Source organism: Mesorhizobium sp. LSHC412B00, from assembly GCF_000503035.1.
GTDB lineage: Bacteria > Pseudomonadota > Alphaproteobacteria > Rhizobiales > Rhizobiaceae > Mesorhizobium.
Map to the genome: position 1 here is coordinate 57,672 of NZ_AYWB01000004.1, position 115,343 is coordinate 173,014.

102 protein-coding genes and 1 pseudogene (2 of these 103 cut by a window edge) are annotated in these 115,343 nt (G+C 63.5%); 58 read left to right on the forward strand and 45 right to left on the reverse strand.

Going from position 1 to position 115,343, the window contains the following annotated elements; translation table 11 throughout:
• On the reverse strand, positions 1-210 hold the 5' portion of the coding sequence (locus X757_RS155495) for an ABC transporter substrate-binding protein (RefSeq protein WP_023669491.1). It extends 1,389 nt beyond the left edge of the window; only the first 210 of its 1,599 coding nucleotides appear in the window; it begins with the start codon at positions 208-210; the stop codon falls past the left edge of the window.
• A 475-nt stretch (positions 211-685) separates the two neighbouring features.
• On the opposite strand from X757_RS155495, the gene X757_RS155490 reads away from it, so the two are divergent.
• The 3 genes from X757_RS155490 (at position 686) to X757_RS155480 (ending at position 4,071) form a co-directional block, all read left to right on the forward strand.
• Complete coding sequence (locus X757_RS155490) at positions 686-2,677, forward strand: long-chain fatty acid--CoA ligase (RefSeq protein ID WP_023725806.1); 1,992 nt, start codon at positions 686-688, stop codon at positions 2,675-2,677.
• 28 nt (positions 2,678-2,705) lie between these two features.
• Positions 2,706-3,413 carry a methyltransferase gene (locus tag X757_RS155485; protein ID WP_031251211.1) on the forward strand — a complete coding sequence of 236 codons (708 nt, stop codon included), beginning with the start codon at positions 2,706-2,708 and terminating at the stop codon, positions 3,411-3,413.
• 352 nt (positions 3,414-3,765) lie between these two features.
• On the forward strand, positions 3,766-4,071 hold the full coding sequence (locus tag X757_RS155480) for a hypothetical protein (protein WP_023725808.1): 306 nt from the start codon (positions 3,766-3,768) through the stop codon (positions 4,069-4,071).
• Between the two features lie 798 nt (positions 4,072-4,869).
• Here X757_RS155480 and pgi read toward each other — a convergent pair.
• A complete protein-coding gene (gene pgi / locus X757_RS155470; protein WP_245275052.1) occupies positions 4,870-6,477 on the reverse strand; it encodes a glucose-6-phosphate isomerase in 1,608 nt (535 codons plus the stop codon).
• Between the two features lie 464 nt (positions 6,478-6,941).
• Between pgi and X757_RS155465 the strand changes: the two genes are divergently transcribed.
• Positions 6,942-8,435 (forward strand): PLP-dependent aminotransferase family protein, encoded by a 1,494-nt coding sequence (locus X757_RS155465; protein WP_023669484.1) that lies wholly within the window; start codon positions 6,942-6,944, stop codon positions 8,433-8,435.
• A gap of 206 nt (positions 8,436-8,641) precedes the next feature.
• Positions 8,642-10,261, forward strand: a complete 1,620-nt coding sequence (locus tag X757_RS155460; protein ID WP_023725812.1) for a trimethylamine methyltransferase family protein — start codon at positions 8,642-8,644, stop codon at positions 10,259-10,261.
• A gap of 17 nt (positions 10,262-10,278) precedes the next feature.
• Here the strand turns inward: X757_RS155460 and X757_RS155455 are convergent, their stop codons facing one another.
• Entirely contained in the window at positions 10,279-10,677 is a 399-nt protein-coding gene (locus X757_RS155455) for a hypothetical protein (protein ID WP_023725813.1), read from the reverse strand.
• Positions 10,678-10,818: 141 nt separating this feature from the next.
• Entirely contained in the window at positions 10,819-12,624 is a 1,806-nt protein-coding gene (locus X757_RS155450; protein ID WP_023688786.1) for an IlvD/Edd family dehydratase, read from the reverse strand.
• 143 nt (positions 12,625-12,767) lie between these two features.
• Between X757_RS155450 and X757_RS155445 the strand changes: the two genes are divergently transcribed.
• Entirely contained in the window at positions 12,768-13,226 is a 459-nt protein-coding gene (locus X757_RS155445) for a carbon monoxide dehydrogenase subunit G (protein ID WP_023725814.1), read from the forward strand.
• A 159-nt stretch (positions 13,227-13,385) separates the two neighbouring features.
• Here the strand turns inward: X757_RS155445 and X757_RS155440 are convergent, their stop codons facing one another.
• The 3 genes from X757_RS155440 to X757_RS155430 form a co-directional block, all read right to left on the reverse strand.
• Complete coding sequence (locus X757_RS155440; protein ID WP_023725815.1) at positions 13,386-14,651, reverse strand: Mrp/NBP35 family ATP-binding protein; 1,266 nt, start codon at positions 14,649-14,651, stop codon at positions 13,386-13,388.
• A 77-nt stretch (positions 14,652-14,728) separates the two neighbouring features.
• Entirely contained in the window at positions 14,729-15,733 is a 1,005-nt protein-coding gene (locus X757_RS155435) for an inorganic phosphate transporter (RefSeq protein ID WP_023703518.1), read from the reverse strand.
• Between the two features lie 3 nt (positions 15,734-15,736).
• On the reverse strand, positions 15,737-16,378 hold the full coding sequence (locus X757_RS155430) for a DUF47 domain-containing protein (protein WP_023673429.1): 642 nt from the start codon (positions 16,376-16,378) through the stop codon (positions 15,737-15,739).
• Between the two features lie 158 nt (positions 16,379-16,536).
• On the opposite strand from X757_RS155430, the gene X757_RS155425 reads away from it, so the two are divergent.
• The 10 genes and pseudogenes from X757_RS155425 to X757_RS1000000169520 all read left to right on the forward strand — a co-directional run bounded on the left by X757_RS155425 (position 16,537) and on the right by X757_RS1000000169520 (position 27,166).
• Positions 16,537-17,436 (forward strand): LysR family transcriptional regulator, encoded by a 900-nt coding sequence (locus X757_RS155425; RefSeq protein WP_023688790.1) that lies wholly within the window; start codon positions 16,537-16,539, stop codon positions 17,434-17,436.
• Between the two features lie 194 nt (positions 17,437-17,630).
• Positions 17,631-18,110, forward strand: a complete 480-nt coding sequence (locus tag X757_RS155420; protein WP_023688791.1) for a formate dehydrogenase subunit gamma — start codon at positions 17,631-17,633, stop codon at positions 18,108-18,110.
• Positions 18,107-19,663: an NADH-quinone oxidoreductase subunit NuoF gene (locus tag X757_RS155415; protein WP_023703520.1), complete on the forward strand. Its 1,557-nt coding sequence runs from the start codon at positions 18,107-18,109 to the stop codon at positions 19,661-19,663. The genes X757_RS155420 and X757_RS155415 overlap by 4 nt, the downstream gene beginning before the upstream one ends.
• A 10-nt stretch (positions 19,664-19,673) precedes the next feature.
• Complete coding sequence (gene fdhF, locus X757_RS155410; protein ID WP_023673425.1) at positions 19,674-22,586, forward strand: formate dehydrogenase subunit alpha; 2,913 nt, start codon at positions 19,674-19,676, stop codon at positions 22,584-22,586.
• Between the two features lie 349 nt (positions 22,587-22,935).
• On the forward strand, positions 22,936-23,766 hold the full coding sequence (fdhD, locus tag X757_RS155405) for a formate dehydrogenase accessory sulfurtransferase FdhD (protein ID WP_023725816.1): 831 nt from the start codon (positions 22,936-22,938) through the stop codon (positions 23,764-23,766).
• Positions 23,756-24,070, forward strand: a complete 315-nt coding sequence (locus X757_RS155400; RefSeq protein WP_023688796.1) for a formate dehydrogenase subunit delta — start codon at positions 23,756-23,758, stop codon at positions 24,068-24,070. The genes fdhD and X757_RS155400 overlap by 11 nt, the downstream gene beginning before the upstream one ends.
• A 134-nt stretch (positions 24,071-24,204) precedes the next feature.
• Positions 24,205-25,758 carry an alpha/beta fold hydrolase gene (locus X757_RS155395; protein WP_023673422.1) on the forward strand — a complete coding sequence of 518 codons (1,554 nt, stop codon included), beginning with the start codon at positions 24,205-24,207 and terminating at the stop codon, positions 25,756-25,758.
• Between the two features lie 110 nt (positions 25,759-25,868).
• The gene (locus X757_RS155390) at positions 25,869-26,348 is read left to right on the forward strand and encodes a carboxymuconolactone decarboxylase family protein (protein ID WP_023688798.1); all 480 of its coding nucleotides are present in this window, start codon (positions 25,869-25,871) and stop codon (positions 26,346-26,348) included.
• A gap of 76 nt (positions 26,349-26,424) precedes the next feature.
• Positions 26,425-26,787 carry a nuclear transport factor 2 family protein gene (locus X757_RS155385; RefSeq protein ID WP_023688799.1) on the forward strand — a complete coding sequence of 121 codons (363 nt, stop codon included), beginning with the start codon at positions 26,425-26,427 and terminating at the stop codon, positions 26,785-26,787.
• Positions 26,788-26,841: 54 nt separating this feature from the next.
• Positions 26,842-27,166: pseudogene (locus tag X757_RS1000000169520) on the forward strand (hypothetical protein).
• Between the two features lie 28 nt (positions 27,167-27,194).
• Here X757_RS1000000169520 and X757_RS155380 read toward each other — a convergent pair.
• The 8 genes from X757_RS155380 to X757_RS155345 form a co-directional block, all read right to left on the reverse strand.
• On the reverse strand, positions 27,195-27,893 hold the full coding sequence (locus tag X757_RS155380; protein WP_023698927.1) for a hypothetical protein: 699 nt from the start codon (positions 27,891-27,893) through the stop codon (positions 27,195-27,197).
• 153 nt (positions 27,894-28,046) lie between these two features.
• Positions 28,047-29,474, reverse strand: a complete 1,428-nt coding sequence (locus X757_RS155375) for a gamma-aminobutyraldehyde dehydrogenase (RefSeq protein ID WP_023702661.1) — start codon at positions 29,472-29,474, stop codon at positions 28,047-28,049.
• Between the two features lie 105 nt (positions 29,475-29,579).
• Positions 29,580-30,395 (reverse strand): ABC transporter permease, encoded by an 816-nt coding sequence (locus tag X757_RS155370; RefSeq protein WP_023702660.1) that lies wholly within the window; start codon positions 30,393-30,395, stop codon positions 29,580-29,582.
• Positions 30,385-31,350, reverse strand: a complete 966-nt coding sequence (locus X757_RS155365; RefSeq protein ID WP_023702659.1) for an ABC transporter permease — start codon at positions 31,348-31,350, stop codon at positions 30,385-30,387. The genes X757_RS155370 and X757_RS155365 overlap by 11 nt, the downstream gene beginning before the upstream one ends.
• Before the next feature lie 220 nt (positions 31,351-31,570).
• Entirely contained in the window at positions 31,571-32,569 is a 999-nt protein-coding gene (locus X757_RS155360) for an ABC transporter ATP-binding protein (protein ID WP_023715589.1), read from the reverse strand.
• A 203-nt stretch (positions 32,570-32,772) separates the two neighbouring features.
• Positions 32,773-33,927 (reverse strand): ABC transporter substrate-binding protein, encoded by a 1,155-nt coding sequence (locus X757_RS155355; RefSeq protein ID WP_023688802.1) that lies wholly within the window; start codon positions 33,925-33,927, stop codon positions 32,773-32,775.
• A 212-nt stretch (positions 33,928-34,139) separates the two neighbouring features.
• A complete protein-coding gene (locus tag X757_RS155350; protein ID WP_023673412.1) occupies positions 34,140-35,051 on the reverse strand; it encodes a LysR substrate-binding domain-containing protein in 912 nt (303 codons plus the stop codon).
• Positions 35,052-35,131: 80 nt separating this feature from the next.
• Positions 35,132-35,743, reverse strand: coding sequence for a DedA family protein (locus X757_RS155345; RefSeq protein ID WP_023725817.1), 612 nt, complete (start codon positions 35,741-35,743; stop codon positions 35,132-35,134).
• A gap of 247 nt (positions 35,744-35,990) precedes the next feature.
• Here X757_RS155345 and X757_RS1000000168880 point away from each other — a divergent pair, with 247 nt between their 5' ends.
• Complete coding sequence (locus X757_RS1000000168880; protein ID WP_023713562.1) at positions 35,991-36,152, forward strand: hypothetical protein; 162 nt, start codon at positions 35,991-35,993, stop codon at positions 36,150-36,152.
• Here X757_RS1000000168880 and X757_RS155340 read toward each other — a convergent pair.
• A complete protein-coding gene (locus X757_RS155340; RefSeq protein ID WP_023685103.1) occupies positions 36,149-36,913 on the reverse strand; it encodes a DeoR/GlpR family DNA-binding transcription regulator in 765 nt (254 codons plus the stop codon). The two genes, X757_RS1000000168880 and X757_RS155340, sit on opposite strands and share 4 nt — an antisense overlap.
• A 420-nt stretch (positions 36,914-37,333) precedes the next feature.
• Here X757_RS155340 and X757_RS155335 point away from each other — a divergent pair, with 420 nt between their 5' ends.
• Both X757_RS155335 and X757_RS155330 read left to right on the forward strand, forming a co-directional pair.
• Entirely contained in the window at positions 37,334-38,218 is an 885-nt protein-coding gene (locus X757_RS155335; protein ID WP_023725818.1) for a phosphotransferase family protein, read from the forward strand.
• Positions 38,215-40,668, forward strand: coding sequence for an FAD-dependent oxidoreductase (locus X757_RS155330; protein ID WP_023725819.1), 2,454 nt, complete (start codon positions 38,215-38,217; stop codon positions 40,666-40,668). Before X757_RS155335 ends, X757_RS155330 begins: the two co-directional genes overlap by 4 nt.
• 12 nt (positions 40,669-40,680) lie before the next feature.
• Here X757_RS155330 and X757_RS155325 read toward each other — a convergent pair whose 3' ends face one another.
• A complete protein-coding gene (locus X757_RS155325; RefSeq protein WP_023692639.1) occupies positions 40,681-41,313 on the reverse strand; it encodes a class I SAM-dependent methyltransferase in 633 nt (210 codons plus the stop codon).
• A 106-nt stretch (positions 41,314-41,419) separates the two neighbouring features.
• On the opposite strand from X757_RS155325, the gene X757_RS155320 reads away from it, so the two are divergent.
• Positions 41,420-42,322, forward strand: a complete 903-nt coding sequence (locus X757_RS155320) for a phosphotransferase family protein (RefSeq protein ID WP_023725820.1) — start codon at positions 41,420-41,422, stop codon at positions 42,320-42,322.
• Between the two features lies 1 nt (position 42,323).
• Here the strand turns inward: X757_RS155320 and X757_RS155315 are convergent, their stop codons facing one another.
• Positions 42,324-43,247 carry a DMT family transporter gene (locus X757_RS155315; RefSeq protein WP_023725821.1) on the reverse strand — a complete coding sequence of 308 codons (924 nt, stop codon included), beginning with the start codon at positions 43,245-43,247 and terminating at the stop codon, positions 42,324-42,326.
• A 72-nt stretch (positions 43,248-43,319) separates the two neighbouring features.
• The gene (locus X757_RS155310; protein ID WP_023698914.1) at positions 43,320-44,600 is read right to left on the reverse strand and encodes an amidohydrolase family protein; all 1,281 of its coding nucleotides are present in this window, start codon (positions 44,598-44,600) and stop codon (positions 43,320-43,322) included.
• Positions 44,601-44,775: 175 nt separating this feature from the next.
• Between X757_RS155310 and X757_RS155305 the strand changes: the two genes are divergently transcribed.
• On the forward strand, positions 44,776-46,533 hold the full coding sequence (locus X757_RS155305; protein ID WP_023698913.1) for an ABC transporter ATP-binding protein: 1,758 nt from the start codon (positions 44,776-44,778) through the stop codon (positions 46,531-46,533).
• 67 nt (positions 46,534-46,600) lie between these two features.
• Here the strand turns inward: X757_RS155305 and ilvD are convergent, their stop codons facing one another.
• Positions 46,601-48,445, reverse strand: a complete 1,845-nt coding sequence (gene ilvD, locus X757_RS155300; RefSeq protein ID WP_023725822.1) for a dihydroxy-acid dehydratase — start codon at positions 48,443-48,445, stop codon at positions 46,601-46,603.
• A 270-nt stretch (positions 48,446-48,715) separates the two neighbouring features.
• Between ilvD and X757_RS155295 the strand changes: the two genes are divergently transcribed.
• Positions 48,716-49,186, forward strand: coding sequence for a VOC family protein (locus X757_RS155295; protein ID WP_023685112.1), 471 nt, complete (start codon positions 48,716-48,718; stop codon positions 49,184-49,186).
• 177 nt (positions 49,187-49,363) lie between these two features.
• Here the strand turns inward: X757_RS155295 and X757_RS155290 are convergent, their stop codons facing one another.
• Positions 49,364-50,956: a peptide chain release factor 3 gene (locus X757_RS155290; protein ID WP_023685113.1), complete on the reverse strand. Its 1,593-nt coding sequence runs from the start codon at positions 50,954-50,956 to the stop codon at positions 49,364-49,366.
• A 138-nt stretch (positions 50,957-51,094) separates the two neighbouring features.
• On the opposite strand from X757_RS155290, the gene X757_RS155285 reads away from it, so the two are divergent.
• Complete coding sequence (locus tag X757_RS155285) at positions 51,095-52,168, forward strand: FAD-binding oxidoreductase (protein WP_023672884.1); 1,074 nt, start codon at positions 51,095-51,097, stop codon at positions 52,166-52,168.
• Here the strand turns inward: X757_RS155285 and X757_RS155280 are convergent.
• The 3 genes from X757_RS155280 to X757_RS155270 all read right to left on the reverse strand — a co-directional run bounded on the left by X757_RS155280 (position 52,162) and on the right by X757_RS155270 (position 54,901).
• Positions 52,162-53,535: an amidase gene (locus X757_RS155280; protein ID WP_023725823.1), complete on the reverse strand. Its 1,374-nt coding sequence runs from the start codon at positions 53,533-53,535 to the stop codon at positions 52,162-52,164. The two genes, X757_RS155285 and X757_RS155280, sit on opposite strands and share 7 nt — an antisense overlap.
• A 301-nt stretch (positions 53,536-53,836) precedes the next feature.
• Entirely contained in the window at positions 53,837-54,631 is a 795-nt protein-coding gene (locus X757_RS155275; protein WP_023685116.1) for a class II glutamine amidotransferase, read from the reverse strand.
• A gap of 15 nt (positions 54,632-54,646) precedes the next feature.
• Positions 54,647-54,901 carry a DUF6356 family protein gene (locus tag X757_RS155270; protein ID WP_023685117.1) on the reverse strand — a complete coding sequence of 85 codons (255 nt, stop codon included), beginning with the start codon at positions 54,899-54,901 and terminating at the stop codon, positions 54,647-54,649.
• A 113-nt stretch (positions 54,902-55,014) separates the two neighbouring features.
• Here X757_RS155270 and X757_RS155265 point away from each other — a divergent pair, with 113 nt between their 5' ends.
• The 6 genes from X757_RS155265 to X757_RS155240 all read left to right on the forward strand — a co-directional run bounded on the left by X757_RS155265 (position 55,015) and on the right by X757_RS155240 (position 59,603).
• On the forward strand, positions 55,015-55,485 hold the full coding sequence (locus X757_RS155265; RefSeq protein ID WP_023690042.1) for an Lrp/AsnC family transcriptional regulator: 471 nt from the start codon (positions 55,015-55,017) through the stop codon (positions 55,483-55,485).
• A gap of 85 nt (positions 55,486-55,570) precedes the next feature.
• Positions 55,571-56,056: a dUTP diphosphatase gene (gene dut, locus X757_RS155260; RefSeq protein WP_023725824.1), complete on the forward strand. Its 486-nt coding sequence runs from the start codon at positions 55,571-55,573 to the stop codon at positions 56,054-56,056.
• 1 nt (position 56,057) lies between these two features.
• A complete protein-coding gene (locus tag X757_RS155255) occupies positions 56,058-56,717 on the forward strand; it encodes an HAD family phosphatase (RefSeq protein ID WP_023725825.1) in 660 nt (219 codons plus the stop codon).
• Positions 56,718-56,893: 176 nt separating this feature from the next.
• Positions 56,894-57,712 (forward strand): hypothetical protein, encoded by an 819-nt coding sequence (locus tag X757_RS155250; RefSeq protein WP_245275046.1) that lies wholly within the window; start codon positions 56,894-56,896, stop codon positions 57,710-57,712.
• Between the two features lie 76 nt (positions 57,713-57,788).
• Positions 57,789-58,592 (forward strand): oxaloacetate decarboxylase, encoded by an 804-nt coding sequence (locus X757_RS155245; RefSeq protein WP_023672876.1) that lies wholly within the window; start codon positions 57,789-57,791, stop codon positions 58,590-58,592.
• 12 nt (positions 58,593-58,604) lie between these two features.
• Complete coding sequence (locus X757_RS155240) at positions 58,605-59,603, forward strand: proline racemase family protein (RefSeq protein WP_023725827.1); 999 nt, start codon at positions 58,605-58,607, stop codon at positions 59,601-59,603.
• Between the two features lie 5 nt (positions 59,604-59,608).
• Here X757_RS155240 and X757_RS155235 read toward each other — a convergent pair whose 3' ends face one another.
• Together X757_RS155235 and X757_RS155230 are read right to left on the reverse strand one after the other, a co-directional pair.
• Positions 59,609-60,310 (reverse strand): sulfate transporter family protein, encoded by a 702-nt coding sequence (locus X757_RS155235; protein WP_023725828.1) that lies wholly within the window; start codon positions 60,308-60,310, stop codon positions 59,609-59,611.
• A 197-nt stretch (positions 60,311-60,507) separates the two neighbouring features.
• Positions 60,508-61,410: a DMT family transporter gene (locus X757_RS155230; protein WP_023725829.1), complete on the reverse strand. Its 903-nt coding sequence runs from the start codon at positions 61,408-61,410 to the stop codon at positions 60,508-60,510.
• Between the two features lie 215 nt (positions 61,411-61,625).
• Here X757_RS155230 and X757_RS155225 point away from each other — a divergent pair, with 215 nt between their 5' ends.
• Positions 61,626-62,618 carry an adenosine kinase gene (locus X757_RS155225; protein WP_023725830.1) on the forward strand — a complete coding sequence of 331 codons (993 nt, stop codon included), beginning with the start codon at positions 61,626-61,628 and terminating at the stop codon, positions 62,616-62,618.
• A 71-nt stretch (positions 62,619-62,689) separates the two neighbouring features.
• Here the strand turns inward: X757_RS155225 and X757_RS155220 are convergent, their stop codons facing one another.
• The 3 genes from X757_RS155220 to X757_RS155210 all read right to left on the reverse strand — a co-directional run bounded on the left by X757_RS155220 (position 62,690) and on the right by X757_RS155210 (position 67,582).
• Complete coding sequence (locus tag X757_RS155220; RefSeq protein WP_023725831.1) at positions 62,690-63,769, reverse strand: diguanylate cyclase; 1,080 nt, start codon at positions 63,767-63,769, stop codon at positions 62,690-62,692.
• A 207-nt stretch (positions 63,770-63,976) separates the two neighbouring features.
• Entirely contained in the window at positions 63,977-66,256 is a 2,280-nt protein-coding gene (locus X757_RS155215; RefSeq protein ID WP_023725832.1) for an NADP-dependent malic enzyme, read from the reverse strand.
• 144 nt (positions 66,257-66,400) lie between these two features.
• Positions 66,401-67,582, reverse strand: a complete 1,182-nt coding sequence (locus X757_RS155210; protein WP_023725833.1) for a glycosyltransferase — start codon at positions 67,580-67,582, stop codon at positions 66,401-66,403.
• A gap of 164 nt (positions 67,583-67,746) precedes the next feature.
• Between X757_RS155210 and mutS the strand changes: the two genes are divergently transcribed.
• From mutS to X757_RS155195, 3 genes are all read left to right on the forward strand, one after another.
• Positions 67,747-70,476, forward strand: coding sequence for a DNA mismatch repair protein MutS (gene mutS, locus X757_RS155205; RefSeq protein WP_023725834.1), 2,730 nt, complete (start codon positions 67,747-67,749; stop codon positions 70,474-70,476).
• A gap of 73 nt (positions 70,477-70,549) precedes the next feature.
• Entirely contained in the window at positions 70,550-71,014 is a 465-nt protein-coding gene (locus X757_RS155200) for a nuclear transport factor 2 family protein (RefSeq protein WP_023685130.1), read from the forward strand.
• Between the two features lie 66 nt (positions 71,015-71,080).
• Entirely contained in the window at positions 71,081-71,635 is a 555-nt protein-coding gene (locus X757_RS155195; protein ID WP_023685131.1) for a TetR/AcrR family transcriptional regulator, read from the forward strand.
• A gap of 4 nt (positions 71,636-71,639) precedes the next feature.
• Here X757_RS155195 and X757_RS155190 read toward each other — a convergent pair whose 3' ends face one another.
• The 4 genes from X757_RS155190 to X757_RS155175 form a co-directional block, all read right to left on the reverse strand.
• A complete protein-coding gene (locus X757_RS155190; RefSeq protein WP_023685132.1) occupies positions 71,640-72,398 on the reverse strand; it encodes an MBL fold metallo-hydrolase in 759 nt (252 codons plus the stop codon).
• 52 nt (positions 72,399-72,450) lie between these two features.
• Positions 72,451-73,296, reverse strand: coding sequence for an aldo/keto reductase (locus X757_RS155185; protein ID WP_023685133.1), 846 nt, complete (start codon positions 73,294-73,296; stop codon positions 72,451-72,453).
• Between the two features lie 92 nt (positions 73,297-73,388).
• Positions 73,389-73,772 carry a DUF305 domain-containing protein gene (locus tag X757_RS155180; protein ID WP_023685134.1) on the reverse strand — a complete coding sequence of 128 codons (384 nt, stop codon included), beginning with the start codon at positions 73,770-73,772 and terminating at the stop codon, positions 73,389-73,391.
• Positions 73,773-73,815: 43 nt separating this feature from the next.
• A complete protein-coding gene (locus tag X757_RS155175; protein WP_023725835.1) occupies positions 73,816-76,329 on the reverse strand; it encodes a heavy metal translocating P-type ATPase in 2,514 nt (837 codons plus the stop codon).
• A gap of 176 nt (positions 76,330-76,505) precedes the next feature.
• Here X757_RS155175 and X757_RS155170 point away from each other — a divergent pair, with 176 nt between their 5' ends.
• The 6 genes from X757_RS155170 to X757_RS155145 all read left to right on the forward strand — a co-directional run bounded on the left by X757_RS155170 (position 76,506) and on the right by X757_RS155145 (position 84,465).
• A complete protein-coding gene (locus X757_RS155170; protein ID WP_023690024.1) occupies positions 76,506-77,348 on the forward strand; it encodes a glycosyltransferase family 25 protein in 843 nt (280 codons plus the stop codon).
• Positions 77,349-77,381: 33 nt separating this feature from the next.
• Positions 77,382-80,177 carry a [protein-PII] uridylyltransferase gene (locus X757_RS155165; RefSeq protein WP_023725836.1) on the forward strand — a complete coding sequence of 932 codons (2,796 nt, stop codon included), beginning with the start codon at positions 77,382-77,384 and terminating at the stop codon, positions 80,175-80,177.
• A 76-nt stretch (positions 80,178-80,253) separates the two neighbouring features.
• Positions 80,254-81,861: a murein biosynthesis integral membrane protein MurJ gene (gene murJ, locus X757_RS155160; RefSeq protein ID WP_023685138.1), complete on the forward strand. Its 1,608-nt coding sequence runs from the start codon at positions 80,254-80,256 to the stop codon at positions 81,859-81,861.
• 172 nt (positions 81,862-82,033) lie between these two features.
• Positions 82,034-83,101, forward strand: coding sequence for a tryptophan--tRNA ligase (trpS, locus tag X757_RS155155; protein WP_023725837.1), 1,068 nt, complete (start codon positions 82,034-82,036; stop codon positions 83,099-83,101).
• 101 nt (positions 83,102-83,202) lie between these two features.
• Complete coding sequence (locus X757_RS155150) at positions 83,203-83,694, forward strand: universal stress protein (RefSeq protein WP_023672856.1); 492 nt, start codon at positions 83,203-83,205, stop codon at positions 83,692-83,694.
• A 201-nt stretch (positions 83,695-83,895) separates the two neighbouring features.
• Complete coding sequence (locus X757_RS155145) at positions 83,896-84,465, forward strand: NifU family protein (protein ID WP_023685140.1); 570 nt, start codon at positions 83,896-83,898, stop codon at positions 84,463-84,465.
• Positions 84,466-84,647: 182 nt separating this feature from the next.
• On the opposite strand, the gene X757_RS155140 is transcribed toward X757_RS155145, so the two are convergent.
• Positions 84,648-85,265 (reverse strand): L,D-transpeptidase, encoded by a 618-nt coding sequence (locus tag X757_RS155140; protein WP_023692663.1) that lies wholly within the window; start codon positions 85,263-85,265, stop codon positions 84,648-84,650.
• Between the two features lie 238 nt (positions 85,266-85,503).
• Between X757_RS155140 and cueR the strand changes: the two genes are divergently transcribed.
• Entirely contained in the window at positions 85,504-85,920 is a 417-nt protein-coding gene (cueR, locus tag X757_RS155135; protein ID WP_023672853.1) for a Cu(I)-responsive transcriptional regulator, read from the forward strand.
• 366 nt (positions 85,921-86,286) lie between these two features.
• Positions 86,287-86,538 (forward strand): hypothetical protein, encoded by a 252-nt coding sequence (locus X757_RS155130; RefSeq protein ID WP_023725838.1) that lies wholly within the window; start codon positions 86,287-86,289, stop codon positions 86,536-86,538.
• Between the two features lie 58 nt (positions 86,539-86,596).
• Here the strand turns inward: X757_RS155130 and X757_RS155125 are convergent, their stop codons facing one another.
• A complete protein-coding gene (locus tag X757_RS155125; RefSeq protein WP_023725839.1) occupies positions 86,597-88,111 on the reverse strand; it encodes an anti-phage dCTP deaminase in 1,515 nt (504 codons plus the stop codon).
• A gap of 274 nt (positions 88,112-88,385) precedes the next feature.
• Positions 88,386-88,481 (reverse strand): DUF6471 domain-containing protein, encoded by a 96-nt coding sequence (locus X757_RS1000000169670; protein ID WP_352670799.1) that lies wholly within the window; start codon positions 88,479-88,481, stop codon positions 88,386-88,388.
• 120 nt (positions 88,482-88,601) lie between these two features.
• On the opposite strand from X757_RS1000000169670, the gene X757_RS155120 reads away from it, so the two are divergent.
• Entirely contained in the window at positions 88,602-89,102 is a 501-nt protein-coding gene (locus tag X757_RS155120; RefSeq protein ID WP_023725840.1) for an MmcB family DNA repair protein, read from the forward strand.
• A gap of 52 nt (positions 89,103-89,154) precedes the next feature.
• On the opposite strand, the gene nhaA is transcribed toward X757_RS155120, so the two are convergent.
• The 5 genes from nhaA to X757_RS155095 form a co-directional block, all read right to left on the reverse strand.
• Positions 89,155-90,342: a Na+/H+ antiporter NhaA gene (nhaA, locus tag X757_RS155115; RefSeq protein ID WP_023725841.1), complete on the reverse strand. Its 1,188-nt coding sequence runs from the start codon at positions 90,340-90,342 to the stop codon at positions 89,155-89,157.
• Positions 90,343-90,774: 432 nt separating this feature from the next.
• Positions 90,775-91,338, reverse strand: coding sequence for an ActR/PrrA/RegA family redox response regulator transcription factor (locus X757_RS155110; RefSeq protein WP_023672848.1), 564 nt, complete (start codon positions 91,336-91,338; stop codon positions 90,775-90,777).
• An 85-nt stretch (positions 91,339-91,423) separates the two neighbouring features.
• Positions 91,424-92,749 carry an ActS/PrrB/RegB family redox-sensitive histidine kinase gene (locus X757_RS155105; RefSeq protein WP_023692667.1) on the reverse strand — a complete coding sequence of 442 codons (1,326 nt, stop codon included), beginning with the start codon at positions 92,747-92,749 and terminating at the stop codon, positions 91,424-91,426.
• 32 nt (positions 92,750-92,781) lie between these two features.
• A complete protein-coding gene (hrpB, locus tag X757_RS155100) occupies positions 92,782-95,244 on the reverse strand; it encodes an ATP-dependent helicase HrpB (RefSeq protein WP_023725842.1) in 2,463 nt (820 codons plus the stop codon).
• A gap of 40 nt (positions 95,245-95,284) precedes the next feature.
• Positions 95,285-96,175 (reverse strand): DMT family transporter, encoded by an 891-nt coding sequence (locus X757_RS155095; protein ID WP_023725843.1) that lies wholly within the window; start codon positions 96,173-96,175, stop codon positions 95,285-95,287.
• Between the two features lie 26 nt (positions 96,176-96,201).
• Here X757_RS155095 and X757_RS155090 point away from each other — a divergent pair, with 26 nt between their 5' ends.
• The 15 genes from X757_RS155090 (at position 96,202) to X757_RS155020 (ending at position 110,726) form a co-directional block, all read left to right on the forward strand.
• Positions 96,202-96,900 (forward strand): PIG-L deacetylase family protein, encoded by a 699-nt coding sequence (locus X757_RS155090; RefSeq protein WP_023725844.1) that lies wholly within the window; start codon positions 96,202-96,204, stop codon positions 96,898-96,900.
• Positions 96,901-97,154: 254 nt separating this feature from the next.
• Complete coding sequence (locus X757_RS155085) at positions 97,155-98,486, forward strand: ABC transporter substrate-binding protein (RefSeq protein ID WP_023725845.1); 1,332 nt, start codon at positions 97,155-97,157, stop codon at positions 98,484-98,486.
• A 228-nt stretch (positions 98,487-98,714) separates the two neighbouring features.
• Positions 98,715-99,662 (forward strand): carbohydrate ABC transporter permease, encoded by a 948-nt coding sequence (locus X757_RS155080; RefSeq protein WP_031198535.1) that lies wholly within the window; start codon positions 98,715-98,717, stop codon positions 99,660-99,662.
• Positions 99,659-100,609, forward strand: a complete 951-nt coding sequence (locus X757_RS155075) for a carbohydrate ABC transporter permease (protein ID WP_023725846.1) — start codon at positions 99,659-99,661, stop codon at positions 100,607-100,609. Before X757_RS155080 ends, X757_RS155075 begins: the two co-directional genes overlap by 4 nt.
• A gap of 214 nt (positions 100,610-100,823) precedes the next feature.
• Entirely contained in the window at positions 100,824-101,027 is a 204-nt protein-coding gene (locus tag X757_RS155070; RefSeq protein ID WP_023725847.1) for a hypothetical protein, read from the forward strand.
• 2 nt (positions 101,028-101,029) lie between these two features.
• Positions 101,030-102,142, forward strand: coding sequence for an ABC transporter ATP-binding protein (locus X757_RS155065; protein WP_023707800.1), 1,113 nt, complete (start codon positions 101,030-101,032; stop codon positions 102,140-102,142).
• A complete protein-coding gene (locus X757_RS155060) occupies positions 102,135-103,148 on the forward strand; it encodes an ABC transporter ATP-binding protein (protein WP_023707799.1) in 1,014 nt (337 codons plus the stop codon). Before X757_RS155065 ends, X757_RS155060 begins: the two co-directional genes overlap by 8 nt.
• A gap of 64 nt (positions 103,149-103,212) precedes the next feature.
• On the forward strand, positions 103,213-104,856 hold the full coding sequence (locus X757_RS155055) for a dihydroxyacetone kinase subunit DhaK (protein WP_023725848.1): 1,644 nt from the start codon (positions 103,213-103,215) through the stop codon (positions 104,854-104,856).
• A gap of 70 nt (positions 104,857-104,926) precedes the next feature.
• Positions 104,927-105,529 carry a dihydroxyacetone kinase subunit DhaL gene (gene dhaL / locus X757_RS155050; RefSeq protein WP_023725849.1) on the forward strand — a complete coding sequence of 201 codons (603 nt, stop codon included), beginning with the start codon at positions 104,927-104,929 and terminating at the stop codon, positions 105,527-105,529.
• Positions 105,526-105,915 (forward strand): dihydroxyacetone kinase phosphoryl donor subunit DhaM, encoded by a 390-nt coding sequence (gene dhaM, locus X757_RS155045; RefSeq protein ID WP_023725850.1) that lies wholly within the window; start codon positions 105,526-105,528, stop codon positions 105,913-105,915. The genes dhaL and dhaM overlap by 4 nt, the downstream gene beginning before the upstream one ends.
• A gap of 21 nt (positions 105,916-105,936) precedes the next feature.
• Entirely contained in the window at positions 105,937-106,239 is a 303-nt protein-coding gene (locus tag X757_RS155040) for an HPr family phosphocarrier protein (RefSeq protein ID WP_023725851.1), read from the forward strand.
• Positions 106,223-107,809, forward strand: a complete 1,587-nt coding sequence (gene ptsP, locus X757_RS155035) for a phosphoenolpyruvate--protein phosphotransferase (RefSeq protein WP_023725852.1) — start codon at positions 106,223-106,225, stop codon at positions 107,807-107,809. The genes X757_RS155040 and ptsP overlap by 17 nt, the downstream gene beginning before the upstream one ends.
• 10 nt (positions 107,810-107,819) lie before the next feature.
• The gene (locus X757_RS155030; protein WP_023725853.1) at positions 107,820-108,245 is read left to right on the forward strand and encodes a hypothetical protein; all 426 of its coding nucleotides are present in this window, start codon (positions 107,820-107,822) and stop codon (positions 108,243-108,245) included.
• A 20-nt stretch (positions 108,246-108,265) separates the two neighbouring features.
• Positions 108,266-109,252, forward strand: coding sequence for a dihydroxyacetone kinase subunit DhaK (dhaK, locus tag X757_RS155025; protein ID WP_023725854.1), 987 nt, complete (start codon positions 108,266-108,268; stop codon positions 109,250-109,252).
• Between the two features lie 448 nt (positions 109,253-109,700).
• On the forward strand, positions 109,701-110,726 hold the full coding sequence (locus X757_RS155020) for a nucleotidyltransferase family protein (protein ID WP_023725855.1): 1,026 nt from the start codon (positions 109,701-109,703) through the stop codon (positions 110,724-110,726).
• A gap of 8 nt (positions 110,727-110,734) precedes the next feature.
• Here X757_RS155020 and X757_RS155015 read toward each other — a convergent pair whose 3' ends face one another.
• The 4 genes from X757_RS155015 to X757_RS155000 form a co-directional block, all read right to left on the reverse strand.
• The gene (locus X757_RS155015; RefSeq protein WP_023694189.1) at positions 110,735-111,730 is read right to left on the reverse strand and encodes an HPr kinase; all 996 of its coding nucleotides are present in this window, start codon (positions 111,728-111,730) and stop codon (positions 110,735-110,737) included.
• On the reverse strand, positions 111,727-112,161 hold the full coding sequence (locus X757_RS155010) for a lasso peptide biosynthesis B2 protein (RefSeq protein WP_023668789.1): 435 nt from the start codon (positions 112,159-112,161) through the stop codon (positions 111,727-111,729). Before X757_RS155010 ends, X757_RS155015 begins: the two co-directional genes overlap by 4 nt.
• Positions 112,161-112,448 carry a PqqD family protein gene (locus X757_RS155005; RefSeq protein WP_023684213.1) on the reverse strand — a complete coding sequence of 96 codons (288 nt, stop codon included), beginning with the start codon at positions 112,446-112,448 and terminating at the stop codon, positions 112,161-112,163. Before X757_RS155005 ends, X757_RS155010 begins: the two co-directional genes overlap by 1 nt.
• A gap of 546 nt (positions 112,449-112,994) precedes the next feature.
• On the reverse strand, positions 112,995-113,792 hold the full coding sequence (locus X757_RS155000) for a DUF2259 domain-containing protein (protein WP_245275047.1): 798 nt from the start codon (positions 113,790-113,792) through the stop codon (positions 112,995-112,997).
• 218 nt (positions 113,793-114,010) lie between these two features.
• On the opposite strand from X757_RS155000, the gene X757_RS154995 reads away from it, so the two are divergent.
• On the forward strand, positions 114,011-115,343 hold the 5' portion of the coding sequence (locus X757_RS154995) for a propionyl-CoA synthetase (protein ID WP_023689996.1). The gene runs 575 nt beyond the window's last position; only the first 1,333 of its 1,908 coding nucleotides appear in the window; its start codon is at positions 114,011-114,013; its stop codon lies beyond the right edge, outside the window.

Consider the following 115,343-nt stretch of genomic DNA (forward strand, 5'->3'; position numbering starts at 1 on the left):
CACAACTTCGGTGCCGCCATGCTTGAACTCGACCAGGCGCGAATAGACGGTGCGCGACGAGGCATCGAAGTCGTTGCCGCCCGTCGTGGTACCCGGGTCGAAGTTGGCCGGCGAGGCCTCCGAGCAATAGACCAGCGTCTTGGCATTGGCCACACCGCCGAGGACGCTTGCAGCCAGCAACGCGGCTGCAAAAGTCAGTTTCTTTTTCATTGAGCACTCCCTGATGTTCTTCCAAGCCCCTCTATAGGCTCGCGAAGCGCGCATATAAGCACCGTTTTTCCGGCTTTGGAACACCCTGTTTGCCTACCCCACCGTAAGCAGAAAATATTTCTCGGTCTTTGACGAACTGCAGAAACAAATAGCAAAATCTGCTAATCACGGGATTGTTAACGACCGCATTTTTTCATTGATCGCAGCAATCGTAAGCCAAAAATCCACAAGCCTGGGTTTCGCCACCGACACGACAGGACGGCATTGCCGAGCCGGCGTCGCGGGAAGGATTTCGACGGCAAATCTTTGCCGTCCTGCCGCTGGGGCAAGACTTGCACGGCCGCCGATAGTCGCAATAGATAGATGACACGCTGGATTTTCCGGGATCCGCGACATCGCTGCAGCGGAGGACGCCTCACCACATCGAGGCGGCGCAGCATGGAGCAGGCAACAGAACGACTTAGGGAGGCTAGAGGTGGCGAAAGCAACAAAGTCAACGGCCCCGGCGAAAGCAAAAGCGGCGAAAGCTTCAAAACCGGCCGCCGCTGCCGCCAAGTCGAAAGCGCCACCGGCCAAAGCCACTCCCGCCGTCAAGCCAACGGCAACCTCGACGCCGGCGAAGGCAAGCGCCAAGCCGGCAGCGAAACCTGCGGTCAACCGCGCTGCGAAGACAGCACCCGCTGCAAAGCCCGCCCAGCCGCCAGCCGCCAAGACAGCCGCGGCGAAGCCCGCCTCGAAGCCGTCGACGGGCGTGGCCAAAAAACTGCCGAATACGCTGACGGCGCTTGCCGCGGGCTTGCCGGAAAAGCCATGGCTAAAAAGCTATTCGAAAGTCGTGCCGGCGGAGATCGGCGCCCTGCCCTACAGTTCGATCGGCGACTTCCTCGTCGGCGCCTGCAAGCAGTTTTCCGGCCAGCCGGCATACGTCTGCATGGGCAAGTCGATCTCCTATGCCGAACTCGAGCGGCAATCGGCCGCCTTCGGCGCCTATTTGCAATTGAAGGGCCTGCAGAAGGGCGCACGCGTGGCGCTGATGATGCCGAATGTGCTGCAATATCCGGTGGCGATGATGGCCGTGCTTCGCGCCGGCTATGTCGTGGTGAACATCAATCCGCTCTACACGCCACGCGAGCTCGAACATCAGCTCAAGGATTCCGGCGCGCAGGCGATCGTCATTCTGGAGAATTTCGCCAGCACCCTGGACGCGGTGATTGCCAGGACGGCGGTCAAGCATGTGGTGGTCGCGGCGATGGGCGACATGCTCGGCGCCCTCAAGGGCACGATCGTCAACCTCGTCGTGCGCCGGGTGAAGAAGATGGTGCCGGCCTGGTCGCTGCCCGGCCATGTCAAGTTCAATGCGGCGGTGAAGGCCGGCGCCGGCATCGCCTTCAAGCCGGCCAAGATGGAAGCCAGCGACGTCGCCTTCCTGCAATATACAGGCGGCACCACGGGGATTTCCAAAGGTGCTGTGCTGCTGCACTCCAATGTGCTGTCCAATGTCGCGCAGAACACGCTGTGGCTGCAGGACGCCTATGCGATCAAGCCGAAACCGGCGCATCTCAACTTCATTTGCGCACTGCCGCTCTACCATATCTTCGCGCTGACGGTGAACGCGCTGATGGGCATGCAGCAGGGCGCCCAGAACGTGCTCGTTCCCAACCCGCGCGACATTCCCGGCTTCGTCAAGGAGCTGCAGAAATACCCGATGCACATTTTCCCCGGCCTCAACACGCTGTTCAACGCGCTGCTCAACAACGAGGATTTCCGCAAGCTCGACTTCAAGCCGCTGATCATGACCCTGGGTGGTGGCATGGCGGTGCAGAAGGGGGTTGCCGAGCGCTGGAAGGCGCTGACCGGCAATTCGATCACCGAGGGCTACGGGCTGTCGGAGACCTCGCCGGTGGCGACCGCCAACAAGTTCAGCGACAGCAATTTCACCGGCACGATCGGCCTGCCGCTGCCGTCGACCGAGATCGTCATCCGCGACGATGACGGCAACAACCTGCCGCTCGGCGAGGTCGGCGAGATCTGCATTCGCGGGCCGCAGGTCATGGCCGGTTACTGGAACCGGCCGGACGAGACCGCCAAGGTGATGACCAAGGACAGGTTTTTCAAATCCGGCGACATGGGCTTCATGGACGAGCGCGGCTACACCAAGATCGTCGACCGCAAGAAGGACATGATCCTGGTCTCCGGCTTCAACGTCTATCCCAACGAACTCGAGGAAGTCGTCGCCCAGCATCCGGGCGTGCTCGAAGTGGCGGCGGTCGGCGTGCCGGACGAGCATTCGGGCGAGGTGCCGAAGCTGTTCGTGGTCAAGAAGGACCCGGCGCTGACCGTCGAGGCACTGACCGCCTATTGCCGCGAGAACCTGACCGGCTACAAGCGACCCAAATACATCGAGTTCAGGACCGAGCTGCCGAAGACGCCGGTGGGCAAGATTTTGCGCCGGGCGCTGCGGGAATAGTTTGAACGGCGAGCCTGGCGACGGCGGGATGGCGGACGATAGTCGGCGTCCCGATGCAGTAGTGTTCATCAAGGCGAACCTGCGGCTTGCGCCCGTTCCCGCCCTTCGTGAAATCCAGCTCTATACGGCTCATTCCGGCAGCGGCCTGAGGCGGCTTGTCGAGTGGCGAGCTCATGGACCGGAAGACGGCAGCCAAACCAAGGAGCACGAAGCTGAGCCGCAGCCGCCCTACTGGGCCTATGCCTGGGCCGGCGGCGCCGTGCTTGCGCGCTATATACTCGACCATCCGCAAAGCGTGGCCGGCCGCCGCGTGCTCGACCTCGGCGCCGGCTCGGGCCTTGTCGGCATCGCCGCCGCCAAGGCCGGCGCCAGCGCGGTGATCGCGGCCGAGATCGACCGCAACGGCGTCGCCGCGATCGGCATCAATGCCGCGGCCAACGGCGTCGAGATCACCATTGTCGACAAGGACATCACCACAGGCCCGCCGCCGGCCGTCGACCTCGTGCTTGCCGGCGACGTGTTCTACGGCCGCGAGGTTGCTCTGCGGGTGATCCCGTTCCTCGACCGCTGCCTGGCAGCCGGCATCGAGGTGCTGGTCGGCGATCCCCGCCGCGCCGACCTGCCGCTAGCCCGGCTGCGGTTGCTGGCCGAATATCAGGTGCTGGATTTCGGCGACGTGAGGGGTGCTGTGACCAGGCCGAGCGGGGTGTTTTCGTTCGAGCAGGAAGACTGCTAGCTAGCGCCAGGATCAAAAACAGATCAGTCGAAATGAGTGAGTTCGCCCCCATCTCTGCCGTTCATGGCCGGAGGCAAGGACGCTTAAAGCGGACCTTGCAGCTTACTGGTATCTTGGATCATATCTGTCGCAAGTTTCGAGAAATTTGCGAATCCTTCAGCCGCCCGCACGCCGCCGCTGATAACTCGGATTCCGACTGCGATCTTTACGGTTTCGCGAGGTGGTTCCTGTACCAGTGTGCGCTGTGTCGATCCCGACGCCCTCGCCGCCGTCTTCGGCCCGGGCTATGTCATGAACCGGAGCCCGGCCTTGGCAATTGCTTTCGGGGCCAGACTATAGAGGGGGCAGTCGGATGACCAAGAGAGCGAAGATCATCTCCTACGCCGTGGTTCTGGTGGTTCTCGCCTTCTCCAGCTGGCGGCTCATATTGCTTGTCACAACCGGCCGATGGAAAGGCAGGTTCACTAGCTGGAGGACATGCGAGGCCTTTTGGTGCTATTCGACTGGCATTTTGCTCTGGGCGGGCTCGGTCGCGTTCTGTATCTTTGTGCTCTACCTGCTGCGCCACCATGAGAAATACGTTGCGAAGCTCTATCACCAATACCGTGAATTCAAAGAAACCTTCGACAAGCATTCGGAGCGCGGACGCCGCCGCTAGGGGAACCGGGAAAGCGTTGAGCTACTGAAGACTGCTTCTTCTTTAACCAATCCGAAATCGGCCGTTCCGCTTTCCACCAATCTCGGCCATTGGCGGGAAAGCCCAGCTGACTTTCGCCTTGCCCTAACTTCCCCCGTCAGATCGCCTCCTTGACCCGCGCCGACAGAAAGTCCGGCAGGTCGGCAACAGAATCGAGAACGACATCGGCGATCGAGGACAGCGATTCACGCGTGCCGGTGCCGGAGAGCACGCCGACCGCCAGGCCGCAGCCGCCGGCACGCGCCATCTCCAGGTCGTGGCGGTTGTCGCCGACCATGGCGATCTCTGACGGCCTCAGCCCGGTCNACATCGGTGACTGGAGTTCAGACGTGTGCTCTTCCGATCTCTTTTCGGCACCGGCGGTCGAATCGTTGGTGGCGACGCCGAGCCGGTAGGCACGCTTGTGCAGAGCCGTCAGCGCCGCGACGACGCCGGGCAAGGCCACCGCCATCGACGAGCCTTGCACCGAGGTGATCTCGTTGAAGCGGGCGACGGCCAGCATCTGGTCCTCGTCGGACAGGCGCGGGAACCACAGTTCGACGACATCCATATTGGTGCCCGAGGCGAAGATGGAATCCGGCTTGAAGCGCTTGGCGACAAAATCGAAGCCCGCCGCTGAAAGCAGCCTGTCGGCTTTCCAGCGATCGCCCTCGGCGGCATCCATGGCCATGAAATCGGCGATGCCGAGCCAGGTCGCGTTGAAATCGACAAGCGTGCCGTCCTTGTCGAACAAGATGCCCTTGATGTCGGCCGGATTTTTCATTGAGCCCCCCGCAGTTGCTGGATGCGCGCCACCAGCCCGGCCGTCGATGCGTCGCGCTTGGCGGCGCTCTCCTTGCCTTCCACGACTGGCAACAAGCCGGTCGCCAGCTCCTTGCCGAGCTCGACGCCCCATTGGTCGAAGGAATTGATGTTGAACAGAGTGCCTTCGACGAAGACGCGGTGCTCGTAAAGCGCGATCAGCCGGCCGAAGGTGCGCGGGTCGAGCTTGCGGTAGAGGATCGTCACCGAGGGGCGGTTGCCGGAGAAGACGCGGTGCGGGGCTATTCTGTCGACATCGGCCGGCTTCATGCCCTTGGCCAGCATCTGCGCGCGAGCCTCGTCCAGCGTGCGGCCCTTCATCAACGCTTCCGATTGGGCCAGGCAATTGGCAAGCAGTAGATCGTGCTGGTGCTTCAGATCCGGCTCATGGCCGACGGCAGCGGCAAGGAACTCGACCGGGATGAAATCGGTGCCCTGGTGCAGCAGCTGGAAGAAGGCGTGCTGGCCATTGGTGCCGGGCTCGCCCCAGACCAGCGGTCCGGTCGGCGTCGTCACCGGCGTGCCGTCGAGGGTGACGCCCTTGCCGTTCGATTCCATGTCGAGCTGCTGCAGATAGGCCGGCAGCCTGGAAAGGCGCTGGTCATAAGGGATGACCGCACGCGCCGGATAACCGCAGATCACGCGATGCCACCAGCCGACCAGCCCCAGCAGCGCCGGCAGGTTCTTCTGCAGGGGTGCGGTGCGGAAGTGCTCGTCCATCTCATGCGCGCCATCGAGGAAGGCGCGGAAGTTGCGCGGGCCGATGGCGATCATCACCGGCAGGCCGATGGCGCCCCACAGCGAATAGCGGCCGCCGACCCAGTCCCAGAAGCCGAACACGCGATCCGCTTCGATGCCGAACTTGGAAACCAGGTCGAGCGCGGTCGAGACGGCGGCGAAATGCTTGCCGACGGCTTCCTTGCCGAGCGCCTTCTGCACCCATTCGCGCGCCGTCTCGGCATTGGTCATCGTCTCGACCGTGGTGAAGGTCTTCGAGGCGATGATGAACAGGGTGGTTTCGGCCGACAGGCCCTTCAGCGTGTCGTGGATATGGGCGCCGTCGATGTTGGAGACGTAGTGCGCGCGCGGGCCGTCGTGATAGGGCGCCAGCGCCAGCGTCGCCATGGCCGGGCCGAGATCGGAGCCGCCAATGCCGATGTTGACGATGTCGGTGATTTTCTTGCCGGTGGCGCCGGCGGCCTTGCCGGAGCGAATGGCATCGGCGAAAGCGCCCATGGCGTCGAGCACGGACAGCACATCCGCCTTGACGTCCTGGCCGTCGACCGTGACGCCCTTGCCCGCGAGGTTGCGTAGCGCCGTGTGCAGCACGGCGCGGTCCTCGGTGATGTTGATCTTCTTGCCGGAAAACATTGCGGCCCGGCGACCTTCGAGATCGGCGGCGGCGGCGAGCTTCTCGAGCAGTTCCATCGTGCGCTGGTCGACCGCGCATTTCGACCAGTCGAGCAAAAGGTCGCCGTCGCTGGCCGAAAATGTCTCGAAGCGCTTGGGGTCGGCGGCAAAAGCCTCGCGCATCATGCCCGATGCCGCCGCGCGCGCAGCACGCAAGGCGACAAGCTGTTTGTCGAAGGAGGAATGATCCACTGCCGGCTCCTGATCGTTTTTTCACGACATCTTATCAGACCGGATGTTTCCGGCGCGTGTCGTCGGGGTGACGTTATCGAGCCGAATTCCGCATGTTTCAATGCGTGGGGATGACGCAGTGCAGCATAGTGCGACGTGATGGAGCTACGACGCTGCGCGTCGCGCTGGATGATGTGATGGGAGTAGCGACGACGCTACGCGTCGCGCTGGGGATAATGAGGCGCGACGACGCTGCGCGTCGCGCGGGCGTCCGCGCTGCGGGATGACGCAGCGTCACCCGGGGATGCGACGACGCTGCCCGTCGCGCATAGATCACTGGCATAAATCCCAGCGATCAGAAAAATTGATTGGCGCAACCCCTTGTGCCACGGTTACCTTCCGCTGGTCCAGCCAAGCAAAAAAGACTGGCCATCGAGGAAACACCTTCCATGCCACAGCGTAACGACACGGCCATATGGTCCGGCCTGTTCCGGATTTCGGCGGAATCGGGCCAGACCCTGCAGGCGCAGATCCGTCAGGCGATCGTCGCCGCCATTCTCGACCGGCAGATCGCCGCTTCGATGCCGCTTCCGTCCTGCCGCATCCTGGCTGAAAAACTCGGCGTCGCGCGCGGCACTGTGGTGCTGGCATTCCAGCAATTGGTCGATCAAGGTTTCCTGGTCGCGCGCGAACGGCGCGGCCATTTCGTCAATCCGGATGTGCTGGCCACCCCCGCCAAGCCGCACCAGAAGGCGCCGGACCAGCAGAACGAGATCGACTGGAAGGCACGCCGGCAGATAGCCGCCAGCGACATGCCGCCGCCGGCCAAGCACGACAACTGGATCAAGTCGTCCTACCCCTTCGTCTACGGCCAGTTCGACCCGGCGCTGTTCCCGACCGCCGAATGGCGTGAGTGCAACCGCATGGCGCTGGCCGTGCTCGAAATCCGCAACTGGGCCTCCGACATGGTCGATCGCGACGATCCGCTCTTGATCGAGCAGATCCAGGCGCGGCTGTTGCCGCGGCGCGGCATCTTCGCCAATCCGGACGAGATCATCGTCACGCTCGGCGCCCAGAACGCGCTCTATATGCTGGCGACACTGCTGATGACAAAGGGCTCCAAGGTCGCGATGGAAGACCCGGGATACCCCGACGCGCGCTCGATCTTCCGCCTGGCAGGCGCCGAGATCCAGCCGGTTCCGGTCGATCAGTCCGGCATCGTCACCTCGTCCATTCCCAACGATTCCGGCTTTGTCTTCGTCACCCCCAGCCACCACTGCCCGACCATGGTGCCGCTGTCTGCGGAGCGGCGGCAGGACCTTCTGGCGCGCGCCAACCGCCACAACCAGATCATCATCGAGGACGGCTATGACAGCCAGCTTCTCGACGAGGCGCCGCAGCAGGCGCTGAAGAGCCTCGATCGCTCGGGTCGCGTCGTCTATGTCGGCTCGATGTCGAAGACGCTGGCTCCGGGCCTGCGGCTTGGCTACATCGTCGCTTCGGCTGGACTAATCTCCGAGCTCAGGGCGCTGCGCCGCTTCATGCTCAGGCACCCGCCGGCCAACAACCAGCGCGCGGTCGCGCTGTTCCTGTCGCTCGGCCATCACGAGGCGCTGGTGCGGCGGCTGTCGTCGGCCTTCGACGAGCGGCGCAAGCGTCTGGTCCATGCGATTTCCGCATTCCTGCCGGAATGGCGCTCGACCGATTCGGCCGGCGGCACATCGCTCTGGCTGGAAGGCCCGCGCGGCACCGATTCACGTGGACTGGCCGAGGCCGCGGCGTCGCGCAGCGTCATCATCGAGCCCGGCGATCGTTTCTTCGATCGCACCGAAAAGCCCTCGCGTTTCATGCGCTTGGGCATTTCCTCGATCGCGCTGCAGCACATCGAGCCGGGTATTCGCGAGCTCGCGACTGCGGCCGGACGCAGGCCCGCGGCAGCCTGATTTGCCTGTGCCGGAGCTTTGAACAGCCCCGGCCCTTGGCGTGATCACCAACATTCTGCATTAGCTCTCTGGCATACTCGGCTGCGTTGACTGGCCCATAGGCTGGGCCAATGGCAACGGCATAGTCGGCTGACAGAGGGACGAAGCAAGCCGACGGGGACCAATCACCGCGCCGTGTTTCGCAAGCTAAAGGTGGAGTGCCCCCCATGTCAGTGGCTGTTGAGCAGCAGGATGCGGCTCTTAAGGATGCGGCTCCTAAAGATACATCAGCCGACCAGCGTACGCGACGATCCGGCGGGCGCGAAGCGCGCCGCGCCATGCGGGCCGCACCGCTTGCCGACGATATCCGGCCGGTGCGCGCCGGCCTCGAAGGCGGCAGCTACGGGCCGCTCAACCAGAACGACCAGGAGCGCATCCATGAAGCGGTGCTGACGCTGCTGGAGACCGTCGGCTTCGCCAATGCCATTCCCTCCTGCATCGAGGCGCTGACCGGGGTCGGCGCCGTCTATGGCGATGACGGCCGCATCCGTTTCCCACGTGGGCTTGTGATGGACACGATCAGACGAGCCGCGCGGAATTTTACGCTGCACGGCCAGGACCCCAGGCATGACATGCTGATCCAGGGCAAGCGCGTGCATTACGGCACGGCGGGTGCGGCGGTGCATCTGGTCGATGTCGAAAAGCGCGAATACCGCGAGTCGCTGGTGCAGGACATTTATGATGCCGCCCGCCTCGTCGAAGGGCTCGACAACATCCATTTCTTCCAGCGACCGATGGTGCCGCGCGACATTCCCGATCCGCTCGAAATGGACTTCAACACGCTCTACGCCTGCGTGATGGGCACCTCGAAGCATGTCGGCACCTCGTTCACGGTGCGCGAGAACGTGCAGCCGGCGCTGGAAATGCTTTATGCGATCGCCGGCAGCGAGGAGAACTTTCGCGCCCGGCCGTTCGTGTCGAACTCCAATTGCTTCGTCGTGCCGCCGATGAAGTTTGCCGAGGACGCCTGCGGCGTGCTCGAAGCCTGCGTCGAAGGCGGCATTCCGATCCTGCTTCTATCGGCCGGCCAGGCCGGCGCCACCGCTCCGGCGGCAATTGCCGGCGCTGTGGTGCAAGCGGTGGCCGAAGTGCTGGTCGGTCTCATCTATGTCAACGCCATCAAGCCGGGGCATCCGGCGATCTTCGGCACCTGGCCGTTCGTCTCCGACCTCAGGACCGGCGCCATGTCGGGCGGTTCGGCCGAGCAGGCCGTGCTGACTTCGGCCTGCGCGCAGATGGCGCAGTTCTACGATCTGCCGGGCGGTTCGGCCGCCGGCATGACGGATTCGAAACTGCCCGACATCCAGTCCGGCTATGAAAAGGGGATCACCGACGTGATGGCCGGTCTTGCCGGCCTCAATCTGGTCTATGAATCGGCAGGTATGCATGCCTCGCTGCTCGGCTTTTGCCTGGAGAGCCTGATCATAGACAATGACATGCTGGGCCACTGCCTGCGCTGCGTGCGCGGCATCGAAGTGACCGACGAAGCGCTGTCGATCGACACCATCACCGAAGTCTGCATGAATGGCCCAGGCCACTATCTCGGCAACGAGCAGACGCTGCGCCTGATGCAGACCGAGTATTTTTATCCGGCCGTCGGCGACCGCTTTTCGCCCAAGGAATGGAACGAGAAGGGCCGGCCCGACATCTTGCAGCGGGCGATCATCGAAAAGAAGCGCGTGCTTGCCGAGCGGTTCCCGCGCCATGTGCCGAAGCTGCTCGACGACAAATTGCGCGCCCGCTTCGGCGAGATGATCAAGCTGCCACGCAGCGGCATGGGCGGGTAAGCTTCACCTTACGTATGTCAATCCGCACTTAACCCAAAGCGCTCGACGACTTCGGCGCTGATCAGCTTGCCATGCAGCGCCATCAACACGATCTGGGCATCCAGGCTGTCGCCGGTTTCAAGCGCAGCCTCGATGCGGCGCTCAGCGTCCAGCCGCCGCTCCGGCCCATTGGCCTGCTCGAAGGTTTGTGGGCCTGCGATGCAATAGCCAAACAGCTGCGCCACGGACCGGTAGGCGTCCGGCGGCGGCTCGTCCGGCCAATAATCCTTCATCAAATTGACGATGGTGAGCTTTACCCCCTCAGGGACAAGCGCCGGATGCAGATCGGCGCCGCGCAGCGCGGTGTCGAGTTCCCGCAAATCGCCGGAGCGACCGAACATGCCGAGGAAACCGATTGAAGAGCGCCGCTTCGTCATTGATGGGTGTTATCCCCTTGTGCAGGACCTATCGAGACGACGTATCTGTAGACTTGGCCCAATCGATACAAGAGCGTTGCGATGAGAAAAGGCGGCCTGCCCGATGGCAAGCCGCCTTCGATTTCACCAAGCTTGCAACGCTCAGTGGTTGTCCCTCGGCACGCCGCTGGTGTGCGCGACGTCCTGGTATTTCACCGCCGGCTTCAGCACCATGCCCTCCGAGAACTGGTCGACCATGGAGCGCTGGATCTCCTGCCATGGCGTCTGATGCTTGGGATAATGATAGCCGCCATCGACCTGCAGTTCGGCACGGCGGCGCGTGATTTCCTCGTCGGTGACGAGGATGTTGGCAGTGCCTTTCCGTAAATCGATGCGCACACGGTCGCCGGTCTTGAGCAGCGCCAGGCCGCCGCCAATGGCGGCCTCCGGCGAAGCGTTGAGGATAGACGGCGAGCCGGATGTGCCCGACTGGCGGCCATCGCCGATGCAGGCCAGCGCGTGAATGCCCTTCTTGATGAGATAGGCCGGCGGCTGCATGTTGACGACCTCGGCGCCGCCGGGATAGCCGATTGGGCCGGCGCCGCGCATGAACAGGATGGTGTGCTCGTCGATGCCTTGCGCCGGATCGTCGATGCGGGCGTGGTAGTCCTCGGGACCATCGAAGACCATGGCGTTGCCCTCGAAGGCTTCCGGGTCGTTCGGGTTGGAGAGATAGCGTTCGCGGAATTCCGGCGAGATGCCGCTCATCTTCATGATTGCGGAATCGAACAGATTGCCGCTGAGATTAATGAAGCCGGCATTGGCCTTCAGCGGCTCGGCGACGGTGCGGATGACGTCGGTGTTCTCGTTGGCCACATCCTTGCAATTGTCGCCGATCGATTTCCCGTTGACGGTCATCGCTTCGGGATAAGGCAGCAGCTTGGCCTTCATCAGTTCGGCCACCACAGCCGGCACGCCGCCGGCATGGTGATAGTCCTCGCCGAGATATTCGCCCGATGGCTGCAGATTGACGATGAGCGGCACATGGAGGCCGACCGTCTGCCAGTCGTCATTGGTGAGTGGCACGCCGAGATGGCGGGCAATCGCGTTGAGGTGGATCGGCGCGTTGGTCGAGCCGCCTATCGCCGAATTGACGACAATGGCGTTCTCGAAGGCCTTGCGCGTCATGATGTCGGACGGCTTCAGATCCTCATGCACCATCTCGACGATGCGCTTGCCCGTCTCATAGGAGATCTGGCCGCGCTCGCGATAGGGCGCCGGGATGGCAGCCGAGCCCGGCAATTGCATGCCGAGCGCCTCGGCCAGCGAGTTCATCGTGGTGGCGGTGCCCATGGTGTTGCAATAGCCGGTCGACGGCGCCGATGAGGCGACGATGTCCATGAACTCGTCATAGTCGATCTCGCCGGCCGAGAGGCGCTGGCGCGACTCCCAGACGATGGTGCCCGATCCCGTGCGCTTGCCCTTGTGCCAGCCATTGAGCATCGGTCCGACCGAAAGTGCTATGGCCGGAATATTGACGGTGGCCGCCGCCATCAGCAGCGCCGGCGTGGTTTTGTCGCAGCCGATGGTCAGCACGACGCCGTCGAGCGGATAGCCGTAAAGCACTTCGACCAGGCCGAGATAGGCAAGGTTGCGGTCGAGTGCCGCGGTCGGGCGCTTGCCGGTCTCCTGGATCGGATGGCACGGGAATTCGAAGGGGATGCCGCCCATCGAGACGATGCCTTCGCGCACGCGCTTGGCGAGCTCGATATGGTGGCGGTTGCATGGCGACAGATCCGAGCCGGTCTGGGCGATGCCGATCAGCGGCTTGCCCGACATTAGCTCGGCCCGCGTCAGGCCGTAGTTCAGGTAGCGCTCGAGGTAAAGCGCGGTCATGCCTGGATTGTCGGGATTGTCGAACCACTCCTGCGAGCGAAACTTCTTCTTTCCGGTGGGGGCGCCTGCCATCATGGTCTCCGTATTTGTAAGACAAATCGATATGGCAACGCGCGGAAGCAGGCAAGAGGGCGCACCGTCGCAACCGGACTTTGGTGCGATAGACACAGACCAGACCGTGCGTTAGGCCTTCGAAGTCTGTCCGGGAGGTATCGATGGCTTTGGTGATCGAAGGCGAGGAACGCATTGCCGCCCCCCTGCAGAAAGTGTGGGAAGCGCTGAACGATCCGAAGGTTTTGCAGGCGACCATTCCCGGCTGCCAGAACCTGGAGATGAAATCGCCGACCGAAATGGCAGCGACGGTGGTCCTGAAGATCGGACCGATCAAGGCGACATTCAACGGCGAGGTGACGCTGAAGAACCTGAAGCCGCCGCACTCCTACACCATCCAGGGCGAGGGCAAGGGCGGTATTGCCGGCTTCGCCAAGGGTGGCGCCGACGTGACGCTGACGGCGGACGGGCCGGATGCGACGGTCCTCAAATACGCGGCCAAAGCCGAAGTCGGCGGCAAGATCGCCCAACTCGGCAGCCGGCTCATCGAATCGACTTCGAAGAAGCTGGCCTTGCAGTTCTTTTCAAGCTTTGGCGAGAAGGTGGGTTCCCCTCCCCCTTGAGGGGAGGTGCCTCGTGAAGCGAGGCGGGTGGGGTCGCCTCAACTGCCTCAACGTGAGTTGAGCTGCCTCGACTTGTAAAGAAATAGCGTCGAGCGTGTCACCGCGGACCCCACCCGGCCCTTCGGGCCACCCTCCCCTCAAGGGGGAGGGATATCCGAGCTACTCGAACACGATGTTCGGCACCGCCGCTTCGGCCGCGCCGCGTTCTTCGTTGACCCGGTCCCAGACCTTCGAAGCAATGCCGCGATAGATCTTCGCCTCGGCGCTGTCTGGCTTCGACGCCACCACCGGAGCACCTTCATCAGAACTTTCGCGAATGCCCATTTCCAGCGGCACTTCGCCGAGGAAGGTCACGCCGAGTCGCTCGGCCTCGCGCCGCGCCCCGCCATGGCCAAAGATGTCGTAGCGCTTGCCGGTATCGGGGGCTATGAAATAGCTCATGTTCTCCACGATGCCGAGCAGCGGCACGTCGACCTTCTTGAACATATTCAATCCTTTGCGGGCGTCGATCAGCGCCAGGTCCTGCGGCGTCGAGACGATGACGGCGCCGGCCAGCGGCACCTGCTGGGCCATGGTCAGCTGGGCGTCGCCGGTGCCGGGCGGCATGTCGACGACGAGCACGTCGAGGCGGCCCCATTCGACCTCGCGCAGCATCTGCGTCAGCGCCGACATCACCATCGGACCGCGCCAGATCATCGGCGTCTCCTCGTCGACGAGGAAGCCCATCGACATCACCTTAAGGCCGTAATTCTCCATCGGTTTCAGGATCTTGCCGTCGACGGTCTGCGGCCGGCCATGGATGTTGAGCAGCCTGGGCATGGACGGGCCATAAATATCGGCATCGAGCACGCCGACACGCAAACCGTTGGCGGCGAGGCCAAGCGCGATGTTGACAGCGGTGGTCGACTTGCCGACGCCGCCCTTGCCGGACGCCACCGCGATGATCGCCTCGATGCCGGGCACGCCGCGCTTGCCCGAGCTTTGCGAGGCCGGGGCGTGCGGGGCTGGAGAGTGTGGAGCTGGGCGCGGCGCGGCNACGCCGCGCTTGCCCGAGCTTTGCGAGGCCGGGGCGTGCGGGGCTGGAGAGTGTGGAGCTGGGCGCGGCGCGGCGGGCGCGGCCGTCGGTGCCGGCCTGGGCGCGGGGCGCGACGCAACCGGAGCCTCCATGCCGCCGCCCTTCTTCTCCGCCGTCAGCGCGACGACGGCGCCGGCGACACCAGGGATCGCCTTGACGACACGCTCGGCTGCAGCGCGCAGCGGCTCCATCTCCTGTGCGCGGGCGGCGGGAACGGTGATCGAGAAAAACACTTTCGAATCGGCGATGAAAATCTCCGAAACCATGCCGAGGTCGACGATGTTGCCGGTGAAGTCCGGCCCGTTGACCGTCTTCAGACGCTCGGTGACGATTTCCTTGGTGACGGACATGCATTATTCCCTAAGGCGTTTGGCTGCGGCTCAGATAGTGCAGATTGGCAGCGACTCCAAGCACCACGGTGTCCGCCTCACCCTGCCAGGCCAACCGCAAGGTAGGTGAGCGCCGAAATTGCAGCCGTGGCCGGCAAGGTGACGATCCAGGCGATGACGATGTTGCCGGCAATGCCCCAGCGCACGGCCGAGACGCGACGGGCAGCGCCGACACCGATGATGGCCCCGGTGATCGTATGGGTGGTCGACACGGGGACGCCAAGCCAGGTGGCGGCAAACAGGGTGATGGCGCCGCCGGTCTCGGCGCAGAAGCCCTGCATCGGGTTCAACCGGGTGATCTTCGAGCCCATCGTGTGGACGATGCGCCAGCCGCCGAACAAAGTGCCGAGCGCCAGTGCTGTCTGACAGGTGAGGACGACCCACAGCGGCACGTAGAACGTCCCGCCGAGCATACCTTGCGAATAGAGCAGCACGGCGATGATGCCCATGGTTTTCTGGGCGTCGTTGCCGCCGTGCCCTAGCGAATAAAGCGAGGCCGAAAAGAACTGCATGACGCGGAAAGTGCTGTCGACGGCGAACGGTGTCTGGCGCACGAACAGCCAGGAAACGGCCAGGATGAGGACCAGCGCCAGAACAAACCCTGTCGCCGGCGACACGACGATTGCGGCGACCGTCTTGCCAAGCCCGGTCCAGACGATGGCGCCGGGCCCAGCCTTTGCAACGCCGGCGCCGACAAGCCCGCCGATCAGGGCATGCGAACTGCTGGACGGGATGCCGGCAATCCAGGTGACGATGTTCCAGACGATGGCGCCGACGAGCGCCGAGAAGATCACCGCCGGCGTGACGATGCTGACGTCGACGATACCTTTTCCCACGGTTTCAGCCACGTGAAGGCCGAAGAACATGAAGGCGATGAAATTGAAGAAAGCCGCCCACAGGACCGCATATTGCGGTCTCAGCACGCGGGTGGAGACGATGGTGGCGATGGAGTTCGCTGCATCGTGCAGGCCGTTGAGAAAATCGAAAAACAGCGCGACGGCGACAAGGCCGATCAGCACGGGAAAGGCGATGGTGGCTTCCATTGCCTAAACGTTCTCGATGACGATGCCGCTGATCTCGTTGGCGACGTCCTCAAAGCGGTCGACCACCTTCTCCAGCTGGCCGTAGATCTCCGAGCCGATCAGGTAGGCCATCGGATCGCTGCGGCCATGCCGCTTGAACAGGTCCTTCAATCCCTGCTCATGCAGATCGTCGGCGCGGCTTTCGACGCGCATCACCTCTTCGGCGATGGCGTTGAGGCGTACCGTGTGCGTGCCGACCTTGCTGAGCAGCGGGATCGCTTCGGCAACCAGCCTGGAGGCGGCAACGATGACGCCACCCATCTCCTGCATCAGCGGGTCGAATTCCTTCTTTTCGAACAGCTTCACCGTCTTGACGGTCTTGTGCATCATGTCGATGGCGTCATCCATTGACTGGATCAGGTCCTTGATGTCGCCGCGATCGAAAGGCGTGATGAAGGAACGCCGCACCGCCAGCAGGACTTCGGCCGTGATATGATCGGCCTCGTCCTCGAGATCGATGATCTTCTGGCACCAGCGATCGATGTCCTTGCCCTGCAGAAGCTGCTCCAGCGCCTCGGCGCCGCCGACCACGGTGCGGGAATGCCGTTCAAAGAGGTCGAAGAAGCGATCTTCGCGCGGCAAAAGCTTGCGGAACCAGCCCAGCATGTCCGATCTCCTCGTATTCCATCCAACCACATAGCGCCGTGTTCGGCCGGGGGAAACAGCCAGCCGGCCCAAAGATGTGGATGCATGGCCAATTGCGGGTAGAGCTTGCGGCGAAAGGCAATTTCCCCGACCTTGCGCGCAACGAACGGACGGATGGCATGATCGACAAGCTCGAATTCTTCATCGCGCTGGCCAAGGAGGAGCATTTCGGCCGGGCGGCGGAAGCGTGCGGCGTCACGCAGCCGACCTTGTCGGCCGGGATCAAGCAGCTGGAGGGCCAGCTCGGCGTCATGCTGGTCAATCGCGGTTCGCGCTTTCAGGGGCTGACGCCGGAAGGCAAGCAGGTGCTGGTGTGGGCGCGTCGCATCGTCGGCGATTCCAGGACCATGCGCGAAGAGATGCGGGCGGCGCGACATGGCCTGTCCGGGCGTATCCGTATTGCCGCCATCCCAACCGCCCTCGCCATGGTGGCGCGGCTGACGACGCCATTTCGCGAGAAGCATCCGGGCGTCACCTTCTCTATCCTGTCGCGCACCTCGATCGAGGTGTTGTCGCTGCTCGGCAATTTCGACGTCGATGCCGGCATCACCTATCTCGACAACGAGCCTCTCGGACGGGTGACCAGCGTGCCGCTCTATGACGAGCGCTACCAGCTGATCACGGCGGTCGGAAATCCCTATTCGGATCGCGACAAAGTGACATGGGCCGAAATCAGCCAGCTGCCGCTCTGCTTGTTGACGCCGGACATGCAGAACCGCCGCATCATCGACCAGCATCTGGCCGAGGCCGGCGTGCAGGTGCGGCCGACACTGGAATCCAACTCGATGATCGTGCTGTTCTCCCACATACGGACAGGCAAATGGTCGTCGATCATGCCGCTCAACCTGGCGGAAACATTCGGTTTTTCCGAGCCGATCCGGGCCATTCCGATCGTCGAACCGGATGCCAGCCACACGGTCGGGCTGGTCGCCGCGCCGCGCGAACCGCACACGCCGCTGGTGCAGGCGCTGCTGGACGAGGCGATGGCGCTGGCAGACGATTTCCGCGCCAATCGCTGAGCTAGTCATAACTGGTCAATCGGCGCGATAGAAATTTTCTATCGTGCAACGAAACCGCTTTATTGATTTCAGAGGTTTTCTCTGATTTCTTAAGCACTTAGCGATTAAGCGGCGTAGGCATGTCGTTGTTCCAAAACCGCTTCATGCCTTTGGACGATTATATGCATCGATCGCTACGATAGGGAGGGCGCTGCGTGACGATGCAGCCTGCAAGTACCGAGATACAGTCGCGCACGGCGGCGATCATCCAGGAGTTGAAGGGCCTCGAAGGCCCCCTGCTGCCGATCCTGCACGAGATCCAGGAAGAATTTGGCCACGTGCCGCAGGACGCCGTGCCCGTCATCGCCGATGGGCTGAACCTGTCGAGGGCCGAAGTGCATGGCGTCGTGACCTTCTATCATGATTTCCGTGCCCGGCCGGCTGGCCGGCATGTGCTCAAGCTCTGCCAGGCGGAAGCCTGCCAGTCGATGGGTTCGGATGCGATCGCCGCAAAGGTCAAGCAGTTGTTGGGCATCGATTTCCATGAGACCACCCGCGACGGATCGGTTACACTTGAGCCTGTCTATTGCCTCGGTCTGTGCGCCTGTTCACCGTCGGCGATGCTGGATGGTGAGGTGATCGGGCGGCTCGATGACGAGAAGATCGAAGAGATCGTCGGGGAGGTACGCTCATGATCCCGCGCATCTACATTCCAGGTGACTCCGGCGCGCTGGCGCTCGGCGCCGAAAAGGTCGCCAAGGCTGTTCGTGCGGAACTGGCTGAACGGGGCGTCGAGGCCAAGATCGTCCGCAACGGCTCGCGCGGCGCCTATTTCCTCGAACCGATGGTCGAGGTCGCGACCGAAAAGGGCCGCGTCGCTTACGGGCCGGTCAAGCCATCGGACGTCAAGAGCCTGTTCGACAGCGGCTTTCTCACTGGCGGCCATCACAAGCGCTGGCTGGGCGCGCCCGACAAGATCCCGTTCCTGGCCAAACAGACGCGCCTGACGTTCGCGCGTTGCGGCATCAACGACCCGCTATCGCTCGACGCCTACAAGTCACTGGGCGGGCTGAGGGGCCTGCAGAACGCGGTGGCCATGGCGCCGCTCGACATCGTCAAACAGGTCACGGAATCGGGCTTGCGCGGCCGCGGCGGCGCCGGCTTCCCGACCGGCATCAAGTGGAAGACGGTGCTCGATACGACATCTGACCGCAAATACATCGTCTGCAATGCCGACGAGGGCGACAGCGCCACCTTTGCCGACCGCATGATCATGGAGGGCGACCCCTTCGTGCTCATCGAAGGCATGACGATTGCCGGCATCGCCACCGGCGCGACCAAGGGGTTCGTCTATATCCGCTCGGAATATCCGCATGCGGTGGCTGTCATGAACAAGGCTGTCGAGGTCGCCCGCAAGGCAGGCGTGCTCGGCGTCAGCGTGCTGGGTTCGCCCAACGCCTTCGACATGGAAATCCGCGTCGGCGCCGGCGCCTATGTCTGCGGCGAGGAAACTTCGCTGCTGAACAGCCTTGAAGGCAAGCGCGGCGTGGTGCGAGCCAAGCCACCGCTGCCGGCAATCCAGGGTCTGTTCGGCAAGCCGACGGTGATCAACAACGTCATCAGCCTAGCCTCCGTGCCCATCATCATGGACAAGGGTGCTGCCTTCTACAAGGATTTCGGCATGGGCCGCTCGCGCGGCACGATCCCGATACAGATCGCCGGCAACGTCAAGTTCGGCGGCCTGTTCGAGGCGGCGTTCGGCATGACGCTGGGCGAGATCGTCGACGATATCGGCGGCGGTACGGCCACAGGTCGCCCGGTGAAGGCGGTGCAGGTCGGCGGCCCGCTCGGCGCCTATTTCCCGCGCGGCCTGTTCGACACGCCGTTCGACTACGAAGAGTTCGCGAAGCGCGACGGGCTGATCGGCCATGCCGGCATCACCGTGTTCGACGACACGGCCGACATGCTGAAGCAGGCGCGCTTTGCCATGGAGTTCTGCGCCATCGAAAGCTGCGGCAAGTGCACGCCCTGCCGCATCGGCTCGATACGCGGGGTGGAGACCATCGACCGGCTTGCCGCCGGCATCGAGCCGGAGAAGAACCTGGCACTGGTCACCGATCTCTGCAACACGATGAAGTTCGGATCGCTCTGCGCGCTGGGCGGCTTCACGCCCTATCCGGTGATGAGCTCGATCACCCATTTCCCCGAAGATTTCAAGCCCGCGCCGGCGCGCGTGGCTGCTGAATAGGAGCTGGCAGATGAATATCAAGGCCGACTTCCCGACACTCATCGAAGAACTCGATTACGGAACCCCGGAATCGAAGGCGCAAAAGCAGGTTACGCTGATCGTCGACGGCCGCAGCATCAGCGTGCCGGAGGGTACGTCGATCATGCGCGCGGCGATGGAAGGCGGGGTCGAGATCCCAAAACTCTGCGCCACGGACATGCTGGACTCGTTCGGCTCCTGCCGCGTCTGCCTGGTCGAGATCGACGGGCGCGGCGGCACGCCGGCATCCTGCACGACGCCCGTCGGCGAAGGCATGGTGGTGCGCACGCAATCCGAGCGGCTCGACGCCATCCGCCGCGGTGTCATGGAGCTTTACGTCTCCGACCACCCGACCGGCTGGAACGAGAAGGCCGGCACCGGCGCCAGCGAGTTCGACGTTGTGGCGAAATCGGTCGGCCTGACCGAGAACCGCTTCGGCATCGAGGGCCGCAACCACGTCAAGCAGGAAAACGGCGTCGCGCCCGGCCATGGCTCGCTGGCGGTCGACTACATCGCCCGCGACGAGTCCAACCCATATTTCACCTATGATCCGGCGCAATGTATCGTGTGCTCGCGCTGCGTGCGGGCCTGCGAGGAGGTGCAGGGCACCTTCGCGCTGACGATCGAGGGCCGCGGTTTCGAATCGCGCATGGTCGCCGGCATGCACGAGGATTTCATCGCCTCCGAATGCGTATCCTGCGGCGCCTGCGTGCAGGCCTGTCCGACCGATGCGCTGCGTGAAAAGACCGTGCTTGAGAAAGGCATGCCCGAGCGCTCCGCCGTCACCACCTGCGCCTATTGCGGCGTCGGCTGCTCGTTCAAGGCCGAAGTGAAGGACGACGAAGTCATTCGCATGATGCCCTACAAGGACGGCAAGGCGAACCACGGCCACTCCTGCGTGAAGGGCCGTTTCGCCTATGGATATGCCACCCACAAGGACCGCATCCTGTCGCCTATGATCCGGGAAAAGGTCAGCGATCCCTGGCGCGAGGTGAGCTGGGAAGAGGCCATCGCCCATACGGCCAAGGAATTCCGCCGTATCCAGTATCAATACGGCCGCACCTCGATCGGCGGTATCACGTCCTCGCGCTGCACGAATGAAGAGACCTATCTCGTCCAGAAGCTGGTGCGCCAAGGCTTCCGCAACAACAATGTCGACACTTGCGCGCGCGTCTGCCACTCGCCGACCGGCTACGGCCTCGGCCAGACCTATGGCACCTCGGCCGGCACGCAGGATTTCGATTCCGTCGATTTCACCGATGTCGCCGTCATCATCGGCGCCAATCCGGCTTCCGCGCACCCGGTGTTCGCCTCGCGGCTGAAAAAGCGGTTGCGCCAGGGCGCCAAGCTGATCGTGCTCGATCCGCGCCGCACCGAAATGGTCAAGTCGGCGCATATCGAGGCCGACTATCACCTGCCGCTGAAGCCGGGCACCAACGTGGCGGTGCTGACGGCGCTGGCGCATGTCATCGTTACCGAAGGGCTTTTCGACGAAGCCTTCATCCGCGATCGCTGCGACTGGGCGGAGTTCCAGGATTGGGCTTCTTTCGTCGCCTTGCCGGAAAACAGCCCCGAAATCGTGGGCAAGCTGTCCGGCGTCGATCCCGAACTGATCCGAGGTGCTGCGCGGCTCTATGCCAAGGGCGGCAATGGCGCGATTTATTACGGCCTCGGCGTGACCGAACACAGCCAGGGTTCGACCACGGTTATGGCTATCGCCAACCTTGCCATGGCGACGGGCAATATCGGCCGTCCCGGCGTCGGCGTGAACCCGCTGCGCGGCCAGAACAACGTGCAGGGTTCCTGCGACATGGGCTCGTTCCCGCATGAACTGCCGGGCTACCGCCACATCTCCGGCGAGGCGGTGCGCGACATCTATGAGACGTTGTGGGGGGTGAAGCTCGACGACGAACCGGGCCTGCGCATCCCCAACATGCTGGATGCCGCCGTCGACGGCTCCTTCAAGGGCATCTACATCCAGGGCGAGGACATCCTGCAGTCGGACCCTGATACCAAGCATGTCGCGGCCGGCCTGGCGGCGATGGAATGCGTCGTCGTGCACGACCTGTTCCTCAACGAGACAGCGAACTACGCGCATGTCTTCCTGCCGGGCTCGACCTTCCTGGAAAAGGACGGCACCTTCACCAATGCCGAGCGCCGCATCAACATGGTGCGCAAGGTGCTGGAGCCGAAGGCGCGCTATGCCGACTGGGAAGCGACACAGGAGCTTGCCCGCGCGATCGGGCTGGATTGGAACTACCAGCATCCCTCCGAAATCATGGACGAGATCGCCAAAACGACGCCAAGCTTCGCCGGTGTCTCCTTCGATCTGCTCGACCGTGTCGGATCGGTGCAATGGCCCTGCAACGAGAAGGCGCCGCTCGGCACGCCGATCATGCATATCGACGGCTTCGTGCGCGGCAAGGGCAAGTTCATCCGCACAGAATATGTGGCGACCGACGAGCGGACCGGGCCGCGTTTCCCGTTGCTGCTGACCACCGGTCGCATCCTCAGCCAGTACAATGTCGGTGCACAGACAAGGCGCACCGAAAACGTCATGTGGCACTCGGAGGACCGGCTGGAGATCCATCCGCACGATGCCGAGAACCGCGGCCTGCGCGATGGCGACTGGGTGCGGCTGACCAGCCGTTCGGGTGAGACGACGCTGCGTGCGCTGATCACCGACCGGGTGTCGCCAGGTGTGGTCTACACGACCTTCCACCATCCCGACACGCAGGCCAACGTCATCACCACCGACTTCTCGGACTGGGCGACCAACTGCCCGGAGTACAAGGTGACCGCGGTGCAGGTCGGCGCCTCCAACGGGCCTTCGGACTGGCAGCGCGATTATAACGAGCAGGCCGAGCAGAGCCGCCGCATCGCAAAGCTGGAAGCGGCGGAGTAGTCTTGCCACGGCGTTCGACAATAAGAGCTTCAATCTTGACGGTTGGTCGACCCCTACTCCGTCAGGAAGGACGCGAGCTTATGCCGAATGGCGCCTTTCTTCTCCCTCCGGAGGGGGGAGAGGTGGCGCCGCGAAGCGGCGACGGAGTGGGGGAAGCCGGCCCCGCAACACGCAGCCGTCGAAAGTCGCGCACAACCCAAAGAGCAGGCAAACCGGCCTATCTGGCGAGCAGTCGACCCCCACTCCGTCAAGCTTCGCTTGACACCTCTCCCCCGGTCGACGGGGGAGAGGAAAGGCGCGAGCCTCCACAGCTACTGCTAAGGACGGACAGGGCAGAGGGGCGCGCCTCGTGACCCGAAAACGCCAAGCCACCACCCAAATCTCTCGCCTTGCCCACCGCGCCAGCGGCACGACATCGGCCAACCGCATGGTGCCGGAGGAGACGCCGGTGGCGTTCTCCTTTGCCGGCACCACCCATGCGGTGATGATGGCGAGCCCGGCCGATTTCGAGGATTTCGCGCTCGGCTTCTCTCTGACCGAAGGCATCATAGCCTTGCCTGACGAAATCGATGCGATCGAGGTCGAGGACCATGGCGCCGGCATCGATATCCAGATCCGGCTGAAGGACCAGGCCAATACGCGCTTCGAGACGCGGCGCCGGCGCTTGGCCGGGCCGGTTGGCTGCGGGCTGTGCGGCATCGAATCGATTGAGGAAGCGATGCGCTCGGTCGACAAGGTTGGTGCGTCCAAGCTTACGCTTGAAGCCGACGATATCACCCGTTCGGTAAAGCTTTTGTCCAAGGTGCAGCCTCTGCATTCAGAAACCGGCGCCGTGCATGCAGCGGGCTTCTACATTCCCGGCAAAGGCATCGTCATGGCGCGCGAGGATGTCGGCCGGCACAATGCGCTGGACAAGCTGGCCGGCGCGCTGGCGAAGGCCGGCATTGACGGTGCATCGGGCGCGGTGGTGGTGACATCACGCGTCTCGGTGGAGATGGTGCAGAAGACGGCGGCGATCGGCTCGGCCTTCATCATCGCCGTCTCGGCGCCGACAGCGCTCGCCATCCGCACCGCTGATGAGGCCAGCATGACGCTGGTGGCGCTGGTGCGCGGCGACGATTTCGATGTTTTCACCCACCCGGAACGGGTGGTCTTGGGAGTTGCCCAGCATGTCGCATGACGAAGAACACATCACGAGCACCGGGGAAAAGCTGGTGCGCATGGCCAACCAGATCGCCGCCTTCTTCCATTCAAGGCCCCGCGAGGAAGGTGTGGCGGGCGTGGCCGAGCACATCAACAAGTTCTGGGAGCCCAGGATGCGCCGGCAGTTCTTCGAGATGCTGGACAGCGGCGGCGAAGGTTTTGACGAACTCGTCGTCGTGGCCTCGGCCAGGATCAAGCGGCCGAAGACCGAGGAGCAGGCCGATGTGAGCATCGGCTACGTCCAACCCACGGGTGCAGAGAGCGCCGCTCCCCAGAAATAGCCTCCCCCAGAAATGGCGGGCGAACACGGCTCGCCGCGGGCTATATTCCTGTCTTCTAAAGTTTGGCTGCCGCATCCGCCGGGCGTCTGCTATGGTCGGCGATCAGAAATCGTCTGGCCGGGCGGGATAGCAACGTGAGGCCGATCGAGACGCGATATGCCCTTAGCGGCGACGTGCGGATCGCCTATCAGGTGGTCGGCCAGGGATCGTTCGACCTGGTTTTCGTGCCCGGCTTCATCTCCAATCTCGACCTGCATTGGGAAGACGAGGGCTACGCCAGGCTCTTGAAACGGCTCTCGGCGTTCTCGCGGCTGATCCTGTTCGACAAGCGCGGCACCGGCCTGTCCGACCGCGTCGACCCACGCCACCTGCCCAGCCTCGAAACCCGCATGGACGATGTGCGCGCGGTGATGGATGCCACCGGCAGCGGCCGCGCGGCCTTGCTCGGCGCTTCGGAAGGCGCGCCGATGGCAATGTTGTTTGCCGCCACCTATCCGGAACGGACACGAGCGCTGGCGCTCTATGGCGGTTATGCGCATTTCCACAAATGGGTGATGTCGCCGGAGCGCCTCGAGGCCTTCATCGCGACGGCCGGCACGGAATGGGGCACGGGCGCCACACTGCCCAACTTCGCTCCCGGCCGGGTAGATGATGCGCATTTCACCCAGTGGTGGGCCCGCTTCGAGCGGCTGTCGGCCAGTCCGACGGCAGCGGCAGCCCTTGCCCGGATGAATGCCGGAATCGATGTGCGCGGCGTGCTTTCGGCGATCGGCGCACCGACACTGCTCATTCATCGCCGCAACGACGCGCGGGTCGACCCGGACGCCAGCCGCTTCCTGGCGAAAGAGATCGCCAATGCGCGATTGGTCGAGGTCCCCGGGCGCGACCACCCGATCTGGACCGGCGATGTCGACCGGGTGGCCGACCTGATCGAGGAATTCCTGACCGGCGAGCGTGCCGTGGCCGAAGCGGAGCGCGTGCTTGCCGCTCTTCTGGCGACACGCATCTACGACACGGCGCGGGTTGGCGACCGCATGTGGAGCGAACGTAGCGAGCGCTTCCAGGAGAGCTGGCAGCAGCTGGTCGGCCGTCATGGCGGACGCGTCGCCGGCATCCATGGCGAATTGATGATCTCGCGCTTCGACGGGCCGGCGCGGGCCATACGCTGCGCGGCGGCACTGCGCGATGCGGCGCAACATATGGGCATTGCAAGCGCCCAGGGCGCCCATGTCGGTGAGGTCGAAATGCGCGGGCCGCCGGTGGGGCTGATGGCACGGGTGACGATGCAGATCGCCGCCCATGCCGGGCGCGGCGATATTCTGGCGTCGCGGCTGGCCGCCGATCTGGCGGCGGGGTCCGGCCTGCATTTCATCGATGCCGGGCGTGTCACGGTGGATGAGCTGGACGAGCCGCTGGCGCTGGTCCAGGCAACGTCGGAACAGCACCTGGAGCCGGCCTGCCGCCCCAAGGCGAAACCCGCCGAGCCGGCTCAACTGACGGCGCGCGAAAGCGAGGTGGTGATCCTGATCGCCGACGGCAAGAGCAATGCCGCGATCGCCGCCGAGCTGAGGCTCAGCGAGCATACGGTCAAGCGTCATGTCGCCAACATATTGCTGAAGCTCGATTTGCCGTCACGGGCGGCGGCAGCGGCATTTTCCGCCAGGCAGGCTGGCCCGGACGGGCCATAGGGACCATGGCGCTTTCGGGCGAAGCGGCCAGGTGGGGTCGAGGCGTACCAATTCTCTCCATGCAGGCCAGGCGGATGTCGCCGGGAAAGGCACTGCGGATGGAGGATGCAATGCTGAAGTCAAACAGGTCGATCAAATCGCTGGTGATAGCGGCAGGCGTTGGCGCGCTGTTCACGATCGCTCCCGCCAGAGCCGAGGATGCCTCGGCGGCCGCCGCCTACAAGGACATCGAGGCGACGCTCGGCTCAGTGCCGGACATGTTCAAGACGCTGCCCGATGTCGCGGTTGCCGGCGCCTGGGCCGAGATCAAGGGTGTGCAGCTCAACCCCAAGACCGCGCTCGACGGCAAGACCAAGGAACTGCTGGGGCTGGCCGTCGCCTCGCAGATCCCCTGCCAGTACTGCATCTATTTCCACACCGAGGCCGCCAAGCTCAATGGCGCGACCGATGAGGAGATCAAGGAGGCGATCGCGATGGCGGCCATCGTGCGCCACTGGTCGACGATGCTCAACGGCAGCCAGGTCGATTTCGCGACCTTCAAACAACAGACCGACGGCGTGTTCGCAGCCGTCAAAGCCAAGTCGCAGTGAAAGAAAATGCCGGGCGGTGCGCCGGGCATTGCTTGTGATCATTCAACCGCCCGATCAACGGGCCATGGAGGACAAGATGCTGACCAAGACGCAGAGCGTGGACGGCGCGGCGATCAAGAAAGCGATCGAAGGACGGGACGGCAGGATGCTCGCCAGCTTCTATGCCGACGACGCACTGGTGCGGGTGATCGACCGCAACAATCCGCCGAGCAAGCCGCGCGAGATCCGCGGCCGGGCGGCGATCAGCACCTTCTGGGACGACATCTGCAGCCGGGCGATGACCCACAAGGTCGACACCACCATCGCCGATGGCGACAATCTCGCCTTCACCCAGGCCTGCGCCTATCCGGACGGAACGAAAGTGTTCTGCGCGGCGATGCTGGAGCTGAAGAATGGGCGGATTGCACGACAGACCGTCGTGCAGGCCTGGGACGAGTAGTTCCACCGCGGAAAGATCAACCGCGGTTTGGGCCGCAAAACTGGAGGAGACAAAATGTTCAGCGCCAGATGGCAGATCGACGCCAAGTTCGGGCACAAGCAGACCGTGCTCGACCTGTTGAAGAAATGGGAACGCGAGATCGGCTCNGATCGGCTCTCAGGTCGGCATTGCCGATCTCGAGTTCCAGATCATGACCGGTTCGGTCGGAGCTCGGGAAGCGACGGTCGAATCGCATCATCAGGTCGAAAGCCTTGCCCAGCTGGAGGGATTCTTCGCCAGGATCGGCAAGATCGACGCGCACGCCAAATGGGGCAAGGAGATGGAGCCCTACGTCGTTTCAGGCACCAGCCTTTGGAACATCTACCGCATCGTGGAGTAGCCGTGGCAGGTGCAGCAGTTTTCGGCCATCAGTTGCGGCGGCCGAAACTCGTCCGCTGCCCGGAAAACCGCCCTTCCCTGCCCGATCCGGCAGCCGCGACACGTGCCGGCTGATTGGGCAATGTGGCCTGCTTGGCCAGGGCCGCCGCTATCAAGGCGTCGGCCTGGCGCGCGCGCTGGTCCGCGCCGGCATCTCCGGCAGGGTTGCCCGCCACGGCGGAGGTCGACATCCGCCGGCGGGGTTTGAAAGCAAGATAGAGAAGCAACGCGCCGAGCAGTCCAGCCCCAATGACGATCGTCAAACGCGTGCCGGTCATGCCGGTGCGTTCGATCTGGGTGGGGTTGACGGGGTTCTGGACGACGGTGAGCTTGTCGCCGACCTGCGGTTCGCGGGCACCGTTCTTGTTCAGCTCCATCGTGGCCTCGACGGCGTCGGCGCCGGTGCCGACGCGCAAGGTGCCGGTGAATTTCTGGGTCACCTTCCACTCTTTGTCAGCATGAACCGTCTTGAACGCATCCACCAGTTCGCACGGGATCGTGGCGGTGCTGACGGTCTTGTAGACAATCTTGTGGGCGGTCGATTCCATGTCGCATTCGACATTGACCGCGAGGATTTCAGCAGGCGCCTCGGGCCAGCCGCTCTTCTTGATCATGTCCTTGCCGCCGAACACAGCGATCAGCAGACAGAAGCCGCCAATGAGTACCAGCTTGATCTTGGTCGTGTTCATGCGCAAACCCCTCGCCGCGCGGTTTCCCGGCAAGAGGCTGCTCGTTCAGGTTGAATATTCAGTAAATCGTGAACTCCCGCCGTACCGCAAAAGTAACTCTCGCTTAATGTACAGAAAACGGGTTGGCGAACATTTTAGAGATATTGGCAGCCTCTACCCATGCGCGACCATCACATGACGAACGGCGGTATAATCCTCCAGCGCATAGAGAGACATGTCCTTGCCGTAGCCAGACTGCTTCAACCCGCCATGCGGCATCTCGTTGGTCAGCATGAAATGGGTGTTGATCCAGGTGCAGCCATATTGCAGACGGGCGGCCGTCGCCATGGCGCGCGAGACGTTCTTGGTCCACACCGAGGATGCCAGGCCGTAGTCGCTGTCATTGGCCCAGTTCACGGCTTCATCGACTTCGGAGAAGCGGGTGATGGAGACGACCGGACCGAACACTTCGCGGCGCACGATCTCGTCTTCCTGCAGCGCGCCGGCAACCACCGTCGGCTGGTAATAGAAGCCGGAGCCTTCGCCCGGCTTGCCGCCGGTGGTGATCTCGATGTGCTTCAGTTCCGAAGCGCGCTCGACGAAGCTCGAGACTCGATCGCGCTGGCGGCGCGAGATCAGCGGCCCGATCTCGTTTTCGGTGTCGTCGGGCTGGTTGTATTTGATGGTCGAGACGGCAGATGAGAGATCGGCGACGAGCTTGTCGTAGATCTTCTTGCCGGCATAGATGCGGCAGGCGGCTGTACAATCCTGCCCGGCATTGTAGTAGCCGAAAGCGCGCAGGCCGTTGACCACGGCGCCGAGGTCGGCATCGTCGAAAACGATGACCGGCGCCTTGCCGCCGAGTTCCAGATGCGTGCGCTTGACCGACTTGGCGGCGGCCTGCAGCACCTTCTTGCCCGTGGCGACGTCGCCGGTGATCGAAATCATGTTGACCTTGGCGTGATTGATCAGCGTGTTGCCGACGCTGTCGCCGCGGCCGAGCACGACATTGACGACGCCCTCGGGCAGCACCTCGGCCAGGATCCTGGCCAGCTTCAGCGCCGTCAGCGGCGTCTGCTCCGACGGCTTGAAGACGACGGTGTTGCCGCCGGCAATGGCCGGCGCCAGCTTCCAGGCCATCATCATCAGTGGATAGTTCCACGGCGCGATGGAAGCGACGATGCCGATCGGGTCGCGCCGCACCATCGAGGTGTGGCCGGGAATGTATTCGCCGGCGACCACGCCCGGCATCGAACGCACAGCGCCGGCAAAGAAGCGATAGCAGTCGACGATCGCCGGGATCTCGTCATTGAGCACGGCGTTGATCGGCTTGCCGCAATTCAGCGCCTCGAGCGCCGCGAACTCCCGCGCGTTGGCCTCGATGCGGTCGGCGATCTTGAGGAGATAGCCGGAGCGCTGCGCCGGCGTTGTGCGTGACCACAAGACGAACGCTCGCTCGGCGGCAGTAACAGCCGCCTCGATCTGCGCCTGGCTGGCTTCAGGCAAATTGAGAATGGTCGCCCCGGTCTTTGGATTCAGAATCGGCTCCTCGGTCTCGGTGCCGTTCTCGAAGCTCGAGCCGATCAGCATCTGGGTGTCCATGCAGGTTCTCCTCGGTCAGGAGCGAGTAGCGAATAGCGAGTAGCGAATAGGGCTGGTCGTGCAATCTCCCCTATTCGCTGTTCGCTACTCCCTATTCGCTGTTCTTCATTTGCCCGAACCGGCGATCTGGTCGCCGTCGCGGGTCAGGTAATAGGCGGCAAGGATGGGCAGCAGCGTCACCAGCACCACGACCATGGCGACGACATTGGTGACCGGACGCTGGCGTGGGCGGATCAGCTCTTCCAGCATCCAGATCGGCACGGTCTGCTGCTGGCCGGCGGTGAAGGTGGTGACGATGACCTCGTCGAAGGAGAGCGCGAAGGCGAGCATCCCCCCGGCAAGCAGAGCGGTGGCGATGTTGGGCAGCACGACGTGCCGGAAGGTCTGGAAGCCGTCGGCGCCGAGATCCATCGAGGCCTCGATCATTGAGCCGGAAGCGCGGCGGAAACGGGCGACCGCATTGTTGTAGACGACGACAACGCAGAAGGTGGCGTGGCCGAGCACGATCGTCCAGAACGAGAACGGTATGTCGGCCAGTGAGAAGGCGGAGCGCAATGCGATGCCGGTGATGATGCCGGGCAGTGCGATCGGCAGGATGACGAGCAGCGAGATGGTCTCGCGGCCGAAGAATTTCGTCCGCGACACGGCGGCGGCGCACAGCGTGCCCAGGATCAAGGCAATCGCGGTCGAGATGGCGGCGACGCGGACCGACAGCGACAGCGCCTGCCAGACATCCGGCCGGTTCCAGGTGACGGCGAACCATTGTGTGGTCAGCCCCGGCGGCGGCCAGACGAAGCTCTTCTCTTCCGTGGTGAAGGCGTAGACGAAGATCAACAAGATCGGCAGATGCAGGAACAGCAGGCCGCAGGCGGCAGCGATCTTGAGGCCGAGCGGAGCGGATTGCGAACCGTCAGAGCGCATCGAAGGCCCCCATGCGCTTGGCGCCCCAGAGATAGAAACCCATGATGACGATGGGCACGACGGTGAAGGCTGCGGCGAGCGGGATGTTGCCGGCTGTGCCTTGCTGCGAATAGACGGCCTGCCCGATGAACAGCCGCGATGTGCCGATGATCTGTGGGATGATGTAGTCGCCCAGCGTCAGCGAGAAGGTGAAGATCGAGCCGGCGACGATGCCGGGCAGCGCCAGCGGGAACAGCACGTTGCGGAAGGTCTGGCCCGGCGATGCGCCGAGATCGGAGGACGCCTCGACCAGATTGCCGGGCACGCGCTCCAATGCCGCCTGCACCGGCAGGATCATGAACGGCAGCCAGACATAGACGAAAGCGATGAAGGTGCCGGTGGCGGAGACCGACAGGGAATTGCCGCCGACGACCGGCAGCGACAGCCAGCCATCGAGCACCCAGAGCAGATGCAATTTGGCGAGCAGCCAGGTCAAAATGCCTTCCTTGGCGAGGATCAGCTTCCAGGCGTAGATCTTGACGAGGTAACTCGACCATAGCGGCAGCATGACGCCGAGATAGAACAGCGCCTTCCAGCGGCCGCGGGCATAGCGCGCCGCATAATAGGCGATCGGGAAGGCGATGACGGCCGAGGCCAGCGTGACCAGCACCGCCATCGTCACCGTGCGCAGGATGATGTCGAGATTGGCGGGCTGGAACAGGTCGCCATAGGTCTTCAGCGTGAATTCGTGGTTGATGAGGCCGGAGAACTCGTCGATCGAAAAAAAGCTCTGCGCCAGAAGTGCGAACAACGAGCCGATATAGACAACGCCGAGCCATAGAACCGGCGGCAGCAGCATGAGGAACAGCAGCAGTTGCGGCTTGCGCCAGAAAAGGTCCGACAGTGCGCCGCGCATGCCACCGCTGCCGGGCAGGATGGCGGGGGCGGAGGTTGAGTTGAGCGCGGCGATGGTCATGGGGCGACCGCGTGCTGAAGGAACCCTGAGAAGCCGCGTTCCTTCACACCCCCCTCTGTCCTGCCGGACATCTCCCCCTCAAGGGGGGAGATCAGCAGTTTCGCTGCCTCGCCAAATCCCCAACGTTGAAGATTGGCGAAACCGGGAGGAACAGCCAATCTCCCCGCTTGAGGGGGAGATGTCCGGCAGGACAGAGGGGGGTGCTTGGCGCAAACCTCAATCATGCCGGCTCGTCCATCAAATGCAAATGCTCGCGGTTGAACGTCAGCACCACCGCTTCGCCTTTCGCCGGCAGCTTTGTCCCGGCCGGTACGATGGCGTGCAGCCTCAACCCGTCGGCGTCGAGCGTCAGCTTGGTCGTAGCGCCGAGATAGTTGGTTCCGACCAGGCGCGCGGCGACGCCCTCGCCTTTGGCGGCGCGGCCGATGCGGATGGATTCGGGACGCAGGCTGCCCCAGCGGTGCTGGCCGGAATAGCGCTGGACGAAGTCCGGCGGCAGTACGTTGGAGGAGCCGACGAAATCGGCGACGAAGCGGGTCTTCGGCCGCTGGTAGATGTCTTCCGGCGTGCCGATCTGCATGATCTTGCCGTCATTGAAGACGGCGACGCGGTCGGCCATCGACAGCGCTTCGCCCTGGTCGTGGGTGACGAAGACGAAGGTGATGCCGAGCGCCTTCTGCAGCGACTTCAGCTCTTCCTGCATGTTCTCGCGCAGCTTGAGGTCGAGCGCGCCGAGCGGCTCGTCGAGCAAAAGCACCTTGGGCTGGTTGACCAGCGCACGGGCCAGCGCGACGCGCTGGCGTTGGCCGCCGGAGAGCTGGCCGGGACGGCGGGCGCCATAGCCGGGAAGCCGCACCAGTGACAATGCCTCTTCCGCCGCCTTCTGCTGCTGCGGCTTGGCGATGCCCTTGACCATCAGCCCGTAGGCGACATTGTCCAGCACGTTCAAATGCGGGAACAGCGCGTAGTCCTGGAACACCGTGTTGACGTTGCGGCGATAGGGCGGCACGCCCTCGGCTCGGTCGCCGAAGATCGAGATCGAGCCCGAGGTCGGCTGCTCGAAGCCGGCGATGAGGCGCAGGCAGGTCGTCTTGCCGGACCCCGACGGACCGAGCATGGCGAAGAACTCGCCCGGCACGATATCGAGATCGACCGCATCGACGGCGCGCACGCTGCCGAAATGGCGAGAGACTTTCTGGAAGGAAACGGCCGATGTCATGGGCTGTCCGTCTGTTGCCGGTTTGTGTTCGTCGAAATAGCTCTTGCCGCCACCAATCAGGCCAGCGGGCACGGCACTTCACCTCCCCCTCGATGGGGGAGGTCGCGGCGAAGCCGCGGGTGGGGTGACTAGCACCGGACGTCAGCGTTGCCCCCCCGACGCTGCGCGTCGACCCTCCCCACAAGGGGGAGGGTTAAGGGAGCTCACCGCCCGCCGATGACGCCGATATAGTCGGACACCCAGCGGTAGTAGGGCACGCAGTGGTCGTTCTGGGTGGCGCACTTCGAGACCGGCGTCTTCCAGAACTTGATCTTGTCGAAGTTCTCGTAGCCGTTGGTCTTGCAGCCTTCCTCGCCGAGCAGCTCGTTGCCCTTGCAGGCAGCGGGCACCACGGGGAGCGAGCCGAACCAGGCCGAGACATCGCCTTGCACCTTGGGCGACAGCGAATGCTCAAGCCACATATAGGCGCAGTTGGGATGCGCGGCGTCGGCCTCCATCATGGTGGTGTCGGCCCAGCCGGTGACGCCTTCTTCCGGCACGGTCGAGGCGACCGGCTTCTTGGCGGCAACCAGCGTGTTGACCTGGTAAGGCCACGAACCGGAAGCGACGACGCCTTCGTTCTGGAAGTCGTCGACCTGGATGGCGGCGTCATGCCAGTAGCGGCCGACCAGCGTCCGCTGAACACGCAGCAGCTCGAGCGCTGCCTTGTACTGGTCTTCGTTCAGTTCGTACGGGTCCTTGATGCCGAGTTCCGGCTTGTGGAACATCAAATAGTTGGCGGCGTCGGCGATGTGGATCGGGCCGTCATAGGCCTGGACGCGGCCCTTGTTGGACTTGCCGTCCGGCAGGTTCATTTCCTCGAAGACGACGTTCCAGCTCTTGGGCGCTTCCTTGAAGACATCGGTGTTGTACATCAGGATGTTCGGGCCCCACTGATAGGGAACGCCGTAATGCACCTTGTCGACGGTGAACCAGGGCGCATCCTTCAGACGGTCGTCTACCGCCTTCCAGCTCGGGATGAGATCGGTGTTGATCGGCTGCACGCGCTTGCCGGCAACGAGGCGCAGCGATGCGTCACCCGAAGCGGTGACTAGATCGAACCCACCCTCATTCATCAGCGAGACCATCTCGTCGGAGGTGTTCGCGGTCTTGACGTTGACCTTGCAGCCGCTCTCCTTCTCGAAGGAGGTCACCCAGTCATAGCCCTTGTCGGTTTCGCCGCGCTCGATGTACCCCGGCCAGGCAACGATGCTGACCTCCCCTTCGCCCTTGCCAAGTTCCTTGACCTGGGCGACGGCCTGACCGGAAAAGGTCAGCGCGACCGTCAAGGCGGTGCACGTCTTCAGGAATGAATTCATCGTCAATCTCCCATTTTGGCGCCTGACTGCGAAGCGAGTCGCCGCCGCGGTCAGCCGCAGGCTGAAAAGCGTCAGTTCATTCGATGGCACGTTGCCGCTCTGATGGCGGCTTTCGTCCCTGACATGAAAAGTGCTCGGAAAATTCCGGTTTCGCAAATTCATTTATCAGAAACGCGATATCGGTTTTTCCGATAGATAACCACGCAACCCTATCAACGCTGCTGGCGTACCATACGCTGCGACTGGGCAAGGCCGATGAAGTCGCGCGACGCCTGCGGCAGACCGGAGCCGCGGCGCCAGACCATGCCGACCTGGACGACCGGCAGGGAACCCGAAATGTCGCGCGATTCGATGCGGTCGCCTTCCAGCGACCACGGCCGGTAGACTAGGTCGGGCAGCAACGCCACGCCCGCACCTGTGGCGACGAGGCTGCGAACGGCTTCGACCGAGCGGGTGCGAAAGGCGACATGCGGCCTGGCGCCGATCGCCGCCAGAAGCTTGCCGGTGTTCTCCTCGATCTCGTCGACGGTCAGCATGATCAGCGGCTCGCCGGCAATGTCGCCTATGCCGATAATGTCGGCGCTGGCCAGCTTGTGGCCGAGCGGGACCCACAGCCGGTAGGCCGAGACCTCGAGGATTTCCGACTGCAGCGCGGTGCGGTCGCGCAAATTGGAGGTGACCATGACGGCAATGTCGAGCTTGCCGCCGATCAGCAGATGTTCGAGATAGTCGCCATTGTCCTCGATGGCCGAGACATCGACGCCGGGATAGGCGCGGCGGTAGCGCGCCAGCAGATCGGACAGCACATAGCCCGCGACCAGCGAGGTGACGCCGAGCTGCAGCCGCCCGCCGGCCACCACCTGGTCGTCGGAAAAAGCGCGGCGCGCGTCGGAGACGTCGGCCAGGATCTTGGTCGCATGGCGCAGGAACTGGTGGCCTTTGTGGGTAATGTTGAGGCCACGCGGATGGCGCTCGAACAATTCGACGCCGAGATCGCTCTCCAGCTCCTTGATCGCCTCGGTGACCGAGGATTGCGAGATGGAGAGGTTTTGTGCGGCGCCCGACACCGTGCCTTGCTCGGCGACGGCAATGAAGAACTGCAGCTGGCGGATGGTGAAAGCCATGGCCGGACTAAACACCGGCGCGCCGGGGAAGGAAAGCCGAAGGCGGAGCTTATACCCATACGGCTTGAGGCGCCTCCTGGTCAGCCGAACCTGAGGCGCCGCCGGCAGGCTGAACCGTAGCGCAGCGCGAGCATGAACGCCGTCTCCAGCGCCATGACGATGACGATGATGCGAAAGCCGATGGCATAGGAATCCCGGCCGCTGCCGCGCATAAGGTAGCCGGTGACGAGGAAGCCGGTGTTCCATAGCGTGGCGCCGAGCAGCGTCGCCGCCGCGAAGGGCAAGAGTGGAAGACGGAGCGCGCCGGCCGCGATCGGCAGATAGTTGCGAACCGTCGGGATGAACTGCGCCAGCAAGGAGACCCGGACATGATGGCGGCGATAGGCCTGACCAAGCTTGCTGTAGGTCGCATAGCGCAAGCAGACATATTTGCCGAAACGCTGGACCAGCCTGTCGGCACGATCCAAGCCAATCCGACGACCCAAACTATACCAGACAAGGCAGCCTGTGATGGCGGACAGCGTCGTTACCAGAAGCAGGATCGCCAGCGCCGGGAGATCGGGGGCTGCCGTCATGCCGAGGAACAGCAGCAGCACATGCGAGGGCGGCAGCGGCAGGATCTTTTCTGTGAAGGCGAGGCAGGCGACGCCGAGCAGGCCGAAGCCCAGGATCGCCGACAGTGGATCAGTCATGCGAAGCGCCAGTCATAGGTTTTGAGGTTCTTGATCCTGGACACCTTATACACCGTCATACACCGTCGCCGGCGGAAAGTTGCGGAATGTCCGGCCAAGCCGGGTCGGCTTCCAGGTCGGAGCGCGCAAGCGTCCAGGCCATGAGGAAAGACAAGGCATCGTTTGCAGCATGGTGGCCTCATTGCTGATGCGGGCGATTCGCCCGGCCCGCATTTCGACGAGGCGCTGTTTGCGGCTGCCAAGTTGCATGGACATTGCGAAGAGCGGGATGATTGAAAAACAATTTTTCACCAGAACGACATCTTACGCGGCCGGCAACGCGGCGCGCATGATGCACAACATCGCCTTCGTGGTATCGGGTGGCGGCATGGCCGGGATCGCGGCGCGCCAGTCGCTGGTGTTTGGCTAGGCCGCAGCAATGCTAAGGCGCGCTCCAGCCTCGGCAAGTGCCGAGGCAATGTCGCGCGGCGGCGGCTGGTCGGTGGCGAGTTCGGAAAAACCGTCGAAGCCGCAGACCTGGACCAGACCCTGGCGACCGAACTTGGTGTGGTCGGTGATGACCAGCGAGCGCTGGCCGCGCGACAGCACCATGCGGGCGAACTCCGCCTCTTCCAGATCGTAGTCGGCAAGGCCTGCGGCGGCATCGACGGCGCCGATCGAAATCACCGCATGGCTGACCGAGAAGCGGCTGACGAAATCGATCGCCGAGGCGCCGAAGGCGGCTCCGGAATCGCTGCGCAATTCGCCGCCGGCCATATAGACCTTGTTGCCGTTGACGGTGGCCAGCGTGCGGGCGATATCGGACGAGTTGGTGACGACCGTCAGCCGCCGGTGGCCGAGCAGTTCGCGGGCCAGGAACGAGGTCGTGGTGCCGGTGTCCAGCATGACCGATTCACCGTCGCGAATGGTGGCAGCGACCATGCGGGCGATCAGCCGCTTGGCCTCGGCATTGTCGCGCATGCGCCGCTCGAAGGGCGCTTCGCCGGCCATCGACGGCAGGCCGATGGCGCCATGCATCTTGAGCACCGAGCCATTGCCGGTCAGTGGCTTGACATCCCGGCGCACCGTTTCAAGCGAAACCCCCAGCCGGTCGGCGAGGCTGGCAATGGTGACGGTGCCCTCTTCCTTGAGGAGGCGGAGGATTTCGCCATGCCGTTTCGAATGGATCATCTGGCTTCCTCAGTTTGCGGCCTGCCCGGTTTTAGGGCAATGCCGCCGTTTTTAAAGGAATTGCTCGTGGTTTCGGGCAAAACACCCAAAAAAAGTCGCAACATTTCATTGACAGTTAGGCAGCACTGGCGTGACATTGACGGCGTGACAGCTTCGGAACTGCCACGGGAGGGTGATGGCAGAGCCGCAATTCACGGACCGGACCGTCTGGCCAGACCGTCTGGGTTTGAACTGGCACAAAAGTTTCTCAAATCCGCGGGGGCGGAGACCGGGTATCAAAACCTGGCCAGAGGGGCTCGTCGGTGCGGCGCGGGATAGGAGTTCCTGCGTCCCGCACCGACGAGATTTTTTGCGTTTCCCAACGCTCGTTGCGCGGCCCATGGCGCCTGGGAAAGCTCCGCAAAAGTCAGGGATGGTCCCGTGACTGCTGAAGACCGCATCCGGGCCTTGCCCTGCTGGAACGGCAACATCGACATTGCGCCGCTGCCGGGCGGCCTCAGCAACGCCAATTATCTGGTCAAGGACGCAGCCGGGCGGCATGTCGTGCGCTTCGGCCAGAACTATCCATTTCACCACGTCTTTCGCGACCGCGAGGTGATGACGGCCCGGGCGGCGCACGCCGCAGGCTTCGCGCCGGCGGTCCGCCATTCCGAACCCGGCATCATGGTCACGGAATTCCTCGGCGCGAAAACCTATGTCGCCGAGGATGTGCGCGCCAATATCGGCCGCGTCGCAGCGCTTATGCGCGGGTTCCATCGCGAGATGCCCAATCACATCTCCGGCGCCGGCTTCATGTTCTGGGTCTTCCATGTCATCCGCGACTATGCGCGAACGCTGAGCGAAGGCGGCAGCCGCAAGCGCGACGAGCTGCCCAGGCTGCTGGCTCTGGCCGACGAGTTGGAGCGGGCGCAGAAGCTGCTGCCGATCGTATTCGGCCACAACGATCTTCTGCCGGCAAATATCCTCGACGATGGCGACAGGTTGTGGCTCATCGATTTCGAATATGCCGGTTTCAACACCGCGATGTTCGATCTTGCCGGCGTTGCCTCCAACGCCGAGATGAGCGACGCGGAGTCCTTCACTTTCCTCACGGCGTATTTCATGCGCGAGCCGGATAAGGCGATCCGCCGCTCGCACGCGGCCATGCAATGCGCCTCGCTGCTGCGCGAGGCGATGTGGAGCATGGTTTCCGAACTTTACCTCGACGCGCCCGGCATCGACTACGTCGCCTACACCGCGGAGAACCTGACGCGGCTCGACGCGGCGCTGGACAATTACCGCACGAAGTACGGGACACAGTCATGACATTGCCTACACATGCCGGCATCGTCGTCATCGGCGGCGGCATTATCGGCTGTTCGACGGCCTATCACCTGGCGCGCGACCACAAGGCCGATGTCGTGCTGCTGGAACAGGGCAAGCTGACCTCGGGTTCGACCTGGCATGCGGCCGGGCTGGTCGGCCAGTTGCGCTCGTCGGCCTCGATCACCCGCGTGCTCAAATATTCGGTCGAGCTCTACAAGGGACTGGAAGCCGAAACCGGGCTCGCTACCGGCTGGAAGATGACCGGGTGCCTCAGGCTTGCGACCAATGCCGACCGCTGGACCGAATATAAACGGCTGGCGACGACGGCCAGGAGCTTCGGCATGGACATGCAGTTGCTGTCGCCGGGGGAGGTCAAAAAGATGTGGCCGCTGCTGGAGACCGGCGACCTCGTCGGCGCCTCCTGGCTGCCGACCGATGGGCAGGCCAGCCCCTCCGACATCACGCAGTCGCTGGCCAAGGGCGCGCGCATGCATGGCGCCAAGCTGTTCGAGGACGTCCGCGTTACCGGCTTTGACATGACGGACGGGCACATCACCGCGGTGAAGACCAACAAGGGCGACATTGCTTGCGACAAGGTGGTGAACTGCGCCGGGCAATGGGCACGCCAGGTCGGCGCGATGGCCGGCATTTGCGTGCCGCTGCAACCGGTCAAGCACCAGTACATCATCACCGAGAAGATCGACGGGCTGGCGACCGACGCGCCGACAATCCGCGATCCCGACCGCCGCACCTATTTCAAGGAAGAGGTCGGCGGGCTGGTGATGGGCGGCTATGAGCCGAACCCGCAGGCCTGGGCGACCGGCCTGCCCGGCGGCGATGTCCCCGATGACTGGGAGTTCCGCCTGTTCGACGACGACTACGATCATTTCGAACAGCATATGAGCCAGGCGATCGCGCGCGTGCCGGCGCTGGAGACGGTCGGCGTCAAGCAGATGATCAACGGGCCGGAGAGTTTTACGCCGGACGGCAATTTCATCCTCGGTGTCGCGCCCGAATGCGCCAACATGTTCGTCGGCGCCGGCTTCAACGCCTTCGGCATCGCTTCCGGCGGCGGCGCCGGCTGGGTGCTGGCGCAATGGGTTGTCGATGGTGAAGCGCCGCTCGACCTTTGGGTGGTCGACATCAGGCGCTTTTCCAATTTGCACCGCGACCGGCAATGGGTCAGCGATCGCACGCTGGAAGCCTATGGCAAGCATTACACGATCGGCTTTCCGCATGAGGAGTACGTCTCGGGCCGGCCGCGCATCGTCTCGCCGCTCTACGAGCGGCTGAAAGCGCACCGCGCGGTGTTCGGCTCCAAGCTCGGCTGGGAACGGCCGAACTGGTTCGCGCCGCAGGGCGCCACATCCGAAGACATTTATTCCATGGGCCGGCAGAACTGGTTTGGCCCGGTCGGCGAGGAGCATCGCCATGTGCGCGAGAAAGTCGGCATCTTCGACCAGTCGTCCTTCGCCAAATACGAAATGACGGGTTCGGATGCGGCTAAGGCGCTGGACTGGATCTGCGCCAACGATGTCGCCAAGCCGGTGGGACGGCTGACCTACACGCAGCTTCTCAACACGCGCGGCGGCATCGAGGCCGATTTGACGGTGGCCAGGCTCGCCGAAGACAAATTCTACATCGTGACCGGCACCGGCTTCCGCACGCATGATCTCTCCTGGATCGGCGACCATGTCGGCAAGGGTCTCGACGTGACGTTGAAAGATGTCACCGAGGATTTCGGCACGCTGTCACTGATGGGACCGCGGGCCCGCGACGTTCTGGCTGCCGTGACCGATGCCGATGTCTCGAACGCCGCCTTCCCGTTCGGCCATATCCGCGAGATCACGACTGCCGGCCATACGATTCGGGCGCTGCGCGTCACCTATGTCGGCGAGCTTGGTTGGGAATTGCATGTGCCGATCGCCGCCACCGGCGAGATTTTCGACACGGTGATGGCGGCAGGCAAGCCGCACGGCATCCGGCCGATCGGCTACCGGGCGCTGGAATCACTTCGGCTGGAGAAAGGCTACCGCGCCTGGGGCTCCGACATCACCCCCAACGACACGCCTCAGGAGGCCGGCCTCGGCTGGGCGGTGAAGCTGAGGAAGAACACCGATTTCGTCGGCCGGCGGGCGCTCGAAAAGATCAGCGGCGCCGACCTGAAGAAACGCTTTGCCGGCTTCACGGTCGACGATCCCGATATCGTGCTGGTTGGGCGCGAGACGATTTTGCGCAATGGCGAACCGGTCGGCTATCTCACCAGCGGCGGTTATGGCTACACGCTGGCTAAGAACATCGGCTATGGCTATGTCCGCAACGCCGATGGCGTCAGCGACGATTTTCTCAGCTCAGGGGACTATGAGCTGGTGGTCGCGATGGAACGGACGCCGGCCAACATTCATCTCGAACCGATGTACGATTCTTCGATGAGCAGGATCAAGGCGTAGACGAAACCTGGATTAGCTCACACGGAGTACAAGGCCGCGGCTGGGCACGGTGTCAGCCTCGCCCGGCATCGAAACATAAGGCGCAGTCTCCTCGGCACGAACGACCCTGACCTCAGCCTCGAGCGCAGCGATGCGATCGGCAAAGCCGGCGTTCCACAGCGTGTTCTTGATGGTCAGCACGATGACGCCACCGGGACGGCAGACGCGGATCAGTTCGTCCAGCCCCTCGGCGCCGACATGGCCGGAGGTGAAAACGCCGGCCGAGACGATGCCGGCATAGGCATTGTCGGCAAAGGGCAGTGGCCCGCCGAGCGCCAGGCAATGCAGCGCCGAATAGACGCCCTTTGCCGCCGCTTTAGACAGCATGCCTTGCGAAATATCGAGCGCTTCGACCTGGGGATAGCCGGTGATGGCCAGCCACTCGCCGATCAGCCCGGTGCCGGCGCCGGCGTCGAGAAGCGGTGCGGCGCCGCGCGGCAGATGGCGGGCCAGCAGGGCCAGGCAGATCGTCGGATGGCGGTAGCCGGCGGCCGACATGTCGGCATCGTAGGTTTCCGACCAACTGTCATAGATCGCGGCGACGTCCTCGGGCCGTTGCGCCGCATAGGCGGCGCCAAGCCCGCCATGATCCTTGTTGCCCGCCATGGCTGTTTCTCCGCCAGCTCGCTGCTCACCCTCGATCGGATGATAGCCAAACGGCGAAAACTGTGGAACCGTTGTTGCAAGAAATACACGGCCAAGGGCAACAGGCATGGGGACGGACGAGGCACGCGCAACACTTGCGGCAATTCCGGCATTGGCGGGCTATGACGGACCGCTTGAGCGGCTGGGCGGGATGACCAATCTCGTCTTTCGGGCCGGCGATATCTGCCTGCGTATCCCCGGCAAAGGCACCGAGGAGTATATCAACCGCGCCAATGAAGCGGTGGCGGCGCGTGAGGCGGCCAAAGCGGGCGTCAGCCCCGAAGTGCTGCATGTCGACCCCGCGACAGGCGTGCTGGCGAGCCGCTTCGTTGCCGGCGCCGTGACGATGTCGCCGGAAAAGTTCAAGCTGCGCGCCGGCACCCCGGCCCGCGCCGGCGAAGCCTTCCGCAAGCTGCACACGTCCGGTGCGGTATTTCCGTTCCGCTTCGAGCTGTTTGCGATGATCGACGACTATCTCAAGGTCTTATCGACCAAGGAAGTCGCCTTGCCGCCGGGCTACCACGACGTGGTGCGCGAATCCGACACCGTGCGTGCGTCCCTTGCCGCGCATAGACTGCCGATTGCCGCCTGCCATTGCGATCCACTGTGCGAGAATTTTCTCGATACGGGCGAGCGGATGTGGATCGTCGACTGGGAATATTCGGGGATGAACGACCCGCTCTGGGACCTCGGCGACCTCTCGGTCGAAGGCCGGTTCGACACCGCGCAGGAGGAAGAGATGATGCGCGCCTATTTCGGCGGCGAGGCAAAACCGGCCGAGCGCGGCCGCGTCGTCACCTACAAGGCGATGTGCGACCTGTTGTGGACGCTCTGGGGCCTTATCCAGCTTGCCAACAACAACCCGGTCGAGGATTTCCGCGCCTATGCCGACGGCCGCTTCGCCCGTTGCAAGGCGCTGATGGAAACGCCTGAGTTTTCACGGCATCTGGCGGCGGTGCGCCAAGGTTAGGTCAATTCACGCCTTTCGGCACGTTCTCCGGCGGCACGACTATTTCGACCACCTTCTGGCGGTGGAAGATGAACAGGCCGGCGAGCACGACGATGGCCGCGCCGATCAGGATGCGCGGTCCCGGCACGTCGCCGAAGAAGGCCAGGCCGAAGATCACCGCCCATAGAAGCAGGCTGTAGTGCAGCGGCGCCAGCGTCGAGGCAGGGGCCAGTTTCAGCGCCCTGGTAATCATCAGATGCGCGCTGCAGGAGACGATGCCGAGCAGGAGCATGGCGCCGAAATCGAGTGCCGAGGGCGTCTGCCAGGCGCCGATGGTCATCACGCCGCCGACCAGCAGCGTGCCGATAGTCTGCCAGGTGACCAGCGTTGTGTCGCTGGTGCCGCGCAGGCGGCGGCTGAGGATGATGGCGAAGGCGAAGGCAATGCTGCCGACCAGTGCGAACAGCGAGGACTGCGAGAACGCCGCCGAAGACGGCTTCAAGATGATCAGCACGCCGCAGAAGCCGACCATGATGGCGGCCCAGCGGCGCCAGCCGACCTTTTCGCCGAGCAGGAAATGCGACAGCGCCGCCACATAGATCGGCCCGGCCATGTAGAAGCTCATCACATCGGCCAGCGGCAGATAGACGACGGCCGCGTAAAACAAGGCTGTATCCACCGTGGTCGCCAGCACGCGCAGAATCTGGAGGACCGGCCGCTCCATCTGGAACAGTCTGCCGGCGCCCTGGTTGGCGATCATCGGGCCGAGCACGATGAAGGCCCCGATCGATCGGATCAGCACCACCTGCCCCACCGAGAAGCTGGCGACCAGCCATTTGCCCATCGCGTCGTTCAGCGCGAACATGAAGTCGCCGGCCAGCATCAAAAGGATGCCGGCCAAAAGCACGTTCCTGATGGTAAAGGTGCGGACGAGCGACTGGGCCATGCGGCTCCCTAGCTGCAAGCGGCCGCTTTGACGAGGCAAATCGGTAAGACCAGCGGCGGAAATCGGCTGTTTCTACGCAGTTTTGTGCCGCCGGTTCACCTGTCCGGGACGGCCGGCGATCGACAGCCGTGTCTCCTGCTTCGTGCGCTCGGCCACCACCTTGCCCCTGGCGACGACGCACAGCCGTTCGGCACGTAACCTCAAGGCCTCGATCGGGTTGCCGGCATCGAGGATAACGAAGCTGGCGCGCTTGCCCACGGCAAGGCCGAGATGATCGAGGCCCATGATGGCGGCGTTGACATTGGTGACCATGTCGAAGCAGCGCGCCATGTCGGCAGGGCTCGACATCTGAGCGACGTGGAGGCCCATGAAGGCGACGTCGAGCATGTCGGCGGTGCCGAGCGAATACCAGGGGTCGAGAACGCAATCCTGGCCCCAGCCGACGCGGATGCCGAGCGCCTGCATCTCCTTCACCCGGGTCATGCCGCGGCGTTTGGGAAACGTGTCATGGCGGCCCTGCAGCATGATGTTGATCAACGGATTGGGGATCGCCGACACACCGGCCTCGGCAATCAGCGGCAGGAGCTTGGAGACGTAATAATTGTCCATCGAGTGCATGGAAGTCAGGTGCGAGCCGGCCACCTTGCCCTGAAGGCCAAGGCGGTGGGTCTCATAGGCAAGCTGCTCGATGTGGCGCGACAGCGGATCGTCGGTCTCGTCGCAATGCAGGTCGACCATCAGCCCGCGCTTCGACGCGATTTCGCACAATTCGGTCACCGAGCGCGTGCCGTCGGCCATGGTGCGTTCGAAATGCGGGATGCCGCCGACGATGTCGACGCCCATGTCGAGCGCGCGGATGGTGTTGTGGCGCGCCGTCGGCGAGCGATAAAACCCGTCCTGCGGGAAGGCGACCAATTGCAGGTCGATATAGGGCGCGACAATCTTCTTGACGTCGAGCAGCGCCTCGACCGCGAGCAACCTGTCATCGCAGACATCGACATGGGTACGGATGGCGAGCAGGCCCATCGAGACCGCCCAGTCGCAATAGGCGAGCGCCCGCTCGCGAACCGCGTCATGCGTCAGGAGCGGCTTCAGCTCGCCCCATAGCGAAATGCCCTCCAGCAGCGTACCCGAAGCGTTGATGCGTGGAATGCCGTAGGACAGCGTGGCATCCATATGGAAATGCGGATCGACGAAGGGCGGCGAGATCAGATTGCCACGGGCGTCGATCGACGTGCCGGCGCTGACATGCAGTTCGGGCTCGATGGCGACGATCGTCTCGCCGATGATGCCGAGGTCGGCGACGGTGCCGTCGGGCAGCGTTCCGCCGCGCACAACAAGGTCGAAATCCATCTGTCGTCATCTCCCCGCAGATCAATCGCCGCAATCGTGGCGCAAAAGACACCGTGCCGCAGCCGATTGTCTCCGCGACAGCGAAAGGTTCCATCCGGCCACAACTCGCTCTATAAGCCGCCTTTCGCCCTGGTGGCGAATCCGAAATTCGTCAGTCAGGCATGGGATCGGCCATTTGTTTCGCTTCTTCCGTTCGACGGAAAACCAGCGCCTTATCGCAAGGCTTTTGCGGGAATCCTTTCACGCGCATAGATTTGGCTACGCTGCGGCCATTCTGTCGATGCTGGTGGTGGCGGCAACGACAGCAGCCAGCGCCTATATGCTGCGCGAAATCACCAATGAATTCGTGGTTTACAAGCGGATTGGGCAGGTCAATCTGATCGCGGCGGCGACCGGAGCGATTTTCATTCTCAAGGGCTTCGCAAACTTCATCCAGGCCTACTTCATGAGCAGGGTCGGCAATGCCATCATCGCCGACCGGCAGCGCAAGATCTATGACAGCATTCTTGCGCAAGGCATCGAATTCTATCATTCGACCTCTTCGTCCGAACTGATTTCGCGCATGACGAACAATGCCCAGGCCGCGCGCAGCGTGCTCGACCAAATCGTCACGTCCTATGTTCGCGACCTGGTGACGCTGGCTGCGCTGGTGGGTGTGATGGTCTGGCAGCAGCCGGCGCTGTCCCTGATCTGTCTGGTGATCGGGCCGATCGCCATTTACGGCGTCAATCGTATCCTGAAGCGCGTCCGAAAAATTGCCTCGCAAGAATTCCGTTCGCTCGGCCAGATCGTGCAGGTGATGCAGGAAACGGCGATCGGCGTGCGCGTCGTCAAATCCTTCGGCCTCGAAGGCGCCATGCGCAAGCGCATGTACAAGGCCGTGTCGGACGTGGAGAGCCGCGCCAACAACATCGCCACGCTGGAGGCCGCCACCAGCCCGGTGATGGAAACACTTGCGGGGCTGGCCATCGCTGGCGCCGTTTTTGTCAGCGGCTTCCTGGTTCTGGGCGGCGGCGGTCAGATGCCGGGCAACATCATGGCGTTCATCGCGGCGCTGCTGTTGGCCTATGAGCCGGCCAAGCGCCTGGCCCGCGTACGCATCTCGCTTGAAACCGGCATTGTCGGCGTGCGCATGATGTTCCAGCTCGCCGACCGGCCGCTGACGCTGGCCGAAAAGCCGGATGCAAAGCCGCTGCGGGCCGGGCCGGGCGAGATCCATTTCGACAATGTCAGCTTCGCCTACCCCGAAAGCGCGCCGGTGTTCGAGGGACTGGACCTGACGCTTGCCGCAGGCAAGATGACGGCGCTGGTCGGACCCTCGGGCAGCGGCAAGTCGACCATCCTCAACCTGATCATGCGCATGTACGACCCGCAGGTCGGCAGGGTGATGTTCGACGGGCAGGACATTTCTTGTGCCACGCTCACCTCGGTCAGGGAAAAGATCGCCTATGTCAGCCAGGACACGTTCCTGTTTGCCGGCACGATCATGCACAACATCAGGCTCGGGCGCGAGGGCGCCACGGACGAGGAAGTAATGGCCGCCGCAAGGGCCGCCAATGCACATGACTTCATCAGCGCCCAGGCGAAAGGGTACGACACGGATGTCGGCGAGAATGGCGCGCTGCTGTCAGGCGGCCAGCGCCAGCGCATCTCGATCGCGCGCGCCATGCTGCGCAATGCCGAAATCCTGCTGCTCGACGAGGCGACCAGCGCGCTCGACGCCGAATCCGAGGCGCTTTTCCGCGACGCGCTGCAGCAGCTGACGGTCGGGCGCACCACCATCGTCATTGCCCACCGCCTGTCGACCGTGCACCAGGCCGACACGATCGTGGTGCTGGAGGCCGGCAAGGTGGTGGAAAGCGGCGCGCATCGCACGCTGCTCAACCAGGGCGGGCTGTATCAGAAGCTTTACGAATATCAGCTGATGCCGTGAGCTTTACCCTCCCCCTTGTGGGGAGGGTCGCTGCGCAGCAGCGGGGTGGGGGTCGGCGCCGCACCCCTCACTCCGGTACGTGCCGCACCGCGCCCTTGTCGGCGCTGGTGGCGAAGGCGGCGTAAGCGCGCAGCGCGGTCGTCACCTTGCGCTTGCGCTTTTCCTCGGGCTTCCAGGCCATGGCGCCCTTCGCCTCCATGGCCGCGCGGCGCGCGTCGAGTTCAGCGTCGCTGACAGCAAGCCGGATCGTGCGGTTGGGGATGTCGATCTCGATCGTATCGCCTTCCTGCACCAGTCCGATCGTGCCGCCTTCCGCTGCTTCGGGCGAGGCATGGCCGATCGACAGGCCTGATGTGCCGCCGGAGAAGCGGCCGTCGGTGACCAGCGCGCAGGCCTTGCCGAGGCCTTTCGACTTTAGATAGCTCGTGGGGTAGAGCATTTCCTGCATGCCGGGACCGCCGCGCGGTCCTTCATAGCGGATGACGACGACATCGCCGGCCTTGATTTCGTTGGACAGGATCGCCTTCACGGAAGCGTCCTGGCTTTCGAACACGCGGGCCGGGCCGGTGAACTTCAGGATCGACTCGTCAACGCCGGCCGTCTTCACGATGCAGCCGTCGAGCGCCAGATTGCCTTTCAGCACGGCAAGGCCGCCGTCTTTCGAGAACGGCGTCTCGGCTGAGCGGATGACGCCCTTCTCGCGGTCGAGGTCGAGCTCGTCCCAGCGGCGGTCCTGGCTGAAGGCGACCTGTGTCGGCACGCCACCCGGAGCGGCGAGAAAGAAGTCGCGGACGCTCTGGCTCGAGGTGCGGGAGATGTCCCAATGGTCAAGCGCTTCGCCCAGGCTTGCCGTATGCACCGTGGGCAGGTTGCGGTTGAGCAGCCCGGCATTGTCGAGCTGGCCGAGGATCGCCATGATGCCGCCGGCGCGGTGGACGTCTTCCATATGCACGTCGGACTTGGCCGGTGCGACCTTGCACAGCACCGGAACGCGGCGTGACAGCCGGTCGATGTCTTCCATGGTGAAATCGACCTCGCCCTCATGGGCGGCGGCCAGGATATGCAGCACGGTGTTGGTCGAGCCGCCCATGGCGATATCGAGCGTCATGGCGTTCTCGAAGGCGCCTTTGGAGGCGATGCTGCGCGGCAGTGCCGACTCATCATCCTGCTCGTAGCAGCGCTGGGCGAGATCGACGATGAGATGGCCGGCCTCGACGAACAGCCGCTTGCGGTCGGCGTGGGTTGCGAGGGTCGAGCCATTGCCGGGTAGCGACAGGCCGAGCGCCTCGGTCAGGCAATTCATCGAATTGGCGGTGAACATGCCGGAGCACGAGCCGCAGGTCGGGCAGGCCGAGCGTTCGATGACCTTGACGTCCTCGTCGGAGATCTTGTCGTCGGCGGCGGCAACCATGGCGTCGACCAGGTCGAGCGCTTGTGTCTTGCCGGCGAGCACCACCTTGCCGGCTTCCATCGGCCCCCCGGAGACGAAGACGCTTGGGATATTGAGGCGCAAGGAGGCCATCAGCATGCCGGGCGTGATCTTGTCGCAATTGGAGATGCAGACCATGGCATCGGCGCAATGCGCGTTGACCATATATTCGACCGAGTCCGCGATCAGCTCGCGCGACGGCAGCGAATAGAGCATGCCGTCATGGCCCATGGCGATGCCGTCATCGACGGCGATGGTGTTGAATTCCTTGGCGACACCGCCGGCCTTCTCGATCTCGCGCGCCACCAGCTGGCCAAGGTCCTTGAGATGGACATGACCCGGCACGAACTGGGTGAAGGAATTGACCACCGCGATGATCGGCTTGCCGAAATCCGAGTCCTTCATGCCGGTGGCGCGCCACAGGCCGCGGGCGCCGGCCATGTTGCGGCCGTGGGTGGTAGTGCGGGAGCGATAGGCCGGCATGAATGTTCCTTGGCTGGTTGGCTGCGCTCAACGCGGAGCGTGGCGGCGCTTAATTTGGACCGCGGGGTTTATAGACCGGCAAGTATGGTCTGGCCACATTTTTGCAATGCGCCAGAGTCTCGCTGAAATCAGGGTTTCGAAAAAGATTGCCGGCCAGTGTCGGATCGCTAGCCCGGCATCCGTCCTTGGGACGACGGCAAGGGAATGGCACCATTTCTATAAGTCAGCCGCTTCACCTGTAACCGCAACCAAACACCCGAGGAGCATGACATGCAAAAGATCACCACCTGCCTGTGGTTCGATGGCCAGGCCGAAGAGGCGATGAATTTCTACGTTTCCATCTTCAAGAACTCGAAGGTACTGAGCGTGCTGCGTTGGCCCGAAGGCCATACCGATGCCGGCAAGGCGCTGGTAACCACGTTCGAACTCGACGGCGTGCAGTTCCAGGCGCTGAACGGCGGACCGCAATTCAAGTTCAACGAGGCGATGTCACAGTCGATCGACTGCAAGACGCAGGAAGAGGTCGACTATTTCTGGGACAAGCTCATCGAAGGCGGCGGCGAACCGTCGCAATGCAGCTGGCTGAAGGACAAGTTCGGCGTCTCCTGGCAAGTCGTGCCGGAGCAACTGCCGCGCCTGCTTCTGGATCCGGACCGGGCCAAGGCCGGGCGGGTGATGTCGGCGATGATGCAGATGAGCAAGATCGATATTGCCAAGATCGAGGAAGCTGCGAAGGGGTGAGAAGCGACCGCGTAGCGGACGAAAAGCCAATTGCTTTGCTTTTCGAGCTTCGAACGCCCTGAGCCACGCGAACGGCCGGCGCGCGTTGGAGCCAATTGACCCTTCAAGGTCGGCGCTGCCCCTCATCCGCCCTCGGGCACCTTCTCCGCGTAAGCGGGCAGAAGGAAAAGGGGCGCCTTACGCCGCCTTGTCGCGGACCTGGTAGTCCTTGATGGTGGCGAAGCGGATCGCCCTCCAGCGTTCGGCTTCGTAGTTCAGCGAGAAGGCGTTCTGGGCCAGAAACACCGGGTCGTTGTCGAGATCGCGGGCGATGTCGCCGCGATGCGCCTCAATGAAGCGAAGCGTTTCGGCCTTGTCGTCGGCAGAGATCCAGCGGCAGACCGAGAAGCGCGACATTTCGAATTCGACCGGCAGCGTGTATTCGAAATTCAGCCTTTCCTTCAAGACGTCGAGCTGCAGCGCGCCGACAACGCCGACGATGGCCGGCGAGCCGTCTTCCGGCGAAAACAGCTGCACGACGCCTTCCTCGGCCATCTGGTGCAGCGCTTCCTTGAGTTTTTTCGCCTTCATCGCGTCGCCGAGGCGCACACGGCGCAGGATTTCCGGCGCGAAGTTGGGTACGCCGCGGAACAGTATCTCCTCGCCTTCGGTCAGCGTATCGCCGATACGCAGCGTGCCGTGGTTGGGAATGCCGACGACATCGCCGGCAAACGCTTCGTCGGCGGTGACGCGGGTGCGGGCAAAGAAGAACTGCGGCGCCGACAGGCTCATCGGCTTGCCGGTGCGCACCAGCTTGGCCTTCATGCCGCGCTCGAGCTTGCCCGAACAGACGCGCACGAAGGCGATGCGGTCGCGATGGTTGGGGTCCATATTGGCCTGGATCTTGAACACGAAGGACGTCATCTTCTCCTCCGTCGCCTCGACCTTGCGGGTGTCTGCGTCCTGCGCACGCGGCGGCGGGCCGAAGGCGCCGAGCGCCTCGATCAGGTCGCGCACGCCGTAATTGCGCAGCGCCGAGCCGAAATAGACCGGTGTCAGATGGCCTTCGCGGAAGGCGTCGATGTCGAGCGGGCGGCAAGCTTCGCGCGCGAGCTCCAGCTCCTCGATGAAGGCCTCGCGCTCGTTTTCCGGCAGCAGGCCGGCGACGCGGTTGGAGTCGGGGCCGTTGACCGGCGTGCGGTCTTTCTCGGCATCGCCCCTGCGCACAGCGTTGAGCGCCAGGTGGTAGGTGCCGGCAAAAGTCTTGCCGCGGCCGATCGGCCAGGTGATGGGGGCAGTGTCCAGCGCCAACTTCTGCTCGATCTCGTCGAGAATTTCGAACGGGTCGCGGCTTTCGCGGTCCATCTTGTTGATGAAGGTGATGATCGGGATGTCGCGCAGCCGGCAGACTTCGAACAGTTTCAGCGTGCGCGGCTCGATACCCTTGGCGGCGTCGATGACCATGACGGCGCTATCGACCGCCGACAGGGTGCGGTAGGTGTCGTCGGCAAAATCCTCGTGGCCGGGCGTATCGAGCAGGTTGAAGACATTGTCCTCATATTCGAAGGTCATCACCGAGGTGACGACCGAAATGCCGCGCTCGCGCTCGATCTTCATCCAGTCGGACCGGGTCTGGATGCGATCCTTCTTGGCCTTGACCTCGCCGGCAAGCTGGATGGCGCCGCCGAACAGCAGCAGCTTTTCGGTGAGCGTCGTCTTTCCGGCGTCGGGGTGGGCGATGATCGCGAAAGTGCGGCGGCGCGATACCGCCTGTTCGATGTCTTCAGCCAATTTCTGGAATCCTGTCTGTGGCGCGGGCTTCTAGCAGCGCATTGCTGGCCTGTCGACAGTTTCGGGCCGGCAGGCCGACCACACTTGAGCTTGAATCGTTACGGTGGCATCAGAGGAGCCCATTCTGAGAGGTCCGGTATGAGCAGCGCTAAAGAAGTCATCGTCATTGGCGCCGGCATTATCGGGGCGTCCATAGCCTGGCACCTGACCAAGGCCGGGGCGCGGGTGACTGTGATTTCCGATAGTGGTGCCGGCGGCGTCGCCACGCCAAACTCCTTTGCCTGGATCAACGCCAGCTGGGGCAATCCCGAAATCTATTTCCGGCTGCGCATCCGTGCGATGGCCGAATGGAAGCGGCTGGCAAACGAGCTGCCCGGCCTGCCGCTCGCCTGGTGCGGCGGGCTGTGCTGGGATCTGCCGGCCGACAGGCTCGAAGCCTACGCGGCTGAGCACGCTTGCTGGGGTTACGGCATCGAACGCGTCGACGCCGGGCGGGCAGCGCAAATCGAGCCCAATCTCGTCGAGCCGCCGGAATTCGCTGTCTATGTCGCGGAGGAAGGCGTGGCCGAACCGGTCGCAGCGGCCAAGGCGCTGCTGGCCCACGCAGAACGGCAAGGTGCGCGCGTTCTCTCCAGTTCTGTAACCGCACTTGTCCAGACCGATGGCAGGATTGCCGGTGTCGATACATCGCATGGGCTGATGCCAGCCGAAGAGGTGGTGATCGCAGCCGGTGTCGGGGCGCCCGATATTGCCGCTACCGCCGGCATCAAGCTGCCAATCGAGACGCCGCCCGGTCTGATCGTCCACTCGCAGCCCTACAAGAAGCTCCTCAACGGGCTGGTGCATGCCGAAAAGCTGCATATGCGCCAGACGGCGGAGGGCCGCATCATCGCCGGCTCGGATTTCGCGGGGAGCGATCCCGGTGAGAATCCCGACGCCACGGCGCGCGAGCTGTTTGCAGCAATGAAGGCGGCTTTGCGCGGCGCCGACGAATTGGAATTCGATTTCCACACGGTTGGCTACCGGCCGACGCCGATCGACGGCTTTCCGATCATCGGCCGCGCCGAGGGCACGGAAGGTCTCTATGTCGCCGTCATGCATTCCGGCATAACGCTGGCGCCCGCGGTCGGGCTGTTCGCCACGCGCGAAATTCTCGACGGCGAGCGTGATCCGCTGCTGACGCCTTATGGGTTGGGTCGGTTTGCTCAGTAGCCCGGCGGACGCTTGAAGCCGCCGGTCAGCGCTTCGATCGCCTTGGCGATGCCGAGCAGCCGCGATTCCGACCAGCGCTTGCCGACCAGTTGCAGGCCGATAGGCAGGCCGTCGCGGTCTTGCCCGCAGGGCAGCGAGAGTGCCGGATGGCCGGAATAATTGAAGACCGCGCCATAGGCCGGTAGCATCCAATAGCTTTGCTCCTTGCCGTCGACTTCGATCGGCGTGCCGGGCTCACAATGCGCGAAGGCCGTGGTCATGGCGACCGGGCACAGCAAGGCATCGCAGGTTTCGAAGAACCTGTCCCAGGCCAGGATCGAGCGGTCGCGGCGAGCGAGCGCCTCGAACCAATTGGTGATCGGCGTTGGCTGCTCCGGCGGTTCGGGCTGCGCTGCCTCCAGCATCATGCCGATCAGATCGCCGCCCTGCTCCAGATCGTCATGCAGATCGATCTCAGGCAAGTTCGCTTCTTCCACAATCACCCCTGCTGATTGCAACCGCTTGGCCAGGCTTTCGACCGCGGCAGCGATTTTACCAGCCACCGGAAAGCCGGGGAAGGACGGCGCGACGGCGATGCGCAATGTCTTGAGGTCGAGCCTGGGCATGGCCTCTACGGGCACCGGCGCGAGGTCGGTGTCTGCTCCGTCCGGGCCGGCGATGATTTTGTAGATCAGCGCAAGATCCTCCACGCTGCGCGCCAGCGGGCCGAGGCAGGACATCAGCCGCACGCTACGCGCCGCGCCGTTCGGATCGGGGAAGGCGCCGGCCAGGGACACGCGGTGCTCGGTCGGTTTCAACCCGTAGACGCCGCAAAAAGCCGACGGCAGGCGGATCGAATCCTGCATGTCGGTGCCGACATCGAACGGCGTCATGCCGGTCGCCACCGCTGCCGCTGCGCCACCGCTGGACCCGCCTGACGTGCGCGATCGGTTCCACGGATTGCTGGTGCGACCGAACAGCGGATTGTCCGATTGCCAGTCGCCCAGCATCGTCGCGACATTGGTCTTTCCAATCAGGATGCCGCCTGCGGCTTTCAATCGGGCGACGACCGGGCTGTCTGCCTTTGCCACATAGTCGGCGAATGGTGCGAAACCAACCGTGGTCTTCATATCAGCGGTTTGGTGCATGTCCTTCAACGTGAAAGGCACGCCATGCAGCGGTCCGAGCGCATCGCCGCGCGCCTGCACCGCGTCGGCTTGTTTCGCGCGCTCGCGGGCGCCTTCCCGATCGAGATTGACGACCGCGTTGACCGCCTCGCTGTGTCGGTCGATTTGGGTCAGATGGGCGTCCAGAGCTTCGACGGCGGAGATCTTTCGCGCCGCGATTGCGGCGGCGAGATCGATGGTCGAGGAAAAGGCGAGGTCCATGATTGCTCCGGCTGCTGCCAAACGTATCGCGGTTTAAAACCAAGTTCAGCATTCGGAGATCATCGGCGCTTGATCAAAATTGCGCTTGCCGGTCGGTAGAGGTTGGCGCTCTACGGCGCCCCCCTCTGTCCTGCCGGACATCTCCCCCACTTTGGGGGAAGATTGGCAGCTTTGGCTTCGGCGCCCCTTTTCCTGCGTTGAAAATTGGCGAAGGCCGCCGTGACCTCCAATCTCCCCCCTCGTGGGGGAGATGTCCGGCAGGACAGAGGGGGGCGCGAAGGAATGCGGCTTAGACTAGGGCCTAGACGACCAGTGCCAGCCTTGCCACAGCCGGCACGAACGGCCGAATGCTCATCCCATCGCCAGTGATCGTGACAAAACTCGCCGGCGGGATCGCCTGCCAGTCGCCGCCTTCGCGGTCGAAGGGTTCGGACACGATGCAACGACCGCCGTTGCGGAGCGACGTGTACAGGGTCGGTGCGTGGGCATCGCTTGCGTAGCGCACGGCATAGAGCGCGCGCCCATCCGAAAGGGCCGCAGTGAGTTTCAAGGCCGGTTCGAGACCGGCGTGGCGTGACGCCTCCAGAACCCGAGCGGTGGCGCGCGATACTGCCCCTTGCGGGTCGCCAGCAAGACCCTCGTCGATCATCAGCAGGAAAAACAATTCGGAATCGGTGGTGCCCTCGCGCTGGTCGAAGACGGCGTCAGAGAGCGAGTTCTCCAGCGCGCGGCGGATCTTTTCGAAGCCGCCGATCTGGCCGTTGTGCATGAACGACCAGTTGCCGGAGATGAAGGGATGGCAGTTCATGCGGCTGGTGGCGCCGCCGGTCGACGCCCTGACATGGGCGAGGAACAGGCCGGATTTGATCTGCCGGCACAGGCTTTTCAGATTGGGATCCGACCAGGCCGGCAGGATGTCGCGGTAGAGGCCGGGCTCGGGCCGGTCGCCATACCAGGCAAGGCCGAAACCGTCGCCATTGGTCGGCGACTTGGCTTCCTGGGCGCAATGGCTCTGGGCGATCAGCGAGTGGCAAGGTGCGGTGACGACGTCTTCGAGGAAGACCGCTTCACCCAGATAGGCCGCCCATCGGCACATGGCTTCTAACCAATCCTAGGCGCGATCCAAGAGAGCCTGGGGCTCCTTGACCGCGTGCGAGCCTCTGTTGTGCGTCCGCTCGTAGAGTTCGCGAACGATTCGGCTTGCCGTAGTTTCGAAGAGAAACGGCAAGAAAGCGTGAACGAGTGCCGCACCAGCGGCCATCAGGAGGCGCGAGCAGAACCAGGCGGCAAAGGCCATATGGCTGAAATAGGTCTCGCCCACCTTGGCCGGGTGAGAGGTGAACAGCTTCGAAAACAGCGTCGTCATGGTGATCCCTCCTGCCGGGATAAGCCCCGATGTGGGTATCCTGCCACGGGGTAAAGGTTCATCGGTCTCAATTTGTCCTTGTCTAACGCCGTGGTTCGGGACATTCATCCCACATGGCGCTTGAATTTGATGAAATCGACCGAAGATTGCTGGCCGAGCTGCAACGCGACGGCACACTATCGGTCGATCAGCTCTCCGAAAAAGTGTCGCTGTCGCGCAACGCCTGCTGGCGCCGGGTCAAGCGGCTGGAAGAGGACGGCGTCATCACCGGACGGGTGGCGCTGGTCGATGCCGACAAGCTCGGGCTCGGACTTTCGGTGTTCATCCTGATCCGCACCTCCAATCATGACCCGGACTGGCTGCAGAAGTTCCGTGCGGCGGTGACCGGTTTTCCCGAGATCACCGGGGTCTATCGCATGTCCGGCGATCTCGACTACGTGCTGCGCGCCCGCGTCGCTGACATGAAGGCCTATGACCGGCTCTATCAGCGGCTGATCGCCAAGGTGGCGCTGTCGGACGTTTCGGCCTCCTTCGTCATGGAGGAGATCAAGGAGACGACCGTCGTTCCGGTGGAATTGCGCTAGGTCACACTGACGCCTGAAAGAAAGCCGTTGATAGGCCTGCGGACGAGTTGACCGAATCGCCGTTCGCGCCGATAGGATCGATTTTATGCGCGCAGCCTTCCAAAATTCCTCCGTCATTGGTCCCACTGTCGGCTTCGTCAGGTTGCCGCATGGAGATGGACTTCCTCTTCCCGCCTATGAAAGCACCGGCGCCGCCGGCATGGATCTGCGCGCCGCGGTGCCGGAAGACCGGCCGCTGCTGATCCTGCCTGGCAAGCGCGCCTTGGTGCCGACGGGTCTGATCCTGGAAATTCCCGAAGGAATGGAAGGCCAGGTGCGGCCGCGCTCCGGCCTTGCCTTCAAGCATGGGCTGACCGTCCTCAATTCACCAGGCACGGTCGACAGCGACTATCGCGGCGAGGTTAAGGTGCTGCTGGTCAACCTCGGCGACGAGGATTTCGCGGTGACGCGCGGCATGCGCATTGCCCAGCTCGTCTTTGCCGCGGTGACGCAGGTGACGGTTGAGGAGCGCTCGCTGGCCGGCGCCACGACGCGCGGCGCGGGCGGGTTCGGATCGACCGGCACCGCCTAAAATGAGCATACCGAAACTGGTCATCTTCGACTGCGACGGCATCCTGGTCGACACCGAGAACCTTGCCAACCGGCGGCTTGCCGAGTGGTTTGTTGCCGCCGGTTATCCCACCACATTCGAATATTGCCGCAAATATTTTTCCGGCCGTAGCATGGCTTCTGTGCAGAAGGAAATCGAAGAGACGACCACGGTGCGGCTCGGCGCCGATTTCGTCGATCGCTGGAATGCCGGCCTGCCCGATCTGTTTGCGCATGGCGTCGAGGCGATCCCCTATGTGCGCGACTTCATCGAGGCGGTTCGCGCGGCCGGCATTCCCTATTGCGTCGCCACTTCTGCGCGTATCTCGAAGATGCACATCACGCTCGGCCAGACCGGGCTACTGCCGCTGTTCGAGCATGCCATGTTCTCTTCGACCATGGTCAGCCGCGGCAAGCCGTTCCCGGACCTGTTCCTGCATGCGGCAAAGACCATGGGTTTTGCGCCGGCCGACTGCATCGTCATCGAGGACAGCGTTGCCGGCACGCAGGCCGGCATTGCCGCGGGCATGCGTGTCTATTCCTATCATGGCGATCCCTATTCCGACCGCGATGGCCTGGCCGGCGCTGGCGGCGTCCTGTTCGACGACATGCGCGAACTTGCCGGGCTGGTGCCGATCCACTGAAGCTGTGTTAGGTTCCGCGCGGCCAGCCTGAGGCACCCATGCCAACGAACCTGCTTCGCTCCATCCTAAAGCGTTTCACCGTTTCATGGAAACGGCGAACCGCTCTATCTTTTTGTTTTGTCGCAATTTCCGGCCGGAAAACCGCACACACTTTTCCTGAAATTGCTCTAGCGCTTGTGCTGCTGCCGTGGCTTTGGACCGCAGCCGGCGCGCAAGCCGTCAGCTTCCCGGAATTCGGCAGCGCCATCCCCGGCCACATGGATGTGACCTATCTGGACCTCGCAAGGATGGTCATTCCCGGCCTCGCAGGTAACAGCAACGGTTTCTACCGGGGTGGATTGCCGATCGAGATGCGCCACATCGAGGGACCGGATGGCGGCGGTTCGCCGCCTGAGACATCGGGCCTCTCCAACGCCGGCGTGCTCGCCATCAAGGCCGGGGGCAAGGACCGGCTGGCGATGCTCTACGACCTCGGCGACTCTCCCGACAGCGCCGAAGGCTATGCCGTGCTGGCGCTCTACGACATCACAGACAAGCCGAAGCTGCTCGACGCCGTCAATGTCGCGCTCGACCGCGGCACCTATTTCCGTGAACCGGGCAAGCTTTCCGTTGGGCCGAACGACGACATCGTGATCACCATGAGCGCGCATTTCAATTCAAGCCAAAACTACGCAATCACGCCGCTGATCATGGTGCGCGACGACAAATTCCAACTGATCGACATGATCTTCACCTTCGATGAGGACCTGTGCGCCTACAGCCGGAAGCAGGACGTTGCTTTCCAGACGATCGCTGACGGACAGCCTTATGCCGCGGTCAAAGTGACGGTGACCGACGCCACGGTGCTCAACGGCGAGAGCTGCGACGACCAGCCGCCCAAGCCTGAAGCCCACGCAATTTCCGTCACCTATCATTGGGACAAAAAAACGTTGCACTATGTCAAGGATTCCGATGCGCTGGACAGATTGGCAGGAGAGAACGCCAAACGCTTCTGAGCCAACCGCATTCGTTTGCTCGGTGCATTGCTGCACGATAGAATCTGCCGGCATTTCGCATCTGAAGGGAGCACTCATGGACAAGGGCAAGATCTTTCGCGACCTGCACGCCTCGACCTTCGTCATGCCCAACCCCTGGGATGTTGGCACGACCAAGCTCCTGGCGTCCTTCGGTTTCAAGGCGCTGGCGACCACCAGCGCCGGTTTTGCCTTCTCGCGCGGCCTGCCCGATGGCGCAGTGACCTTCGAGGCGATGATCCACCATTGCCGCGAGCTGACGGCGGCAACCAGCCTGCCGGTGTCGGCCGATCTCGAGAAAGGCAAGGGCGACAGCGCGACGAGTGCCGCCGAGACGGTTTTTGCGGCCGAAGCGGCAGGTCTCGCCGGCTGCTCGATCGAGGACCATACCGGCGATCCCGACAAGCCCATCTATGAGTTTTCACACGCCGTCGAGCGCGTTGCAGCTGCTGCTGAAGCCGCACGGGCGCTCAAGCATGATTTCGTCTTCACCGCGCGGGCCGAGAATTTCCTTTGGGGCAAACCGGATCTCGACGACACGATCAAGCGGCTGCAGGCCTTCGAAAAGGCCGGCGCCGACGTGCTCTATGCGCCGGGCCTCAAAGATGTCGAGACCATCCGGAACGTCTGCTCGGCAGTGAGCAGGCCGGTCAATGTCATGGCACTCCCGGCCTTCACCATCGCCGACCTCGCCATGGCCGGGGTCAAGCGCATCTCGCTTGGGCCGTGGCTGACCAATTTCGCCTTCGGCATGCTGGAAACCGCGGCGCGAGAGATCCAGCAGGACGGCACGTTCGGCTTCACCCGCGCCGCCATGCCGTTCGGCAAATTGCAGGCGCTGTTTTCCAAATCCTCAGGCTAGGGGTCCCGGCGCATGACGCTCACCGTCGTCGACATGCACACCGGCGGCGAGCCGCTCAGGATCGTCACCGACGGCTATCCAGACATTCCCAAAGGCACGATCCTGGAAAAGCGCGCCTATGTGCGCGACCACCTCGACCATTTGCGCAAGCTGCTGATCTTCGAGCCGCGCGGCCACTACGACATGTATGGCGCGCTGCTGGTGGAGCCCGACCTGCCCGGCGCCGACCTGGCCGTGCTGTTCATGCACAATGAGGGTTATTCCACCATGTGCGGCCACGCCATCATCGCGCTTGGCCGCTACGCCGTCGACGAAGGACTGGTGGCGAAACAGGAGCCAATCACCATGGTCAACATCGAGGCGCCGTGCGGCTTGGTCGTCGCTTCGGTGGAGGTCAAGGACGGCAAAGCGGGATCCGTGTCGTTCGAAAGCGTGCCGGCCTTTCTGTTTGCCCATGACCAACAAATCGAATTGGCGGGATACGGCAAGATTGCGTTCGACATCGCCTATGGCGGCGCCTTCTACGCGCTGGCCGACTGCCATCAATTCGGCCTGGAGTTCGGCCGCAGCCGGGTGCGCGATTTCGTCGACGCGGCAACCGCGCTGACCGAGCGGCTGAAGGCGGAGTTCCCTCTATCGCATCCCGACCATGCCGATCTCGCTTTCCTCTACGGCACCATCCTCACCGATGGACGAGATGCGTTCTCCAGCGAGGCAACGAAAAACATCTGCGTCTTTGCCGATGCCGAGGTCGACCGCTCGCCGACCGGCTCCGGCGTCACCGCGCGGCTGGCGGCAATGCATGCCAAGGGTGAAATCAACCCTGGTCAGGAGCGGTCCTTCGAAAGCATCGCCGGCTCGCGCTTTTCCGGAGCGGTGGCGCGCACGACCATGGCCGGCCCGCATGATGCGATCATCGCCCGCGTCGGCGGCCGCGCCTACTATTCGGGCCGGGCGGAATTCACCGTCGAGCCGGATGACGAATTGGGACGCGGTTTTCTTCTGCGTTGATAGGCCTATCGCCCGGCGCTCTCCCGCGCGCCGACCGCCTTGTGCAGATGCACCATCATGGCGGCGGCAAAGAGCGGCGTCAGCAGGTTGAGCAGGGGCACGGCGAGGAAGGCAGCGATGAGCAGCCCGGCCAGAAAGACGGTGCCGGCATATTTCCGGCGCAACGCCCTCGCCTCATCTTCCGGGCGGAAGCGCATGGCGGCGAATTCGAAGAATTCACGTCCGAGCAGATAGCCGTTGACAATGAAGAAGGCGGCGATGTTGACGACTGGAACCAACAGAAGGAGCAAGGCGACGATGTTGCCCAGGATGACGACGCCGAAGAATTTCACCGACAACACGAGCGAGCGCAGCGCCGGCATGGCGCGTCCGACGGGATCGGCCGGATAGTCGGTGCGCTCGACCACTTCGGCGATGTCGTCGAGAAACAGGCCGGCCACGATTGCCGTCACCGGCGCGATCAGCAGCGCCATCCCGAAGGCAAGCGCGATGGCAGCGATGATGCCGCTCAGCCATCCGGCCCAGGACGGCAGGCCGGGCAGCAAGGAGTGAACCCATGGCAGGGCCAGCCAATCGACAAGCCCGGTCAAGACGAACCACAAGGCGACCAGCGCCAGGACGGTCAAGCCCAGCGTCTTCAGGAAAACCGCGCGGAATTCGGGAGAAAACAGCCGGCTGAAGGCGGCGCGGGCAGCGTTGGAGATCACGGCGTTTCACCCCCAGGAACAAACGGATATCTCCGACATAGGCGGAGACCCTGTCAGCCGCAAGCCTGCCGGAGCGGGCGCAATTCCGGACGGGAACTAGAGGATGATCCCAAAAAGTGGGTACCGGTTTTTGGACAAGATCATGCTCCAACAAAGGGTTAGATCATGATGAGATTTCAACCAAATCTCATCATGATCTAGCGCGCCAGCGCCCGGGAGCGGGCGGGGATGGTCATCGCCGCAACGCCGGCGACGACGCAGCCCATGCCCCAGAAAGCTGTCGGCCCAAGGCTCTCGCCGAGGAACACGACGCCGATTCCGACGCCGATCGGCACGCGCAGATAGGCCTGCGACGTCGTGCCGACCGAACCAAGCGTGTGGATGAGGCGGAAAAAGATGCAGAAGGCCAGCGCCGTGGAGAACACCGACAATGCCAACAAGGCCAGTATCGACGCCATTGAAGGCGACAGGGTCCACGGGCGGTCGAAGGCCAGGCTCAAGGGGACGAGGATGACTGCGCCGCACAGCATCGAGCCGGCGGCCGGCAGCATCGGGTCGAGTCCCCTAAAGCCGCGGCCAAAGATGGCGGCGCCGGCATAGCAGACCGTGGCGGCAATGACGGCAAGTTGCGCCCACAATTGATGGCCGAGCCCGCCAAGCGCCTGGGTGCCGACGATCAGGCAAATGCCGGCAATGCCGGCACCGACACCGAACAGCTTGCGTGCGGTCACGGATTCGTGGCGGATGATAAGCGCGGTCAGCAGGAAGGTGAAGATCGGCGAGGTCGCGTTCAGAATGGTGGCCAGACCGGCGTCGATGGAGCGCTCGGCGGCGGCGATCAGCGTGAACGGCACGACGCTGTTGAGGCAGGCCTGGACCATGAACCGCCACAAGGTCGCGCCGTCCTTGGGCATGGAAAGGCCGCGCCAGCGGATCAGCGCGAGCAGGATGGCGCCGGCGATCAGGGTGCGAGCAGCGATGAAGGTTATCGGCGGGATCGTCTCGACACCGATCTTGATGAAGGTATAGGACGCGCCCCACAGGGCGGCCAGCACGCCAAGCAGCGCCAGTTCGGTGGCCATGTCGGTCTTTGCTTGCATGCAGGGTGCTTCCAGCGCTTGATCTGAGGCCAAGCTTGTAGGCGACCCGGCGGTCAGATGCTTCGGCCACGGTCGAACTGTGATGGAGCCTCGTCCCAGGCGCGCGCGCCGGCCTGGGCGGCAAAGGGTGGAAATCGGTTGCCATTTTTCGGGGTGATGCTGTAGACCCGCCCGGGCGCGGCAGAAAGCCGGCAGGTTCCAAGGCGGAGACATTGATGCCGGATTTTGACGTGCTTTGCATCGGCAATGCCATTGTCGACATCATCGCCCAGTGCGACGACGCTTTTCTTGAGACCAACGGCATCATCAAGGGTGCGATGAACCTCATCGACACCAAGCGCGCCGAGCTGCTCTACAGCCGCATGGGGCCGGCGATCGAGGCCTCCGGCGGCAGCGCCGGCAATACCGCCGCCGGCATCGCCAGCTTCGGCGGCCGCGCCGCGTTCTTCGGCAAGGTGTCGAACGATCCGCTCGGCGAAATCTACGCGCATGACATCCATGCCCAGGGCGTTGCCTTCGACACCAGGCCGCTTGAGGGCCAGCCGCCGACAGCGAGATCGATGATCTTCGTCACCCCCGATGGCGAGCGTTCGATGAACACCTATCTCGGCGCCTGCATCGAACTCGGGCCGGAAGACGTCGAGGCCGACAAGGCGTCAGGCGCCAAGGTGACCTATTTCGAGGGCTATCTGTGGGATCCGCCGCGCGCCAAGGAGGCGATCCGGCAGACGGCGAAGCTCGCACACGAGGCCGGACGCGAAGTGTCGATGACTTTGTCGGATTCGTTCTGCGTCGACCGCTACCGGGACGAGTTCCTCGAGCTGATGCGCTCGGGCACTGTCGACATCGTCTTTGCCAACAGCCACGAGATCAAGTCGCTCTACCAGACAAAATCCTTCGACGAGGCGCTGGCGGCTATCCGCAAGGACTGCAAGATTGCCGCTGTCACCCGCTCCGAAAAAGGCTCGGTGATCGTGCGTGGCGAGGAGACCGTCACCATCCAGGCGACGACGATCCGCGAACTGGTCGACACCACCGGCGCCGGCGACCTCTACGCCGCCGGCTTCCTCTACGGCTACACGACCGGACGCAGCCTGCAGGATTGCGGTGATCTCGGCTCGCTGGCAGCCGGGCTGGTGATCCAGCAGCTCGGGCCGCGGCCGCGGCAGAACCTGCGCAGCGCGGCCCAATTGGCGGGGTTGCTGTAGGGCCGTCTTTCGGCGCGCAGCGCCGAGCCAGATGAGGGGTTCCCGCCGGATCAGGCTGTCCGGCGCTCCGCTCAGGCGGTGCGGCGAAGGTCGTCGGACGTAGGCCCGGGTTCCAAAGCCCCGGCGGTGACCAGCCGGTTGCGGCCGCTCTTTTTGCCGATGTACATCAGTCGGTCGGCGAGCGTTATCAGCGCCTCCGAATCGGACGCTTCCGCCGGGTAGATGGCGACGCCAACGGTGCAACCAACATGGATGGCTCCATTCGGCGTCGGCACCTTGATCCGCAGCTTTTCCAGGATACGTTCGGCGACGCCCACGGCCTTCTGTCGGGCCCGGCTAGCCTCTCCTGAAAACAGGAATGCGAACTCGTCTCCACCGAGCCGCGCCACGAAATCAGCGCTGCGCAGGATGGTGCGAAGCTGACCCGCCACCTCATGCAGCAGCGCGTCGCCGGCCTCGTGGCCGAGCGTGTCGTTGACCTTCTTGAACCTATCGAGGTCGATGAACAGCAGGCCGGCCGCCTGGCCGGTGCTGTCGCAGCGGTCGATCACCGACCTCAGCTCGTTGTGGAAGGCGCGCCGGTTGGGCAGGTCGGTCAACGCGTCGTGGTTGGCCGAATGGTCGCTCTGCTGCTTGGCCAGCTCGATCTCGCGCTTTTGCGCTGACAGCTCCTCATTGGCAGCCTTCAGCTCCAAAAGCAGTTCGGCGTTGAGATCCTCGACGACCTTGCGGTCGCTGATGTCGACGACGAAGCCTTCGAGGAATTCCAGTTCGCCGGCTTCATCCCAGACGCCGCCACCGATCTCGCGGACCCAGAGCGGCTCGCCGACCTGCGGTACGATGCGGTAGTCGACATTCCAGTTACACCGCGCCTCGATCGCGGTGTCGACGGCGGCATAGACGGCGGCGAGATCGTCCGGGTGGATGGCTGAGACATAGTCGCGCACCGCGTTGTGGATGAAATCGCTCGGCCGGTAGCCGCTGACGGTGAAGATGCCGTCGCTGATGTAGAGCATGGTGTAGGACGCATCGTTGCGGCAACGGTAGAGATAACCGTCCATGCGGCCGGTGATGCTGAGCAGCGCGTCTAGCCGCTCGTCGTGGTAGACCCCCTGGCCAACCGCGGATGCAGAAACCCCGTCATGCTTCATGGCCGCACCCCCGTTAGCGGTCTGAGCGCGCCATAAATGCCGTTACGGCAGGTCGGCGAGAGGGGTTCTATATCAGGTGAATGTTATCAATCTCTTATGGGGTGGCGCGAATAGGCCATCGGTGCAAGCGTTCGGCGACACGAGCCGCTGCAACGCCAGCGACTCCGCCCAAGCAGGAAAAAGACAGTCCGCGGCGCGGACCGCCCCTCAAGCACCCGCCGTATACGCCGCGATCGCAGCCATGTTGACGATGTCGGAATCCTTGGCGTTGAGCGAGACTATCTGGACCGGCTTGTTGAGGCCGACCAGCAGCGGGCCGATGACGGTGGAGCCGCCGAGTTCCTGCAGCATCTTGGTCGAGATCGAGGCCGAGTGGAACGCCGGCATGATCAGCACATTGGCCGGGCCGGTCAGGCGAATGAATGGATACTGGGCCATGGCGCGGGCATTGAGCGCCACGTCGGCGGCCATCTCGCCATCATATTCGAAATCGACGCGGCGCTTGTCGAGGATGCGTACCGCTTCCTGGACGCGTTCCGAGCGCTCGCCCTGCGGGTGGCCGAAAGTCGAATAGGCCAGCATGGCGAGCCTCGGCTCGTAGCCCATGCGGCGGGCAAATCCCGCCGCCTCTTCGGCGATGTCGGCGATCTGCTCGGCATTGGGCATGTCGTGCACGGCGGTATCGGCGACGAGGACTGTTTTGCCCCGCGCGAGCACGATGGAGACGCCGATGACGCGGTGTCCGGGCTTGGCGTCGATGACGCGGCGGATATCGTCGAGCGCCGTGGAATAGTTGCGGGTGACGCCGGTGACGATGCCGTCGGCATCGCCCAGCGCCACCATGCAGGCGGCGAAATGGTTGCGGTCGTTGTTGATCAGCCGCTGGCAGTCGCGGAACAGGAAGCCCTTGCGCTGCATGCGCTCGTAGAGATAATCGGTATAGATGCCGTTGCGGCGCGACAGCCTGGCATTGATGATCTCGATGCCTTGCTTGTTGAGGTCGATGCCGGCGTGCCTGGCGTTTTCCTTGATGACATCGTCGCGGCCGAGCAGGATCGCGGTGCCGAGCTTCTGGTTCACATAGGAGACGGCGGCGCGCATCACCTGTTCTTCCTCGCCCTCGGCAAAGACGATGCGCTTGGGCTGGCGGCGGACGCGATCGTAGATGCGCTGCAAGGTCGAGGCGATCGGGTCGCGGCGGGCCGACAGCTCCTGCGCGTAGCGGTCGAGGTCGAGGATAGGCTTGCGGGCGACGCCCGACTCCATCGCCGCCTTGGCCACCGCGAGCGGGATGGCCGAGATCAGGCGCGGATCGAACGGCACCGGAATGATGTAGTTCGGGCCGAATTTCGGCCGGTTGCCCTGATAGGCGGCGGCGACATCATCGGGCACGTCCTTGCGCGCCAGGTCGGCCAGCGCTCTCGCTGCGGCGATCTTCATGTCGTCATTGATGGTGGTGGCCCTGACATCCAGCGCACCGCGGAAGATGTAGGGGAAGCCCAGCACATTGTTGACCTGGTTGGGGTAGTCGGAACGCCCGGTGGCCATGATGGCATCGGTGCGGATTTCGGCCACTTCCTCCGGCGTGATCTCCGGGTCGGGATTGGCCATGGCGAAGATGATCGGGTTCTTGGCCATCGACTGCACCATCTTGGTGGTCAATGCGCCCTTGGCCGACAGGCCGAGGAAGACGTCGGCGCCGTCCAGCGCCTCGGCCAGGCTGCGCGTGTCGGTCTTGACCGCATGCGTCGACTTCCACTGGTTCATGCCTTCGGTGCGGCCCTGGTAGACGACGCCCTTGGTGTCGCACAGGATGATGTTCTCGGGGGCAAAGCCCATCGCCTTCATCAGTTCGATGCAGGCAATGCCGGCGGCGCCGGCGCCGTTGCAGACCATTTTCGTGGTCTTCATGTCGCGGCCGGTGATCTCCAGCGCGTTGATCAGCCCGGCGGCCGAGATGATGGCGGTGCCGTGCTGGTCGTCATGGAAGACCGGGATGTCCATCAGTTCGCGCAGCCGCTGCTCGATGATGAAGCATTCCGGCGCCTTGATGTCTTCCAGGTTGATGCCGCCGAAGGACGGGCCGAGAAAGCGCACGCAGTTGATGAATTCGTCGGCATCCTCGGTGTCGACCTCGAGGTCGATGGAATCGACATCGGCGAAGCGCTTGAACAGCACCGCCTTGCCTTCCATCACCGGCTTGGAGGCCAACGCGCCGAGATTGCCGAGGCCGAGAATGGCGGTGCCGTTGGAGATGACGGCGACCATGTTGCCGCGCGTCGTGTAGTCGAAAGCGCGGCTGGGGTCTTCGGCTATGGCCAGCACAGGAACCGCCACACCCGGCGAATAGGCGAGGCTCAGATCGCGCTGCGTCGCCATCGGCTTGGTGGCGACGATCTCCAGCTTGCCGGGGCGGCCCATGGCGTGGAATTCCAGCGCCTCCTCGGCACTGACGGAGGGGCCGCTGTTTTCGGTTTTCTTGGCCATGATGCTTTTGATTTCCTCGCCGGTGTCGCCCCCTTGAGACGGGTGCGTGTTTTTGAAACTTCTGGATCAAGGCTACACGCCACCGCTGTAAATCGCCAAGCGATCTTCACGCCCGCAGCGAAATCTCCCGAGGGTCGGATGACGTCACGTCGGCTCTGGCTCGCTGACGAAAGCAGCGATTTCGCGCACCGTTCCCCGTCGCATCATGCCGTCTGTGCCGGGGAAAGGCCACGTCTCGATGGGTGGCGCACGACTTCCCTTGCGCCGCAGCAATGCAGTCAGGAACGCCATGAGTTCGATGCGCTGGGCGTGAACCTTCTCCAGCGTGCGGCGGCGGATGTGCTGACGCGGTATGGCACGATCTCGCAGCGTCTCGACCGCGCGGCGAATGGCAGCCGGTTCCGGATCGGCGACGATGCAATAATCCGGATCGAAATAGACGTCGCGACCGCCAAGGCTCGGCGTACTGACGATCGGCAGGCCGGCCATCAGATATTCCATCGAGGAGTACATCGCTCCTTCCAGGGCCGACAGGCACAGCCCGACGGCGGCCTGGTTGTAGACGCGGTTGACCTGTTGCGCCGTCAGCTTGCCCGGCCAGCCGTCGACGAGCGGATTGGCGATCTGGTGGAGCGGCGAACGCGCCTGCAGTCGCCGAACAAAGGCGCGGGCGGCAACCGGCGGCAATTCGCCGATCGAATAGGTGATGTGGGCCAGCCGCTCTATGTCGAAGGCCAGGTGATGGCGTTTGATCGGCGAGATGCGGCCATTGTAGACCGCGTCGAATTCGACCGGCACGTCCGGCAGCGGACGGAATATATCCTCCGACACCATCAGATTGTGATTGGAGAAGATGGCATTGCCGCCCGCAGCTGCGATGAGACGGCGCTCTTCCTCGGTGTTGCACAGGAAGATGATTTCGTGCAGCGGAAACCGGCCGGCATACCAGGCGAGATCGCGGCCCATCCGGGCGATGACAGCCGGCCGCTCCATGGTCCAGGTCTGCATCGTCAGGAAGGTGACGCGCCGTCCCGCCAGGCGCCGGCCAAGGGCCGCCAGCGGATAGAGCGGACGTGCTCCGCCAATGGGAACATAGAGCACCAGCGGGTCGCGGCTGAGCACATGCAGCGACATCTCGATCCCACCATCGAGATCGGACAGCGGTCCGTGTTTCGGCAGGAGGAAGGGAACGCGTTTGCGCACCGACCCGCGCAGCTTGCTTTTGGTCCGATGCACGCGCCGCGCCGCCAAAAGCAACAGGCGCGTACCGGTCGATCCAGCTGGACCGACCAGTTCCTCGAACCCTTCCTGCTTGTCCTGATCCATGCCGCCTATCCCGCCATGGCGATCATAGGGTCTGGTTGTCGCCCGATGCAACCAACGGCTTCACCCGGCATAGAGGGAGCACAAGCCGCCGTCGAGGCCGGTCGTCCCCTGCTTTTCGAGCCGCCTGCATTAAACCCCGCACCCACATCTGCTAGCGTGCGGGCATGAACATGCACACTTCAGCAGAAACCGACGCCCCAGAGGTGACACCGTCTGCGCCCGTCGGCAGCGTCACGCCGATGATGGAGCAGTTTATCGAGATCAAGGCGGCGAACCCGGATTCTCTGCTGTTCTACCGCATGGGCGATTTTTACGAGCTGTTCTTCGACGACGCCGAAAAGGCGAGCAAGGCGCTGGGCATCGTCCTGACCAAGCGCGGCAAGCACCAGGGTAACGACATTCCGATGTGCGGCGTGCCGGTGCATGCGGCCGACGACTATCTGCAAAAGCTGATCGGCCAAGGTTTTCGCGTTGCCGTCTGCGAGCAGATCGAGGACCCGGCGGAAGCCAGGAAGCGCGGCGGCAAATCGGTCGTACGCCGTGACGTGGTGCGCCTGGTGACGCCCGGCACCATCACCGAGGACAAATTGCTGGCGCCGTCGGAATCGAGCTTCCTGATGGCGCTAGGGCGGGTGAAGGGCGGCAACAGCGGTGACGCCTTCGCCCTGGCCTGGATCGAGATCTCGACCGGCGTCTTCCGCGTCGCCGAAACCACGACCGACCGCCTGCTGGCCGATGTCTTCCGCGTCGACCCGCGCGAGCTGATCGTCGCCGAGCCGGTGTTTTACGATCCCGAGTTGAAGCCGGTGTTCGACGTCATTGGCCGCGTTGCCAGCCCGCAGCCGCCGTCGCTTTTCGATTCGGCTTCGGCAGCGGGGCGGATCGCGCGTTTCTTCGAAGTGGCGACGCCGGACAGTTTCGGCGCCTTCTCGCGCGCCGAATTGTCGGCGATCTCGGGCGCCATCGCCTATGTCGAAAAGACGCAGAAGGCCGAGCGGCCGCCTTTGTCGCGTCCCGAACGCGAGGAGCAGGGCTCGACGCTGTTCATCGATCCTGCGACACGCGGCAATCTGGAACTGTTGCGCACGCTGTCGGGCAGCCGCGACGGCTCGCTGTTCAAGGCTATAGACCGCACGGTCACCGGCGGCGGCGCCAGGCTGCTCGCCGACCGGCTGATGGCGCCGCTGACTGACCCGGCGGCGATCGGCGCCAGGCTCGATTCTGTGTCGTTCTTCCGTGCGGAGACGCAGCTTTGCCAGGCGGTGCGGTCAGGCCTGAAGAGCGTCGCCGACATGCCGCGGGCGCTGTCGCGGCTGGCGCTCAACCGCGGCGGCCCGCGCGATCTCGGCGCGCTGCGTGCCGGCTTCGAAGCGGCGGCCACCATTGCCGAACTGTTCGGAACGGCCGTCCTGCCCGCGGAGCTGACAGCGGCACTTGCCGCGATAAAGGCGCTGCCGCGTGCGCTGGCCAAGCATCTGGCCCAGGCTCTTGGCGAGGAACTGCCGCTGCTCAGGCGCGACGGCGGCTTCGTGCGCGGCGGCTACCATGCCGAGCTCGACGAAATGCGGGCGCTGCGCGACGAATCGCGCAAGGTGATCGCCGGACTGGAGCGCTCGCTGATCGAGGAGACCGGCATCCGCTCGCTGAAAATCCGGCACAACAATGTGCTGGGCTATTACATCGAGGTGACGGCCAACCACCATTCAATCATGACCGGAAGCGACGGCGCCAAGGCGCGCTTCATCCACCGCCAGACCATGGCCAACGCCATGCGTTTCACCACGACCGAACTTGCCGAACTCGAGACCAAAATCGCCAATGCCGCCGACCGGGCGCTGAGCATCGAGCTTGCCGCTTTCGACACGCTGACGACAGAGGCGGTCGCCGAGGCGCAAAAAATTCGCACCGGCGCCGATGCGCTTGCCGTACTTGACGTGTCGGCGGCGCTCGCGCTGTTGTCGGAGAGTGAAGCCTGGTGTCGGCCGCTGGTCGATTCCAGCCTCGCCTTCGATATCTCGGGCGGACGCCATCCGGTGGTGGAACAGGCGCTGCGGCGCTCGGGCGAAGGGCCGTTCGTCGCCAATGATTGCGATCTGTCGCCGCAAGACGGGGCCAAGGCCGGCGCGATCTGGCTGCTCACCGGTCCGAATATGGGCGGTAAGTCGACCTTCCTGCGGCAAAACGCACTGATCGCCATCCTCGCCCAAACCGGTTCCTTCGTGCCGGCGACGTCGGCCCATATCGGCGTTGTCGACCGGCTGTTCTCGCGGGTCGGCGCCTCGGACGATCTGGCGCGCGGCCGTTCGACCTTCATGGTCGAGATGGTAGAGACGGCGGCGATCCTCAACCAGGCCGGCGAACGGGCGCTGGTGATCCTGGACGAGATCGGTCGCGGCACCGCCACGTTCGATGGCCTGTCGATCGCCTGGGCGGCAGTCGAGTATCTGCACGAGAAGAACCGCTGCCGGGCGATCTTCGCCACTCATTTCCACGAAATGACGGCACTCTCCGGCAAGCTGCCGCGACTGCACAATGTCACGATGCGGGTCAAGGAGTGGGAAGGCGACGTCGTCTTCCTGCACGAGGTCGGCAAGGGTGCCGCCGATCGCTCCTATGGCGTTCAGGTCGCTCGCCTTGCCGGTCTGCCGGAAGCGGTGGTCGGCCGCGCCAAAGAGGTGCTGCATCAGCTCGAGGAAGGCGATGTCTCCGGCAAGGCCAACCGACTGGTCGACGATCTGCCGCTGTTTTCGGTGGCAATGAAGCGGGAAGCGGCAAAGCCTGCGGAGAGCGACGCATTGGGCGCAGCGCTGGGTGAGATCAATCCAGACGAGATGACGCCGCGCGAGGCGCTGGAAGCGCTCTACCGGCTGAAGGGGCTGGCGGGGAAAACCTAGCCCGATTTCGGCCTTGACCAATTGTACCGATTGGTACAATGCTCGCCATCGCCTTTGCCGATGGGAGAATGACATGAGCCGTCCGCCGCTGCCGCCCTTCACCGCCGAGACCGCCGCGCAGAAGGCTCGGCTTGCCGAAGACGCCTGGAACAGCCGCGATCCCGAACGGGTTTCGCTCGCCTATACGCAGGACAGCACCTGGCGCAACCGCGCCGAGTTCGTCTCGGGCAGAAATGAGATCGTCTCCTTCCTCACGCGCAAATGGGCTCGCGAGCTCGACTACCGCCTGATCAAGGAGGTCTGGACCTGGAACGACAACCGCATCGCGGTGCGCTTTGCCTATGAATGGCGCGACGACAGTGGCCACTGGTTCCGCTCCTACGGCAATGAGAATTGGGAATTCGACGCGGCCGGGCTGATGCGTAGGCGCGTCGCCAGCATCAACGACCTGCCGATCGCCGAGGGTGAGCGCAAATATCACTGGCCGCTCGGCCGCCGACCGGACGACCATCCCGGCCTGTCCGAACTCGGATTTTAGAATATGATCCCTAGAGCTGTGTCGCGGTTTTCGGCAAAGATCATGCTCAAGCGGAAAAACTAGCGCATGCGCAGGATCGCGCCCGATCGCGCCGATTTGCTCTCCATCATCGGCGAGGTTTTCCGCGAACACGGCTATGAAGGGGCGAGCCTGGCGCGGATCGGTGCGGCGACCGGCCTAGGCAAAGGCAGCCTTTACCACTTCTTCCCCGGCGGCAAGGAAGAGATGGCGGCGGCTGTCATTGCCCATATAGATGGCTGGTTCGAGGAGAATGTCTTCGTGCCGTTGCAGGACAGGGCCTACCCTCGCACGGGTATCGATCGGATGTTCGAAGCGACCGACAGCTATTTCCGCTCGGGACGCCGGGTGTGCCTGATCGGCGCCTTCGCGCTGGACGAATCCCGCGACCTCTTCGCCATTGCGATCAAAAGCTATTTCGGCCGCTGGGTGGCGCATCTTGCCGAAGCGCTGACCCGAAGCGGGCACAGCGCTGCCAGGGCGGACGAACTCGCCGAAGAAACGGTCGGCGCCATCCAGGGCGCGCTCACGCTGGCGCGCGCCTTCGACGACACCGCAGTGTTTTCGCGCGCGTTGCGACGGGCGCGGGCGGCGCTCGGCTAGAGTGCTACAAGGGCTCGAAGCGGAAAGCCGTCTCGGTTCGAAAAACCCGGCCGACGCCGGGCGAATCAAGATGCGCGCCGGCGACGTAGCAGTCGTTGTTGGCCGCAAGCGCCAGCATTTGCAACCGGCTTGCCCTCGCCTGCTGCTGGTCTGCGTCGAATTCCCACGTGATCTCGGGTCGAGCGAATTGAAGCGACGGCACATGTACGATGTCGCCCCAGATCAACAGTGTTTCGCCTGCGCTCACAACGCGAAAGCAAGTGTGGCCGGCTTCATGGCCAGCGGAGCCGATCGTATCGATGTCAGCGCTGACGCGCTGTCCAGCATCGAGAGGCTGGGCGCGATCGTGGAAGCATTCCAGCCTCGCCACGTCGCGAAACATGCCGAGCTCAGCGCGCGGGACAAGCAGGCGAGAGAGCTGCGGGAAGCCGTCGCCACCATCGGCAAGGATGAGCCCGTGTATATGGTCGAGATGGGTGTGGGTGAAAGCAACAGTCCGAATCCGGTCGGTGGCGATCTTCGCCTCGCGCAGCGCCTCGGGCAGGTGCCCCATTGTCGGGTGCCAGGCGTTCGAAGCCCCTGTGTCGATCAGCGTGATGTCGTCGCCGTCATCGATGGCGAAGGCGTTGACCGACAGCCTGAGCGCACCGTCGACGAGCGGTACATGCGAGGGCAGGTTGTCACCGAATGTCCGGTCTCCGGGCTGGCGCAGCCGCCTGATTGGCATGTCGACGTAACCGTCGCGCAGCGACGTGACCGTCATGGCTCCGACTCTATACGCCGTATGATGATACCCGGTCGAAACCCGTTCCAATCTAGATCATCTCCAGCCCGCGCTTGCGCGTCGGCGGTGGAAAGGCGCGGTCGAGTTCGGCGAGGTCTTCGGCCGTCAGCTCGATGTCGAGCGCGGCAACATTCTGGCGGACATGCTCCTGGCTGCTCGCCTTCGGGATGGCGATGACACCGGGCTGCGCCATCACCCAGGCAAGCGCGATCTGTGCTGCCGTGGCGTTGTGGCGGGCGGCGATGGTTTCCAGCCTGGAATTGCGCGCCAGCGCGCCCTGCTCGACCGGCGAATAGGCCATCAGCGGGATGCCGCGCTGCCGGCTCCACGGTGCGAGATCGAATTCGGGGCCGCGCCGCGACAGATTGTAGAGCACCTGGTTGGTCTGGACATGATTGCCAGACGACAGGCCGGTCAGCTCCTCCATTTCGTCGGTGTCGAAATTGCTGACACCCCAGTGGCGTATCTTGCCGGCCTCCTTCAGCGCCTCGAAAGCCTCGACGGTTTCAGATAGAGGCACACTGCCCGGCCAGTGCAGGAGATAGAGATCGATGCGGTCGGTGCGCAGGCGCTTCAAGCTGTTTTCGCAGGCCCGCGCCACGCCGGCGCGCGAGGCATTGGACGGCAATACCTTGGAGACAAGAAAGAGTTCGTCGCGGCGCCCGGCAATGGCTTCCGCTACCACCTCCTCGGCGCCGCCGCTGGCATACATTTCAGCGGTGTCGATCAACGTGATGCCGAGGTCCAGCCCGAGCTTCAGGGCATTGACCTCGCCGGCGCGGCGGCGGGAATCCTCGCCCATCTTCCATGTGCCCTGTCCCAGCACCTGGACGGCCTCGCCCGAAGGCAGTGTGGTGGCTCTTATCGTCGATGGCATGTGGGCTCCTGGCGCCGTGTAATCGATGCGAATGGCATCACAAGCACGGAGAGAAATCCAGAATGAATCTCTCCGGCATGGCCGTTGCTGCCTTACTTCGCCGGATGGGCGGCGAGCCAGGCCTGCATCTTGGCGATCTCGGCTTCCTGCGCGGCGATGACATCTTCGGCCAGCTTGCGGATTTCGGGATCCTTGCCATTGGCGAGTTCCACCTTGGCCATGTCGATCGCGCCCCGATGATGCGGGATCATGCCGCGCACGAAATCGACATCGGCATTGCCGGAATATTCGATCATCATGTCGGTGTGCATCTTGTCCATCGCCGCCTTGTAGCCGTCGGTCGAAGGACCTTGCGCGCCCATCGCGCCCATGTCGTGTTTCATCTCTTCGGATTGCGCCGGGACGCTTTCGAGGAAAACGGCAAGCAGCATTCCCGCCGCCATCATCAAAAGCACGATTTTCTTAGCCAAGGTCATCCATGATCTCCTGTTGATTGAAATTCGTATCTGGGGGCTTTGCTCAGAGTTTCAACGTCCGCAGCCGCAATGCGTTGGCGATGACCGAAACCGAAGACAGGCTCATGGCCGCCGCCGCCAGCATCGGCGACAAAAGCGTGCCGGTGAGCGGATAGAGCACGCCGGCGGCAACCGGCACGCCAAGCACATTGTACAGGAAGGCGAAAAACAGATTCTGGCGGATGTTGCGGATCGTCCCCTGGGCGAGCGTTCGCGCCCTGACGATGCCGTTGAGATCGCCCTTGACCAGCGTAATGCCGGCGCTCTCGACAGCGACATCGGCGCCGGTGCCCATGGCGATGCCGACATCGGCGCTGGCCAGGGCCGGCGCGTCGTTGACGCCGTCGCCGGCCATGGCGATGCCGGCACCTTTCGCACGCAACTCCTCGACAAGGGCTGCTTTTTGTTCCGGCAGAAGGCCGGCGCGCACCTCGTCGATGCCAAGGCTTTTGGCGATGGCGCGCGCCGTGCGTTCATTGTCGCCGGTCGCCATGATGATCCGCAAGCCTCTGTCGTGCAGCGCCCTGATCGCCTCGGCTGTCGTTGCCTTGACCGGATCGGCGACCGCGACAATGCCGGCCAGTCTTTTGTCCACCGCAACGAACATCGCCGTCTTGCCTTCTGCCTGCAGCGCCTCGGCCCTGGCCGACAGGGAAGCGGTGTCGATGCCGACATCGGCCATCATGGCGGCGTTGCCGAGCGAAACCTTCCTGCCAGACACCGTGCCGGATACGCCCTTGCCGGTGATGGCGTCGAAGCCGCCGGCCTCAACGAGCGTCAGGCCGCGTTCGCCGGCGCCGCCGACAATGGCCTCGGCCAGCGGATGCTCCGAGCCTTTTTCCAGCCCGGCGGCGAGCGCCAGCAACTCATTCTCGGACAGGCCTTCGGCAGCGATGACATCGGTCAAGCGAGGCTTGCCTTCGGTCAAGGTGCCGGTCTTGTCGACGATCAACGTGTCGACCGAAGCGAAGCGCTCAAGCGCGGCCGCGTCCTTGATCAGCACGCCCGCGTGCGCCCCGCGCCCGGTGGCGGTCATGATCGACATCGGCGTCGCCAGGCCGAGCGCGCAGGGGCAGGCGATGATCAGCACCGAGACCGCCGAGACGATGGCAAAGATCAAGCTGGGTTCGGGACCGAGGATCGCCCAGGCGGCAAAGGCCGCGAGCGCGACCAGCACGACGGCCGGCACGAAGTAGAAGGAGACGCGATCGGCTAAACCTTGAATCGGCGCGCGCGAACGCTGCGCCTTTGCGACCAGCTCGACGATGCGCGAAAGCGTCGTTTCGGAGCCGACCTTTTCGGCGCGCATGATCAGCGAACCGTTCTTGTTGAGCGTGCCGCCGGTCAAGGCATCGCCTTTCGTTTTTTCGACCGGCAGCGGCTCGCCCGAGATCATCGATTCGTCGATGGAGGAACGGCCTTCCGTTACAGTGCCGTCGACCGGCACGGCGTCGCCCGGACGGAGGCGTAGGTGGTCGCCGGCCTTGACCGCAACGAGCGGCACGTCGGTGTCGGAGCCGTCCTCCCCGATCAGCCGTGCCGTCTTCGGCGCCAGGTCGAGCAGCGCACGGATGGCCGAGCCGGTCTTTTCGCGCGCCCGCAATTCGAGCACCTGACCGAGGAATACCAGCGCGACGATGACGGCGGCTGCCTCGAAATAGACCGGCACTGTGCCGCCATGACCGCGGAACTGGTGTGGAAAAATGTCCGGGAACAGAGTGGCCGCCACGCTGTAGAGATAGGCAGCGCCGACACCGAGCGAAATCAGCGTCCACATATTGGGGCTGCGGTTGACCAGCGACTCCCAGCCTCGGTGGAAGAACGGGAAGGCCGCCCACAGCACGACGGGGCTGGCCAGCGCCAATTCCAGCCAGACCATCGTTCGCCCGTCGACAAACGCCTGGAACGTCAGGCCGAGCATCGGCGCCATGGCAACGATCAGCAGCGGCAGGGACAGCACCGCGCTGACCCAGAACCGTCTGGTGAAGTCTACCAGTTCGGGGTTCGGGCCCTCATCGCCAGTGGGAACGCCCATCGGCTCAAGCGCCATGCCGCAGATCGGGCAGGAGCCGGGCTTGTCTCTTATCACTTCGGGATGCATCGGGCAGGTGTATTGCGTGCCTTTCCGCACTGGCGACGGCGTCGGCCTGTCACCGAGATAGTTTTGCGGCTCGGCCTCGAACTTCGCCCGGCAGCCGGCCGAGCAGAAATAGAAACCCTGGCCTTCGTGGCGGAAAAAATGCCTGGCGGTAGCGCGGTCGACACTCATGCCACAGACGGGGTCGGTGGCGGTCAGGTATTTTTCGGGCCCGGCGACGAATTTCGTACGGCAACCCTCGCTGCAGAAGTGAAAGAGACGGCCGCCATGCTCGGCCGTCGGCTTACCGGCTGCCGGATCGACGCTCATGCCGCAGACCGGATCGCGCACCACTGCTTCGGCGGCCGGCTCAGCAGCCTTTGCCGTACAGCAGTTGCCATCGGCCGCGTGCGCGTGGTGGTGATGCTCGGAATGCGCCATCGAAAAGTGCCTTATATCTGTCTGGGTGAGGAGGTAGTGCTTCCAGTAACTGGAAGGTCAAGGGGCGATTTCCACTTTTCGATCGTGGCCGTCATCGCGCACATCGAGGGAAAATCGCTTACGCAACTTTGTTCCCATGCTATGGACGCGCGTCCCACTGCATCGATCCCACCCAAATGAAATGCCTGATTATCAATCTCGATCGGTCCCGCGATCGCCTCGCCCATGTAACGGCGGAGTTCGCGCGCATCGGCATCGCCTTCGAGCGGGTCGCCGCCATCGATGCGCGAGATCGGCCGGATCTGGCCGAAATGCCGCAGGGCAAGAAGCATTTGCGCCTGGCCGACGCCGAGATTGCCTGCCTGCTCAGCCACCAACAGTGTTGGTCGACGATCGCTGCAGGTGAGGATGCTTACGCGGCGATTTTCGAGGACGATGTCGTTTTCCCGGACAAAGCCGGCGCTTTGCTTGCCGATGCGGGCTGGATTCCCGCCGATGCGGACATCGTCAAGTTGGAAACGTTCTTCAACCGGACCGTAATTTCACGCAAGCAAGTTGCCTGCGGCCACGGTTTTTCTGCGAGCAGACTGCACGGGCTCCATATCGGTACGGCGGGATACATCCTGTCCAGACAGGCCGCGCGGGACCTTCTTGCGGCAACGAATGAGATCAGCATTCCCGTCGATCACCTCATCTTCAATCCGCGTTTTGCTACCTCGTCCGACAAGGTCATTTACCAACTCGTCCCAGCATTGTGCCTGCAGGCACAATTCCTCGGCGACAGTCCGGTGAGATTGCCAAGCCTGCTCAAGCAGGAGCGAACAGAGGAATGGGTGGCAAGCGGGATAGGTAAACGGCGCCCCAGGCCAATCACCGCCAAGGTAAGGATCGAGACCAGGCGGTTGACGCGGCAGATCGCCGATCTCTTCCGGCTCCGGCGCGAGATGATCATCCCTTTCTGGTATCGCGGCCGACGCGTCCGTCCGCCCCATACACAGCGCCGTGAAAACGCGCTATAGACGCCGCGCAAAGGCGAGGCCCACCGGCAATCCATGGCAAAAATCTCCCTCAAGCTCGACGCGCTGATCGACAGCGAGGCTTTGCGCCGCGACATGACGGCGCTGATCTCGGCCGCCAGCGGCATCGAGCCCGGCGCGCGCGTCGGTGCGCTCCGGCTGCTGAAGGATCGGCTGACCGAGGGCCGCAAGGTTGCCGAGCGCATGCTGATGGACGATGGCAGCGGCACGGCCTGCGCCGCCCGGCTGTCGCATCTGATGGACGAGATCATCCGCGCCCTCTACGAGTTCGCCGCGACCCACGTCTACCGGGTGAAAAGCCCCTCGACCGCAGAGCGCATGGCGGTCGTTGCCGTCGGCGGCTATGGCCGCGGCACGCTGGCGCCGGGCTCCGACATCGACCTGTTGTTCCTGCTGCCCTACAAGCAGACGCCGTGGGGCGAACAGATCGTCGAATATATGCTCTATATGTTGTGGGACCTCGGGTTGAAGGTTGGCCACGCCACCCGCAACATCGACGAGTGTCTCAGGCTGTCGCGCAGCGATATCACCATCCGCACCACGATCCTGGAAGCGCGGTTCCTGTGGGGCGAACAGAAGCTCTTCGACGAATTGCTCACCCGCTTCGACCATGAAGTGGTGCGCACCACCGGACCGGAATATGTGCAGGCCAAGCTCGCCGAACGCGACGATCGCCATGCCAAGGCCGGCGAAAGCCGCTATCTGGTCGAGCCCAACGTCAAGGACGGCAAGGGCGGCCTGCGCGATTTGCAGACGCTGTTCTGGATCGCCAAGTATTTTTATCGCGTGCGCACCGGCGAGGAATTGGTCGAGAAAGGTGTCTTCACCGAGGCCGAGTACCGCGAATTCCAGAAGGCCGAAGACTTCCTGTGGGCGGTGCGCTGCCACATGCATTTCCTCACCGGCAAGCCAGAGGAACGGCTGCATTTCGATATCCAGCGCGAGATCGCCGAACGGCTGGGCTACACCACCCATCCCGGTCTGTCGGCGGTCGAGCGCTTCATGAAGCATTACTTCCTCGTCGCCAAGGATGTCGGCGACCTCACCCGCATCTTCTGCGCCGCGCTCGAGGAAGAGCAGGCCAAGCATGTGCCCGGCTTCAACCGCATCTTCCTCACCTTCCAGCGCCGCAAGCGCAAGCTGGCAGGCACGTCGGACTTCATTGTCGACAATCACCGCATCAACGTCGCCGACGACAGCGTGTTCGAGCGCGACCCGGTCAATCTGCTCAGGCTGTTCTGGTTCGCCGACAAGCACGGGCTGGAGTTCCATCCCGATGCGCTGAAGCTGCTCACCCGCTCGCTCGGTCTGGTCAACAAGTCGCTGCGGCGCGACGAGGAGGCCAACCGGCTGTTCCTCGACATCCTGACCTCGGACCGCAATGCCGAGCTTAATTTGCGGCGCATGAACGAGGCCGGCCTGCTCGGCAGGCTGATCCCCGATTTCGGCAGAATAGTCGCCATGATGCAGTTCTCCATGTACCACCACTATACGGTGGACGAGCACCTGATCCGCTGCATCGGCGTCTTGGCCGAGATCGAGCGCGGCGACGGCGAAAAGGTGCATCCGCTCTCGCACACGCTGATGCCGGGGCTAGAGAAGAGCCGCGAGGCACTCTATGTCGCGGTGCTGCTGCACGACATCGCCAAGGGCCGGCCGGAGGATCACTCAGAGGCCGGCGCCCGGATCGCACGCCGCATCTGCCCGCATATGGGGCTGTCGGCCGCCGACACCGAGACCGTCGCCTGGCTGGTCGAGAACCATCTGGTGATGTCGATGACGGCGCAGACGCGCGACCTCAACGACCGTAAGACGATCGAGGATTTCGCCTCGATCGTGCAATCGGTCGAGCGGCTGAAAATGCTGTTGATCCTGACCGTCTGCGACATCAGGGGTGTCGGGCCGGGCGTGTGGAACGGCTGGAAGGGCCAGCTCCTGCGCACGCTCTACTACGAGACCGAACTGCTTTTGACCGGCGGCTTCTCGGAAGTGTCGCGCGCCAAGCGGACGGCGGCGGCGCGCGAGCGGCTGGCCGAGGCGCTGGCCGATTGGCCGGACAAGGCCCGCAAGCGCTATGTCGGCCTGCATTACGAGAACTATCTGCTGACGGTCGACCTCCCCGATCAGCTGCGCCATGCCGAATTCATTCGCGAAGCCGACGCGGCAGGCAAGAAGCTCGCCACCGTGGTCAGGACCCACCAATTCGAGGCGGTGACCGAGATCACCGTGTTGGCGCAGGATCATCCGCGCCTGCTTTCGGTCATTGCCGGCGCCTGCGCGGGAGCCGGCGGCAACATCGTCGACGCGCAGATCTTCACCACGTCCGACGGTCGCGCGCTGGACATCATCCTGATCTCACGGGAATTCGACCGCGACGAGGATGAGCGCCGTCGCGCCGAGCGCGTCGGCCGGCTGATCGAGGACGTGCTGTCGGGCAAGAGCTGGTTGCCGGAGATGATCGAGAAGCGCACCCGGCCGCGGCGCGGCGCCAAGGTGTTCAAGATTCCGCCGCGCGCCGAAATCCGCAACACGCTGTCGAACCGGTTTTCGGTGATCGAGGTCGAGGGACTGGACCGGCCTGGGCTGTTGTCGGAAATCACCAGTGCGTTGTCCGATCTCTCGCTCGACATCGCCTCGGCCCACATCACCACCTTCGGCGAGAAGGTGATCGACACTTTCTATGTCACCGACCTGACGGGGCAGAAGATCGACAATCCGGCGCGCACCGCCGCCATCCACACAAGGCTGATCGCGGCACTTGAAGGCGTTGTCCCGGAGCGCGGCGGCAAGGCCAAGGCGGCGGCCGAGTGACCATCACTTTGTCCCAATCACCCCCTTTGTCCCAATCATCCCCTTTGTCCCAATCATCCAGGCAATCTCCCCGCGCATGAGCCTCGTCAAGAAATTCGCCACGGTTGCGTCCGGCACGCTGATGAGCCGCGCCCTTGGCTTTGGCCGCGAAATGCTGATGGCGGCCGCACTCGGCACCGGGCCGGTGGCGGACGCCTTCAACGCCGCCTTTCAGTTTCCCAACACGTTTCGCCGGCTGTTTGCCGAAGGCGCCTTCAACGCCGCTTTCGTGCCGCTGTTTGCCAAGGAGATCGAGACTCACGGCACCGACGGCGCCAAGCGCTTTTCGGAGGAAGTGTTCGGCGTCCTGTTCACCGCACTTCTGGCGCTGACCATCGTCATGGAATTGGCGATGCCGCTGATCGTGCGCTATCTCGTGGCGCCGGGCTTTGCCGACACGCCGGGCAAATTCGAGACGACCGTCCTGCTGGCGACGATCATGTTCCCGTATCTCATCTGCATGTCGCTCGCAGCCATGATGGCCGGCATGCTGAATTCGCTGCGCCGCTATTTCGCGGCTGCCGTGGCGCCCGCATTCCTCAACATCATCCTGATTAGCGTGCTCGGCTACGCCTGGTACCACGGCATGGATGCCCGTGAGGTTGGTTTCAGCCTGTCCTGGGGCGTGCTGGCGGCGGGGCTGGTACAGCTCGCCATTGTCTGGGTGGCTGTGCGCAATGCCGGCATCGCCATCGGTTTTCGCCGGCCGAAGATGACGCCCAACGTCAAGCGCCTGCTGATCCTGGCGCTGCCGGCGGCGATCACCGGCGGCATCACCCAGATCAACCAGCTGATCGGCACGGCGATCGCGTCGGCGCAGGACAGCGCCGTGTCGTCGCTTGCTTACGCCGACCGCATCTACCAGCTGCCGCTCGGCGTCGTCGGCGTCGCGGTGGCCATCGTGCTGTTGCCGGAGCTGTCGCGGGCGCTGAAATCGGGCAATCTGGTCGAGGCGGCCAATCTGCAGAACCGCTCGGTCGAGTTCACCCTGTTCATGACCTTGCCGGCGGCGGCGGCCCTTTGGGTAATGGCGGAGCCGATCGTGCGGCTGGTCTATGAGCGCGGCGCCTTCGCCGCCAACGGCTCGACGCCGACCGTGGCCGCGATCCTGGCGATTTTCGGCCTCGGCCTGCCGGCCTTCGTGCTGATCAAGGCCTTCACTCCCGGCTATTTCGCCCGCGAGGACACGCGCACGCCGATGATGTTCGCCGCCATCTCGGTCGGCGTGAACGTGATCACCGCGCTGACGCTGTTCCCCAAAATGGGCGCGCCCGGCATTGCGGTGGCCTCGGCCGTCGCCGGCTGGGTCAACGCGGTGATGCTGCTTGCGGTGCTGATCCGACGTGGCCATTGGGGCCGCGACGTGCCGCTGTTGAAGCGCATTCCGCGTCTTGTGCTGTCGGCGGCGGTGATGGCGGTGGCGCTCTATTTCGCCGAGCATTGGCTGGCCGTCAGGCTCGGCCCCGGCTCGCCACTGGTGATCAAGGCCGTGACGCTTCTCTCATTGGTGGCCGGCGGGGCGCTGCTCTACTTCGTCACGGCTTTCGCCACCGGCGGCGCCGATTTCGGAATGATCCGGCGCAATGTGAAACGCGGCTCGGGCAAGGCAGCGGCGCCAGCGCCAAACGCCGATCTGGACGAATAGTCCGGGCGAGCTAACAGCAACACCGGTCTTGATCCTCTCCGCCCCTTCGTCCATAAGCGCGCCGTCGCAAGACTTTCGCCGCGCGTGGTTTCCAGCCGCGTGATTGGCTCCGAAAAGTCTGCAACTTTTCGGAATCACGCTTATACGGCCCTCCACAAGCCATGAGGACATCATGACCGCCTTCAAACAGCTCGTCTTTTCCGGGGTACAGCCGACCGGCAATCTGCATCTCGGCAACTATCTCGGCGCCATCAAGAAATTCGTCGCCCTGCAGGACACGTCAGACTGCATCTATTGCGTCGTCGACCTGCATTCGCTGACGGCACAGCTCGTCCATGACGACCTCGCCGACCAGACCCGCTCGATCACCGCGGCCTTCCTTGCCTCCGGCATCGACCCGAAGAAGCACATCGTCTTCAACCAGTCGCGGGTGATGCAGCATGCCGAGCTTGCCTGGATCTTCAACTGCGTGGCGCGCATCGGCTGGATGAACAAGATGACGCAGTTCAAGGACAAGGCCGGCAAGGACCGCGAAAATGCCTCGCTGGGCCTGCTAGCCTATCCCTCACTGATGGCGGCCGACATCCTGCTCTACCGCGCCACCCATGTGCCGGTGGGCGAGGATCAAAAGCAACATCTGGAGCTGACCCGCGACATCGCGCAAAAGTTCAACAATGACTTTTCGAGCCGCATCGCCAGCCTTGGCGTCGGCGTCGAGATGCAGGTCGGCGAGGAGACGGTAAACGGGTTCTTCCCGATAACCGAACCGGTGATCGGCGGGCCGGCGGCGCGCATCATGAGCCTGCGCGACGGTTCGAAGAAAATGTCGAAGTCGGACCCGTCCGACCTGTCGCGTATCAATTTGACCGACGATGCCGACACCATCTCGAAGAAGATCCGCAAGGCCAAGACCGACCCGGAAGCGTTGCCAAGCGAAGTCGACGGCCTGGAAAGCCGCCCGGAAGCGGAAAACCTGGTCGGCATCTATGCCGGGCTGGCCGAGATGTCGAAGGCGGACGTGCTGAAGGAGTTCGGCGGCCAGCAGTTTTCCGTGTTCAAGCCGGCGCTTGCCGACCTTGCCGTGGAAAAACTGGCGCCGATCGCCGGCGAGATGCGCCGCATCGAAGGCGACCGCGCCCATGTCGACGCGGTGCTGAGAGACGGCGGCGAACGCGCCGGCGCGCTGGCTGAGACCACGATGAAGACGGTACGCGACATTATAGGCCTGTTGCAGGGCTGATCCTACCGTCAGTGCACCGCACCATTCTGGCCCAAGGCCGGCGGCTTGCCGCCGGTCTGTCGCGGTGGCAGATTGCGGCCGAAAACATCGAGTAGATAGACATGGTCTCCAAACGCCTCAGTCGCGAAGCCGGCCATCGCAGGAAATTCCTGACGATCATCGACGACACGCCGGAGTGCGAGCGCGCCGTCGCGTACGCCTCCAAGCGGGCGCAGAGCACCAGCGGCACGCTGGTGCTGCTCTACATCATCACACCGGACGACTTTCAGCACTGGCTGGGCGTCGAGAAGATCATGCGCGAGGAAGCCAACGCCACGGCGCGCGCGGCACTCGACGGCTACGCCAACAAGGTGCGCCAGAAGCTCGGCATCGAGCCCGAGATGGTGGTGCGCGAAGGCAAGCCGACCGAGGAGATCCACAAGCTGATCGAGGAAGACCAGGACATCGCCATCCTGGTGCTGGCGGCAGGTGCCGGCAAGGAAGGACCCGGGCCGCTGGTCGGGGCTGTTGCTGGCAAGGGCGCCGCCTTCCCTATTCCCGTCACAGTGGTGCCGCAGAACCTTTCCGACGAGGAGATCGACAGCCTCGCATAGAGAGTGATGCCGGAAAGTGTGAAGCGGTTCGGATAACATCACGATCCTGGATTTATAGCCCGCGCGGGATTCATCCCCAGCCAGTAAAAACATTCCGCCAGCCAGCCATTTTGAGCGATGCGTTTCGCTTGAATGTCCAGCAGATTGAGCCTATTTAGAACTATTCCAAACTAGCTGCCCGACTGGGGCACGGAGACGGCCATGTTCATCCAGACCGAATCGACGCCGAACCCGGCAACGCTGAAGTTCCTGCCCGGCAAGGAAGTGCTTGTCGAAGGCACCGCCGATTTCCGCGACGCCGACAGTGCAGCCAGCGCCTCGCCGCTGGCCGGCCGCCTGTTCGAGATCCCCGGCGTGACCGGCGTCTTCTTCGGCTATGACTTCATCACCGTGACCAAGGACGGCCCGGACTGGCAGCACCTGAAGCCGGCCATCCTCGGCGCCATCATGGAGCATTTCATGTCGGGCGCGCCCGTCATGGTCAACGCCGGCCCCGCCGCCGAGACCAGCCAGACCGGCGAATTCTACGACAAGGCCGATGAGCAACTGGTCATCACCATCAAGGAATTGCTCGACACCAGGGTGCGCCCGGCGGTTGCCCAGGATGGCGGCGACATCACCTTCCGCGGCTTCGAGAACGGCACCGTGTTCCTGCACATGAAGGGCGCCTGCGCCGGCTGCCCGTCCTCGACGGCGACGCTGAAGCACGGCATCCAGAACCTGCTCCGCCACTTCGTGCCGGAAGTACAGCAGGTCGAGCAGGTCTCCTAAGACCCCTTCACGCATTCGAGCGAGCAACAAAAAACCGGGCCAGATTGCCCGGTTTTCTGTTTTGGACGTCCGTTGTTGCCTAGACGGTCCGCGTACGAAGGGTAACGCCTACTTTGACCATGATCTTCCCGAAAACCGGTTCCACTTTTCGCTTTCGTGGACCTCGGTTCCGGATCATGGTCCTACATCACGATGACCTTGGCGCCGACCGACGTGCGGTCGTAGAGGTCGATGATGTCCTGGTTCATCAGCCGGATGCAGCCTGACGACATCGCCTTGCCGATCGAATTCCATTCCGGACTGCCGTGCAGGCGGTAGCCCATATCACCGCCCTTGTTGAACAGATACATGGCGCGCGCGCCGAGCGGGTTCTTCAGGCCCGGCTCCATGCCGCTCGCGAACTTCGCTAGCTCCGGCTGGCGCTGGATCATCTGCCGCGGCGGCGTCCAGGTAGGCCATTCGCGCTTCAGCGCGATATGGGCGGTGCCGTGCCATTCAAAGCCTTCGCGGCCGACGCCGATCCCGTAGCGGATCGCCCGGCCGTCGCCTTCGACGAAGTAGAGAAACTTGTTCTGGGTATCGACGACAATGGTGCCCGGCTTTTCCGAGGTGTCGTAGTTTACCTCTTGCCGGTGGTACTTCAGCGGCACCCTCTCGATCGGGATGCGCGGCAGTTGGTAGCCTGCATCGTTCACCGAACCGTAGTTGTTGGTGAACAGCTGCGAGCCGATCGTGCTGCAACCCGAGATCGCGGCCGACAACGCAAGTGCGGCGACGATTGCAAATGACTTCATGCGCATGAAATGGTCCGATGCCCCGCCAAGATGTCGCGACACGTTACGGCCGCTTTTCCTGAAATCATTCATGCTGGCATTTGCTTTGCTTGCCAAGCGCGCGATGCCTATATGCAGGAGCTTACGTGCCGGTAAGCCGTCAACTATGGCATTTCGGCAACAGGACTCACGGGATTGTGAAGGAAAAACAATGGTCGGTCCTGTCGGATAGCCTAGAATCAGGGAACCACATCGAGGAATCACAATGAATGTAGGCGACGCCGCGGCGCGGTCCGGCCTGCCGGCCAAGACCATCCGCTACTATGAAGAGATCGGCCTGATCGCCCCGGCGCGCGCCGGCAATGGCTATCGCGATTATTCCAGCGACGACATTCATCGGCTGGCCTTCCTGCGCCGCGCTCGCAACCTCGGCTTTTCAATCGACGATTGCCGCCAGTTGATGGCGCTCTACCGCGATCGCAGCCGCGCCAGCCACGATGTGCGCGAGATTGCCGCCGCCCATGTGAGCGCCATCGAGGAAAAGGTGCGCGAGCTGCAATCGATGCGCACGACCTTGCAGACGCTGATCCAGGCCTGCCATGGTGACGACCGGCCGGATTGCCCGATTTTGGATGACATTGCGGGGGCTGCGCAGGCCGCAGACAGGCGGGCCACGGTTTGAAGCACGGGCGCCGGGATAGACTGGGCGCCGGACGCGCAAGAAAAACCTCCAAAGGTCTATATCTCATTTGGCTAAAATTACGGAACGTCCAATGGACAAGAACGGAACCAAAGCGGTTACATCAGACCTTTGCGCTCACGACGCAAGACTTTAGTCCGGCCGATTTATAGCTAAGAACGGAAGTCGATCGGCACGACATAGGGCCGCTGCGGATCAATACCAGACTGCACCCAGACGAATATGGTGCGATCGCGGAAGACGCTCGGATCTGCCGCCGCCCTTGGGTTGTCAACGATAGAATCGCCTTCCAACATGAGATTGTCTGGTTGGCGAACTTCAAACCCGAGAGACCGCTAAGGGCGTCCAATGAGCGAGAATGTCGGCCTCATTATTTATCCGGTACCCAGCCTAGTCGCGACCCTGCTTAACCGGGAGCGAACAAAGGGCAGTCCTTTGACAGAGGAAGAAGTGATCCAAATCCGCGACACCTGCCCGGCGATCGCGATGCCTCCCGACGTTGCTCGACAGGTGGATGAGTCACGAGGCTATCTCGATATTGATCCAGAAAATTGCTGGGAAGAATGGCAACGAGTTCGGAAGGAACTGGCCGAAAGTTAAGGCATTATGGAGCATAACTCACCAAATATGATGATGTTTGCCACCGTTGGCGGCGGATTCATTGTGCTGGATCCGCGCCGTCACTGATTAACGTTGAAGGCGCTCTGCTGATTATCTCGCCTTCAAGCGCCTGATAAAACGGGAATTTGATATCAATGTATGGCGTCGGAACTCCATTCTTGCCCGCATATTGGACCAGTCTTCCCGTGCCACGGCTCTTCCGCGCTGAACGCCCGAAAAGGTCACTATATCGGCGCGGCGTCACTCCGAAGAAATGTTCAAATATGACAGAGGGGTAGTCTCGATATTTGCCACGATCGCCGCCCTCCACCAGAAGCGCATCAGCATGTAGATCAAAAGCTAGGCTCTTTGGGTACGGCTCCAAAAACACAACCCGCTCTATCCCGCTTGCTATGATGTGCTTTGCGCACATATGGCATGGGAAAGTAGTGCAATGGAGTGTGCCGCCTTTAACGGCAACACCAAGCCGAGCAGCGTCAGAAATTGCAGACATTTCAGCGTGGACGATACGACCGTATTCGAGTGCATCCATGAACTGACTGTCTTCAATTTTGGGATCAGAAAGCAGAGCATCGATGTCTGCGTCGGGCTGGATTACGCGGATTATCTCACTCAGAATTTCACGTTTCCTTTGGTCATTTGAGTCCACTCCACGCACGTACTCACGGTCATCGAATGCCTCGTCGCACCAATATGTTCCCCCTGTGGCCTTGGGAACTTCGTTGGACCCGAGCGACACGACCTCACCTGTTTTGGAAAATATTGCGGCTCCAACTTGCCTGGAGAGGTCCAAAGTTCGAAGTGCAGCCGCCTTGGCTAAAAACATGCCGTATTCCATATGTGTCGGTGAGATAATGTTTGAGCCAAAGATAAGCTCACACATTCTCTCCACCTGGTCCTTGACCGTCTGCGGCGAATCCAAATTGATAATCAGGTCGGCGTCATGAAATATCTTGGCTACCCTCTGTCCATGCGCTTGCCCGACCTCGTTTTCATCATCTTGTATTATTTTTTCGGCGAGGTCACGGTAGCGATAAGGTCCAGATTCGTTCTTACTGTGAGCAAAATCCCTTGAAAGAAAATCTACCCGTGATCCCCTGCGAGAATATATAGACACTTGAAAGAATAATCGTCCATATGCAGATCGGAGGAGGTCAATTTCCTCTTTTCGTTTAAATTGATGCAGAAGGTATACAGTTCGAGAGAACTTATCGTCTTTTTGAATGCGAATGCGCTGGCGAACTATCCTAGCTATTGCTGAAACCGCCAGAACGTCATCGGTAAATTCTGCCCTAAGTTGATTTCCGTACGCAATGTATGAGCGGAAGCGTTTGAACCTATCTCTTCGTTCTAGTTCGATGCCGGGAGTTATGTAATTCTGCATTATATCAAATATATCGGTGACTTTGATTTCAACAACACGATAGTTTCGCTGCTCGAAATAGGTCCTAAACTCCTTTACAGCGGGTATATGGTCAGCGCCAATTGGCGCGACAAATCCGAAGAACATTTCCGGGAATTCGATTCGTGAAATAGCAGTGGATGTACTCATTTTGTTCTCCCCTCCCACGCTTTTTTATGGTATGGTATAGATCAACGCTAGATTGATGGTGATTCGTTATGAAGCGACCGACGCGACATTCACGGCACGATCTCGCAATCTCTAGCCAGGCGCTTTTGATTCGCCATCAGGCTCATCTTGATGGTTGGCGCAACGAAAGATCACTTTCGCGCGCCGAGGAATATCATATCTCTGATGACGAGACTGCGCCTGCCCCCGGCGCAACGACTCGTGTATTATGCGAGCCTCCGTCAGAATAGTCGAGCTACGCCTCCAGACTGACTTGCCGGACGCCGATCACATCCATGCACATCATAAAGAACGCGGCGGTGAAGCTGCCACGGTTTATCTTGTTTGCCAAGTTGCGGTCGCTGTCATGCGCGCCGCGATCCTTCAGCTTTTCCGCCAGAACGGCATACGTTTACAATCCATTTCCAAAAACAGGTTCAAACCGTGAACAAAATCTGGCATGGTGCCGGCCATGCCGATCATTTCGCCAATTCCCCTCAATCCCCTCATCGACGGCCGCCAGTCCGAACGCGCCATGCTGGTGCGGCGCGGCGTGCAGAGGCTGTTGATGCAAATGGGCATGCATGTGCTGCCCGAACTGTCGCTGGCCACCGGGCGGCGCGCCGACCTTGTGGCGCTGACCCGGCAGGGCGATATCTGGATCATCGAGGTCAAATCCTCGATCGAAGATTTTCGCGTCGACCGCAAATGGCCTGATTACCGGCTGCACTCCGACCGCTTCTTCTTCGCCACGCATCCGGGCGTGCCCTCGGAGATCTTCCCCGAGGAATGCGGCTTCATCCTGTCCGACGGCTACGGCGCCGAGATTTTGCGCGAGGCGCCCGAGCACCGGATGGCGGCGGCAACGCGCAAGGCGCTGATGCTGCGCATTGCACGGGCGGGTGCGGCGCGGCTGCTGGCGGCGGAACTGGCGGGTGTGGCGGTGCCGGCGCTGGCGGGGGAGAGCGAGTAGACGAAGCTCAAGTTCCTCGCCCCACGAAGTGGGGCGAGGAACCCAAGAACACCTACTCCACCTCTTCCTCCGCCCCCGCAGCTGGCGCCACCAACAGCACGGCGGCACCCAGCAGCGCTGCAACGAAGGACCCCGCCAGGATGCCGACCTTGACGGTGTCCTGCAGCGCCATGTCGTTGGCGAAGGCGAGCAGGCCGATGAACAGGCTCATGGTGAAGCCGATGCCGCAGAGCAGCGAAATGCCGATCATGTGCAGCCAGCCGGCATTGACCGGAAGGTCGGCGAAGCCGAGACGGATGGCAAGCGCCGACGAGCCGAAGACGCCGGCCAGCTTGCCCAGCACCAGGCCGGCGGCAACGCCGAGCGTCAGCGGCTCGACCAGGGCAGAGGCGCTGAGGCCGGCCAGCGACACGCCGGCATTGGCAAAGCCGAAGATCGGGATGATGACGAAGGGCACGATCTTGTGCAGGCCGTGTTCAACCCGGTGCAGCGGCGAATGGTCGAGATCGTGGCCGCTGCCGGGAGACACCTGGAGCGGGATGGTCAGCGCCAGCGCGACGCCGGCCAGCGTGGCATGCACGCCCGATTTCAGAACCAGCACCCACAGCACGGCGCCGAGCACTAGGTAGGGCGTCAGCCTCGTCACCCGCTTGCGGTTGAGCACGATGAGCACCGCGATGACGGCGAAGGCGGCGCCGAGATAGGCGAGCGACAAGCCGCTTGTGTAGAAGATGGCGATGATGATGACGGCGCCGAGATCGTCGATGATGGCGAGCGCGGTGAGAAAGATCTTGAGCGACGCCGGCACGCGGTTGCCGAGCAGCGACAGTACGCCGAGCGCAAAGGCGATGTCGGTGGCGGTCGGGATCGCCCAGCCGGAGAGCGCGGCGGCGTTGTTGCGGTTGATGGCGACATAGACCAGCGCGGGAACCAGCATGCCGCCGGCGGCGGCGACGCCCGGCAACACGCGGCGCGGCCAGGTCGAGAGCTGACCGTCGAGCATCTCGCGCTTGATCTCGAGGCCGACCAGCAGGAAGAACACCGCCATCAGCCCATCATTGATCCAGTGCGACACGCTGAGCGGGCCGAGATAGGCGTGGAGAGCGGCGAAATAGGTTCCGGCCAATGGTGAATTGGCGACGATCAGCGCAAGGGCTGCCGCAACCATCAGGATGATGCCGCCCGCCGCCTCGCCGTCGAGGAATTCGCGAAGGATGGATTTCGGCTGCTTGTCGCGCATGTGTGCTCCGTTGCCGGGTTTTCCGGCGGCGTTATTGCCGATGATGGGCAAAGGTCGATGGCACGGCAAGCGCAACTGTTTCCAGCGTTGGCGCCGCCCCAACCAATCCGCTTGGCGCTGCGGCGGACGCATAGGGGGAGAGAAGTGTCACCTATGTATCCGGTTCAAAGTGTTACCCATCTATCGGCTGGNGCGGCGGACGCATAGGGGGAGAGAAGTGTCACCTATGTATCCGGTTCAAAGTGTTACCCATCTATCGGCTGGACAGCAGCTTCAGCCTCGCCGTCGTCTCCTGCAACGCCGGCGATTGGCGAAGCCGGCGATGAGAGCGCCCCTCTCCCCCGTCTCTATACGGGGAGAGGACGCCGGCAGGCAGGTGAGGGGCAGCGCTGAGGTCGGCAATTGGCGGCCGGCGCCGCCGGCGCGTGAACCTCAGCGTGGTGCGCGCTTGGCGAGTATGCGCTGCAGCGTGCGGCGATGCATGTTGAGCCGGCGCGCGGTTTCCGACACGTTGCGGTCGCACATTTCGTAGACGCGCTGGATGTGTTCCCAGCGCACGCGGTCGGCCGACATCGGATTTTCCGGGGGGGCGGCGCGCTCGCCGGCGGTGCGGGTGAGCGCTGCAAACACGTCGTCGGCGTCAGCCGGCTTCGACAGATAGTCGATGGCGCCGAGCTTCACCGCGGTCACCGCGGTGGCGATGTTGCCGTAGCCGGTGAGGATGACGGTGCGGGCATCGTCGCGCTTCTCGCGGATGGCGGCGACGACGTCGAGGCCGTTGCCGTCGCCGAGCCGCATGTCGACCACCGCATAGGCCGGCGGGTGGGCGCGCGCCTTGGCCACTGCCTCCTCGACGCTCTCGGCCGTCTCGACCACGAAACCCCTGGTTTCCATGGCGCGGGCCAGCCGCGTCAGGAACGGCTTGTCGTCGTCGACGATGAGCAGCGAGGTGTCCTCGCCTTCAACCATTGCGCCAATTGCTTCTTCGCCAGTCATTATCTTAAAAAATCCTGCTGCCTTAATTTTACGCAGATATAGTTCCTGAACGCCATTGTCCAATTTTGCCGCCTCCGCCAGGCTTTTACGCGGTGTCGAACATCGAGATCCCCACCGATTCCGGGTTGAGGAAGACGGTGCGGGGCCACGATATCTGCACGATGGCGCCCTCGCCCAGCCCGCTCGAATTGCGGAAATCGAGCGTGGCGCCGGAGCGTTCGAGCAAGGTCTTGGCAATGAAGAGCCCGAGTCCAAGGCCACCGCCGGCCTCGTTGCCCTGGCGTGTCGACATATAGGGCTCGCCGATGCGATCGATGATTTCGGGGGGAAAGCCCGGCCCGTCATCGATGATCGAGAAGGTGACGTCAAGTTCGTCCCAGCTCCATCGCACCGTCACACTGTTGCGGGCGAAGTCGACGGCGTTCTCGACAAGATTGCCGAGGCCGTAGATGACCCCGGGGTTGCGTCGTCCCACCGGTTCGGGGCCGACGCGCTCGCCCGGCCGAAGCTTGATCGAGATGCCGAAATCGCGGTGCGGCGCGGTCACCTCCTCGACCAGCGAGGTCAGCGGCAGACGCGACAGATGCGCCTCGCCCTCGGAGGACAGGCTGGTCAGCCGCTTCAGGATCTCGCGGCAGCGCTCGCTCTGCGACCGCAGAAGTTTGACGTCCTCACCGTATTTTGGGTCGTCGCCAAGTGCCTTTTCCATCTCCTTGGAGACAAGGGCGATGGTGGCGAGCGGCGTGCCGAGTTCGTGCGCGGCGGCGGCGGCAAGCCCATCCAGAGCCGACAGATGCTGCTCGCGCTGCAACACCAGTTCGGTGGCGGCAAGCGCATTGGCGAGCAGGCGGGCTTCCTCGGCAACGCGGAAGGCATAGATGGCAGTGAAGGCGATCGAGGAAAACACCGCCATCCATATGCCGGCGACATAGATGAATGGCATGGGCAGAGGCGCGCCCTCATACCATGGCAGCGGCTGGTGGAAGAAGACCAGCAACGTGGCCGCCGCCATGACCAGCGCGCCGAGCACCGCAGTTAGCCGCAGCGGCAGCGACGCCGCCGAGATGACGACGGGCACGGTCATCAGCACCGAGAACGGGTTGGTGAGGCCGCCAGTCAAAAAGAGCAGGCCGGCAAGCTGCAGGCTGTCGAAGGTCAGGATGAAAAAGGCTGAGAACGGGGTCAGCCGGTGCGCTGCCGGATAGCGGAAGGTCAGCACCAGGTTAAGCCAGGCCGAGCAGGCGACCAGCGCGAAGCAGAGGCTGACCGGCAGCGGGAATTTGAGCCCATAGGCGACGACCAGCACCGCCAGGCTCTGGCCCACGATGGCCAGCCAGCGCAGCCGGATCAGCGTGTTGAGGCGCAGCCGCTGGCTTTGCTGGAAGTCTGGCGCGTGCACGATGTTGATCATGGCCAAGGATTATAGCCGGGAAAGGACGAGCGCTAGGTCCCTCGCGGTTTGGCGCGGGCGGTGGCCGCAGCGAGCAGCGGATTTTCCGGCCAGACATGGCGGGGATAGCGGCCGCGCATGTCGGTGCGCACATCGGCCCAGGAGCCGCGCCAGAAGCCGGGCAGGTCGCGCGTCGTCTGGATTGGCCGGTGCGCCGGCGACAACAGCTCGAGCGTCAGCGGCACGGTGCCGTTGGCGATTGCCGGATGGCGGTCAAGGCCGAACAGTTCCTGCACGCGGATGGCCAGCACCGGCCATTCGCCGTCATAGCGGATCGGCACATGGCTGCCGGACGGCGCGTCGAAATGGGTCGGCGCCAGTGTGCCGATCTTGCGCTGCAAATCATGCGGCACCAGCGCCATCAGGCCCGACGACAGCGTGCCGGGGTCGATGGCGGCGAAGGACGCCTTGCCCGACAGGAACGGCAGCAGCCAGTCGTCGAGGCGTTCGAGCAGGGCGGCTTCCGAAACATCGGGCCAGGGCGCGCCGAGGCCGCGATGCAGCCAGCCTAGGCGCTGGCGCAGCGTCTCGCCGTCCTTGCCCCATTCCAGCAGCGACAGGCCGTGCTCGCGCAAGGCATCCAGGATGGCGCGGTCGGCGTCTGTTCCAGTTGGTGCGGGCAGCATGCGCTCCGACAAAGTGATGGCGCCGAGCCTGGCGGTCTCGCGCACGCGCACCGCGCGCCGCTCGCGGTCGAAGCTTGTCTCGCGGCGCGTCTCGATCCTGTCGGCGAGAGCGGCACGGATGTCGGTCTCGTGGACCGCGGCCGCGGCGGTTATACGGGCGTTTTGCGCCTTGCCTTGCAGATCGGCGACGACCAGCCAGGTCTCGCCGGCCAGCGGATCGGCGGCGTCGACCATTGCACCGGAGCCATTGGCCAGCACAAAACGGCCGCGCTCACCGCGCGCTTTTGCGACACGGTCCGGCCAGGCGTGGATGAGGAGAAGACCGGCAGAAGCGGTTTCGCTGCTCTTGGCGCCGCCCGCCTCCTTCGCCAATCGCCCGGCAAGCTGCCTTGCCGCAACGGCGCGCGGTGACTTTTCGGTGCGGAAGCGCATCAAGCGCCGTTCGAGGTCGGCGCCGTCGCCGCCGAGACCACGCTCGGTGAGCAGGACGGCTAGCATCGCAGCCTCGAGCGCGTGGCCGCCGCCAGCGGCTTCAGCGACCATGTGTGCGAGCCGCACGGGCAGGGCCAGCTTGCGCATCGCGCCGCCCGCCTCCGTCAGCCGGCCGGCCGCATCGATGGCGTGCAGCGCCAGGAGCAGCGCCCGCGCCTCGTTGAGCGCGGGAATGGGCGGCGGATCGAGGAAGGACAGGCTCGCCGGATCGGCGACGCCGAAGACGGCGCAATCGAGCAGCAACCCGGACAGATCGGCCTCAAGAATCTCGGGCGGGGTGAAGGCGGGAAGTGCCGCCGTCTGCTCGGCCCGCCACAGCCGAATGGCGACACCTGGCTGCGTGCGTCCGGCGCGACCGGCGCGTTGATCGGCCGACGCCCTGGAAACACGCACCGTCTCCAGCCGGGTCAGGCCGCTCGCCGGCTCATAGCGCGGCAGCCGCGACAGGCCGGAATCGATGACGACGCGCACGCCGTCGATGGTGATCGAGGTCTCGGCGATCGACGTCGCCAGCACCACCTTGCGGCGACCGGGCGGCGCCGGCTTGATCGCGGCGTCCTGCGCCCTGTTGTCGAGCTGGCCGTAGAGCGGCACGATGTCGGTGTCGGCGCCGAGGCGGCCCTGCAGCCGCTCGGCGGTGCGCTCGATCTCGCGCTGGCCGGGCAGGAAGGCGAGCACGCTGCCGCTCTCCTCGGCAAGGGTGGAGCGGATCGCCTTGGCCATGGCGTCTTCGATGGGAACGCCGGCTGGCCGCTCGTCGTATCTGACATCTACGGGGAACGCACGGCCTTGGCTTTCGATCACCGGGGCGCCGGACAGGAGTTTCGCGACGCGCGCGCCATCGAGCGTTGCCGACATCACCAGCAGCCGCAAATCCGGCCGCAGCGCGCCCTGCACGTCAAGCGCCAGCGCCAGGCCGAAATCGCCGTCGAGCGAGCGCTCGTGGAATTCGTCGAAAATCACCGCCGAAACGCCGGGCAGTTCCGGATCGTCGAGGATCATCCGCGCCAGCACGCCTTCGGTAACGACGAGGATTTTTGTCCGGGCCGATGTGCGGTTTTCCATGCGCATGGCATAGCCGACAGTGGCGCCGGGCTCTTCATCAAGCAATTCGGCCATGCGGCGGGCGGCGGCGCGGGTGGCGAGGCGGCGCGGTTCGAGCAGGACGATCTTGCCGGCGACCAGCCAGGGCGCATCGAGCAGCGCCAGCGGCACCAGCGTCGTCTTGCCGGCACCGGGCGGCGCCACCAGGACGGCGCTGTTGCCGGAGGCGAGCGCCTCGCTCAATGCCGGCAGCACAGCCGAGACCGGAAGCTCGGGCAAGGATCTCGTCGTCATTGCGTCCGCATATCAGCGGTCACCACAACCGTGCAACGGCTCAAAGCCTTGTGCGTGAAAACGGGTTCCAGCGCACCGTGCCCAGCCGCACCTCCTCGCGCACCATGGTGAGCAGGCCGGACGCGCCAACGACGGCCAAGCCGACCAGCGATATCCAGTCCGGATACTCCTGGAAGAACAGCGCGCCGAGGATGACCGCCCAGACGATCTGCGAATAATGCGTCGGCGCCATGCGGTTGGCCGGCGCGTATTTGGCGGCCAGCAGCTGCAGCAATTGGCCGCCGGCGGTAAAGGCGCCGCCCAGCACCAGCCACAGCAGCTGCATGGCGTTGGGGAGGGTGAACGATGTGGCGATGGTGCCGGCCCCGTTGAACAGCAGCCCGTAACCGATGAGCACGCCGAGCATGGTGGTGCGCTTTTCCTGCTGGGCGAGCGACCGCATCAGGATGACGCTCGCCGCGGCGAGGAAGGCCACCGTGAAGGCGGCAAGGTGTCCGAGATGCAACTCGCGAAAACCTGGCCGCACCACCAGCATGACACCTGCAAAGCCGGCAACCACCGCCAGCCAGCGCCATGGGCCGACCTTTTCCTTCAGGATGACGGTCGAGAGAATGGTAACGCAAAGCGGCGCCAGGAAGATCAGTGCATAGGTCTCGGCCAGCGGAATGGTGGTGAAGGCGTAGACGCTGAGCACGCCCGAGGCGATGCCGGCCCAGGCGCGGGCCTGCACCGCCCATGGCCGTCCGGTGCGCCAGAAGTCGCGCCAGCGCTCATCGACTGGGCGGCTGAAAAACAGGAAGCAGCCGGCAAACAGCGTGATGAAGAAGCCGATCTCGAAGACGGTGAACTGTCCGCCAAGGCTCTTGATAACGGCATCGCTGCACGAATAGCTTGCATAGGCGATGAGGGCGAGCAGGATTCCGTTCGTCACGTTTTTCCATTTCCGGGGAGAGTGCAGTGAAGGTATTGGCGCTCGGCGCGCATCCCGACGACATCGAGATATTCATGTTCGGTACGCTGGCTGCCTATGCCACGCAAGGCGCAGAACTGACTTTTGCCGTGGCCACGGATGGCGCCAGGGGCGGCATGGGCGACCCGAGCGTTTTGGCTCGTGCCCGCCGCGACGAGGCGGCGGCCGCTGCGGCGCTGCTCGGCGCAACCCTTCGCTTTCTCGACTTTCCCGACGGCGAACTGGTGGCTGATGCGGCACTGATCGCTTCGCTGAAAGCGCTGATACGCGAGACCGCGGCGGATCTGGTTATCACGCATGCCCCCAACGACTATCACGCCGACCATCGTGCTTTGTCGGACGGCGTGCGCATCGCGGCCTCGTTCGGCGTCCCCGTGCTGCATGCCGACACGATGGGCGGCACCGGCTTTGCGCCGACGCATTACGTCGACATTTCCGCCTACGGCGATATCAAGACGCAGGCGATCCGCGCGCACCAGTCGCAGTGGCCGGAGCAATATGTCGACAGAGCGCGCGTCCAGAATGAGTTTCGCGCCGGGCAATGCAACAGCGTTCCCGGCTCCTTGGCCGAGGCCTTCCGATTCGAGCCGACATTTCCCTTCGCCGACATCCGCGCGCTGCTGCCGCCCGCGCCCCCTGTTCGGCCGGTGACGCCGCAGACGAAAATTATAGGCGACCCCGGCTAAGCAACTTCCGGGCGAGCCGTCCGGCAATCATTTCCCAACGATTTCAATCGCCGTTTCGCCATGTTGCGGCGCAGCGACGAATTCGCTTGCCTTGTTTAGTAAAAATTGCATCACTAAACAAATTACTAAACATCTGCGGCGCACCGCGCCGCCCTGGCGACGCATAGCGCGCCGTGTTTAGCCCCTCGGAGGAGCGAGGGTTGAGGGGTTCTTGAAACGGCCATCCGGGCGCGTTTCGCAAATGGGAGGAAGGCATGAAATCGAGCTTGAAACTGGCGTTGGGGCTGGCCTCGGCGATTACCGCGTCGACAGCCGTCTCGAACGCGGCGCACGCTGAAGACCTGACGCTTTGCTGGGCCGCCTGGGATCCGGCAAACGCGCTGGTCGAACTGTCCAAGGATTTTACCAAGGAAACCGGCATCGGCATGAAATTCGAATTCGTGCCGTGGACCAACTATGCCGACCGCTTCCTCAACGAGCTCAACTCGCACGGCAAACTGTGCGACCTGATCATCGGCGACAGCCAGTGGATCGGCGGCTCGGCCGAGAACGGCCACTACATCAAGCTGAACGACTTCTTCGACAAGGAGAAGATCAGCATGGACGACTTCGTGCCGGCAACAGTCGTCGGCTATTCCGAATGGCCGAAGAACACGCCGAATTACTGGGCGCTGCCGGCCATGGGCGACGTCGTCGGCTGGACCTACCGCAAGGATTGGTTCTCCAAGCCGGAGCTGCAGAAGGAATTCAAGGAAAAATTTGGCTGGGATCTCGGCCCGCCGACCACCTTCGACCAACTGAAGCAGGTCGCCGAGTTCTTCCAGAAGCGCGAGATAGACGGCAAGACCGTCTATGGCGCCTCTATCTACACCGAGCGCGGCTCGGAGGGCATCACCATGGGCGCCATGGACGTGCTCTACAGCTTCGGCTTCCAGTATGAAAACCCGAAGAAGCCCTACGAGATGGAAGGCTTCGTCAATTCGCCAGACGCGGTCAAAGGCCTGGAGTTCTACAAGTCGCTCTACGATTGCTGCACGCCTCCGGGTGCCTCGAACAGCTATATGGGCGAAGGCGTCGACGCCTTCAAATCCGGTCAGGTGGCCATGCACATGAACTTCGCCTTCACCTGGCCCGGCCTGCAGAAGGACGAGAATGTCGGCGGCGACAAGATCGGCTACTTCGTCAATCCGAAGGGTCCCGGCGGCGCCCAGTTCGCGCAGCTCGGCGGCCAGGGCATTTCGGTGGTGTCCTATTCAGACAAGCAGGAATCGGCGCTGAAATACATCAAGTGGTTCGCCAACAAGGATGTGCAGGCCAAATGGTGGTCGCTCGGCGGCTATTCCTGCCTGAACGCGGTGGTCAAGGACCCGGCCTTCCCGTCCAGCCAGCCTTATGCGCAGACCTTCCTCGACTCGATGGCGATCGTGAAGGACTTCTGGGCCGAGCCGAGCTACGCACCGCTGCTGCAGGCGTCGCAGAAGCGCTTCCACGACTATGTCGTAGCCGGCCAGGGTTCGGCCAAGGACGCGCTTGACGGCCTGGTCAAGGACTGGACGCAAGTGTTCCAGGACGACGGCAAGATGTAACCGGACCAACGGCTCCTCCCGAGCCTGACCCCAGAGGCGGATGATTTTCAGGCCGAATCGACCAGAAATCATCCGCCTCGGGCTAAAAAGAGAGAGAGCATGATGTCGTCCGAAAACCGCTTCACACTTTTCGGCTTCATGCTCTTGGTCCCGTGCCGCCCTTGGCACGGGACGCAGTTCAGATAAATTCCAGTGTCGAGACTTGACGTGACCGAAGCAGGACTCACCATGCTCAATCGGACTGCGGAGAACGTTGCCCGGGCGACCCCGGAGCCGTTGGCCCGCAAGGTCCGGGGGATCAGCGACAAGGGCCTCGCCTGGCTGTTCATCTCGCCGACGATCCTGTTGCTCTTGGCCATCAACATCTTCCCGCTGTTCTGGGCGATCTACCTGTCCTTCACCAACTTCCGCGCGAACCGCCCGAACGAGGTGGTGAAAAACCTCGGCTTCGCCAACTACCAGCGCATCCTCGGCGACCAGGACATCTGGATCGCCATGCAGACGACGGCGCATTTCGTGTTCTGGACGATCCTGCTGCAGACGCTGATCGGTTTCACGCTGGCATGGCTGATCGACAGGAAGTTTCGCGGCCACGCCTTCTGGACGACCATCATCCTGGTGCCGATGATGCTGTCGCCGGCGGTGGTCGGCAATTTCTGGCGTTTCCTCTACGAGCCGCAGATCGGCCTGTTCGCCTACGCCATCTCGTTCGTCACCCGGATACCACCGACCGACATCCAGATGCTGTCCAACGTGTCGCTGGCGCCGTGGTCGATCATCATCGTCGACACCTGGATGTGGACGCCCTATGTCATGCTGATCTGTCTCGCCGGCCTGCGCTCCATCCCCGAATACATCTATGAAGCCGCCGAGGTCGACCGCGCGTCCAACTGGCGGCAGTTCTGGTCGATCACGCTGCCCATGGCGCTGCCCTTCATCATGCTGGCGGTGCTGTTTCGCGGCATCGAGAACTTCAAGATGTTCGACATGGTCAACCTGCTGACCGGTGGCGGGCCGGGCTCGACCACCGAGGTCGCCTCGATCACGCTGAAGCGGCAGGCGTTCGAGAGCTGGCGCACCGGATATTCCTCGGCCTTCGCCATCATCCTGTTCGTCGCGGTGTTTGGGCTGGCCAACATCTACGTCAAGGCGCTGAACAAGGTGAAGCAGAGATGAGCCTGACCACCGCCCACTCCGTCGTCGCCCCCTCGGCCAATTCGAAGCGGATCGCCGGCACGATCATCGTGCTCTACGCGCTGATCTCGATCGTGCCGCTGCTGTGGATCTTCGCCACCAGCTTCAAGACACCGCCGGATTCGATCGCCTATCCGCCCAAGATTCTGTTCCAGCCGAGCATCGAGGGCTATTGCAACCTGTTCACGACGCGCACCAGGCAAACGCCCGACTACATCAACTCGCTCGGACCCACGACCGGTTTCTGCGACGAGACCTCGCGCAAGCGCAACATGGTGATTGCCGGCCCGTCCAATTTCCTGCCGCGCTTCGTCAACTCACTGATCATCGCCTTCGGTTCCACCTTCTGCGCCGTATTCCTCGGCACGCTTTCGGCCTACGGTTTCTCGCGCTTCAAGGTGCCGCTGGCCGATGACCTTCTGTTCTTCATCCTGTCGACGCGCTTCATGCCACCGATCGCGGTCGCCATTCCCATCTACCTGATGTACCGCGAGCTCGGCCTGTCCGACACCGCGCTCGGCATGATCCTGCTCTACACCGCGGTCAACGTGTCGCTCGCGGTGTGGCTGCTGAAAGGCTTCATCGACGAGATCCCGCGCGAGTATGAAGAAGCGGCGATGATCGACGGCTATACCAGGCTGCAGGCCTTCTGGCGCACCGTGCTGCCGCAAGCGACCACCGGCATCGCCGCGACCGCCATCTTCTGCCTGATCTTTGCCTGGAACGAATATGCATTCGCCGCACTCTTGACGTCCGGCACCGCGCAGACCGCGCCGCCCTTCATCCCGACCATCATCGGCGAAGGCGGCCAGGACTGGCCGGCGGTTGCGGCCGGCACGACGATCTTCCTGGTGCCGATCCTGGTTTTCACCGTCCTGCTTCGCAAACAATTGCTGCGCGGCATCACTTTTGGGGCGGTGCGCAAATGATTGATGTGCCAGGTCGACCCCCACTCCCTCGAGCTTCGCTCGACACCTCTCCCCCGATCGACGGGGTAGAGGAAGGACGCGAACTTCATTCAGCCAGGCTCCCTTCCTCTCCCTCCGGAGGAGGGAGAGGTGGCGCTGCGAAGCAGCGACGGAGTGGGGGAACCACCTGGCAACCGTCTCGCCCCGTTACCGGGCAGAAGGAAGGGAGCTACGCATGACGCGCCCAGCCATCTCCAAAAAGTCATCCTGGCCTCGCTGGGCCCGGCGCAGCCTCATGGAAAATATCGCCACGACGCTGATCGCCATTGGATTCCTGATGCTGTTCCAGCCCTTCGCGCTGGCGCTCTACACCTACTCCTTCATCACCATGCTCGCCGGCACGGTGATGTTCATCATCGTCTCGAAGTTCCCGGAATAATCATGGCCGAAATCCGCGTCCAACATTTGAGAAAGGCCTTCGGCGATTTCGTCGCGGTGCAGGATTCCAGCTTCGTCGTCGAAGATGGTGAGTTCTTCGTCATGCTTGGTCCCTCGGGCTGCGGCAAGACGACGACGCTGCGCATGGTCGCCGGCCTCGAATTGCCGACCGGCGGCCAGATCCTGCTCGGCGGCGAGGACGTCACCATGCGCCGGGCGCGCGAACGCGACATCGCCTTCGTCTTCCAGCTGTTCGCGCTCTATCCGCATATGAACGTGCGCAAGAACATCGGCTTCCCGCTTCTCGCGCAAGGCATGCCCTCGGCCGAGATTCGAAGCCGTGTCGAGGAAACGGCGAAGCTGCTGCGCATCGACCATCTGCTCAACAAATCGGTCTCGGGCCTTGCCGGCGGTGACCGCCAGCGCGTGGCGCTCGGTCGCGCCATCGTGCGACGGCCAAAATGCTTCCTGATGGACGAGCCGCTCGGCACGCTCGACACCGAATTCCGCGATCTGATGGTGCATGAGCTGCGCGAGCTGCACAACCGCATCCACGCCACCACCGTCTATGTCACGCACGACCAGATGGAAGCGATGTCGATGGCCGACAAGATCGCCGTCATGAACCATGGCGTCATCGAACAGTTCGGCAGCCCGCGCGAAATCTACGACCGCCCGGCAACCATGTTCGTCGCCGACTTCATCGGCTCGCCGCCGATGAATTTCCTGGGCTTCGGTGGCGGGCTGGCGAAGGGGGCGAAGGAAATCGTCGTCCAGGGCGCCAAGGTGGCGGTGCCGGAAGTGCGCGAGGAAATTGCGCCCGCCGACATGGCGCTCGGCATCCGTCCCGAGCACATCCGTTTCGACGATGCGTCGAAACTGCGCGGCACCATCTACGGCACCGAATATCTCGGCACGACGCAGATCGTGGCGGTGGAGACGGCGGACGGCATCATCAAGGCGCGGGTGCCGGCCGAAATCCGGCTCGCTGCCGGCGATCATGTCGGGCTAACGTTGAACAGCGCGCGGCTGTCGCTGTTCGACAAGGGCTCGGGTCGGGCGGTGCGCACCGCGATCCACGATACCGCCTCTCAAGGGAGAGCGCAGCATGGCTGACGTGCACATCAAGGGCGTGACCAAAAGCTTCGGCGACCATGTCGCCGTCGATGGCCTCGACCTTAACATCGCCGATGGCGAATTCGTCGTGCTGCTCGGCCCGACCGGCGCCGGCAAGACGACGACGCTGAGATTGATCGCCGGACTGGAGCGGCCGGATGGCGGCACGATCCATATTGGCGACCACGATGCGACGACGCTGTCGCCGGCCGAGCGCGACACCGCTTTCGTCTTCCAGCAATATTCGCTCTACCCGCATCTGTCAGTCTACGACAACCTCGCCTTCCCGCTGCGCTCGCCGGCGCGGAAAGTACCGGAGGACCAGATTCGCCGCCGCGTCGAAGAGGTGGCAAAGATGGTGCGCATCCACCACAAGCTCGCCAACCGCTCGACCAAGCTGTCGGGCGGCGAGATGCAGCGCGTCGCCATCGGCCGAGCGTTGGTGCGCAAACCGTCGATCTATCTGATGGACGAACCGCTGTCGTCGCTGGATGCCAAATTGCGCGCCGATCTCAGGCTCGAACTCAAGCGCATCCAGGCCGAACTCGGCGCCACCATGCTCTATGTCACGCACGACCAGATCGAGGCGATGACCATGGCCGATCGCATCGGCATCCTCAATGACGGCGTGCTGGTGCAGATCGGCACGCCGCGCACAATCTATTCGGAGCCGGCCAACCTTCATGTCGCGGCCCGCCTCGGCCAGCCGGCGATCAACCTGCTGCCGGCCGGGCTGCTGCCTGATGGTGGGGCGCCGACCGGAACCAAGACCATCGGCGCGCGCACCGAGCATCTGTCGATCGAGAAGACCGCAAGCGGCCATGCCGACGGCGTCGTCGACTGGGTCGAACATCTCGGGGACCAGAACCATCTGCATGTTACGGTCGGCCCGAAGAAACTGGTGACGCTCACCGACCCCGATACGGATCTGGCCGAGGGCGACAAAGTGGTGATCCGCTACCGCTCGCCACTTTATTTCGGCGCCGACGGACAAAGACTGATGTGAGGTTTTCGGTGTCTCGCCAAGGGCACGGCACCGGCTTCTGATTGACGAATACAGGACGAATTCGATGAAGCACTTTTTCAACCGCAGGGAAACGATCGTCACCGAGGCGCTGGACGGGCTGTTGCGGACTATCGGTTCCGGCGATCTCGCCCGCCTCGACGGCTATCCCGAGATCAAGGTCGTGCTGCGCGCCGACTGGGACAAGGCAAAGGTTGCGGTCGTCTCCGGCGGCGGTGCCGGGCACGAGCCGTCGCATGCCGGGTTTGTCGGCAAGGGCATGCTGACGGCGGCGGTCTCGGGCGAGATCTTTGCCTCGCCCAGCGTCGAGGCGGTCCTGGCGGCCATTCGCGCGGTGACCGGCCCGGCTGGCTGCCTGCTGATCGTCAAGAACTACACCGGCGACCGCCTCAATTTCGGCCTCGCGGCCGAGAAGGCGCGCGCCGAGGGGTTTCGCGTCGAGATGGCGATCGTCGCCGACGACATTGCCTTGCCCGATATCAACCAGCCGCGCGGCGTCGCCGGCACCTTGTTCGTGCACAAGATATCAGGCCATTTGTCGGAGACGGGAAGCGGTCTGACAGCGATCGCGACAGCGGCTCGCGCGGCGGCGAAGGACATCATCTCGCTCGGCATGTCGCTGTCGTCCTGCTCGATCCCCGGCCAGCCACATGAAGAGCGGTTCGGCGAAAATGACGGCGAACTCGGCCTCGGCATCCATGGCGAGCCGGGCGTCGAGCGCATCGCCGTGCAGAGCGCCGACAGACTTGTGGCGATCATGGCGGAGCGGCTGGCCGCGCGGCTCGACCCGAACGCCAGCCACGCGTTGCTCATCAACAATCTCGGCTCGGTGCCGCCGCTCGAAATGTCGCTGGTCGCCAATGCCGTGCTGGCCTCGCCGCTGGCCAAGACCGTGAAGCTTGCGATCGGCCCCGGACCGCTGATGACGGCGCTCAACATGAACGGTTTTTCGCTGTCGCTGATCAAGCTCGATGCGGCGCGCGAGGCAGCCTTGCTGGCGCCTGTCGGCCCACATGCCTGGATGCCGGCCAAAACCGTCGTCGCGCCGGCTATCGTGCCTATGGCGAAAGCGGCTGGAAACAGCGCAGCCCAAAGGGCCAGCCAGGATTCCGGCACCAGGCGTTTGATCATCACGGTCTGCGAACGGCTGATCGCGCTCGAAGAGACACTGAACGGGCTCGACGCCAAGGCGGGCGATGGCGATACCGGTTCGACGGTTGCGACCGGCGCGCGCAGCGTGCTGGAACGGCTCGATGCGCTGCCGCTGGCCGACCCTGCCGCCACGCTTGCGGCTATAGGCGATAGTCTGGGCGTCGCAATGGGCGGCTCCTCAGGCGTCTTGCTGTCGATCTTCTTCACGGCGGCGGCTCAGGCTTCGAACGGCGGAGCAACCCTGTCCAAGGCGCTGCTTGCCGGGCTTGACCGGATGACCTTCTATGGCGGCGCCAGGGTCGGCGACCGCACCATGGTCGATGCCTTGGAGCCGGCGCTGAAGGCGCTCGACGCCAAGGGGCTGGATGCCGCGGCGACCGCGGCGAGGCACGGCGCCGAGGCGACCGCGGCCATGGAGAAGGCGAAGGCCGGCCGCTCCGCCTATGTCGGCACCAAATTGCAAGGCGTGGCCGACCCTGGCGCCCATGCCGTGGCCGAAGTGTTCGCGGCCGCCGCCGCGCTGCATGCAGCGGCCTGACGGCATGCTTCGATTGTCGAATGAGAATTCTTTCGATACTGCCGGCAGGATCGAAACCGGGAATCTGGACATGGCAGCGTTCGACCTTGCCAGGCTGATCACCGCCGCCGCGGACACGATCGCCGCTCACTCGGAAGAGTTGACCGCGCTCGACCAGGCGATCGGCGACGGTGACCATGGGCTGAACATGAAGCGCGGGTTTGAGGCCTTGCGTGCCGATGCCGGGGCGTTCGCTGCAAAGCCGCTGCCCGAGGCGCTGAAGGCGATCGGCACCAAGCTGGTGATGACGGTCGGCGGCGCGTCCGGGCCGCTGTTCGGTACATTGTTCCTGGCGCTGGGCAAGGAGATTTCAGGAGAGCCGGATCGCCCCAAGCTGACGGCTGCTTTCGGCAAGGCAATCGAAGCTGTGGCCGCCAGAGGCAAATCCCAGGTTGGTCAAAAGACCATGCTCGATGTGCTGCAACCTGTGCAGGACGCGTTGGTCGAAGGAAAGACGGCCATGGAAATTGCAGATATCGCCGACGTGGCTGCCGAGGCGACCGTGCCGATGAAGGCAACACGCGGTCGCGCCTCATTCCTCGGCGACCGCTCAATCGGTCATATGGATGCCGGCGGACGCTCTGTGGCGCTGCTGGTGCGGACCGTCGCCGAAACCGTCGAGGGCCAAGCATGAGCAATGTCGGCATCGTCATCGTCTCGCATTCGCCGCTGGTTGCCGAAGGCACGGCCGACATGGTGCGGCAGATGGTGGGCGACGAAGTGCCGCTTGCATGGTGCGGCGGAAACGGCCATGGCGGGCTCGGCACCAGCGTCGAAGCGATCATGGGCGCCATCGACAAGGCGTGGTCGGAGGCGGGCGTCGCCATACTGGTCGATCTCGGCGGCGCCGAGACCAATTCGGAAATGGCGGTGGAAATGATCGGCGAGCCGCGGGCGCTCAGGATTATCGTCTGCAACGCGCCGATCGTCGAAGGCGCGGTGATGGCTGCGACGGAGGCGTCCGGCGGGGCCTCGCTGAAGGAAGTGGTGGCGACGGCGCATGAATTGTCGCCGTCGTGAGCGAACGGGAATTTTGACCTGATGTCCGCATTTGCCAAGGCCACCGTCCTGATCACCCACGAGGTAGGTCTGCACGCGCGCCCTTCGGTGAAGTTCACCAAGCTTGCCAAGAGCTTTGCCGCCGAGGTGGAGATTGCGCTTGCCGCCAACGGCCCATGGTTCGACGCCAAGAGCATCGTCAAGGTGATGGCGGCCAGGGCGCCGAAAGGCACCATGCTGCACATCCGGGCCACAGGCGGCGGCGCCGATGATGCCGTGAGAGCGCTGGCCGAGCTGGTGCGACGCGGTTTCGACGAGGATGCGGGCCATGCCCGAACCGCTTAGGCTGCAAGGCATTTCGGCCTCGGCCGGCTATGCCGAGGGGCCGTTGTTCAACCTCGACAACGGCACCGCGCACTACACGGGCAAGGCGAGCGCCGCGGACGAGAAGGCCGCATTGGAAGCAGCTATCGCCAGCGCGACGGACCGGCTCGCGACCCTGATCGAAACCGCCGATGACGAGGCCGCCGGCATTCTCGAATTCCAGCTCGCCATGCTTGGGGACGAGGCACTGACCGGCCCGGCTTTTGCCGCGATCGCGTCCGGCATGCCGGCTGACATGGCCTGGCGACAGGCGCTGGACGCCGAGATCTCCGGCTACGAAACGTCAGACCAGGACTATTTCCGGGCTCGCGCCGCCGATATCAGCGATATCCGCGACCGCGTGCTGCGCGCCCTTACCGAGGAGCAGGAGAGCGCTCCACCAGCCGGCGCCATTCTCTATGGCGAGGACATCGCGCCGACGCGCTTTCTCGAGACCGACTGGAGCACCGGCGGCGGCATCGCGCTGAGGGCCGGCAGCGCCGCCAGCCACGTCGCCATGCTGGCGCGCTCGCGCGGCGTGCCGATGGTGGTGGGGCTTGGCGCTTCGCCGGCTAATCCCGTCGGTCTGGCTCTGCTCGATGCGGAGCATGGCGGTATCGTGCTTTCGCCGACCACGACCGAGATCGAAGCGTTCCACCGGTCCTCGTCCTCGTTTGTGGCACATCGAGACAAGGCCGGAGTCTATCTCGCGAAACCGGCGGTAACCCGGGCCGGCACGATGGTGCGCGTGCAGGTCAACATCGCCGATCCGTCCGAGGTCGACGGCATCGACATTTCGACCTGCGACGGGGTCGGGCTGATGCGCACCGAATTCCTGTTCGGCAAGGCGCCGCCGGACGAGGAGACGCAATACCAGGCCTATCGCAAGGTGCTGGAATGGGCAGGCGACAAGCCGGTAACCATCCGTACCGTCGACGCCGGCGGCGACAAGCCGGTGCCGGGCTTCACCGTCGAGGAGAGCAACCCGTTCCTCGGGCTGCGTGGCATCAGGCTGTCGCTGGCAAGGCCGGAGGTGTTTCGCGTACAGATCCGGGCGCTGCTGCGCGCGGCGGTGCACGGCAATCTGAAGGTGATGTTTCCGATGATCGCCGTCGCGGAGGAATACCAACGCGCCGCCGCTCTGTTCGTGGAGGAGCAGGCCGGGCTTGCCGCGCGCGGCATCGCGCAAAAAATGCCGCCGCTCGGCATCATGGTCGAGGTGCCTTCGGTGGCGATCGCGCCGGAAGCGTTCGCCGATGTCGCCTTCTTCTCGATCGGTTCGAACGATCTGACCCAATATGTTATGGCCGCCGCCCGCGACAACGCTGCCGTGGCACACCTCAATTCGGTGCGTCATCCTGCCGTGCTGCGGTTGATCGCGGGGGTGACCGCGTTCGGCCTGCGCGCGAAAATCCCAGTCAGCCTGTGCGGCGATGCCGGCGGCGATCCGGCATCGATCCCGGCACTGCTCGAGGCCGGCCTGCGGGATCTCTCGGTGGCTCCCGCCCAACTCGCCATGGCCAAGGCGGCCATCTCAGATGTTTCGGTCTAGGGTGACTGAGATGGCCGACAAGACACCAGAAGCCGGCTCCGAAGAGGCGATCCGCGCCTACAAGACGATCCTGTCGCAAGTCATCGACCAGCGTCCGTCGGGCATGCGCCAGCGCCTTGCCGATGCGCTTGGCAAGCACCGCAGCTTCGTCACCCAGATTTCCAGCGCGGCCTATTCGACCCCGATCCCATCAAAACATCTGCCGGCTATTTTTTCGGTCTGCCATTTCAGTCCGGCCGAGCGCGATCAGTTTCTGGCTGCCTATCATCTGGCGCATCCCGGCAAGATGTCGGTTGCGGCAGGCATGCGCAAGACCCGGCATGTCTCGCTGATCGTGCCCGATTTCGGCGACGACAAGCAGAACGCAGCGCTCGACAGGGCGATCAACGAATTCATCCAGAAGATCACCAGCATCACCGGCAGGAGTGGCGGCTGATCGACGTGTCGGGAGGACACATGAAGAAATTCATCAATTCCGTCGACACGGTGCTGACCGAAAGCCTCGACGGCTTCGTGTCCGCCCACGGCGACATTCTGGTGCTGGGCGACGAGCACAAATTCATCCGCCGCAGGGCACTGAAGCCGGGGAAAGTAGCCCTGATCTCGGGCGGCGGTTCCGGCCACGAGCCGCTGCATGGCGGCTTTGTCGGCCACGGCATGCTGGACGCCGCCTGTCCCGGCCAGGTCTTCACCTCGCCGACGCCGGACCAGATGCTGGCGGCTGCCGCGGCCGTCGACACCGGCGCCGGCTGCCTGTTCATCGTCAAGAACTATGAAGGCGATGTGATGAATTTCGATATGGCCGCCGAAATGGCCGACGGCGTCCTGCAGGTGGTGATCAATGATGACGTCGCCGTCGAGAATTCGTCCTTTACGACCGGCCGGCGCGGCGTCGCCGGCACGCTGATGGTGGAGAAGATCGTCGGCGCCGCCGCCGAGCAAGGCATGGCGCTGGCGGATCTCAAGGCGCTCGGCGATCGCATCAACAGCGCGACGCGTTCGATGGGCGTGGCGCTGACCAGTTGCACGGTGCCGGCGGCCGGCAGGCCGACGTTCGACATTGGTGATGGCGAGATGGAATTCGGCGTCGGCATCCATGGCGAGCCTGGCCGGCGTCGCGATACGTTGAAAAGCGCCGATGCGATCGCCGAAGAGATTTGCGCCGCGATCCTGGGCGATCTCGGCGACAGGGCGAAAGGCCCGGCACTGTTGTTCATCAACGGCTTTGGCGGCACGCCGCTGATGGAGCTCTATCTGATGTACAACAGCGCCCGAAACATCTTCGAAAAACAGGGCGTGACGGTGACCCGCTCGCTGGTCGGGTCCTATGTGACCTCGCTCGACATGGCCGGGTGCTCGATCACGCTGACCGTGCTGGATGACGAGGCAACGTCAATGTGGGACGCGCCGGTGCACACAGCCGCGCTGCGCTGGGGACTGTAACGGAGGGGCCTTGCCCATATCCCGAACAGGCGGCTTATGAACTTGCCTTAGCCTGCGGGACCGGACGGACCGTTACCCGCAGTCACGCCGACAGATTGCCCGCCTGCAGCGCGGCTTGCCTTGCGGCCGACCGCTCCGGCTTCATCCAAACCGAAGCCGTAGAAGTCTTATCGCGGTATCGGCAGCGACGGCCCGGCCACCACGCTGGACAACTTTCCTGCCTTGCGCAGCACGGGCGCTTCATACTTTTTCTTGGCCATTCCAAACACCCTTTTCAGTCCAGTGCAAAAGAATGGACCGAAACCGTGGAAAGTCAATTCATGAGCTGGCTCTGCCACCACACGCTGGCTTCATGCATGCTTTTCTGCAACATACGCTCCTCTGAGTTGGTTGTTTGACGCAATTCCGGACGGGAATTGCTCATGTGGGCGAACGTCATCCGGGTTTGATGCTGCCATCTCTTGCGCCTGCCGATGAAAAACTGCTGCTGACCTTCGCCGACCCGGAGGCGCCGGCTGCCATTGGCCGTGACGTTGCTGCCGAAAGCTTGCTGGCACTGCTCGTCAATGCCGAGTTCCACGGCGTGCTTCCCATCATGCTGCGCAAGCTCAGCGAGATCGGCGACGCCCAACTGCCTGCGGACGCAGCCTTGCGGCAAAAGCTGTCGGAACTGCGTGATCGCTCGACGCTGGCGACCGGCCAATCGATGCTGCTGCAATATCATGGCGACCGCATCATGAAGGCATTGGCGGCGAAAAATGTTCCGGCCCGCATCGTCAAGGGTCCGGTCTTCGCACGCAAACTTTACCGCCACGCCGCTGACCGGCCGTTCACTGACATCGACATTCTGGTCGAGCCGGCCAGCATCATTGAAGCCAACCCGGTGATTGCCGGATGCGGCTTCGAGCTCTGGAGCGGCGAGGCGCAGTCGCAGGATCTGCAGGAGTTCAAGTGGCTGGAGAAGGAGAATACCAGCCTGCTGATCGAACTGCACGGCAACCTGGTGCATGATTCCGGCATGCGGCGGCGGCTGTCGCTGGGCTTTCGCGAATTGCAGATCATCGACGGCAGCGAGGCCGACACGCCGGCCGCGCTGCTGACCATCGCCATTGTCCACGCCGCCGGCGGGCACAAGTTCCACCGGCTGCAGCTTTGCGTCGATGTGCTGCAGGGCGTGCGCGCGCTGCGGTCGCCCGCGGATGAAGACCGGCTTTTCGAGGCGGCGCGCATCAGCGGCATCGAGCTCGAACTGGCGACGGTTCTCAATGTGACGGGGCGGCTGTTTGATGCACCGCGCGCGATCGAACTGGCCGACCGCATCAAGCCCGACCTCTCGATATTTTTGGCCAAATGGCTGATCACCGGCGATACGCTGCTCGGCGTCAATTCCAGGGACAAGATGCATTCGCGCCTGCGCCGCGACGCCTTCCGCTGGATCCAGCGCCTCGCCAGGCCAAAGCCGCATTCTGCCTGAAGTGTGCTTTAGTCCCGCGCCGCCAGCGCCGAGCGGATCAGCGGGGCCGCCTCGGCCGGGTTCGCGCCGACTTCCAGGGTAAATGTCGGGACGGCTTTGACCAGCGTTGCGATGGTTGCCATGCGGCGCTTCTGCGCCGGCAAAAGGCCGGTCATGCCGGTCCTGACATTGTCGGTGGCAAGCGCCACCATGGCGTCTGTCCTGGTCATGGGCACGAGCCGGGTTTGCGCGTCCGCCGAGCGGGCGAGATGAAACAGTGCCGCAACCGGTCTGCCGACAGTTTCCTCGATGCGGATGATCTCGGCGAGACGTTCCAGCGAGACGGCCTGCTCGCCATTGGCGTCCCATTTGTCGCCAAGGCAAGGCGCCACGAAGGGCAGCATTGCCGCGGTGTGGCGGTGGACCTTCACCTTGCGCGGCAAGCCCCAGGCCGTGATGCCGCCACCGGCCAAAACCTTGAGGATCATGGCGTCATCCGAGCACAGGCCGAAACCTTGCGACGCCAGCGCCAGCGACGTCGTTGACTTGCCGGTGCCGCTCGGCGCATGGATCAGCACGAGCGCCTCGCGGCCGGGCAATGTCAGGCCGGCGGTGTGCAGCATGTGCTGGTCGCCGGCATCAAGTGCTGCATCCAGCACCATCATCAGCACCGTCCATTTGACCTTGGCATCGGGATGGACTCGTATCTCGGCCCAGCCTCCATCGGCATTGATCGAGACGGTCTGCAGGCCGGGAAAGACCAGATGAACGGTGCCGCCACCGTCGATCAGCCGGCAATGGCCGTCCTCCGGCACCTCGCCGTCGAAAGCGAGTTTTCCGGCAGGCGATTCCGGTAACTCCCGCGTCTCGACGATGTCGACGCGGAAATCGGGCTCGACCGGCCCGCTCACGCGCAACGTGCCGAGCAAGAGGTCGAAGCTCGGCCAGAGATCGGCCCGCGAGGCCGATATGCTGATGACCTGGCCCTGGAGATCATAGCAGAAGGTGGTCGCCGGACCGGTCAAGCAGCGTGCGCCTTTCCGGCATCGGCGTGATGGCGATAGATCTGCACCATGCCGGGGAGGCTGTCCGAGACCACCGGGCGGCCATCGAGACAGACCCAGCAATGGGCAGACATACGCGGCGCCTGCATCGACTTCGGATCGACGCCGAAGCGCAGATCCGGATCGAAGCCGGCAAAGCGCAGGAAGCGGTGGGCGAGCAGGCCCTCGCGCAGGCATCTGCGGTCGCGCATCAGCCAGGGGTGCCGGACGGTCCGGTTGACGGCAGCGACGATGTAGGCTGACGACAGGCCGCGATAAGGGGTGGGTGCGCTGAGCGGCGCCCATTTCAGCACCGATTCGAAGCTGCGGCGCCCGATCAGGGTCGGCATCAGCCGCGCGCTTGCCCATAAATGGACACGAAACAAAGCGCGCAGGAGAACGCCGTCCACCATCAGGGAGCCGGGTCGGCGAGAATGCCTTCGCTCACCAGTTCGGCGGCCAGCGCCGCCATGTCCTGGTCGAGCGTGCCCTTGTCGACCTCGAACTCGTCAGACAACAGGACGACGATCTGGTCAAGGCTGCGGGCGCCGTCCACCTTGTCGAGAAAGGCTTCGGTGGTGCCGTTGCAGGTGTAAAGCTGGCCGCTGCGCGCCAAGAGCACGACGGCGCCATCGCCGACATGCTGGACCGAGGCGTCGTCCGCCAGCCGCAGAACCATTTCAGAACCGATTTGGGCCATGGAGCCCCTCCACCATTTTCCTGGAGAGCAGATAGCGCGGCGATGCGGGTCTGTCCATTGCGCGGGCGAGAGGGAGAACAGGCCGGCCTGACCGTTCTGTGGCAATCCGGCAACGCCACCATCCTCACGACACAGGCGACCGAAGCCTAATGGAGACATCCAATTTCAGATTGTGGTAGCTTCCACATCATTCAGAGCCTGAGAACAGGGAAGCACCCCAGAAATCGTCGGTGATTGCAGCTGGTAATCACCGCCGCAAACCGTCAAGCCGGCTATCTCGCAGGGTCAAGGTCTTGCTTTTCTTACCTAAAGTAAGCTATGCAGTCGCGGGGTTTTGGGAGAGCATTGGGTATGCGTTACAATTGGGAGCGGGCGCCGACCGCGTTCGAACGTCATCGAAAAGCGTTGGCAGCCGCCATATTGATTGCGGGTGGCGTCGGGCTGATGCTGGCGGCCTTGCCGCTTTAAGAGCTGATATCCGACACGAACGCCCTGCTTTCTCCGGGCGCATGAGCTTTTTCTGCCTGCCACAAGGGGGGCCGCAGCTTAGCGTGCCTGGCCGGTTACGGCGATGAAGCGGCGGTCCCGTCCTTCGAAGCCCTGGCTGAAGCGCTGCACCAGCACGGCCAGTACCGCCGGCTTGTCGGGCGGGGCGTATTCGTAGGATTCCGACAGGCTGTAGGAGGTCGGGCAGTTGCGCGAGCCCGGCACGGCCTTGTCCTCGTGCAGCACCTTGAACGGCTTGCCGTCCTGCCCCTGCAGCGACAGGCGGAAGCCGCGCGCCTTGCCCGTCTTGTCCCCTTGAAGTGTCTTGTCGCCTTGAAGTGTCTTGTGCCCCTGAAGAGGCTGGTCGCCTTCCTTGGCGTCATCAAAGCTTGCCGAGCAATCCTCCTTGCTGTCGGCCAAAATCTCATCGAGCTGGATGGTCGAAATCTGTGTTTCGCCATAGAACGGCGACAGCCATTTCTGCGCGGCCTGCTCGAGGCGGGGGATGTCGTTGTACTCGACCGTGTCGTCCGGGAAGGTGAACCTGTCGGAGGCCGTGCGCGTGCCGCGCTCGGCGATGCCGTATTTGGCCAGGATTGGCGCGGCCTGCTTTGCGGCCTGCGCCCGTGCCTGCTCCACCGTCGTGGTCGCCTCTTCCGATTCATCGAGGACAAGGATCGGCTTGCCGCCGACGAACTCGTCTGTGCTTGTGTCGATGATGTCGATCTGCGACCAGCCGGAAACGGCAGCGTCGACCTCGCCATATTGCTCGAAGGCGAAATATTTGCCGTCGGGGGAAAAGCCGATGATGCGCCGCGCGGCGGCATCGCCGGCCTGGGCGGCGGAAACGATCGTCAACAGCAGCGCTGCTCCAACGGCAGATCCAACCCCGTATCGTACCGTCATTGCGCGCCCTGCCCCGATTTCAAACCCGGCCATGGTGCCTGCAATTTATGGCCAAGGCGAGATCGGCCAAGCGCCAAATTTCGGGAAAGACATGGCATTTGGGGAAAGACGTGGCCGGGAAAACCCGCATAGGCTATTGCAAGATAGAGAGTTTTCCCGAGGAGGGATGAATGGCGTCACGCTACCACGAGGTCTATGACGGCTGGAAACGCGACCCAGAACAATTCTGGGCCGATGCGGCCGAGGCGATCGACTGGTATTCGCCGTGGACCAGCGTCTTCGATGCCAAGGCCGGCGTTTACGGGCGCTGGTTCAACGGCGCCAGCTGCAATACCTGCTTCAACGCTCTCGATCGCCATGTCGCAGGCGGCCGTGCCGACCAGATCGCACTTATCTACGACAGCGCGATCACCGGCACGGTCAAGAAATTCACCTATGCCGAATTGAAGCGCGAAGTGGTAGCGCTGACTTCGGTGCTCAAGAACCGCGGCATTCGCAAAGGCGACCGCGTCATCATCTACATGCCGATGGTGGCCGAAGCGGCGGTCGCGATGCTTGCCTGTGCCCGCATCGGCGCGGTGCATTCGGTGGTGTTCGGCGGCTTTGCCTCGCACGAGCTCGCCACCCGCATCGACGACGCCAAGCCGAAGCTGGTCATCTCCGCGTCCTGCGGCCTGGAGCCTGGACGTGTCGTGGCCTACAAGCCGCTGCTCGACAAGGCGATCGAAATGTCCCGCCACAAGCCGGACGCCTGCCTGATCCTGCAGCGCGACCAGCTGCGCTGCGATCTGAGGGAGCATTACGATATCGATTTTGCCGACGCCGTTGCCCGCGAGCGCGCCGCGGGCGCCAACGTCGATTGCGTTCCGGTGCTCGCCACCGACCCGCTCTACATCATCTACACCTCCGGCACGACCGGCCAGCCGAAGGGCATCGTGCGCGACAATGGCGGCCACATGGTCGCGCTCAAATGGACGATGGAAAACGAGTTCGGCGTCAGACCGGGCGAAGTATTCTGGGCGGCCTCCGATGTCGGCTGGGTGGTCGGCCATTCCTACATCGTTTACGGACCGCTGCTGCATGGTGCGACAAGCGTGCTGTTCGAGGGCAAGCCGATCGGCACACCCGACGCCGGCACCTATTGGCGGGTGATCGCAGAACACGGCGTGGTCGCGCTGTTCACCGCGCCGACGGCCTTCCGCGCCATCAAGGGGCAGGACCCCAAGGGCGAATTCGTGCCGAAATACGATCTGTCGAAATTCCGCACTCTGTTCCTGGCCGGCGAACGCGCAGACCCGGAAACCATCAAATGGGCGGAGCAGAAACTCAACGTGCCGGTGGTCGATCATTGGTGGCAGACCGAGACCGGCTCGCCGATGACCATCAACCCGGCGGGCCTCGGCCTGCTGCCGGTGAAATACGGCTCGCCCGGCGTGCCGATGCCGGGCTACGACATTCGCGTGCTCGACGATGCCGGCCATGAAGTGCCGCGCGGCACACTTG

Coding starts and splice junctions, on each gene's coding strand:
- X757_RS155055 (WP_023725848.1), top strand. CDS start 103,213: ATGAAGCACTTTTTCAACCGCAGGGAAACGATCGTCACCGAGGCGCTG.
- X757_RS155315 (WP_023725821.1), bottom strand. CDS start 43,247: ATGGCCCAGTCGCTCGTCCGCACCTTTACCATCAGGAACGTGCTTTTG.
- X757_RS155140 (WP_023692663.1), bottom strand. CDS start 85,265: ATGCGCATGAAGTCATTTGCAATCGTCGCCGCACTTGCGTTGTCGGCC.
- X757_RS155165 (WP_023725836.1), top strand. CDS start 77,382: ATGGCAAAAATCTCCCTCAAGCTCGACGCGCTGATCGACAGCGAGGCT.
- X757_RS155455 (WP_023725813.1), bottom strand. CDS start 10,677: ATGACGAAGCGGCGCTCTTCAATCGGTTTCCTCGGCATGTTCGGTCGC.
- dut (WP_023725824.1), top strand. CDS start 55,571: ATGCGCGCAGCCTTCCAAAATTCCTCCGTCATTGGTCCCACTGTCGGC.
- X757_RS155445 (WP_023725814.1), top strand. CDS start 12,768: ATGGCTTTGGTGATCGAAGGCGAGGAACGCATTGCCGCCCCCCTGCAG.
- X757_RS155265 (WP_023690042.1), top strand. CDS start 55,015: ATGGCGCTTGAATTTGATGAAATCGACCGAAGATTGCTGGCCGAGCTG.
- X757_RS155425 (WP_023688790.1), top strand. CDS start 16,537: ATGATCGACAAGCTCGAATTCTTCATCGCGCTGGCCAAGGAGGAGCAT.
- X757_RS155325 (WP_023692639.1), bottom strand. CDS start 41,313: ATGGCGGGCAACAAGGATCATGGCGGGCTTGGCGCCGCCTATGCGGCG.
- X757_RS155125 (WP_023725839.1), bottom strand. CDS start 88,111: ATGAGTACATCCACTGCTATTTCACGAATCGAATTCCCGGAAATGTTC.
- X757_RS155020 (WP_023725855.1), top strand. CDS start 109,701: ATGCTGCCATCTCTTGCGCCTGCCGATGAAAAACTGCTGCTGACCTTC.
- X757_RS155280 (WP_023725823.1), bottom strand. CDS start 53,535: ATGGACCTCGCCTTTTCCTCGACCATCGATCTCGCCGCCGCAATCGCG.
- hrpB (WP_023725842.1), bottom strand. CDS start 95,244: ATGACGACGAGATCCTTGCCCGAGCTTCCGGTCTCGGCTGTGCTGCCG.
- X757_RS155340 (WP_023685103.1), bottom strand. CDS start 36,913: ATGATCCATTCGAAACGGCATGGCGAAATCCTCCGCCTCCTCAAGGAA.
- X757_RS155200 (WP_023685130.1), top strand. CDS start 70,550: ATGAGCCGTCCGCCGCTGCCGCCCTTCACCGCCGAGACCGCCGCGCAG.
- cueR (WP_023672853.1), top strand. CDS start 85,504: ATGAATGTAGGCGACGCCGCGGCGCGGTCCGGCCTGCCGGCCAAGACC.
- ptsP (WP_023725852.1), top strand. CDS start 106,223: ATGCCCGAACCGCTTAGGCTGCAAGGCATTTCGGCCTCGGCCGGCTAT.
- X757_RS155435 (WP_023703518.1), bottom strand. CDS start 15,733: ATGGAAGCCACCATCGCCTTTCCCGTGCTGATCGGCCTTGTCGCCGTC.
- X757_RS155170 (WP_023690024.1), top strand. CDS start 76,506: ATGAAATGCCTGATTATCAATCTCGATCGGTCCCGCGATCGCCTCGCC.
- X757_RS155225 (WP_023725830.1), top strand. CDS start 61,626: ATGCCGGATTTTGACGTGCTTTGCATCGGCAATGCCATTGTCGACATC.
- X757_RS155190 (WP_023685132.1), bottom strand. CDS start 72,398: ATGACGGTCACGTCGCTGCGCGACGGTTACGTCGACATGCCAATCAGG.
- X757_RS155465 (WP_023669484.1), top strand. CDS start 6,942: ATGCCACAGCGTAACGACACGGCCATATGGTCCGGCCTGTTCCGGATT.
- X757_RS155080 (WP_031198535.1), top strand. CDS start 98,715: ATGCTCAATCGGACTGCGGAGAACGTTGCCCGGGCGACCCCGGAGCCG.
- X757_RS155110 (WP_023672848.1), bottom strand. CDS start 91,338: ATGACTGGCGAAGAAGCAATTGGCGCAATGGTTGAAGGCGAGGACACC.
- X757_RS155065 (WP_023707800.1), top strand. CDS start 101,030: ATGGCCGAAATCCGCGTCCAACATTTGAGAAAGGCCTTCGGCGATTTC.
- X757_RS155210 (WP_023725833.1), bottom strand. CDS start 67,582: ATGGATCAGGACAAGCAGGAAGGGTTCGAGGAACTGGTCGGTCCAGCT.
- X757_RS155460 (WP_023725812.1), top strand. CDS start 8,642: ATGTCAGTGGCTGTTGAGCAGCAGGATGCGGCTCTTAAGGATGCGGCT.
- X757_RS155150 (WP_023672856.1), top strand. CDS start 83,203: ATGGTCTCCAAACGCCTCAGTCGCGAAGCCGGCCATCGCAGGAAATTC.
- X757_RS155070 (WP_023725847.1), top strand. CDS start 100,824: ATGACGCGCCCAGCCATCTCCAAAAAGTCATCCTGGCCTCGCTGGGCC.
- X757_RS155105 (WP_023692667.1), bottom strand. CDS start 92,749: ATGATCAACATCGTGCACGCGCCAGACTTCCAGCAAAGCCAGCGGCTG.
- murJ (WP_023685138.1), top strand. CDS start 80,254: ATGAGCCTCGTCAAGAAATTCGCCACGGTTGCGTCCGGCACGCTGATG.
- X757_RS155245 (WP_023672876.1), top strand. CDS start 57,789: ATGGACAAGGGCAAGATCTTTCGCGACCTGCACGCCTCGACCTTCGTC.
- X757_RS155195 (WP_023685131.1), top strand. CDS start 71,081: ATGCGCAGGATCGCGCCCGATCGCGCCGATTTGCTCTCCATCATCGGC.
- X757_RS155330 (WP_023725819.1), top strand. CDS start 38,215: ATGACATTGCCTACACATGCCGGCATCGTCGTCATCGGCGGCGGCATT.
- X757_RS155220 (WP_023725831.1), bottom strand. CDS start 63,769: ATGAAGCATGACGGGGTTTCTGCATCCGCGGTTGGCCAGGGGGTCTAC.
- X757_RS155030 (WP_023725853.1), top strand. CDS start 107,820: ATGGCCGACAAGACACCAGAAGCCGGCTCCGAAGAGGCGATCCGCGCC.
- X757_RS155485 (WP_031251211.1), top strand. CDS start 2,706: ATGGCGGACGATAGTCGGCGTCCCGATGCAGTAGTGTTCATCAAGGCG.
- X757_RS155310 (WP_023698914.1), bottom strand. CDS start 44,600: ATGGATTTCGACCTTGTTGTGCGCGGCGGAACGCTGCCCGACGGCACC.
- X757_RS155320 (WP_023725820.1), top strand. CDS start 41,420: ATGGGGACGGACGAGGCACGCGCAACACTTGCGGCAATTCCGGCATTG.
- X757_RS155415 (WP_023703520.1), top strand. CDS start 18,107: ATGATCCCGCGCATCTACATTCCAGGTGACTCCGGCGCGCTGGCGCTC.
- X757_RS155430 (WP_023673429.1), bottom strand. CDS start 16,378: ATGCTGGGCTGGTTCCGCAAGCTTTTGCCGCGCGAAGATCGCTTCTTC.
- X757_RS155060 (WP_023707799.1), top strand. CDS start 102,135: ATGGCTGACGTGCACATCAAGGGCGTGACCAAAAGCTTCGGCGACCAT.
- X757_RS155295 (WP_023685112.1), top strand. CDS start 48,716: ATGCAAAAGATCACCACCTGCCTGTGGTTCGATGGCCAGGCCGAAGAG.
- mutS (WP_023725834.1), top strand. CDS start 67,747: ATGAACATGCACACTTCAGCAGAAACCGACGCCCCAGAGGTGACACCG.
- X757_RS155230 (WP_023725829.1), bottom strand. CDS start 61,410: ATGCAAGCAAAGACCGACATGGCCACCGAACTGGCGCTGCTTGGCGTG.
- X757_RS155145 (WP_023685140.1), top strand. CDS start 83,896: ATGTTCATCCAGACCGAATCGACGCCGAACCCGGCAACGCTGAAGTTC.
- X757_RS155120 (WP_023725840.1), top strand. CDS start 88,602: ATGCCGATCATTTCGCCAATTCCCCTCAATCCCCTCATCGACGGCCGC.
- X757_RS155270 (WP_023685117.1), bottom strand. CDS start 54,901: ATGACGACGCTGTTTTCGAAGCTGTTCACCTCTCACCCGGCCAAGGTG.
- X757_RS155385 (WP_023688799.1), top strand. CDS start 26,425: ATGCTGACCAAGACGCAGAGCGTGGACGGCGCGGCGATCAAGAAAGCG.
- X757_RS155040 (WP_023725851.1), top strand. CDS start 105,937: ATGTCCGCATTTGCCAAGGCCACCGTCCTGATCACCCACGAGGTAGGT.
- X757_RS155180 (WP_023685134.1), bottom strand. CDS start 73,772: ATGACCTTGGCTAAGAAAATCGTGCTTTTGATGATGGCGGCGGGAATG.
- X757_RS155370 (WP_023702660.1), bottom strand. CDS start 30,395: ATGCGCTCTGACGGTTCGCAATCCGCTCCGCTCGGCCTCAAGATCGCT.
- dhaK (WP_023725854.1), top strand. CDS start 108,266: ATGAAGAAATTCATCAATTCCGTCGACACGGTGCTGACCGAAAGCCTC.
- X757_RS155365 (WP_023702659.1), bottom strand. CDS start 31,350: ATGACCATCGCCGCGCTCAACTCAACCTCCGCCCCCGCCATCCTGCCC.
- ilvD (WP_023725822.1), bottom strand. CDS start 48,445: ATGCCGGCCTATCGCTCCCGCACTACCACCCACGGCCGCAACATGGCC.
- trpS (WP_023725837.1), top strand. CDS start 82,034: ATGACCGCCTTCAAACAGCTCGTCTTTTCCGGGGTACAGCCGACCGGC.
- X757_RS155130 (WP_023725838.1), top strand. CDS start 86,287: ATGAGCGAGAATGTCGGCCTCATTATTTATCCGGTACCCAGCCTAGTC.
- X757_RS155005 (WP_023684213.1), bottom strand. CDS start 112,448: ATGGCCCAAATCGGTTCTGAAATGGTTCTGCGGCTGGCGGACGACGCC.
- X757_RS155215 (WP_023725832.1), bottom strand. CDS start 66,256: ATGGCCAAGAAAACCGAAAACAGCGGCCCCTCCGTCAGTGCCGAGGAG.
- X757_RS1000000168880 (WP_023713562.1), top strand. CDS start 35,991: ATGGACATTGCGAAGAGCGGGATGATTGAAAAACAATTTTTCACCAGA.
- dhaM (WP_023725850.1), top strand. CDS start 105,526: ATGAGCAATGTCGGCATCGTCATCGTCTCGCATTCGCCGCTGGTTGCC.
- X757_RS155480 (WP_023725808.1), top strand. CDS start 3,766: ATGACCAAGAGAGCGAAGATCATCTCCTACGCCGTGGTTCTGGTGGTT.
- X757_RS155010 (WP_023668789.1), bottom strand. CDS start 112,161: ATGGTGGACGGCGTTCTCCTGCGCGCTTTGTTTCGTGTCCATTTATGG.
- X757_RS155285 (WP_023672884.1), top strand. CDS start 51,095: ATGAGCAGCGCTAAAGAAGTCATCGTCATTGGCGCCGGCATTATCGGG.
- X757_RS155390 (WP_023688798.1), top strand. CDS start 25,869: ATGCTGAAGTCAAACAGGTCGATCAAATCGCTGGTGATAGCGGCAGGC.
- X757_RS155350 (WP_023673412.1), bottom strand. CDS start 35,051: ATGGCTTTCACCATCCGCCAGCTGCAGTTCTTCATTGCCGTCGCCGAG.
- X757_RS155380 (WP_023698927.1), bottom strand. CDS start 27,893: ATGAACACGACCAAGATCAAGCTGGTACTCATTGGCGGCTTCTGTCTG.
- fdhF (WP_023673425.1), top strand. CDS start 19,674: ATGAATATCAAGGCCGACTTCCCGACACTCATCGAAGAACTCGATTAC.
- X757_RS155185 (WP_023685133.1), bottom strand. CDS start 73,296: ATGCCATCGACGATAAGAGCCACCACACTGCCTTCGGGCGAGGCCGTC.
- X757_RS155400 (WP_023688796.1), top strand. CDS start 23,756: ATGTCGCATGACGAAGAACACATCACGAGCACCGGGGAAAAGCTGGTG.
- X757_RS155275 (WP_023685116.1), bottom strand. CDS start 54,631: ATGTGCCGATGGGCGGCCTATCTGGGTGAAGCGGTCTTCCTCGAAGAC.
- X757_RS155345 (WP_023725817.1), bottom strand. CDS start 35,743: ATGACTGATCCACTGTCGGCGATCCTGGGCTTCGGCCTGCTCGGCGTC.
- nhaA (WP_023725841.1), bottom strand. CDS start 90,342: ATGCGCGACAAGCAGCCGAAATCCATCCTTCGCGAATTCCTCGACGGC.
- X757_RS155175 (WP_023725835.1), bottom strand. CDS start 76,329: ATGGCGCATTCCGAGCATCACCACCACGCGCACGCGGCCGATGGCAAC.
- X757_RS155240 (WP_023725827.1), top strand. CDS start 58,605: ATGACGCTCACCGTCGTCGACATGCACACCGGCGGCGAGCCGCTCAGG.
- dhaL (WP_023725849.1), top strand. CDS start 104,927: ATGGCAGCGTTCGACCTTGCCAGGCTGATCACCGCCGCCGCGGACACG.
- X757_RS155360 (WP_023715589.1), bottom strand. CDS start 32,569: ATGACATCGGCCGTTTCCTTCCAGAAAGTCTCTCGCCATTTCGGCAGC.
- X757_RS155085 (WP_023725845.1), top strand. CDS start 97,155: ATGAAATCGAGCTTGAAACTGGCGTTGGGGCTGGCCTCGGCGATTACC.
- X757_RS155075 (WP_023725846.1), top strand. CDS start 99,659: ATGAGCCTGACCACCGCCCACTCCGTCGTCGCCCCCTCGGCCAATTCG.
- X757_RS155355 (WP_023688802.1), bottom strand. CDS start 33,927: ATGAATTCATTCCTGAAGACGTGCACCGCCTTGACGGTCGCGCTGACC.
- X757_RS155255 (WP_023725825.1), top strand. CDS start 56,058: ATGAGCATACCGAAACTGGTCATCTTCGACTGCGACGGCATCCTGGTC.
- X757_RS155375 (WP_023702661.1), bottom strand. CDS start 29,474: ATGGACACCCAGATGCTGATCGGCTCGAGCTTCGAGAACGGCACCGAG.
- X757_RS155450 (WP_023688786.1), bottom strand. CDS start 12,624: ATGGCAGGCGCCCCCACCGGAAAGAAGAAGTTTCGCTCGCAGGAGTGG.